Annotated in this window: 89 protein-coding genes and 1 tRNA gene (2 of these 90 running past the window's edge); 39 read left to right on the forward strand and 51 right to left on the reverse strand. The window is 40.8% G+C overall.

Features of this window, described 5'->3' with window-relative positions; all coding sequences use genetic code 11:
* Positions 1-140, forward strand: partial view of a UDP-N-acetylmuramate--L-alanine ligase gene (locus AHMF7605_RS06685; protein WP_106927656.1) — the 3' portion only. It extends 1,240 nt beyond the left edge of the window; 140 of the gene's 1,380 nt are visible here — the last part of the coding sequence; its start codon lies beyond the left edge, outside the window; its stop codon occupies positions 138-140.
* A gap of 7 nt (positions 141-147) precedes the next feature.
* Positions 148-966 (forward strand): 3'-5' exonuclease, encoded by an 819-nt coding sequence (locus AHMF7605_RS06690; protein WP_106927659.1) that lies wholly within the window; start codon positions 148-150, stop codon positions 964-966.
* Between the two features lie 460 nt (positions 967-1,426).
* Here the strand turns inward: AHMF7605_RS06690 and AHMF7605_RS06695 are convergent, their stop codons facing one another.
* Positions 1,427-2,221: a M48 family metallopeptidase gene (locus tag AHMF7605_RS06695; protein ID WP_106927661.1), complete on the reverse strand. Its 795-nt coding sequence runs from the start codon at positions 2,219-2,221 to the stop codon at positions 1,427-1,429.
* A gap of 293 nt (positions 2,222-2,514) precedes the next feature.
* Between AHMF7605_RS06695 and AHMF7605_RS06700 the strand changes: the two genes are divergently transcribed.
* From AHMF7605_RS06700 to AHMF7605_RS06735, 8 genes are all read left to right on the forward strand, one after another.
* A complete protein-coding gene (locus AHMF7605_RS06700) occupies positions 2,515-3,126 on the forward strand; it encodes a fumarylacetoacetate hydrolase family protein (RefSeq protein ID WP_106927663.1) in 612 nt (203 codons plus the stop codon).
* A 46-nt stretch (positions 3,127-3,172) separates the two neighbouring features.
* Positions 3,173-5,011 carry a M23 family metallopeptidase gene (locus AHMF7605_RS06705; RefSeq protein WP_233218966.1) on the forward strand — a complete coding sequence of 613 codons (1,839 nt, stop codon included), beginning with the start codon at positions 3,173-3,175 and terminating at the stop codon, positions 5,009-5,011.
* Positions 5,012-5,074: 63 nt separating this feature from the next.
* Complete coding sequence (gene bcp / locus AHMF7605_RS06710) at positions 5,075-5,527, forward strand: thioredoxin-dependent thiol peroxidase (protein ID WP_106927665.1); 453 nt, start codon at positions 5,075-5,077, stop codon at positions 5,525-5,527.
* Between the two features lie 549 nt (positions 5,528-6,076).
* Positions 6,077-7,474, forward strand: coding sequence for a vWA domain-containing protein (locus tag AHMF7605_RS06715; RefSeq protein ID WP_233218967.1), 1,398 nt, complete (start codon positions 6,077-6,079; stop codon positions 7,472-7,474).
* Between the two features lie 271 nt (positions 7,475-7,745).
* Positions 7,746-8,285, forward strand: coding sequence for an RNA polymerase sigma factor (locus AHMF7605_RS06720; RefSeq protein WP_106927669.1), 540 nt, complete (start codon positions 7,746-7,748; stop codon positions 8,283-8,285).
* A 30-nt stretch (positions 8,286-8,315) separates the two neighbouring features.
* Positions 8,316-8,750, forward strand: coding sequence for a hypothetical protein (locus tag AHMF7605_RS06725; RefSeq protein ID WP_106927671.1), 435 nt, complete (start codon positions 8,316-8,318; stop codon positions 8,748-8,750).
* Between the two features lie 4 nt (positions 8,751-8,754).
* Positions 8,755-9,243 carry a hypothetical protein gene (locus AHMF7605_RS06730; RefSeq protein ID WP_106927674.1) on the forward strand — a complete coding sequence of 163 codons (489 nt, stop codon included), beginning with the start codon at positions 8,755-8,757 and terminating at the stop codon, positions 9,241-9,243.
* 174 nt (positions 9,244-9,417) lie between these two features.
* A complete protein-coding gene (locus tag AHMF7605_RS06735; RefSeq protein ID WP_106927676.1) occupies positions 9,418-10,611 on the forward strand; it encodes an aspartate aminotransferase family protein in 1,194 nt (397 codons plus the stop codon).
* Positions 10,612-10,984: 373 nt separating this feature from the next.
* On the opposite strand, the gene AHMF7605_RS06740 is transcribed toward AHMF7605_RS06735, so the two are convergent.
* Positions 10,985-11,413 (reverse strand): TerB family tellurite resistance protein, encoded by a 429-nt coding sequence (locus tag AHMF7605_RS06740; RefSeq protein ID WP_106927678.1) that lies wholly within the window; start codon positions 11,411-11,413, stop codon positions 10,985-10,987.
* Positions 11,414-11,755: 342 nt separating this feature from the next.
* Between AHMF7605_RS06740 and pfkA the strand changes: the two genes are divergently transcribed.
* Positions 11,756-12,727, forward strand: a complete 972-nt coding sequence (gene pfkA, locus AHMF7605_RS06745; protein WP_106927680.1) for a 6-phosphofructokinase — start codon at positions 11,756-11,758, stop codon at positions 12,725-12,727.
* A gap of 250 nt (positions 12,728-12,977) precedes the next feature.
* Here the strand turns inward: pfkA and miaA are convergent, their stop codons facing one another.
* Positions 12,978-13,904: a tRNA (adenosine(37)-N6)-dimethylallyltransferase MiaA gene (gene miaA / locus AHMF7605_RS06750; protein ID WP_106927682.1), complete on the reverse strand. Its 927-nt coding sequence runs from the start codon at positions 13,902-13,904 to the stop codon at positions 12,978-12,980.
* Positions 13,883-15,004 (reverse strand): glycosyltransferase, encoded by a 1,122-nt coding sequence (locus AHMF7605_RS06755; protein WP_106927684.1) that lies wholly within the window; start codon positions 15,002-15,004, stop codon positions 13,883-13,885. Before AHMF7605_RS06755 ends, miaA begins: the two co-directional genes overlap by 22 nt.
* 150 nt (positions 15,005-15,154) lie before the next feature.
* Here AHMF7605_RS06755 and AHMF7605_RS06760 point away from each other — a divergent pair, with 150 nt between their 5' ends.
* From AHMF7605_RS06760 to AHMF7605_RS06780, 5 genes are all read left to right on the forward strand, one after another.
* Positions 15,155-19,630: a PAS domain S-box protein gene (locus AHMF7605_RS06760; protein WP_106927686.1), complete on the forward strand. Its 4,476-nt coding sequence runs from the start codon at positions 15,155-15,157 to the stop codon at positions 19,628-19,630.
* Positions 19,631-19,636: 6 nt separating this feature from the next.
* The gene (locus tag AHMF7605_RS06765; protein WP_106927688.1) at positions 19,637-20,014 is read left to right on the forward strand and encodes a response regulator; all 378 of its coding nucleotides are present in this window, start codon (positions 19,637-19,639) and stop codon (positions 20,012-20,014) included.
* Positions 20,015-20,029: 15 nt separating this feature from the next.
* On the forward strand, positions 20,030-20,305 hold the full coding sequence (locus AHMF7605_RS06770) for a hypothetical protein (protein WP_106927690.1): 276 nt from the start codon (positions 20,030-20,032) through the stop codon (positions 20,303-20,305).
* Complete coding sequence (locus AHMF7605_RS06775; protein WP_106927692.1) at positions 20,302-21,066, forward strand: MBL fold metallo-hydrolase; 765 nt, start codon at positions 20,302-20,304, stop codon at positions 21,064-21,066. The genes AHMF7605_RS06770 and AHMF7605_RS06775 overlap by 4 nt, the downstream gene beginning before the upstream one ends.
* A gap of 160 nt (positions 21,067-21,226) precedes the next feature.
* Positions 21,227-22,807 carry an NFACT RNA binding domain-containing protein gene (locus AHMF7605_RS06780; protein ID WP_106927694.1) on the forward strand — a complete coding sequence of 527 codons (1,581 nt, stop codon included), beginning with the start codon at positions 21,227-21,229 and terminating at the stop codon, positions 22,805-22,807.
* A 254-nt stretch (positions 22,808-23,061) separates the two neighbouring features.
* Here AHMF7605_RS06780 and AHMF7605_RS06785 read toward each other — a convergent pair whose 3' ends face one another.
* Both AHMF7605_RS06785 and AHMF7605_RS06790 read right to left on the reverse strand, forming a co-directional pair.
* Positions 23,062-23,502: a hypothetical protein gene (locus tag AHMF7605_RS06785; RefSeq protein ID WP_106927696.1), complete on the reverse strand. Its 441-nt coding sequence runs from the start codon at positions 23,500-23,502 to the stop codon at positions 23,062-23,064.
* Positions 23,503-23,539: 37 nt separating this feature from the next.
* Entirely contained in the window at positions 23,540-23,956 is a 417-nt protein-coding gene (locus AHMF7605_RS06790) for a hypothetical protein (RefSeq protein ID WP_146153526.1), read from the reverse strand.
* Positions 23,957-24,078: 122 nt separating this feature from the next.
* On the opposite strand from AHMF7605_RS06790, the gene AHMF7605_RS06795 reads away from it, so the two are divergent.
* The 4 genes from AHMF7605_RS06795 to AHMF7605_RS30780 all read left to right on the forward strand — a co-directional run bounded on the left by AHMF7605_RS06795 (position 24,079) and on the right by AHMF7605_RS30780 (position 25,895).
* On the forward strand, positions 24,079-24,312 hold the full coding sequence (locus AHMF7605_RS06795) for a helix-turn-helix domain-containing protein (RefSeq protein ID WP_106927700.1): 234 nt from the start codon (positions 24,079-24,081) through the stop codon (positions 24,310-24,312).
* 86 nt (positions 24,313-24,398) lie between these two features.
* Positions 24,399-25,049 carry a hypothetical protein gene (locus AHMF7605_RS06800; RefSeq protein ID WP_106927702.1) on the forward strand — a complete coding sequence of 217 codons (651 nt, stop codon included), beginning with the start codon at positions 24,399-24,401 and terminating at the stop codon, positions 25,047-25,049.
* Positions 25,050-25,210: 161 nt separating this feature from the next.
* Positions 25,211-25,504, forward strand: a complete 294-nt coding sequence (locus AHMF7605_RS30775; RefSeq protein WP_262512336.1) for a DNA/RNA non-specific endonuclease — start codon at positions 25,211-25,213, stop codon at positions 25,502-25,504.
* Between the two features lie 25 nt (positions 25,505-25,529).
* A complete protein-coding gene (locus tag AHMF7605_RS30780) occupies positions 25,530-25,895 on the forward strand; it encodes a DNA/RNA non-specific endonuclease (RefSeq protein ID WP_262512337.1) in 366 nt (121 codons plus the stop codon).
* 386 nt (positions 25,896-26,281) lie between these two features.
* On the opposite strand, the gene AHMF7605_RS06810 is transcribed toward AHMF7605_RS30780, so the two are convergent.
* From AHMF7605_RS06810 to AHMF7605_RS06850, 10 genes are all read right to left on the reverse strand, one after another.
* Entirely contained in the window at positions 26,282-27,823 is a 1,542-nt protein-coding gene (locus AHMF7605_RS06810; RefSeq protein WP_106927704.1) for a P-loop ATPase, Sll1717 family, read from the reverse strand.
* A 312-nt stretch (positions 27,824-28,135) separates the two neighbouring features.
* Complete coding sequence (locus tag AHMF7605_RS06815) at positions 28,136-29,407, reverse strand: Y-family DNA polymerase (RefSeq protein ID WP_106927706.1); 1,272 nt, start codon at positions 29,405-29,407, stop codon at positions 28,136-28,138.
* On the reverse strand, positions 29,404-29,868 hold the full coding sequence (locus tag AHMF7605_RS06820; protein WP_106927708.1) for a LexA family protein: 465 nt from the start codon (positions 29,866-29,868) through the stop codon (positions 29,404-29,406). The genes AHMF7605_RS06815 and AHMF7605_RS06820 overlap by 4 nt, the downstream gene beginning before the upstream one ends.
* Positions 29,869-30,389: 521 nt before the next feature.
* Entirely contained in the window at positions 30,390-30,545 is a 156-nt protein-coding gene (locus AHMF7605_RS29445) for an SOS response-associated peptidase (RefSeq protein WP_146153527.1), read from the reverse strand.
* A gap of 90 nt (positions 30,546-30,635) precedes the next feature.
* Positions 30,636-32,015, reverse strand: coding sequence for a nuclease domain-containing protein (locus AHMF7605_RS06825; protein ID WP_106927710.1), 1,380 nt, complete (start codon positions 32,013-32,015; stop codon positions 30,636-30,638).
* Positions 31,987-32,451 (reverse strand): hypothetical protein, encoded by a 465-nt coding sequence (locus AHMF7605_RS06830; protein WP_106927713.1) that lies wholly within the window; start codon positions 32,449-32,451, stop codon positions 31,987-31,989. Before AHMF7605_RS06830 ends, AHMF7605_RS06825 begins: the two co-directional genes overlap by 29 nt.
* Complete coding sequence (locus AHMF7605_RS06835) at positions 32,451-33,746, reverse strand: hypothetical protein (RefSeq protein WP_106927715.1); 1,296 nt, start codon at positions 33,744-33,746, stop codon at positions 32,451-32,453. The genes AHMF7605_RS06830 and AHMF7605_RS06835 overlap by 1 nt, the downstream gene beginning before the upstream one ends.
* Before the next feature lie 381 nt (positions 33,747-34,127).
* On the reverse strand, positions 34,128-34,844 hold the full coding sequence (locus AHMF7605_RS06840; protein ID WP_106925291.1) for an IS1 family transposase: 717 nt from the start codon (positions 34,842-34,844) through the stop codon (positions 34,128-34,130).
* A gap of 39 nt (positions 34,845-34,883) precedes the next feature.
* Positions 34,884-35,732: a hypothetical protein gene (locus AHMF7605_RS06845; protein WP_106927717.1), complete on the reverse strand. Its 849-nt coding sequence runs from the start codon at positions 35,730-35,732 to the stop codon at positions 34,884-34,886.
* Positions 35,733-36,401: 669 nt separating this feature from the next.
* Positions 36,402-36,752, reverse strand: a complete 351-nt coding sequence (locus AHMF7605_RS06850) for a hypothetical protein (RefSeq protein WP_106927719.1) — start codon at positions 36,750-36,752, stop codon at positions 36,402-36,404.
* 594 nt (positions 36,753-37,346) lie between these two features.
* On the opposite strand from AHMF7605_RS06850, the gene AHMF7605_RS06855 reads away from it, so the two are divergent.
* Entirely contained in the window at positions 37,347-37,790 is a 444-nt protein-coding gene (locus AHMF7605_RS06855; protein WP_106927721.1) for a hypothetical protein, read from the forward strand.
* A 140-nt stretch (positions 37,791-37,930) separates the two neighbouring features.
* On the opposite strand, the gene AHMF7605_RS06860 is transcribed toward AHMF7605_RS06855, so the two are convergent.
* From AHMF7605_RS06860 to AHMF7605_RS06885, 6 genes are all read right to left on the reverse strand, one after another.
* The gene (locus tag AHMF7605_RS06860; RefSeq protein ID WP_106927723.1) at positions 37,931-39,100 is read right to left on the reverse strand and encodes a VapE domain-containing protein; all 1,170 of its coding nucleotides are present in this window, start codon (positions 39,098-39,100) and stop codon (positions 37,931-37,933) included.
* Positions 39,090-39,512: a hypothetical protein gene (locus AHMF7605_RS06865; protein WP_146153528.1), complete on the reverse strand. Its 423-nt coding sequence runs from the start codon at positions 39,510-39,512 to the stop codon at positions 39,090-39,092. The genes AHMF7605_RS06860 and AHMF7605_RS06865 overlap by 11 nt, the downstream gene beginning before the upstream one ends.
* Positions 39,513-39,805: 293 nt before the next feature.
* Positions 39,806-40,750 (reverse strand): hypothetical protein, encoded by a 945-nt coding sequence (locus AHMF7605_RS06870; protein WP_106927727.1) that lies wholly within the window; start codon positions 40,748-40,750, stop codon positions 39,806-39,808.
* A gap of 69 nt (positions 40,751-40,819) precedes the next feature.
* A complete protein-coding gene (locus AHMF7605_RS06875) occupies positions 40,820-42,040 on the reverse strand; it encodes a site-specific integrase (protein ID WP_106927729.1) in 1,221 nt (406 codons plus the stop codon).
* A gap of 215 nt (positions 42,041-42,255) precedes the next feature.
* Positions 42,256-42,338 (reverse strand) — tRNA-Leu (locus AHMF7605_RS06880).
* 240 nt (positions 42,339-42,578) lie between these two features.
* Entirely contained in the window at positions 42,579-42,791 is a 213-nt protein-coding gene (locus AHMF7605_RS06885; RefSeq protein WP_106927731.1) for a hypothetical protein, read from the reverse strand.
* Positions 42,792-42,923: 132 nt separating this feature from the next.
* Here AHMF7605_RS06885 and AHMF7605_RS06890 point away from each other — a divergent pair, with 132 nt between their 5' ends.
* Together AHMF7605_RS06890 and AHMF7605_RS06895 are read left to right on the forward strand one after the other, a co-directional pair.
* A complete protein-coding gene (locus AHMF7605_RS06890; RefSeq protein WP_106927733.1) occupies positions 42,924-43,496 on the forward strand; it encodes an RNA polymerase sigma factor in 573 nt (190 codons plus the stop codon).
* Positions 43,497-43,566: 70 nt separating this feature from the next.
* Complete coding sequence (locus AHMF7605_RS06895; protein WP_106927735.1) at positions 43,567-44,688, forward strand: S1 family peptidase; 1,122 nt, start codon at positions 43,567-43,569, stop codon at positions 44,686-44,688.
* A gap of 83 nt (positions 44,689-44,771) precedes the next feature.
* Here AHMF7605_RS06895 and AHMF7605_RS06900 read toward each other — a convergent pair whose 3' ends face one another.
* The 4 genes from AHMF7605_RS06900 to AHMF7605_RS06915 all read right to left on the reverse strand — a co-directional run bounded on the left by AHMF7605_RS06900 (position 44,772) and on the right by AHMF7605_RS06915 (position 55,308).
* Positions 44,772-46,109 (reverse strand): neutral/alkaline non-lysosomal ceramidase N-terminal domain-containing protein, encoded by a 1,338-nt coding sequence (locus AHMF7605_RS06900; RefSeq protein WP_106927737.1) that lies wholly within the window; start codon positions 46,107-46,109, stop codon positions 44,772-44,774.
* Positions 46,110-46,186: 77 nt separating this feature from the next.
* Entirely contained in the window at positions 46,187-46,378 is a 192-nt protein-coding gene (locus AHMF7605_RS06905; protein ID WP_106927739.1) for a tyrosine-type recombinase/integrase, read from the reverse strand.
* Between the two features lie 3 nt (positions 46,379-46,381).
* A complete protein-coding gene (locus tag AHMF7605_RS06910; RefSeq protein WP_106927741.1) occupies positions 46,382-47,164 on the reverse strand; it encodes a phage integrase N-terminal SAM-like domain-containing protein in 783 nt (260 codons plus the stop codon).
* Between the two features lie 311 nt (positions 47,165-47,475).
* Positions 47,476-55,308: a T9SS type A sorting domain-containing protein gene (locus AHMF7605_RS06915; RefSeq protein ID WP_146153529.1), complete on the reverse strand. Its 7,833-nt coding sequence runs from the start codon at positions 55,306-55,308 to the stop codon at positions 47,476-47,478.
* 700 nt (positions 55,309-56,008) lie between these two features.
* Here AHMF7605_RS06915 and AHMF7605_RS06920 point away from each other — a divergent pair.
* The 6 genes from AHMF7605_RS06920 (at position 56,009) to AHMF7605_RS06945 (ending at position 67,467) form a co-directional block, all read left to right on the forward strand.
* Positions 56,009-62,458, forward strand: a complete 6,450-nt coding sequence (locus tag AHMF7605_RS06920) for a T9SS type A sorting domain-containing protein (protein ID WP_106927745.1) — start codon at positions 56,009-56,011, stop codon at positions 62,456-62,458.
* Between the two features lie 356 nt (positions 62,459-62,814).
* A complete protein-coding gene (locus AHMF7605_RS06925; protein WP_106927747.1) occupies positions 62,815-63,513 on the forward strand; it encodes a cytochrome b/b6 domain-containing protein in 699 nt (232 codons plus the stop codon).
* Positions 63,500-64,303 carry a molybdopterin-dependent oxidoreductase gene (locus AHMF7605_RS06930; RefSeq protein ID WP_106927749.1) on the forward strand — a complete coding sequence of 268 codons (804 nt, stop codon included), beginning with the start codon at positions 63,500-63,502 and terminating at the stop codon, positions 64,301-64,303. Before AHMF7605_RS06925 ends, AHMF7605_RS06930 begins: the two co-directional genes overlap by 14 nt.
* 467 nt (positions 64,304-64,770) lie before the next feature.
* Positions 64,771-65,199 (forward strand): large conductance mechanosensitive channel protein MscL, encoded by a 429-nt coding sequence (mscL, locus tag AHMF7605_RS06935; RefSeq protein ID WP_106927751.1) that lies wholly within the window; start codon positions 64,771-64,773, stop codon positions 65,197-65,199.
* A 166-nt stretch (positions 65,200-65,365) separates the two neighbouring features.
* The gene (locus tag AHMF7605_RS06940; RefSeq protein ID WP_106927753.1) at positions 65,366-66,460 is read left to right on the forward strand and encodes a lipase family protein; all 1,095 of its coding nucleotides are present in this window, start codon (positions 65,366-65,368) and stop codon (positions 66,458-66,460) included.
* Positions 66,461-66,549: 89 nt separating this feature from the next.
* Positions 66,550-67,467: a phospholipase A gene (locus AHMF7605_RS06945; protein WP_106927755.1), complete on the forward strand. Its 918-nt coding sequence runs from the start codon at positions 66,550-66,552 to the stop codon at positions 67,465-67,467.
* A gap of 250 nt (positions 67,468-67,717) precedes the next feature.
* Here the strand turns inward: AHMF7605_RS06945 and AHMF7605_RS06950 are convergent, their stop codons facing one another.
* Together AHMF7605_RS06950 and AHMF7605_RS06955 are read right to left on the reverse strand one after the other, a co-directional pair.
* A complete protein-coding gene (locus tag AHMF7605_RS06950; protein ID WP_106927757.1) occupies positions 67,718-68,644 on the reverse strand; it encodes a sugar phosphate isomerase/epimerase family protein in 927 nt (308 codons plus the stop codon).
* Positions 68,645-68,710: 66 nt separating this feature from the next.
* Positions 68,711-72,238, reverse strand: a complete 3,528-nt coding sequence (locus tag AHMF7605_RS06955) for a ThuA domain-containing protein (RefSeq protein ID WP_106927759.1) — start codon at positions 72,236-72,238, stop codon at positions 68,711-68,713.
* Positions 72,239-72,390: 152 nt separating this feature from the next.
* Between AHMF7605_RS06955 and AHMF7605_RS06960 the strand changes: the two genes are divergently transcribed.
* The gene (locus tag AHMF7605_RS06960) at positions 72,391-73,164 is read left to right on the forward strand and encodes an NUDIX hydrolase (RefSeq protein WP_106927761.1); all 774 of its coding nucleotides are present in this window, start codon (positions 72,391-72,393) and stop codon (positions 73,162-73,164) included.
* Positions 73,165-73,331: 167 nt separating this feature from the next.
* Here AHMF7605_RS06960 and AHMF7605_RS06965 read toward each other — a convergent pair whose 3' ends face one another.
* The 14 genes from AHMF7605_RS06965 to AHMF7605_RS07025 form a co-directional block, all read right to left on the reverse strand.
* A complete protein-coding gene (locus AHMF7605_RS06965) occupies positions 73,332-73,772 on the reverse strand; it encodes a hypothetical protein (RefSeq protein WP_106927763.1) in 441 nt (146 codons plus the stop codon).
* Positions 73,773-73,944: 172 nt separating this feature from the next.
* The gene (locus AHMF7605_RS06970; protein ID WP_106927765.1) at positions 73,945-74,766 is read right to left on the reverse strand and encodes a maleylpyruvate isomerase N-terminal domain-containing protein; all 822 of its coding nucleotides are present in this window, start codon (positions 74,764-74,766) and stop codon (positions 73,945-73,947) included.
* A gap of 82 nt (positions 74,767-74,848) precedes the next feature.
* Positions 74,849-75,919 carry an LLM class flavin-dependent oxidoreductase gene (locus AHMF7605_RS06975; RefSeq protein WP_106927767.1) on the reverse strand — a complete coding sequence of 357 codons (1,071 nt, stop codon included), beginning with the start codon at positions 75,917-75,919 and terminating at the stop codon, positions 74,849-74,851.
* A gap of 219 nt (positions 75,920-76,138) precedes the next feature.
* Positions 76,139-76,309, reverse strand: a complete 171-nt coding sequence (locus AHMF7605_RS29635) for a type 1 glutamine amidotransferase family protein (protein WP_158267462.1) — start codon at positions 76,307-76,309, stop codon at positions 76,139-76,141.
* Between the two features lie 12 nt (positions 76,310-76,321).
* On the reverse strand, positions 76,322-76,681 hold the full coding sequence (locus AHMF7605_RS06980; protein ID WP_106933373.1) for a nuclear transport factor 2 family protein: 360 nt from the start codon (positions 76,679-76,681) through the stop codon (positions 76,322-76,324).
* A 181-nt stretch (positions 76,682-76,862) separates the two neighbouring features.
* On the reverse strand, positions 76,863-78,056 hold the full coding sequence (locus AHMF7605_RS06985) for a DUF1624 domain-containing protein (RefSeq protein ID WP_106927769.1): 1,194 nt from the start codon (positions 78,054-78,056) through the stop codon (positions 76,863-76,865).
* A 30-nt stretch (positions 78,057-78,086) separates the two neighbouring features.
* Positions 78,087-78,545, reverse strand: a complete 459-nt coding sequence (locus tag AHMF7605_RS06990; RefSeq protein WP_106927771.1) for an ester cyclase — start codon at positions 78,543-78,545, stop codon at positions 78,087-78,089.
* A 528-nt stretch (positions 78,546-79,073) separates the two neighbouring features.
* Complete coding sequence (gene srmL / locus AHMF7605_RS06995) at positions 79,074-80,108, reverse strand: PheS-related mystery ligase SrmL (RefSeq protein ID WP_106927773.1); 1,035 nt, start codon at positions 80,106-80,108, stop codon at positions 79,074-79,076.
* A 339-nt stretch (positions 80,109-80,447) separates the two neighbouring features.
* Positions 80,448-80,726 carry a hypothetical protein gene (locus tag AHMF7605_RS07000; protein ID WP_106927775.1) on the reverse strand — a complete coding sequence of 93 codons (279 nt, stop codon included), beginning with the start codon at positions 80,724-80,726 and terminating at the stop codon, positions 80,448-80,450.
* On the reverse strand, positions 80,723-81,079 hold the full coding sequence (locus AHMF7605_RS07005; RefSeq protein WP_106927777.1) for a hypothetical protein: 357 nt from the start codon (positions 81,077-81,079) through the stop codon (positions 80,723-80,725). The genes AHMF7605_RS07000 and AHMF7605_RS07005 overlap by 4 nt, the downstream gene beginning before the upstream one ends.
* Positions 81,080-81,392: 313 nt before the next feature.
* The gene (locus AHMF7605_RS07010; protein ID WP_158267463.1) at positions 81,393-83,636 is read right to left on the reverse strand and encodes a T9SS type A sorting domain-containing protein; all 2,244 of its coding nucleotides are present in this window, start codon (positions 83,634-83,636) and stop codon (positions 81,393-81,395) included.
* A gap of 282 nt (positions 83,637-83,918) precedes the next feature.
* The gene (locus AHMF7605_RS07015; protein ID WP_158267464.1) at positions 83,919-85,820 is read right to left on the reverse strand and encodes a T9SS type A sorting domain-containing protein; all 1,902 of its coding nucleotides are present in this window, start codon (positions 85,818-85,820) and stop codon (positions 83,919-83,921) included.
* Between the two features lie 73 nt (positions 85,821-85,893).
* On the reverse strand, positions 85,894-86,448 hold the full coding sequence (locus AHMF7605_RS07020) for a hypothetical protein (RefSeq protein WP_146153530.1): 555 nt from the start codon (positions 86,446-86,448) through the stop codon (positions 85,894-85,896).
* A gap of 122 nt (positions 86,449-86,570) precedes the next feature.
* Positions 86,571-87,350 carry a hypothetical protein gene (locus AHMF7605_RS07025; protein ID WP_106927784.1) on the reverse strand — a complete coding sequence of 260 codons (780 nt, stop codon included), beginning with the start codon at positions 87,348-87,350 and terminating at the stop codon, positions 86,571-86,573.
* Positions 87,351-87,601: 251 nt separating this feature from the next.
* Between AHMF7605_RS07025 and AHMF7605_RS07030 the strand changes: the two genes are divergently transcribed.
* A complete protein-coding gene (locus AHMF7605_RS07030) occupies positions 87,602-90,673 on the forward strand; it encodes a sensor histidine kinase (protein ID WP_106927786.1) in 3,072 nt (1,023 codons plus the stop codon).
* 155 nt (positions 90,674-90,828) lie between these two features.
* Positions 90,829-91,476: a response regulator gene (locus tag AHMF7605_RS07035; protein WP_106933374.1), complete on the forward strand. Its 648-nt coding sequence runs from the start codon at positions 90,829-90,831 to the stop codon at positions 91,474-91,476.
* Positions 91,477-91,608: 132 nt separating this feature from the next.
* Here the strand turns inward: AHMF7605_RS07035 and AHMF7605_RS07040 are convergent, their stop codons facing one another.
* Positions 91,609-92,220: a ribonuclease HII gene (locus tag AHMF7605_RS07040; protein ID WP_233218968.1), complete on the reverse strand. Its 612-nt coding sequence runs from the start codon at positions 92,218-92,220 to the stop codon at positions 91,609-91,611.
* A 543-nt stretch (positions 92,221-92,763) separates the two neighbouring features.
* On the opposite strand from AHMF7605_RS07040, the gene AHMF7605_RS07045 reads away from it, so the two are divergent.
* Together AHMF7605_RS07045 and AHMF7605_RS07050 are read left to right on the forward strand one after the other, a co-directional pair.
* The gene (locus tag AHMF7605_RS07045) at positions 92,764-93,195 is read left to right on the forward strand and encodes a YsnF/AvaK domain-containing protein (RefSeq protein WP_106927788.1); all 432 of its coding nucleotides are present in this window, start codon (positions 92,764-92,766) and stop codon (positions 93,193-93,195) included.
* Between the two features lie 48 nt (positions 93,196-93,243).
* Positions 93,244-94,134 carry a YsnF/AvaK domain-containing protein gene (locus AHMF7605_RS07050; protein ID WP_106927790.1) on the forward strand — a complete coding sequence of 297 codons (891 nt, stop codon included), beginning with the start codon at positions 93,244-93,246 and terminating at the stop codon, positions 94,132-94,134.
* A gap of 123 nt (positions 94,135-94,257) precedes the next feature.
* Here AHMF7605_RS07050 and porU2 read toward each other — a convergent pair whose 3' ends face one another.
* Together porU2 and AHMF7605_RS07060 are read right to left on the reverse strand one after the other, a co-directional pair.
* The gene (porU2, locus tag AHMF7605_RS07055; RefSeq protein ID WP_158267465.1) at positions 94,258-99,222 is read right to left on the reverse strand and encodes a putative type IX secretion system sortase PorU2; all 4,965 of its coding nucleotides are present in this window, start codon (positions 99,220-99,222) and stop codon (positions 94,258-94,260) included.
* A 69-nt stretch (positions 99,223-99,291) separates the two neighbouring features.
* Positions 99,292-100,353, reverse strand: a complete 1,062-nt coding sequence (locus AHMF7605_RS07060) for a putative type IX sorting system protein PorV2 (protein WP_233218969.1) — start codon at positions 100,351-100,353, stop codon at positions 99,292-99,294.
* A gap of 441 nt (positions 100,354-100,794) precedes the next feature.
* Between AHMF7605_RS07060 and AHMF7605_RS07065 the strand changes: the two genes are divergently transcribed.
* The 3 genes from AHMF7605_RS07065 (at position 100,795) to AHMF7605_RS07075 (ending at position 105,567) form a co-directional block, all read left to right on the forward strand.
* Complete coding sequence (locus AHMF7605_RS07065; RefSeq protein WP_106927794.1) at positions 100,795-101,136, forward strand: PadR family transcriptional regulator; 342 nt, start codon at positions 100,795-100,797, stop codon at positions 101,134-101,136.
* Complete coding sequence (locus AHMF7605_RS07070; protein WP_106927796.1) at positions 101,133-103,679, forward strand: PspC domain-containing protein; 2,547 nt, start codon at positions 101,133-101,135, stop codon at positions 103,677-103,679. The genes AHMF7605_RS07065 and AHMF7605_RS07070 overlap by 4 nt, the downstream gene beginning before the upstream one ends.
* Before the next feature lie 319 nt (positions 103,680-103,998).
* Positions 103,999-105,567: an ArnT family glycosyltransferase gene (locus AHMF7605_RS07075; protein WP_106927798.1), complete on the forward strand. Its 1,569-nt coding sequence runs from the start codon at positions 103,999-104,001 to the stop codon at positions 105,565-105,567.
* 30 nt (positions 105,568-105,597) lie between these two features.
* On the opposite strand, the gene AHMF7605_RS07080 is transcribed toward AHMF7605_RS07075, so the two are convergent.
* Positions 105,598-107,022, reverse strand: a complete 1,425-nt coding sequence (locus tag AHMF7605_RS07080; RefSeq protein ID WP_106927800.1) for a CCA tRNA nucleotidyltransferase — start codon at positions 107,020-107,022, stop codon at positions 105,598-105,600.
* Between the two features lie 217 nt (positions 107,023-107,239).
* On the reverse strand, positions 107,240-107,641 hold the full coding sequence (mce, locus tag AHMF7605_RS07085) for a methylmalonyl-CoA epimerase (protein WP_106927802.1): 402 nt from the start codon (positions 107,639-107,641) through the stop codon (positions 107,240-107,242).
* Between the two features lie 116 nt (positions 107,642-107,757).
* Between mce and AHMF7605_RS07090 the strand changes: the two genes are divergently transcribed.
* Positions 107,758-108,918, forward strand: a complete 1,161-nt coding sequence (locus tag AHMF7605_RS07090; RefSeq protein ID WP_317046505.1) for an IscS subfamily cysteine desulfurase — start codon at positions 107,758-107,760, stop codon at positions 108,916-108,918.
* Between the two features lie 262 nt (positions 108,919-109,180).
* Here the strand turns inward: AHMF7605_RS07090 and AHMF7605_RS07095 are convergent, their stop codons facing one another.
* From AHMF7605_RS07095 to AHMF7605_RS07105, 3 genes are all read right to left on the reverse strand, one after another.
* Positions 109,181-111,406: a malectin domain-containing carbohydrate-binding protein gene (locus tag AHMF7605_RS07095; RefSeq protein ID WP_106927804.1), complete on the reverse strand. Its 2,226-nt coding sequence runs from the start codon at positions 111,404-111,406 to the stop codon at positions 109,181-109,183.
* Between the two features lie 667 nt (positions 111,407-112,073).
* On the reverse strand, positions 112,074-113,189 hold the full coding sequence (locus AHMF7605_RS07100; protein ID WP_106927806.1) for a ComEC/Rec2 family competence protein: 1,116 nt from the start codon (positions 113,187-113,189) through the stop codon (positions 112,074-112,076).
* A 77-nt stretch (positions 113,190-113,266) separates the two neighbouring features.
* Positions 113,267-113,863, reverse strand: a complete 597-nt coding sequence (locus tag AHMF7605_RS07105; RefSeq protein ID WP_106927808.1) for a DUF4202 domain-containing protein — start codon at positions 113,861-113,863, stop codon at positions 113,267-113,269.
* Positions 113,864-113,975: 112 nt separating this feature from the next.
* On the opposite strand from AHMF7605_RS07105, the gene ruvC reads away from it, so the two are divergent.
* Positions 113,976-114,548: a crossover junction endodeoxyribonuclease RuvC gene (gene ruvC / locus AHMF7605_RS07110; protein WP_106927810.1), complete on the forward strand. Its 573-nt coding sequence runs from the start codon at positions 113,976-113,978 to the stop codon at positions 114,546-114,548.
* Between the two features lie 145 nt (positions 114,549-114,693).
* Here the strand turns inward: ruvC and AHMF7605_RS07115 are convergent, their stop codons facing one another.
* A protein-coding gene (locus tag AHMF7605_RS07115) for a T9SS type A sorting domain-containing protein (RefSeq protein ID WP_146153533.1) crosses the window boundary here: on the reverse strand, positions 114,694-115,343 show its 3' portion. 622 nt of this gene lie beyond the right edge of the window; only the last 650 of its 1,272 coding nucleotides appear in the window; its start codon lies off the right edge, out of view; its stop codon occupies positions 114,694-114,696.

Here is a 115,343-nt window from a genome sequence, read left to right on the forward strand (position 1 = left end):
AGGTGTTTAACGATAGTCAGCAACTAATTCAGTATCTTGAGTCCTTGAATTGGAAAAATCACAATTTGTTGCTGATGAGTTCGGGCACGTACGATAATATGGATGTACAATCATTGGCTACCAGCATTTGCCAGATATAAAGCGCTCATGAAACTTAACCTGCGTAAACCCATTGTTTTTTTTGATCTGGAAACTACTGGTCTGGATATTTGCCGCGACCGGATAGTGGAAATTTGTATGCTGAAAGTAATGCCTGCCGGAGAAGAAGTTCTCAAAACCATGCGCATTAATCCCACCATTCCCATTCCGCTGGAAACCAGTTTAATTCATAATATTTACGACGAAGATGTAAAAGATGCACCCACTTTTGCGAAAGTAGCGCACCAGGTAGATGCTTTTTTAAAAGGCTGCGATTTAGCGGGTTATAATTTAATAAAGTTTGATATTCCGTTACTAGCCGAAGAGTTTTTACGCGTAGATATTGATTTTGATATCACCAACCGTTCTATTGTGGATGTTTGCCGCATTTTCCACCAGATGGAACAGCGCACTTTAACGGCGGCTTATAAGTTTTACTGCGGTAAACCCCTGGAAAATGCCCATACTGCCGAAGCGGATACCATAGCTACTTATGATATTTTAAAGGCACAATTAGAAAAATACGAAAACGTATCGGTTACCACGCCTGATTGCCAGGAAGAATTTCCGGTAATCAACGACATGACGAAGCTGCATAAATTTACGTTTCAGAATACCGCCGATTTATCGGGTCGTATTCTCTTTAATGCGGCTGGTCAGGAAGTATTTAATTTCGGGAAACATAAAAACGTACCCGTTGAAGAAATTTTTGCCAAAGATCCGCATTACTACGATTGGCTCATGAAAGGCGATTTTCCGCTGCAAACTAAAAAAATATTTACCCGCATTAAACTCCGCAGTTTTAAGGGCAGCTTTAAAATAGGTTGAAAGATTTAAAAGGTTGAAAAGTTGGAAAGTTGCTAAAAATGTAAAAATTCTGCTGGCGCGAGTGTCTTCGCTCGTGGCTACCATGTGGGAGGCCTCCGGCCGGGCAGACGGAGAAGCTTCAATTAAATGTATATAAACAACTATTTTCAACCGGCCAGAGGCCGGACGATAATCATCACGAGCGTGGACGCTCGCGATAGCAAAAGAGAATTTCAATATTAAAGAACGGGAAGTTTATCAACCTAATACTTTAATCTTTACCCTTTTTCCAAATCAATAATCTTTAAATCTAACAACAAACAACTAACAACCAGCAACTATTTCGCTTTATCTGATTTAAGGACTAATGCTAGAGTTAGAGCGGCAATCCAAAATAATTTCTTTTTCATAATACTTCAGATAAAAAAATAAGAGCCTGATGGCTTATACGCCATCAGGCTCTTGCCATCGACCATATATTCTAATTATTTTTATAATATTTTAATGCCTCCGGCATGTGCTTTTCTATGTTGGCAATCCGGGTTTCGTCGGAAGGGTGAGTAGAAAGAAATTCGGGCGGCGCCTGGCCATTTTTACCGGCGGCCATTCTTTCCCAAAAAGTTATGGCTTGCTTTGGATCGTAACCGGCCATGGCCATAAAAGTAAGACCTAACCGGTCCGCTTCTGATTCTTGGGTTCGGCCGTAGGCCAGTAAACCTAACTGAGAGCCCGCCCCGAAAGCAGTTAAAAACAAATTTTGGGTTAAAGTAGGATTAGAACCAATGGCCGCTTGTAAAGTAGCTCCCCCTAATTGCTGCAACAAACCCTGGCTCATGCGCTCATCGCCGTGCCGGGCAATTGCGTGCGCAATTTCGTGCCCTAGCACCACGGCTAAGCCGGTTTCATCGCGGGTAACCGGCAAAATTCCCGTGTACACTACCACTTTGCCACCGGGCATACACCAGGCGTTCATTTGCGGATCTTCAATTAAATTATATTCCCAGGCATAACCCGCTAGTTGGTCGCTTAAGTTATTCTGCGCCATGTATTGTTCTACGGCCCGTTGAATTCGTTGCCCTACCCGTTTTACCATAGCCGTATTTTGGGTGTTGGTTACTACTTTGGCCGTATCTAAAACTTGCTTATACGAGGCATAACTCATCTGCTGCATTTCCGACGACGAAACTAAATCTAATTGCCGGCGACCGGTAATAGGTACAGTAGCACAACTCATTACCGTTAGTAAGCTACTGTAAACCAAAAATTTCTTCCACATAGTTTTTCTTTTAGATGAAACAGTTTTATTCATTAATTAAAAAATTGCCTTCTATTTACAAGCAATTATCTTTCTATATAAGTACATATTACATGCCAGTTGGCTTTATACGATTAGGTAAGCCCGAAATGTTCCGGTTATCTGGTTGTCTCTAATTTGGGCAATCTTTCGGGCAAAACAATATACTGATAACCAAGGCTTACCCTGATTTCATAAAAAACAATCCCTAATTTTTGTTTAAGAGACTTTATCAAAAAAATTATTCAGCTATTTTTGAATAAAACTATCGCCGCATGAAAATACTTTGCATTGGCCGGAATTACGCCGATCATATTGCCGAACTTGATAACGAAGTACCCGATGAACCGGTTATTTTTTTTAAACCCGATACGGCCTTACTCAAAAACAACGAGCCCTTTTATTATCCGGATTTTACCCAGGAAATTCACCACGAAGTAGAAATTATTCTCCGCATCAGCAAAGAAGGTAAAAATATTCCGGCCCAATTTGCCGCCAACTATTACGATGCTATTGGCCTGGGAATAGATTTTACCGCCCGTGATTTGCAGGCAAAAGCCAAAAGTAAAGGTTTGCCCTGGGCTTTAGCCAAAGGGTTTAATGGCTCAGCCCCGGTATCTGAATTTTTATCTCTAACGGATTATCCGGATCTGAAAAATATAAATTTTAGTTTGCGCGTTAACAACGAAGTGAAACAGCAAGGTAATACTAGTTTTATGCTGCATGATTTTGAAGCGATCATTTCTTATATTTCCCGGTTTGTGTTGTTGAAAAAAGGAGATATTATTTTTACGGGTACCCCCCAGGGTGTAGGACCAATTAAAATTGGCGACCGGCTGGAAGGATTTTTAGAAGATAAAAAAATATTAAATTTTGAGATTAAGTAAGTTTTCCGTTTTAGTTGCATTTCTTAGCTTATTGTCCCCGGTGGTTTTGGCTCAAAATCCCGAAGTTCCCACCGGCTATTTTATGTTTCCGATTCATCCGGGCCGCCAGAATTATTTAGCGGGGAGCATGGGCGAAATCCGGCCGAATCACTTTCACGGGGGTATTGATATTAAAACGGATCAGGTAACGGGTTTACCGGTTTATGCCGCTGCCGACGGCTATATTTCCCGGATAGAGGTTTCGAGTTATGGCTACGGCTACATGCTCTATCTATCGCACCCAAATGGTTTAACCACCACTTACGCCCACCTCGAAAGTTTTGCCCCGGCCATTGAACAGTACGTTTTGGAAATGCAATACGCCAAGCAAGCGTTCGACGTAAAATTAACTCCGGGTAAAAATCAATTTGTTTTTAAACGGGGCGATATTATTGCTAAATCTGGTAATACCGGGGGTTCAGCCGGTCCGCATTTACACTTTGAGGTACGCGACGCCAAAAATAACTTACAAAACCCCCTTAAATACGGCTTTACCGAAATTCAGGACGATGTAGCGCCCGAAGTGGTAGCCATTGCTTTTAAAACCCTAAGCATTGATGCGCGCCTTAATAATTTATTTGGCCGGCAAGAACTTCCGGCGGTGAAAAACGGGCCTAATTCTTTTGTTTTAAGAGATACTATTCGGGCAAATGGTTTATTGGGGCTGGAATTTAATGCCTACGACCGTTATACCGGCGCCTGGAATAAAAACGGCGTGCAGGAGGTAAACATTTTCGTGGGCGGAAAACCGCATTACACGCACCTGCTCGATAATATTCCGTTTGATTACCAGCGCATGGTATCGTGGCACGTAAACTACGAAAACCTAAAAATGACGGGTAAGAGCTTTCAAAAATGTTATATCGACGATGGCAACACCTTACCCCTCTACAACACGGGGTCGCATAAAGGAAAATTGAAAATTAACCCGGGAGCTACCTACCCGGTAACCATGCAGTTTAAAGATTCTTACAATAATACCACTACGCTGCAATTTATTATTCAAGGTACCTTGCCCATAAGCGCCCATACCCTCGCGAAAACCGTAAAAAAACAACAGATCAACTATGAAGTAAGCGAGGATATTCTTAAAATAATGGCGCTCGATACCGGAAGTGCGCCCAAAAATATTAACTTGTATATCCGGAATAGAAGGTACGATTTGGTTCCTAGTTATACCGTTCAATCCAACTCCATTTATTTATACGATTTGCGAGGCGGCTTACCGGATTCTCTTGTTTTTAACGGCACTACCAAAAAGTTTTACTTCCGGCAAATAATACCCAGCGGCACGGATTATTCTTATGCCGATAACCACTTGGCTTTACAGTTTTACCCAAACACTATTTTTGATACCCTTTATTTACGTTCTGGCTACGATGCGGGTATTTGGTCCATTAACGATGTTTTAACACCACTTTTTCAGCCGCTTAAAGTAACTTTTAAACCCCAAGAACCTATTCTGGATAAAACAACGGCCGGAGCTGTATGGTTGGGTTGGGGCAATAGCCGAGCCTTTATTAACGGTACCTGGAAAGACGATCAATTTACCTTTACTACCCGTAATTTAGGGAAGTACAAAATTATGAACGATCTTAAGCCGCCAACCGTAAAGTTACTTTCTAAGTCTCCTACCTTGGTTCGCTTTAAAGTAGGCGACGACTTATCGGGGCTGACTTCTTACCGCGCCGAAATAAACGGGCAATTTCTATTATTAAAATACGAACACAAAGCCGCACTGCTTTACTCCGAAAGATTAAACAAATCCGTTCCTTTAAGAGGGGAATTAACTTTATGGGTGAAAGACGCGGTGGGCCACGAAACCATATTTAAAACCAGAATTTAAATTTTCTGGTTGTTACGTACCTAATTTTAAATACAATAACCATTATTTTTAATTACTTAGCTTATGGCATTACAAATTGGCGATAAAGCTCCCGATTTTGCTATTCCGGATCAGGATGGCATTGTTCATAAATTATCGGATTACCAGGGTCGAAAACTGGTGATTTACTTTTACCCGAAAGATGATACTCCTGGCTGCACCGCCCAGGCCTGTAACCTCCGTGATAATTATTATGATCTTCGGCTGAAAGGCTATGAAATAATTGGAGTAAGCGTTGATGATGAAAAATCGCACCGGAAGTTTATTCAAAAATTTGAGTTGCCTTTTACCTTACTTTCCGATACCGACAAGAAAATGGTGGAAGCCTACGGGGTTTGGCAGGAAAAGAGCATGTATGGCCGTAAATACATGGGCACCATGCGTTATACTTTTATCATCGACGAAAAAGGCATTATTCAGGATATTATCACCAACGTTGACACGAAAGAGCATGCGGCGCAGTTAGTTAAGAGTTGAACAGTTTTATTTAAATCTGACTCAACTTTCCTTTTAATCTTGCTGATTTTTTAAAATTGTTGGTATTTACTTAATCTTAGGCTTTCTATTTTCTCAGAATCTTAAGTTTAGTGAACAAGATTGTCCTAAACGTGGGTTTAAAAGAAGTAGAAAACAGTCTTTTCTATTCTTTCGAGTCATCCGTAAAGGATCTAACTGGTTTAAAGCGACGGCTGAGGCCATCCTAAAAGGTTATTGGTTGTTTTCAGGAGGGAATAACCGGTACTACTTCTGAGCAGTTCTTCTTTTCTGCTGGTTAGATCCTTACAGGAGAACGGAAGAGAATAGGGTACGTTTGATGGGCATAGCCAAAGCCTAGGTTTCGGACAAGCCTGTATTGTGAACCGCCCGAGTGGATAAGTTCCTAATCGGGTTTTATACCGAATCATTCCCAAACTCGTTTCTAAAGGTAGAAACATAAAAGAGTTTGGGAATTTTTTTAGGCAACAGTGGTTATATACAATATTAAGATATAGTAATAAGCTCCTTTTCAATTAAATTTATGGTTTGTTGAAAACAACAGGTAAAATAGTGGTATTGCTAGGTTTGCTTCTAGTAATGAATCGGTTTAGTTTTGCTCAGACTACCGTCAAGAAAACGGAGCCGGTTAAGAAAACCCGCATCTTGTTTTTACTCGATGGTTCCGGTAGTATGCTGGCAAAATGGGAAAGCAGCGACCGCATGAAAGTGGCTAAAATCCTGCTTTCCCGATTGGTAGATTCCTTGGCGCAATACCAAAATTTAGAATTGGCCTTACGCGTATACGGACATCAATTTGATAAAGAAAAAAACAACTGTACCGATTCCCGTTTAGAAGTACCTTTTAAAGAAGGCAACGAAGAACAGATTAAAACCCGGCTCCGGCAAATTGTTCCTCGGGGCAATACTCCCATCACCTATTCTTTAGAACAAGCCGCCAAAGATTTCCCGGTAGATAAAAATGCCCGAAACGTTTTAATTTTAATTACGGATGGATTGGAATCATGTGGCGGTGATCCTTGCGCCACAGCTAAAGCGCTCCAGAAAAAACGCATTTTTTTAAAACCGTTTGTAATTGGCATTGGCATCGAAAAGCAATTTGTGCCGGAGTTAGCCTGTATGGGTCAGTATTTTAATGCGGCTGATATTAGCTCGTTCCGGAAGGTATTGGATAACATCATTAAAATGGCGCTGAGTAAAACCACGGTGTCGGTGGAGTTGAAGGATGAACAAGGCAAACCCGTAGAAACCAACGTCAATCTTACTTTTATTAATAATGTAACCGAAGAACCGGAATACAATTACGTGCATTATCTTTCCACTGCCGGAAAAACCGATGTTTTGGATATTGATGCCTTGTTAAGTTACGATTTAATTATTAACACGCTACCGCCCGTTGTTTTAAGAGATCTGGATATTAAAGCGGGCGAGCACAATGTTTTTTCAACTAAAACGCCGCAGGGCACTTTATATCTACGGCAAGATGCTGTTTCACCGTTTGGAGTTACCGAGGCCATTGTCCGGGAAAATAATTCTAAAAATACCTTGGTAGCCCTGCGCTTCGGGAGCCGTCAGAAATTATTAATTGGTAAGTACGATTTGGAATTATTAACCCTCCCGCGCATTTACCTGAACGACGTGGAAATTAAACAGGGCCAAGTGAATACCATTACCTTTCCGCCACCTGGTTTATTGAATATACCTACCGAATTACAAGGATACGGCAGCTTATACGTGCTGGAGAAAGACGGCAGCCAACGTTGGACATACAATTTACCGGAAAATAACAGCCGCACCAACTTGCCTTTGCAACCGGGTCAATACCGTTTAGTGTTCCGAACTAAAACCGCCAACGCCAGCAAATTTACCGATGTCCAAAATTTCGAAATCCGCTCGGCAGCCACTACAACCATTAAACTTTTTCGGTAAAATAATTACCACCAAAAGTAATAATCCTGATTAAACCTTTAAAGGAAGATATTGTCTAAGGTTAGGTAAGTAAAACTAGTGTTTAGTTCATAGTCCGCATACGACAGACCATAGTTGGAAACGATTAAATATTTAGGGTTTTAAAACCCATTCATCCTAAGTTGCCAGGTTATTAAAATTATACAAAGTAATAAGCAAAACTTGGCTGCTGTGGACTACCTTCTATGAACTATGGACTAACTACTAGTAACCTATAACGAACAACTACTCTTTGGAAGATCAGGAAATTCTTCAAAAATTTCAGAACCCGGCTTCCCGGAATGTAGCTTTTAATCAGCTTATCCGGAAGTACCAGCAAAAGGTGTATTGGCACGTCCGGAAAATGGTTATCGACCACGACGATGCCGATGACTTAACCCAGGAAGTATTTATTAAAGTCTGGAAAAACCTTCCCAACTTTCGGCAAGATGCCCAGTTGTATACCTGGATTTACCGCATTGCCACCAACGAATGTCTTAATTTTTTAAAATCTAAAAAAAAGAAATTCTTTTTGCCCATTACCGATATCTCCGAAGAACTATCGCAGAAAATAGACGCTCATGTGGGCCCTAACGGGGATGAAATTCAATTAAAGCTGCAAAAAGCTTTGTTGAAATTACCGGATAAGCAACGGCTGGTTTTTAACATGCGCTACTACGACGAACTAAAATACGAAGAAATAGCCGAGATTTTGGGCACCTCGGTGGGAGCCTTAAAAGCCTCTTACCATCACGCCGTAAAAAAAATAGAAGATTTTCTGACCAGTACTTAAACCTTACGCATCTAAAAACATCTAAATAATATGAAAGAAAATTTTAAGCTGGAGGACTTGCCAAAATCTAATCTGTACCGGGTACCGGATAATTATTTTGAAAAATTACCTAATGGGATAATGGCACGCGTTACCGCCCAAGTTCCGGCCGCCGCTACTCCTTGGTGGAGCACTATTTTTAATGAATACCGGCCGGCCTTTGCCAGTATTTTTTTAATAATAAGTTTCGTGGCGGCCTTCCAGTTTTCGCAGAAACAGCCTGGTGATTTTACTTATAACTTATCCAATATCAGCCAGCAAGAAGCTTTAGAGTATGTTTTAATTCAAGATAATTTGGAAAGCCGGGATATTGCCGAATTAAACCTGGCGGATACAGATTTAGCCGCCGATTTTTCAAACATTACCCCCACGGATATTCTGGAAAGTGTGGATGAACAACAATTAGAAGAAGTATATTTTAACTAACACCATGAAATCAAAAAGTTTTATTATAACCTTATTTATATTTTGTACCTGCCTTTTTGCTCAGGCGCAAACACCCATTACCCGCTCCAATGGACCAAATGAACAAAAGCGCCAGGAGCGCTTTGAAAAAATAAAAACCGCCAAAATTGCTTTCTTAACGGATAAACTACAGTTATCGAGTGAGCAGGCCCAAAAATTCTGGCCTTTGTATAACGAATACGAAGCCGAACGCCGTTCGGCGCATACCCGCCCCCGGCTTAACCGAGAAGCGAATTTAACGGCTTTATCCGACCAGCAACTACGCGAAGCCATTAACGAAATGCACGCGGTTCGGCAGAATGAATTGAATGTTGAGAAAAAATACGTAGATAAATTTTTAAAAGTGATTTCGGTTAGGCAATTAGCTACTCTTTACCAGAGCGAACGGGAATTTACCCACGTCTTATTAAAAAAACTTGATACTCAGCGTCCAAGAGCTTACGGACGACGTTAATATTTTTTTCCTGTTTCCTGTTTTCTTTCCTGGCCCGGCTTTTTTGAAAGCCGGGCTTTTTTATGAACTTTGCCGTACACTTGCATAACTAGGGTTTCCTAATTATTTAAAAGCCCAGGCATGAATAAAATTTAAAAATGTGCCGCGGTCTGTCGACCATGGACTAAGGACAATATGCTTTCCCAACGGCAATTATTTTTGCAGCACCAAGCTCAAACCACTGATTTTCCGCTGCTGTTAGAAGTGGAACGCGCCGAAGGCATTTATATGTACGGCCCAAACGGAGAGCGTTACCTCGATTTAATTTCTGGTATTGGGGTAAGCAACGTGGGCCACCGGCACCCGGAAGTTATTGCCGCTATTCAAAATCAACTGGAAAAATACCTGCACCTAATGGTTTACGGCGAAATTGTGCAAGGCCCACAGGTGCAATTGGCAACTCAACTAGCTACTACTTTACCAGCTCAGCTGAACAATGTTTACTTGGTTAATTCCGGCTCCGAAGCCGTAGAAGGAGCATTAAAACTAGCCAAACGCTTTACCGGCCGTACCGAATTAATTTCTTACAGCAATGCTTACCATGGCTCTACGCACGGTTCTTTATCGTTAAATGGCTCCGAAATATTTAAAAATGCCTTCCGCCCTTTATTGCCCGATGTCCGTCAAATTCGGCACAATTATTTGCCGGATTTAGAAAAAATTACCCCACGAACAGCAGCTGTTATAATAGAAACGGTACAAGGTGAAGCCGGCGTACGATTACCAGAACCAGGTTATTTGCCGGCTCTACGCGCACGTTGCAACCAGACCGGTACTCTGTTAATCCTCGACGAAATACAAGCTGGTTTTGGCCGAACCGGTACTTTCTGGGCTTTTGAGCAATTTGGCATGGAACCGGATATTCTGGTTTGCGCCAAAGGCATGGGCGGCGGCATGCCCATTGGGGCGTTTATTGCGTCGCAGGAAATAATGGGCAGCCTTAAAAACAGTCCTTTACTCGGCCATATTACCACCTTCGGGGGGCACCCGGTATCTTGCGCGGCTTCGCTGGCTACTTTAAATATTCTGCGGCATAGTAACTTCATTCAACAAGTACCAGCCAAAGCTAAATTATTCCAACAGTTATTAGTTCATCCCCTGATTAAAAATATCCGCCACTGCGGCTTATTAATGGCCGCCGAGTTCGAATCGTTTGCCGTTCTTAAACCCGTCATCGACCAAGCGATTAAGAATGGCGTGCTCACCGATTGGTTTTTATTTTGTGATAATGCCATGCGCCTGGCTCCTCCCCTCACCATTACCGAAAATGAAATTAAAGAAGCGTGCGCTATTATTTTAAAATCCATAAACGAAGTTTTTCCTTCGTAGCGGAGACCCGCCTAAAACAGAATTAGGCCATCGACTACATGGTAGAAAATCTAACAATTTACTTCTTGTAGGTAATATTGTTTTTTGTTAGGTACAGCATGAATTGCGGAGTGTAAAGAAATGGGCTGATTGAAGAAGGGTTACAAAGTAAAAATAGCCGGTTAGCCGAAGTTCTGATTACCGCTCATTCTGGTATGATCCGGCAGTCAGTAAGATAAATTAATTTTCAACGTCGTTAGGAGTTCCTTGTTCTGGCAGTAATACGATTGAGTAGGGTACTATTTCCACGGCCGCTTTAATAAACAAAAAACTCCATAGACGCACTTAAAAAGTAAACTTTCCAGTAAGAGAAAGATTCGTAAGAAATTTAATTTTAAAGTTGCAGGAAAGCTTGGGATTCTTGTTTGATTTCTTCCCGCGATTGACCATCTTTTACTCCCATGGATATTTTACGGACGAGTACCCCCACAATCGTTTTTTTAAAGCCGAGCTTTGCGGCCATTTCCACGCAGAAATCCATTTCATTATCGTCCACAATACCATCGGCCAGCATCATTTCTACTAAATCGTAAATTTGATCAAACCTTTCCGAATCATTGGCGGGCAATTCAAATTTGGCAGTGGAGGCATTCGCCAGTAAACTTCGTACTTCTTCTTGCTTCAGGCCATTTTTCCGGCCAATAGCAATAATGTAATTCATCTCCGCGGAGTCTACGTGACCATCGATTTTCGCCAAAGCACCCAGGTTAAGGATGTGGCTTTTGATTCGCTTTATTTGCTCACTTTCAAAAAAGCTAAACATATCTTACAATATAGAGTGTGGGAACAGGAAACTTCTTCAATCTTACTAATTTAATAAAAAACCGGCAATTACTACTTTCTTCAAAAATTAATTTTATACTATTATCAACTGGAAATTACCCGGTTAGTGTCTTCTTTGTAACCAGTATACGCAAGTTGTAGTTGTTTGTCGCGACTATTGCTATTATTTTCCGGATTAATTTCACTTCTTTTAATTTTCTTTATAGTTCCTTGATGGTCAATAGACTATGACGCCAAAGGATAATTTTACTTAAATTGTAGCTATAGTCTGCACGCATTCCCCAACTAAATTAGTTAATTTGCCGCCTTAACCATTTTTGCCATGAAACGCATTGCAGTATTTACTTCCGGAGGCGATTCACCGGGTATGAATGCCTGTATCCGGGCGGTGGTCCGCACGGCTATTTACTACGGAGTAGAAGTGTACGGTATTCGCCGAGGCTACAATGGCCTGATAAAAGGAGAATTAGTTAAAATGGAGTCTTCTTCGGTTAGCAATACGATTCAGAAAGGAGGAACCATTCTAAAATCGGCCCGCAGCCTGGATTTTATGGCGCCCGAAGGTCGGCGGTTAGCCTTTGAACAACTTCAAAAATTCGAAATTGAAGGATTGGTAGCCATTGGCGGCAACGGAACTTTTACCGGAGCTACCTTATTCTACGAAGAATACGGCATTCCGATTGTGGGTGCGCCCGGTACTATTGATAATGATTTGTACGGCACCGATTACACCATTGGCTACGATACGGCCGTTAACACCGCTTTAGATGCCATTGATAAGATCCGCGATACCGCTGACAGCCACGAACGGGTATTTTTTGTGGAGGTAATGGGCCGCGACTCGGGTTACATTGCCATGCCTTGCGCCATTGGTGGTGGCGCTGAGATAGTGTTAATACCAGAAACCAAAACGAGTATCACCGATGTCATATCCACTTTACAAAATGGCTGGAGCCGTTCTAAAACCTCGTTTATTATTGTGGTAGCGGAAGGCGACGAAGAAGGAAATGCCACTGAAATTGCGGCCCGGGTAAAAGAAGCTATTCCGCAGATGGATGCCCGCGTATCTATTTTGGGCCATATCCAACGGGGCGGCTCTCCCACTGCAGCCGACCGGTTACTGGCCAGTCAAATTGGTATTGCCTGCGTGGAAGGATTGCTGAACGGTAAGAAAGATGTAATGGCCGGTTTTGTAAACTCCCGTTTGGTTTACACTCCTTTTAAAGATACGATCACGAAGAAAAAAATCATCAACCAGCGTTTTGTACGGATGGTGGAGATTTTGAGTGTGTGATAAGTTGGAAGTTACAAGTTACAGGTTGCAAGTTGTTGGTAATGTGACGATATAAAAGCTTTTCCTCTAAATTTAATGGGGGCAGAGAGTCTAGATTAAAATTAGTTTATTGTGTAGCATTTAGTTTGTCTGATTATTCCATTACATAGATAGCAGAACACATTTTAATTGATGTTCTAAGGAGCAGATAAAACTTAAATCTAAATTTAGTTCATAATAAATAATTGAACTTACAACTTGTAACCACCTCTCAACCCTCCAAATTTAAACCGATAAAAGCGAGAATAGCTTCCCAATCTTGCGGGTGGAACCAGGTGAAATCGTTGTTTTTGGTAAACCAGGTAAGCTGGCGTTTGGCGTAACGACGGCTGTTGCGTTTTAATAAGCGTACCGCCTCCGCCCAATCGTACTCGCCGGCCAGATAGGAAAACAGCTCCTGGTAACCGACCGTTTGCAGGGCATTATGATTCCGGTAGGGATATAATTGTTGCACTTCCTCCAGTAATCCGGCTTGCAGCATCTGATCTACCCGAGCATCAATGCGGGCGTATAATTCGGCCCGGTCCCGGTTTAAACCAATTTTTATTACTTCAAAAGGCCGTTCTATTGCTTTTTTCGTCCGGAAAGTGGAATAAGGCTGACCCGTTGCCAAAACAACCTCTAAAGCCCGGATAATGCGTTGCGGGTTGGCGTGGTCTACTTGGTTATAATAAACTGGGTCGAGTTGTTGTAATTGCTCCAGCAAAGGTGTTAGTCCATGTGCTTGTTTTTGTGTTAGTAATTGTTCCCGGATAGAAATTGGTACTTCTGGCATTTCGTCCATTCCTTCCAGCACGGCCCGCACGTAGAGGCCGGAACCGCCCGTTAAAATAACGCAAGAATGCTGATTAAATAGTTCCTCTAATAATTGCAGTACATCTTGTTCGTAAGCCCCGGCATTGTACTCCTGCGCAATGTGGTGCGAATTGATAAAATAATGCGGAAGCCCCTGCATTTCAGCGAGGGTAGGTTTAGCCGTACCAATTGACATTTCTTGGTAAAATTGCCGGGAATCGGCGGAAATAATTACGGTATTATAATGTCTGGCTAACCGGATACTTACGTCTGTTTTACCTACGGCGGTGGGTCCGACTACTACAATTAGGTATCTTTTATTTAAGCTTTGGTGGTTTCCCATAAATTTTGGTAAAAGGCCAATAACTTTTTTTCTTCGTTTTGCCAATTCCATTTAAGACGCGCTTGTTGGCAATTCTGCACCAACTGATTGTAAAAAGCAGAATTTTGCATGAAATTACGAATGGCCAAAGCAATAGCTTCGGGTTCTAAGGTTACGATTACTGCTACCTGGCACTCCTCGTTAAATCGGCGGTATTCCGGGAAATCGACGACTAGTTGGGGAATGCCCGCGTGCAGGTAGTCAAAAAATTTATTACCTAAAGAATAATAATAATTTAATCCCTGGTTTTCGAGTAAATTAATTCCCAGAAAGGCCTGTTTTGTTAATATTTTAAGTTCTTCTGGTAAAACGTAGCCTTTAAATAGCACTTTATCTGAAAGATTTAAATCCACGCTTAACTTTCTTAATTTCTCATAAACATCTCCTTTACCGCAAATTATTAATTTTAAATCTATCCATAACATAGCCCGGAGCAGGGTTTCTAATCCGCGGCCTTCGTTTACAGCACCCTGGTAGAGTAAGAATTTGTCAGCAGATTTTACCGGTAAAGCCGATTCTGGCTCCAACAAAGTACAATTCTGAATAACTGAAAACTTTACTCTATATCGTTCATAAAACAATTGAGCGAGCGACTCATTAACGGTATAAGCAAATTTAGTTCGAGCCAGTATAAATTTTTCCAGGCTGGTCCATATCTTTTTAATAACCGGTCGGTTAATGACTTCAACTACTTCCGGAAAGTATTCGTGGGCGTCGTAAATAAAAGGTTTTCCCGTAAGTTTAGCTTTCATAAAAACCGGTAAAGCAGTATCTAAATCTATTGCCCCGTACGCATCAGCCGATTGAAACAACAAGTACCAGAAAAGCCGGATGGTAAATTCTAAATAAAATAATTTGCCTTTATTAAAATAACAATGTATCCGGTTTTGCTGATAAACTTGTGTTAATAGGGGTAAAGATTGAGGCCATTTTCGTCCAATTAACAAAAGTTCATAACCTGATTGCACCAAAGAAGTACAGATACGTTGCATGCGTTGATCGTAATTCAGGTCGGTAGTAACGGCAAATACAATTTTCTTATTAATCTTAGCAGAATACAATGGTTTTCTGATTTAAATGCACGATTAAACGCCTTATCCTAAATAAGTACTAGAGAGTTAAATTTTTTTTCCTAAATTATCCTTTATTTCGAATCCTTCAACAGCATTCGTTGCGTTAACTACTAATTACAGGCTAATTGTTATTTGCACATGCCGATCAAAGATAATCAAATCACTCCATTAACGGATACCAACATCCTGGCTCAACAACTATTAGGACTGGTAACCGCCGTAACTGCTCCGGAAAATGCTTTTTTCATTTGCCATCCCGATGGAACAATTTTAGCGCACAATGAGCCAGCCGCTTCCTTTTTATATACGAGTACTTACTTTCAGGATTCCGCTAATATACTGGATCTTCTTCCCACAACTGCCCCGCCTTTGGCAAGTGCCTGGAACGTATTACCGGCCGCGGCTACTACAAAAGGCATTTATGTTGCCGGAGAAAATAGTACCCTTAAACACAATTTTGTTTACCAACTTTCTGCCTTGTTCCTGGAAGGGCAGGAATTTAAATGCGTGCGACTAGAACCCATTCCCGGAGAATCAAATTCAACTTTCGATATTAATTTAGTAGCTAAAGCGGAGCTCCAGCTAAAGCTTCAGGAAGCCGAGAATAAATACCAGGCTCTTTTTGAAACAGCCAGCGATGCTATTTTGCTCCTCGAAAATAAACTTATTGTAGATTGTAATAAACAAGCTGCTGCATTATTTGGCTATTCTAAAAACGAAATTATCGGCTCGCCACTCTGGAAACTTTTACCCATTCATAACACGGGTCTTTTTTCAGGGGAGCACGAAGACCGCCAATTAAAAGCGCAAATTCTAACGGAAAAAGATTTCTCGCCCGGCCAGTCCGAAGTGGTAGAATGGACGATGGTACGGCCCGATGAATCGGAGCTGGACCTTCAAATGACCGTCCGGGTTTTCCATTTAAATAATAAATCTTTCCGTCAGATTATAATCCGCAATCTTACTTCAATTAAACCAGGAGAAATCGTACCGCAGCGCGAAAAAGTTTTGCGTGAATCGGTTAAACACTTTCGCCAATTCTTGAGCAAAATCGAGTTAGCGTACATCAGTCTGGATCTGGAAGGTAAAATTATTTATGTCAATAATTATTTTCTGGATTACACTAATTACAACCGGGAAGAAATTATTGGCCTCGATTTTTTTGACACTTTTGTGCCCGAATCAGAGCGCTGGGAACGGCGGCAGAATTACTTCGATATGATTCGTTCTAAAATAATAACCAGTTATAACGAACGTGATATTGAAACCAAACTGGGCCTGGTAAAAACGCTACGCTGGCAGCGCATGTTTGATTTAAATGAGGAAGGTACTATTATCGGCGTTACGCATTTAGGCCGTGACGTAACCGATAAAAAAACTGCCATGGAAGCGTTGCGGGATAATAAAAGCCGCTTACAGGATATTTTTGATAATGCCCACGATTTAATTCAGAATATTTCGATTGATAACAAGTTTATTTTTGTAAACAAAGCCTGGAAAGAAAAGCTCGGCTACGATGATTTTGATATTGAGCGGCTGACGTTAAACGATATTGTACACCCTTATTACAAAGCCAAACTTATTTATCAGTTGCGGAATTTGTACAAAGGCGAACACGTAAATAAAATTGAAACGGTTTTTTTAACCAAATCCGGCAAACCGGTACATTTAATTGGTAGTATTAACTGTACCTGGCAAAACGGCAAACCGGTATTATCGCGGGCCATTCTGCACGACATTACCGACCGGATTAAAGCCGAACGATTGCAAAAAGTATATTACAGTATTGCCAATTTAGCCATTAGCAGCAAAGATTTACAATCGTTGTACGGCGCCATTCACCGGGAACTGAGTAAAATTATTGAAACCAATAACATTTACATTGCCCTGTGTGACGATGAGAAAACCACTCTGCAATTTGTTTACTACATTGATCAGTTTAAAACGGAAGGTCAGCAGATAGGCGAAAGGCCTTTCTCCAATGGTATGTCGGAATACATTATTAACACCGGCAAACCGGCTTATTTACTGCGCGAAGATATTCTGGAACTGGAAAAACAAGGCCTGCTTAAGTTGGTGGGTAAAATGCCGGAAGTAATGCTTTGTTCGCCGCTTACCGTAGGCGAGCGCATTATTGGCATTATTGCCGTGCAGGATTACAAAAAGCCGGATATTTACGTTAACTCCGATATTGAAATCCTGCACTTTATCTCGAACCAGGTGGCTCTGGCCATTGAAAGAAAACGCAACGAAGTTCAGATTAATAATCAGAATGCTCGCTTAAAAGCTATTTTCGAAAGCGGTTCTCACCAAATTTGGTCCATTGATAAAGAATCCAAGCTTACTTCTTTTAATCAGAATTATGCTACGGCGTTTTATAAACGTCACGGGTACCTGCCTCAATTTAACTTGACTCTGCGCGATATTCGAACCGAAAATCCGGAAATAACGCCCGTAGAAGAATGGAATGGGTACTACGAACAAGCGCTGAACGGCTTTCCGCAACATTTTGAAGTTGACTTAACGCAGTTGGATGGATCTACTATCTGGCGCGAAGTTTATCTGAACCCTATTTACCTGGAAGACGGTTCTTTCGAAGAAGTATCCGGAATTGCCCAGGATATTACCGAGAAAAAGCTGTCGCGGCTGGCGCTGGCCAAAGAAGAAGAAAAATTCCGGAGTATTTTCGAATCGTTCCAGGATTTATACTACCGTACCGACGCGGAAAACAAAGTGGTTTTAATGAGCCCATCCGTTCAGGAAATGCTGGGTTACGAATCGAAGGAGGTTATTAACATGCCGGCCACCGGCTTTTATGCCTATCCGGAAGAATTAATGGAGCTGACGCGCAAACTAATTAAAGAAGGCTCCATCCGTAACTTCGAAACGAACTTGGTAAGTAAAAGCGGAGCTATTATTCCTTTTCTCATTAATGCGCATCTGCTAAAAGATAAAGAAGGCAATTACGCGGGGATTGAAGGAGTAGGACGCGACATGACCGAATTGAAACAAACGCAATTAGAATTAATTCGGGCCAAAGAAGTAGCTGAAAGCTCCCTACAAGCCAAAACCTTGTTCCTGGCCAACATGAGTCACGAATTAAGAACGCCGATGAACGGAATTATTGGGATGATTGATTTGCTCCACGGTACCGATACCTCCGAAGAGCAAAGCGAATATATTGATACCTTACGTAAGTCCTCCGATGCCTTACTGGCCATCCTGAACGACATCCTGGATTATTCAAAAATTCAGGCGGGTAAATTGCAGCTTAACAAAACCGGGGTAGACTTATATTATTCTTTAGAAAAAATTCACTCTCTCTTTACGAACCGGGCTAACCTGAAAGATCTGGAGTTCAGCTATTCGATTACGCCTCATACCCCCCGTTATATAATAACCGACGAAACCCGGCTATTACAAATTTTATCGAACCTTACTTCTAACGCCATTAAATTTACCAATGCCGGAAAAGTAACTATTCATGTTAACAGTATTTCTTCCGACGGAGAAATGTACACCATTATGTTCCGGATAAAAGATAGTGGGATTGGTATTACCGATGACGATAAAAAACTCTTGTTTACCAATTTTACGCAACTCGATAATACTTCCACCAAAACTTTCGGGGGAACTGGCTTGGGTTTAGCCATTTCCAAACAATTAAGCGAATTATTAGGCGGTGAAATCGGCGTAGAATCCATTTACGGGCAAGGCAGTACTTTCTGGTTTACCATTCAATGCCTCATGGCGCATGATGTTGTGGTAAGAGAAAAAGATCCGGATAAAGAGCCGGAAAAGTTGTCACGCGAAGCTTACGTGCTATTAGTGGATGATAACAACATTAACCAGAAAGTGGCGCAAAAATTACTCTCTAAAATAGGATGCCGGGTAGAGTTAGCTTCCAACGGTTTTGAGGCCATTGATAAAGCGAAAACCAATGCCTATGATTTAATATTTATGGATATTCAGATGCCGGAAATGGATGGAGTAGAAGCTACGGGGCACATAAAAAGCTTGCTGGGCGCTAAATGCCCACCCATTATAGCCATGACTGCTTATTCTATGAAAGACGACGCCGAGAAGTTTATGGCCCAGGGCTTAGACGATTATGTATCCAAGCCGGTTAAATCCCACGATTTATTTTCCATCATTCAGAAATGGCGTACGGTAGTACCGATCGTGGAAGTGATAGAAAAAGAGGTAAAAGAAGAAACTAAAGAAAAAGAAGCTAAAGAATTAAAATTAGAAATTACCGATAACGCATTTATAGTTGAAGACTTTATTGACGATGAAGTAATTGAGCAATTAATTCAGTTGGGGGATAAAGATTTTGCCTTGCAGCTCTTCGTTGATTTTGAAGAAGAAGCGGGCCCTTTGCTGGAGGAGGCCAAAAAAGACTTACAAACCAAACAATACGATAATATTTTAAGTACCTTGCACCAAATGAAAGGGACTGGTTTTACCCTAGGATTAAATCCTTTGGCCGAATTAGTGAAGAAAATGGAACACGATATCCGCAAAGGTATTTACACCGAGGCCGATCAGGATTTCAAATTATTGGAAAAACATTTCACCTATTACAAAAAAAATTATCGAAACAAATTTATTTAAAATCAAATGGCAGAGAATAAAACCATTTTAATTGCGGAAGATAGTTCTGTAATTTTAAATTTAACAAAGAAAATTCTGGAACTCCAGAATTATAAAATTCTAACGGCTAAAAATGGCACCGAGGTGTTAAATCAAGTTCAGAATCAGAAAATTGATGCTATCCTGATGGACTTAAATATTCCGAAGAAAAACGGCATGGAGTGTACCAAGGAAATCCGGAGCAGCGAGAATAAAGATATTGCCGATATTCCGATTATTGCCGTTACCGGGAACGCTAATAATTATACGATGGAGCAGTTTAAAGAAGCCGGTATTAATGCTTACTTACCTAAACCACTCGATTTTGATATGCTGGTGCAAACCGTTAAACAATACGTGGTTTAAGCTCTGTACTCTTTCATGGAAATAAAATATACGCGTCGTTTTCTGAGCAAACTCGAGGAAGTTTTTACCGAGGCTAACTATGTTTTACGCTACGAAAAAGGCAACTTTAAATCAGGATTTTGCTTAATCAAAGATTCTAAAGTAGCGATAGTGAATAAATATTTTCCGGTAGAGGGTAAAATTAATTGCTTGTACGAAATTCTGAAAAGTGCGAACTTGGATGATTCTTGTTTAAGCGATAAAACCCGGCAATTTTACCAGGAAATATGCCAGAAAGAGACAGTCCGTTGATGTTAACTTTTTTAGGTACCGGCACGTCGCAGGGCGTACCAGTTATTGGTTGTGCATGCGAAGTCTGTCAATCCGTAGATTATCGCGACAAACGTTTACGTACTTCGGCCCATCTGCAAATTGGTGATAAAAGTATTATTATTGATTCAGGTCCGGATTTTCGTCAGCAGGTGCTACGGGAAAGAATAAAAACGCTGGATGCGCTTGTTTTTACCCACGAACATAAAGATCACACCTCGGGCCTTGACGATATCCGGGCCTACAATTTTTTACAGCAACGCAACATGCCCCTTTACGGGGAGCCACGCGTACTGGATCAAATAAAAAGGGAATTTGCGTATATCTTCTCCGGGGCTAATTACCCGGGAATTCCCCGCGTGGTCCTTCATCCTATTTCCGAAGCCGGCTTTGAAGCCGAAGGAATCTTTTTTCAGCCCATCCGGATATACCACCACAAATTACCTATTTTAGGTTTTCGCATTGGTAATTTAACGTATATCACCGATGCCAATTTTATCTCAGCTGAATCGAAAAAGATAATTCAAGGTTCCGAGGTAATTGTCCTGAATGCCTTACGCCACGAACCGCATATCTCCCATTTCTCCTTAAACGAAGCCATAGAGTTGCTGCAGGAACTTCAGCCCAAAAAGGCTTACTTAACGCATATCAGTCATTTACTGGGTCTTCACCACGAAGTGGAGGCCGAGTTACCTGATTTTATTCACCTGGCTTACGATGGCTTAAAAGTAGCGTTTAATTAAAAGTTGCAAGTTACAGGTTGCTGGATTAGTTTATTATTCGCTTCGCGGAAAATTAGCGCAAGTGCTCTACGCGTAATTAAAGACGAAATAGGAGCCAGTAAACCAAGTTTACTGGACTGATTTTATATACGTTTCAGAAAAACATTTTGTAATTTACAAGGTGCATAATAACTATTACTTTCTGCGCCAACTTACGCAGGCTTTACGGCCTCAATTGATTGGTTCGGTTGTTGATTCTTGCTTTAGCCAGGAGAAAGACGAACTCATCATTTCTTTCAGCCGCCCTGATTTTACGAGTGCCTTTATCCTAAAGGCCATGCTCACGGCTCAGTTTTCGACCCTCTATTTTCCGGAGAGTTTTAACCGGGCCCGGGCGAACTCCGTTAATCTTTTTCCGGAAATAATCGGAGAAGAAGTGTTAGAGATTGTTCAGCATGAAAACGAAAGAAGTTTTTACCTGGCATTCAGTAATCAAAAAGCTTTGCTCTTTAAATTATTCGGCAACCGATCCAACCTAATTTATTTCGAACAAAACAGAGCCAAAACGTTATTTCATAAAAAATTCGCGAAGGATATTGCATTAGATTTACAGCATTTGCATCGCCAGATAAAGCCAAGCAAAGAAGATTTTTTGATAAACCAATCTGCCCCGGAAAAACTATACCCTACTTTTGGTGATTTACCCGGCATTTATTTAAAAACGCAAGAATACGAAAAGGCTTCGCCGGAGCAAAAATGGGAATTAATACAAGCAGTTAAATATAGCCTGGAAAATCCTTTAGCTTTTTATATAATCAAGTTAAATAATCAAACGCGATTGTCGCTGTTGCCTCTGGGAGAAATCAAAAAAGAATTTACTTCTCCTATTATAGCGCTCAAAGAGTTTGTGCAGACGTACCTGGCCGAGTTTGGTTTCGAGAAAAATTACCGGCTGGCTTACCAAAACCTTACCCGTAAACACCAGGTAGCCACCCAATCGCGGCAGCAAATCACAGCCCGGTTAAAAGCGCTGCAAACCGAAGCTTCGTATGCCCAAACCGCCGATGTAATTATGGCTAATTTAACCAATATTCCCCCACGGGCCGAGTCGGTAGCGCTATTCGATTTTTACCAGAATAAAGAACGGGTATTTAAATTAAAAGCAACAGAAAGCCCGCAAAAATTTGCGGAGCGCTTATATAAAAAAAGTAAAAATCAGCAAATTGAAGTAAGCCAACTACAAGAACGACTTCAGGATAAAGAAGAAGAATTATTGCAACTCGAAATAGCTTTGCAGGAACTAGCCGAAATATCTGATTTCAAATCCTTAAAAACTTTTATAAAAGAACACGTAGAAGCGGTAGCTAGTCCACAGGCCGTAGCAGAAAAACCTTTTCGGGTATTTCAAACCAATGGTTATCAGATTTTAGTGGGCAAGAGCGCCCAAAATAACGATGTACTCACCCAACAATTTACATTTAAAGAAGACTTATGGCTGCACGCCAAAGACGTAAGTGGTTCGCACGTGGTGGTAAAGTACCAGGCGGGTAAAACTTTTCCGGAACCCGTAATTCAAAAAGCCGCGCAATTGGCCGCTTATTATTCTAAACGTAAAACCGATTCGTTGTGCCCGGTATTGTACACTCCCAAAAAATACGTTCGTAAACCCAAAGGCGCCGCTCCCGGTCAGGTACTAGTGGAACGCGAAAAAGTGTTACTCGTTAAACCCGAAAACCCCTTCGAAAAATATCCAGGTTCGTAAATAAAAAAGCCGCTGACTTCATCAGCGGCTTTTTTATTTGTGCGCGCGGGGAGATTCGAACTCCCACTTATAACTCACTCTAAAACAGAACCTTAAACTATCATTTATAAAACAAGTCACTGATTAGTTCACTTATTAAGAAGTAAATAATTCAATAGTCTATTATTTAACATTGGTATATTTTAAACAATCTTGACAAATGACCTTATACTAGTTGTAGATTAAGCCTTGATTATAATATAACAAAATTGTTCCTAATCTACTTGCTTGGTGTCTAATATAACTTGAATTGGCATGTATTTATTATCCATTAACTTATGCCCCCACAAACTTAGTTTATTATTCGTTAATAGTTCATTATAAACTGTTAAGGGGTTATCATGTCCATCCTTCATAATTATACCCCCTTTTTGTTCTCTATCATATCTTACAAAACTTAAGTATGTAGTTGTTCTTTCTTCACTTTTAGGGTCTGTATAGGATATAGTTAAGCTCTCAAAAGACAGATTATATTTAATAATCACCTCCTTCCCCATCAATACTGGTTCTCCTAGTGTTTTTCCTGTAGTGATGTGATGAAATGAAACGAAAATGGCATCTGCTTTATAGGTGGAAATAATTCCCTTTTGAGCAAAGCTAATAATACTTAAAAGCAATAAAGCCTTTAGAATTAGTACGTATTTAATTATATTCATAGAAGGTTTCTAATATAGTTGAAGTATTGTTTTAGTACTATTGACCTTGTCTTCCTTGCTTATTGTATTTCCAGGTGTATATTTTCTGTTCTTTATCTATACAGAAGGAATAAGTATGAATTACAGTTATGTAATTACCATTTGAAAACAAACCTCTTCTTAACTGGTCAAACTTTAGTATCTCTCCACCATTCCCATCTGATGCTGTGACAGTAGGAACCCCCCATTTAAGTAAAAGTTGATGCTTGGTCTGCCCTATCCATTCATCCATAGTCTCCCTTAACTCTTGTTCTTGGTTCGCTTGGCTCTTAAGTTGGTCTGTTTCTTGGGGTTGTGCTTGGGCAGTTGGGGTACTGAAGTTTTCGTTCATATTATATTGGAATCTCTTAATAGCCATGCAACTGGATACTAGAGTGATGATAAAAGTTAAGAGACACAAGTTTTTGGTTTTCATGCTTTAGGTTAGTTATTAGATTGAAGAGACTAGAATTGTAGAAGCAATATACTAAATACATACTATAATGTGTATAATTATAATATGTAATTATTCCTGTTTAGTATTAACAGATTTCCTTCATGAAAAGTGAACAGGAAAACTTAAAAGCAATAGGAGAAAGAATAAAGCAGCTTAGAATAAGAAAAGGTTATAGTAGTCACGAGTCGTTTGCAATAGACCACGACTTAGGTAGAATGCACTATTGGAAAATGGAGAGTGGCAAACATAACCCAACAATAAAATCACTTCTTCAAATACTTGAAATTCATAATATCACTCTAAAAGAATTCTTCTCAGAAGGCTTTGAGTACTAATTTTTTGTATTAATAGTTAGTTTATTTGATTCCCATATCTTTACAATTATGTATTAGTTAAATGGTTAACTATGTGAAAATGCTTTATGGAACAACTAGTTGGAGCAGCAATAGTCACTTTAATTGCTATAATATCAATTGCCCTGATTATTTATGACATGAACCATGTTATGAAAGTAAAGGCATTAATAAAGAATCCAACTTTTGATGGTGCTAAAGATGCATTAGAGCGTTTATCTGATTGGGCAAAGTGGTTATCAGGTATTCAGACAGCTGCTCTAGGAGGTCTTGGCTTATTAATAAACGATAGACCAGGAATAGAGAAAGAACCATTTGTACTAATAACCGCACTTCTACTAGGGGTAGCATTATTGTGTAGTGCTTGGGTACTTTCCTCCTTACCTTCAATCTCTTTAAGAATCTATGCTACATATGGATGGCAAAAGAGGAAACAGTCTCGTATAACTGGAACCTCAAAAAAGTATGAAATCTATGAATTACCTCTATATCATGCATTTAAAGGCGTTCCTCTCTCCTTTGTTGTTACGCTTCAACACTGGTATTGGGGGCTTGGTTTACTAAGTTTTACTTGGGTATTGATTCAACTACCTAACTATAAGCCTGAACCAAAAAAAGAAGCTTCTTTAATCCACTTACAAATAACTAAAGAATCTAACAAAGCGTTATATAGCATAACTCCCATAAAGAGTAGCTTTCATATACCTGCTGATACATAATTAAACAAATTACTTTACTTTTCTTAGCATGTTGTTTACTAGCTAGCTGTAAAGAAACTGAAGTTGCCCCACAAAGAACTATAGCTAACATAACCAATGAGAATCTTACTTTAGGTAATCCCAGTAATGCCACTACAGATTTAAGTAATTACAACAATTACTTGATTGAGAAGCCTCAGTATGTTCTCTCTTATAGCAGGGATAATAGTATCCCTAATTGGGTAAGCTGGCATGTAAGTAAAAACTGGTTAGACTCTGCTCCTCGTCAGGATGATTTTAGAACTGATGAAAGCCTACCTGCTAGTTGGTATAGGGTAAGTCCATCCAGTTTTACAGGCAGTGGTTTTGACAGAGGCCATAATTGCCCTTCGGCCGATAGAACCAGAAGCATAGAAGATAACTCTGCTACCTTCCTAATGAATAACATCATTCCTCAAGATTCCTCAAGCTCCTGATAATAATAGGAACACCTGGGCCAACTTGGAAGATTACACACGCAGCTTAGTGGATGAAGGTAATGAGGTATTTGTTATTATGGGCAATTATGGCTCTGGTGGAACTGGTTCTAATGATTACGCTCAGACCATAGATAAAGGTAGAATTAAAGTACCTAAACAGATTTGGAAGGTATTATTCATACTTCCTGAAGGAGACGATGATATTAATCGTATAACAAGTTCTACCAGAGTAATTGCAGTAGATACTCCTAATATAAATAAAGTTAACTCTAACAGGAGCTTATATCTAACTACAGTGGATGCTATTGAAAAAGCTACTGGATACGATTTATTATCTGAAGTACCTATGCAAATACAAGAGGTATTGGAGGCTAATGTAGGTAATTGACCTACCCAATAGCATTTCATAATAATTATTCGCTAGTCCCTAAGATAAATAAAGAATTATTTAAGTTAAAAAATTGAAAAATTTATTAGGGACTATAAGGGTGTAGTGTATAGTAATAATTATAAAAGCTCATGTTTTTTGAATTGTATTACCATAGGTTTTCACCCTTATTTTAGTCCTTTATGTTACATTAATTAGGAAGATCGCGTTTCTAAATGCTAAGCTGAATCAATTAACGCCTTGTTATAATCAGCTATTTTGCTTTCAATGTACAAAATCATGAGTTGGTCTATACTCATAAACAACTTTATATATTTTTAATTTATAGTTTGTCACTATACCAAGGTATATGGCATTTCTATTAAATATTAAATAGCACAACAAACTTAATTTCGTCTATTTCGCTGACAATAATTACGCAAGGTAAAGTGCTGAGTGATTTTCAGTTCTTTATTGAACTTAAAAATTTCATCGTCTTTCTCCCAATGTTTAAAGTACGTTTTACCTGTATCATTTGTATTACCTATTATGGATAAGTCAAAAAGAAGCTCTAATAAGTTATATGTATCTTCAGAAAAATGAAATTTCTTGAGTTCATGAATAAAGAAAATAAAAGAAACAGGTTCATTTGCACAACTTACAAATGCACTAAATATAGCATTAATATCATCAGGTGCGTAATGGGCAGCAAGTTCGTTTTTAAGCTCCTTAACAAATTCAATAGTATATTTGCCAATTAATATATAAACATCTTGTTTCGATAAAGGGATAGAAAACTTTAGTTCTTGCAATGGTTTAAAAAACAAGATTAAATCCCTAGGCCTTATTAAAGTATGTTCGACAATATATTTAAAACTAGATTTCTTGTAGGATTCATCTTCATGTATTAGGGATTCCCAAGGCTTACTTATATCAAAACTAAATTCATTTTTTTCAAAGTTCAAAGCAATTCTTCTATTTATAAATTGTTTTAACTTGACTTTATCCTCATCCCTTTGCATTTGAAAATGCTCATACCATTTTAAAGTAACTTCATAACTTGAAAATAGTTTAGCTGTGTCAGCATCTTGATTAAGAAGAAATCGAGATATATCATCTCTAAGAAGTAGTATAATTTTAGCGCTAATATCTTCTTTTCCAAAAAAAGTAATATTATAATCCTTTACAATTCTAAGGATGTTAAGAATTGTTTTAACATTTCCTGGGTTTTTCGCATTAAATCCAATATCTAAATCATCAAATAGTAAAATGTAATGATTATCTTTATTTATGGTGTTAAGAAACAGTTCTTTTATTGTCTCTTTTAAATGTGGTAAAAGCTTAAAGAATGGAGCCTTTTCCCCTTTTATATTAAATCTATTACCAAACTTAGCTGTTAAAAAACGTTGGAAATAATTAACATTAACTTCCCATCCCTTATCTTGAATTACTTCTTTGATTTGATTTGATTTAATATCAATAAAACCAGAATTCTTTTTTAAGAATACTTTTAACTCTTTTATCCCTTTTTGGTCTGCTATAGCTTCGTTGGAAATTAATTGTTTTACAAACTTTACAAGTATAATCCATTCAATAAGAAGTTCCTGGCTAATTTCATTATCTGTTCCACTTACTAGCTGAGTAATTTTTTCAATATCGATATCGGCTTTTTTAACAAAGTCACAGAAATATTCTGGCTCATTTAATGCCAAATAATAAATATGTTCTGCAATAGCTGATTTACCATTACCCTTTCTTCCTGTTATAATAAATTTCTCACTCTGTAATTGAGGAATAACTTCAAAAAAGTCTTCAAACACCTCTGTAAGTTTAACTCTTGAATTAGAAGTGCTTTCAGCTTCAGCTTCAGGAGAACCAAGAAAGAAATTAGATGTATCCCTCTTCAATCTATTAATTTGGTCTTTAGTAAACTTTTCGAATAATCTCATTTTAGCTTTGGTAAGTTTATCTGGTATATAACGTTCAGGTCAGAAGCTATGTTTGTAACGTTTTATTAATTAGAAAATGATTTTGGATGAATCTTTTATTAACTCAATTATTCTTTCATGTAGTTCCAATTTGGAATGATCTGCGCAACATTAGCTGAAGCCACAAAAAGCTAAATCCAAGTATGTATATTCTTATAAGTTAAATCTTAAGACCTTTAATAAAGTAGAATTATCTAATATATAGATATTAATTTTAACTTAACAATAAATTAACATTAATATCAATAATAATAAAACGGTATAAAAGACTCTTTAAACATAAGCAATAATAATATCATTTAAGCTAGTAGTATAACAAGGCGATTTTCGTTCACATCTCAAATGCCAAGACTTATTGTATCCTTGGGTAGCTACCTTTACAATATCCCTACTAAACCTACCAGAAAGACTATCTACAACTTCCATCAACTTATGATGCTTAACTCTGTCTACAGTATCTAGTAGGTCAAACTGTATTTGGTTCTCTGGTAAAATCTCTGTTAATATCACCCCAGATTTCTTATACTGGTAACCTGGCTTGTATATAGATTTAAGAGCTATATCTGCATACTTGATTAATTCCATGTCTGAGTTAGTCGCCACTGGCAAGACAATGGTTCTACTGTTATTATATTGCTTATCCTTCTCGCAGAACCTGTTGGTTTCTACAAATACAGTTAAGAACCTGGCACAGCTTTTTTGCTTTCTCAGCTTCCTGCCACACTTAGCTGCGTAAGTAGCAGTAGCTTCCTGAATGTACTTAAACTCTGTTTGCTTAACACCATATCCTCTGGAGGTACATATGCCCTTCTTAGGAGGCATTACTTCTTCCAGTTCTAAGCAGGATTCACCCCTTAGTTCTTTCAAAAGACGCAATCCAACAATGGACATATGTTTTTGCACCCAGCTATCATTGGCTTGAGTAAATTCATACGCTGTATGAATCTGGTGCTTTTTAAGGAACTTGGCATACTGTCCACCAATGCCCCAAATATCCTCTATTTTAGTTACTTCTAGGGCTTTCCTGATGTGTTCAGGTTCTTGTAATACGAGTACTCCATTTGCTTTCTTAGACTTCTTAGCCAGCTTATTTGCTACCTTTGCTAAAGCCTTGGTAGGTGCAACACCTAAGCTAACTGGTATACCTGTCCAACGTAATACAGTATTCTTTATCTCCCAGGCATAGGCATTTAAATCCTTATTATAGAAGTTACTTAGGTCCAAGAAGCACTCATCAATGGAATACAGCTCAATACTTGGTGTAAACTGAGAAAGAGTTTGCATAACTCTATTCGACATATCTCCATACAAGGTATAATTGGAGGAAAAGGCATGTACTTTCTTAGCTTCCACTAAGTCTCTAATGGCAAAGAAAGGTTCCCCCATATCAATCCCTAAGAGCTTAGCTTCATTACTCCTGGCTATCACACAGCCATCATTATTACTGAGTACAACAATAGGTTGACCATTTAAGCTTGGATTAAATACCCTTTCACAGGAAGCGTAGAAGTTATTACAGTCACAGAGTGCGAGTAATGTAGTCATAACTTTACTGGTTTATGTAGTACCCAAGCTACTACCCCCCACACTCGCATATCCATATCATCAGTAATTTCGATAGGTTTATAAGCAGGGTTGGCAGGTTCTAAGTAAAGCTTGTTATTTATCTTTCTAAAAGTCTTCACTGTAAACTCTCCATCTAAGAAACAAACTACAGGTACCCCATCATTGGGCTTTAAGGACTTATCAATAACCAGTATGTCTCCTTCGTGAATGTTAGCATCTTGCATAGAATTCCCTTTTACTCGCATCATGTAGGTAGAAGTAGGATTCTGAATGAGGTAGCTGTTCAGGTTAATCCTATCTTCCAGGTAATCATCTGCTGGCGAGGGAAAACCAGCTGAGATATAACAGGAGAAGAATGGGATTTCAATCTCTTGAAAAGAAGAAATAAAACAAGGCTCGAAGACGTCAGGATGCAGAGGAATGATTTTAGCTTCATGCATATTAAACTAAGCTAGTATGTCTATATATACTAAATATGTTAGCAATTACGTATAAAACCCGTATAAAAACTAAAGATTAAAGAAATTTTTTCTATATAGAGATTATAAAACCTAATTATATTAGTATAAATAGCTTAGTTTCAAGGAAAAGTGAACCATTTAAAGTGGTACGTGTATCTTATTGCTCGTCTTTGAGCTTTATATGATTCCTACTATAGATGATGGTTAGGCATAAAAGGAGAATAATAGACCTTTTAAAGTACAGTATTAAAAACTTTATAATGGAGGTTGAGTAAAGAAGGCAAAATAGTTAACTTACCACATGAAACTATACCAGGAACTAACTCCTAGAGGTAAGTTCTTTCGAAAGAACATTGCCAGACTAATTAAATATGGTAGCTTGTTACTTGGCTACTACTTTGCTTGTACTAGAATAATGGGGGTAACTAAACCATCGTCTCCTCCCTCAATTAAAGATAAGCACCTACCTATAGCATATCTAATATCTATGACTAATATTATCACTTGGAATTTAGAACAAAGCCGTCAATAGCTTTGATAGGAATAGCTTTCATGTCAGCAGCATTATAAGTTTGTAGTAAACCTAATAAATCCTCTTTAGGTATATTACCTTCCAGCCATAGTCTTTCATTATCTTTAGAAAGGATAACAGGCATTCTATAGGTAGTTACAACAGGAGATCTTGTAAAAAATGTTACTAAATTATTTTAAGGAAAAATAATCAAAAGAGACTGAAAATATATTGTTTAAAAACGATTTTGAAAAATATTAATAATATCAGTTATATAAGATTTAGCTTTTTTGCTTACTCCAACTTCAACAGTTCCAATTGATGGGTAAATTGGGTTTAGGCTGAATAAATCAAACTCTTCTTGATGGTATGACCAAACAGGTTTTGTATTATCTTTACCAACTTTATCTTTAGGATGTAAAAGAAAAAGGCCTTTAAAATTTATTGAATTTATATCTGAACTGATACCATGCAAATATTTAAGGGTTAATTCAGCCAAATCGAATCGCTTAATATTACTAAAAGGTTTATATTTAGCATCAAGGATAACCAAATTAATATCTTTTACACCTGGTTTCCTTATCTCTAAAATAAAATCAGGAAGTAGTTGCCCTTTATAAAGAGAAGAAGATGTAAATAAATATTTAGGAACATATTCATAGTTTAATGTGATACTGCAACCATCCAATTTCTTAAAACTATATCTACCAGCATGAGCAGTAACTCTATCATCCCATTTATTATTTATTTTAAAGTTAGAGGGAGCAAATTCATTGTATTCATATCCAAGGTCTACAATAGCATTAATAATTTTATATAAGCAGAACAGTTCATACAACTTATCTAAAGTCCTTACACCAGAAAACAAGAAATGATTGTCAAACTTAAAATTTTTCCTATCAAACCAACTTATGATTTGAACACCTATTTGATAATAGTGATCTTTTGATTCAAAACCATAAAAAATAGAAGGCCATTCAATTTTAGGACTACTTACAGGAATTATTTTATTACATTTATAAATAAGTTCATCTACTAAATCAGTTAAATTATACACAATAGTTTTAAGTCTTAAAAAGTACTTATTAATCTGTATCTCCCTAAGTGTTAACCCAAAATCGTTATCTGATACAATATTATTAGTTATGTTTGCAAGTATATTAATAAGGTATTCCTTAACATCTTGTAAATATCCATGAATGATTTGATTTTCATAAATGTCAGTTGATGTAATCAAATCTGAAGATTGAATCTGGCTAATTCCATAAAATCTATTATTAATTTTAATCCTAGAAGAATTATATGGGTCAGTCCTTGCTATTACATGAAAATTATGCAAAAGCCAATTTATAGAGCTTTCATCTACATTTAAACTATCATTCCAAGTTTTAATTTGGAAGTCCTCAACAACTTTCACTCTAGGGTCCATCACTAACTGAGGCAACAGGTCCAAAACTTTGGTTAAATTGGTTTGTAATTGGTATAAAAACCAAAAGATATGTCCCTCTTCAGAAATTTTATCTGAGGACTTTACTTTAGATCTTGATATTGCTTGCCAATAAGAAACCTTATTACTCAATAAAAAATCAAAAAATATTACCAATATCCAAATCATTTATTTTACTAGAAGAAATCTCTATTGATCCCACTGGCTTAGGCAGAATATCTAATTCACCAGAATCAAATAAAATCTCACAAGTACCAAAGTAATTTAAAAAAATCTTCCCAAATCTTCTTGAGCCACCAATTAAATCTTTTATATAAAACTGTTTATAAAAGTTATCATTCCCAGAAAATAATGATTTAAAATCACATTCATAGTATATTCTACCATATATGTCTCTTTCCAAAAATCTTAATGGAAACCAATCTTCAGTGAGCCAAATACCAGCATCATTATTTAAATAATAATCAGATATTAGATATAGATAAATGTAATCATTTTCTGAAACATTAATTTCTAAATTATCCTTTATCTCAATTGAATTATGACTTAACTTATCATCATTATAATTGATACTCCTACTTGAAATATAAAGTTTTATATCCACTAGTTAAAAAACTTAAAATTATTATAGTTACTAATCCCAGAGCTAATTATTTGATTTAAAGTAAAACTAGTTTTAGGCAGGCTCCTTTCAATGGTTTTAGATAAAGCTTCAAGCCTTTTTTTGAACTTTTCTCCCCTACCATTAATTAATGGTAATATATGCTGCAAAACAGCATAATCTAAAGCAGTAAATTGTAATGATTCTTCTTTAAAGATTAACCTACCAGTAGAACAATAATTAATTACAGAATTTTGTTTTCGAGGACTAATAATTATTGGGTTACCAAAATTTAAGGTATCATCATTTTCTAAATTATTTTTAATTTCTAAGAAAAGAAGTCTTTCATCTTCTTTAAAAATACCATTTGGATTATAAAACAAAGCATTTAGCTGCTCTGTAGACAAATAATCTTGAACTTTAGGCAGATTATTAATTTCCAAATTGTCAATTAAATCTTTTTTAGGATTAAGCAAAATTATGGGTGCTCTATCTATTAGCCTTGGAGATAGAACTTCAGTTGTATGGTCATAATTAATAGTAGCAATAAATCTTAGACCCTTACCAATATGAATATTGCCTTCTTTTCCACCTATAGAAATTATTTTTTCTGATTCTGGATCAGTTAATCTCATAAAATCTGACCAGTAATGTTCAATTGGACTTAAATTAGCTTCATCAAGTAAAACATAATAGGGAATATCTAATTCCTGCTTTATTTCAAATTGGTATCTTTCAATAACTTCATGGTAAAAATTAGTCTTAGAGGCTTGAAACTGGTTGGACAAAGGATTGAAATAGCCTATTAAATCTTTAGTTGATGTCCATCCTTTAGAAACAGAAATCGGCAAAAATCTATTCTTAAAACCTAATGCTTCAACTAACTTTGTAACTAATGAAGTTTTACCAACCCCTGGTAGGCCAGCAAAGACTGATAAAAAGCTTTGATGAATATTAATAATATAATTGGCTAATTCATTGAATTCAATTTCTCTTCCAATTATATTAAGATTATGTCTCACCTCATTTATATAATCCTCTAATCTATTAGGAGCTTGTTCTTTAATATTAGGTTTAGATAATCCTAATGGCTTATCAGACTCTCCATTTAAATCTGTAGGAACAATACCATTTAAAAAATCAACATAAGGTTTTAATCCCAATAGATGATTTCTTACGTCATCAGAGTTCCTAAACTTATCTCTAAACTTAACCAAATCACTTTCATACTCTTGTTTTTTCTTTTTTAAACTATTAATTTTTTGCTCAAGATTATCTATTAGGCCTTCTCTTTCCATCTTTTGGCCTTCAATATACCCAACCTCCTCTGCTAATTTGTATTTTTTTAATAACTCCTTTATAGGTCCATATTTTTCTTCTGATTCTATTAAATCATTAATTAATTGTTGTGATTCTAATGAAACATTAGTTAAACTTGAACCCTGAGGACTAGTTAAAGATTCAACCTTCTTATTTTGAATTTCTACTTCAAGCTCTTTTAACTCATTTTCTTTTACCTTTATAATAGTATCATACTTTTCAATGATACTATTTCTATTTTTTTCAAGGAAGTCATTTAAATGTATTTGCCCCTCATCAGTTGATAAAAACTCATGAATAAACTTAGGTAGACCTGATACTAACCATGACTCAGTACCCTTTAAAATTTTAGTTGTGGACTACAAAGTATGATGTTTGGCTTTATGTCTATTGCGATAGTCAAACATCAGGTTTAGACTTGCTAAATGGTTTTCCTTCTTTTTGGAGAAGCAGGTTGTTTTTCTGACGAACCGTCTGTTTCTGGCTCTGATGCAAGTATTCACGCCTTCTATGTTTTTAGTGTAAGCTTTTCCTATCGTGTGCTTTGTCGGGGGGATTACCTGAGCAAACGCTTTCCAATGATCAGTACAATATTGTTCTATTTCCACTCCTTTTAGCTTTTTGAGTAGCTGGCGTACTGTTTTAGCGCTTCGGCCGCCACAACTATAAGCCAGTACTTCATCTGTTTGGGGACAGTAAGCATACAACAACCAGTATTTTCCTTTCTTGCGCTTTCCGACAAAGCTCCAGACTTCATCGATCTGTACGGATCTATAATGCTTTTGGGTTGGTTGAATCTTAAGGGCATTCCCCTGTCGGCACAAGTTGCTTAGCACACACTTTCTACTCACTTCCAGCAACTTTTCAATGTCACGAACACCATTATTTCTTTCCAGAAGACGCCGTATCAACCGCTTGGTAGTCGGATCCGCTCCTCTATAGCGATATATTGGCTGAAATTGCTTCTGGCAATTACGACATAGAAGGTTCTGAGAACCATTCTTTTTCTTGCCATTTTTTACTACCTTGCTGCTCTGGCAGTGGGGACAGTTTATTTTGATCTGAACTTCGAACATTCCATCATCTTAAACACTTCACTGCCTCTTTTTATCCCATCATACTTTCTTTACCACTACCAAAATTTTTTTAAGTTTATCCAACTTTAAATCATCCCCAGGGTTAACTACAGGAATTTGGTTTAAATGTTTAAAAAGGTCTTTAACATTTTTTTCTTCAATATTGGCTAGATTTCCAATATTTTTTCTACCCCACTCTAAAATATCTTCATTACTTCCATAATAAATAACTTCTTTATGAATGGATGTATTTGCAAGTAATACTAAAGCATTAAACACAAAATTATTCCCATTATCTGATATCAAATACTTTGATATTTGATTTATATTAAATTTAAATATACATTTATCATATTCATTGCTTAAATTTAACTCTGAATGTGTAACTGGTCTCAATTGAACATTATAATATTCATCATCAGCTTCATCTTCTTCCTTTTGGAGTAAGAATGGGCCATAAACATAATCAGAATTGTTTGACTTTATAAATACATATGTAATTGGGAGAAAATTTACTACTAATTTAAAAGATTTATCAGGGTCAAAGTTCTTTTCAAATATAGGACAAAGTTGATATTTTTTTGGATCTTCCGCTTTATCTCCTATTACACTGTATTTAGCGCTTGAAGGTATTTCTGGTAAAAACTTGGGACTATCTTCATATCCATTAATAAAAAACAATTCTTTATTTGTGTAAACTTCATCAATTTTATCAAATTTACTGTAAACAAATAGTTGTCCTCTATTTGGGAATTCATTGATTGTTACTTCCTTAAATGCTTCATCACTGTTAGAAATACCTAAAACTTTTATTATACCTGTATATGAACTTGAGGAATCACCATGTGACTCCTTCCTTACAATTAACCTATCTGATAAATTCTGCATTTATTTTTTTTATTTAATTATTAAATATAATAGTTAGTGAATTGTTTTCTAGAATAATTCAAAAAATACACTATATATTTAATAAGGTTTGTATTTGTTACCCATTTTTTAAATATTTTATTACAATAACTTTAAAATTTAAGTAAGGGCTTTCACCCTTACCTAATTTACCTAATTGCAATTAGTAAACTTGGCTACGTTCTTTCAGTGGTTTTTTATTGAAGGAGAAACCGTCTCAAAGAACTATGGCCTAAGAAATACAGCATAACTCCTACTATTCGCCAGTTGTCTTTCGAAAAGAAAGAAAAGATAATAAGTAGTCTACCTTAGGCGAGTAATGATATAGTGAAGGGGAGGGTAATGACGAAAGCAGTAGTAAGGATAATAACTGCCAAATACTTTGAAAAGAATAATCCTAGAGTCCCAACCAATTACCTGGCTGACTTCAACTTTATCTCCAGCTATAAAGTCTTTTGAATTTACTATGCAAGTAACTTGAAAGGGACAGGATGCCCTATATAACCTGTATGGTGAAAGAAATAAACAACTATCCTCATCTACAGTACTATCGTAATCCTCTTCCTCATTCGATACATATATCATATAGCTTGTTCGTTGTTGATGAGTTACATAATAAAAAGAGTAGCTTGAGCTACTCCTTTAACTAATCTAAGCAGCAGCTCTGAGTACTGGCTTAGTAAATACTTCCTGCTCCATTGTTCTAGGATTGGGATTATAGTAGTATGTATGGCGCAAGGTAATTATTTCGCCTGTCGATGGAAGAGCGTATTCATAGGGGTCGCAATCCATTTTCTCAATACTACCTGGCATTGTTTTTCCTTTGAGTCCTTCACAGATAACATCATTAAAAGTACAGGAGATGGTACAAGTCTTCGCTGTCGCATAGAACCTACCTGTCTCTTTAGATTGTACCATTTCAATATCACTTTGCAATACTAAAACGTTAAATGTTTTGCCATCCTGGGCAGTTCTTTTCTTGAAGTCGATAATAGATACCATTGTGTTAGAGAATTAAAAGAGTTATAAATAGCGAAGGACCCTGTGCCCAACGCAGAAGTAAGCTAGGGGGCAGTCTACTATGTTATCTCACGAAAGGACGGGCTTAAAAAAATATAAAATATAAAAATTATATTATATAGACAGTAGCAGTAAATAGAGTTATGACAATAAAGATGTTGAAACCTTCTACCAATTGTGTTTTTAATAATATTATAAACAATGAAGGTATATTACTACATAACTTATCTTTGGCATAGACTACTAAGTGTATGGTAGGAAAGTGGATAAGTAGGGGTTTGTAATTCTTGTCAAAGATAAAATGACGATATACCTTATACTTCTTTTGGAAGGACCACGAAGCGAGTAATCTAATGTACTCGTATAGACTCTATAGTTTACATTAAAGCTATATTATGTAATGTGTAGACTTTTATAAAGGGTAATATTATGCTAAAATCCCATCGTATGCATAGGCTTGCGAAAGCACAGACCCTAAAAAACTATTAAACCAAGTTTAATAGACCAGAGTATTACATGATATTTATATTACTTTTATTCTCCTATATAAGAGTGGAGTGTCACAAATATTAAAACATGGAAATTCAATATTCCTCTTTAGCTAAACCAACAGGGTTGGATAGGTTTTATTATTTGCTGAATGGTGAAGAACAAATAGGTTATGTGGAAGGACATTTGAATAACTATGGTGAGTTAGTTCCAGTTGTCCAAATTTATTCTGGATACCAAAGATTAGGTTTAGGATTTGAAGCTTTTAAAAAGGTATTTGATGAGCTTAATGAACTATCCCCAATTACTAAGATACTTGGTAGCTGGCACAAAGGAAGAGAGTTTGCCCATTGTAAAGATGGTATGTCAAGTAACCTGCGAATATTCTTAAATTGTAGAAGTCAGCACAACAGTGATTCAGAATGCGCATTGCAAACACCTACAGGTAAATGGGCTGCTAAGTTAGGGTTTAACAAATGTAAGGTTCTGAGTATTTCATCAGATGAAGTAAATGTGGAATTTTTTAAATGAAAAGCTTTAATTTGAATAAAATCTTTAATGCAATTTCTAGGGTAGATAGGCAGGTTAGGTAACCTATTTTTCAAACTTATTATATAAGTGCAAATACTTTTAAAAACTAAGCTACCTTACCTACCTGCCTTTTCTAGAAACTATTCCATCTTCTCAATACTATCAACTACGGGTATTTCCTTTAGATAATAGACCTTTACCCCTTCTCCTTTCTTACCAGTCTCGAACTTATGCCTTTGCAAGGCTTTCGCTAATCTGGTCTTATTCGCCTGGTTTACTTCAATACTTTCCTTCTGACTTAGATAGGTAAGTATATCTGTATTGGACTTATAAAGATTACTCGCTTTTGTTGCAGGTTCGAAATACTTAAGTAATAGCTCTTCCTCAATCGTAGTAACCTGAAATTCTTCGTTGTTCTTATTAATAACATCAGCATCACTAGAATCAAACCAGAACTGAAAACCACTTTTCCACAAGGAATAAGCTTGGGCGTATACCAAGTCCAGATTAATCTTGTGAAGGTGATCAATCTTTAAGGTTTCGAAGGTTAAGAACCTTCTACTTCCAGTAGGGTCATTAAGAAACTCACGATTATTGACTGTTCCTGCAAAAGAAGCTCTCCTGATTAGGTTTTCACTATGAGTATTGTAAGGTCTTCTTATCTTTATATGGAGTTTCGTCATTAACTCCTTTAGGGAACCCAAACTAGTTCTGTTTAAAGTTTCTAGTTCATCCATGAAGATAAAAAGGCACTCAGCTAAATAGACTTCAGAATCCTTATTCTTTGGATTTATTGTACCTGAAAAAGCGTATTCCTTTAATGGCTTTGGTACCAGCTTATTCATCCAGGTAGTCTTACCAACAGCTTGTTTACCTGTGAATACAATAGCTGTTTGGTTAACTGCCTCATTATCTAAGGCGCAAGCGATAACCCCTACGATCCATTTTTTTAAACAGTACTTCCAGAACTTATCGTTATGGGTTTTTACAGTACTAGCTAAAGTCTCGATATGGTCTTCTTGCTGGTCCCATGTGGGCAATCCTTCAAAGTAGGAGGTAAACGGGTCATATTGCTGACTAAAATCTGAGTGAAGAAGCCTTCTTAAACTATCAGCAGAACAATCATTATCATCATTCTTAATTTCCCTTATTATACTGTTAAAAGCTGTTTCATCTAATACCTGAAAGGCTTTTGCTGGCTTTTTAGCATAATAGATTCTATCATTAACTTTATTAACTTTAAAGGTGTACCATTTTTTTAGGTAGTACTCTATCCCTTGATGGTACGTTAAACTTCTTCTACTTGTCATCGCTTCTCACTGGTTTAAAGGGCTCAGGAACCAACTCTACTCCATAAATTAGATTGTTATTTATCAGAAGGCTAAATATTTCTTTGAATCCAGTTGAAGTAATATAAACATCGCCTTCGTTGAGTTTACCCTTATGAGGCTTCATTTCCTCATTTAGAAACCAACTATCTTCTAAACTTTCCTGACACTGAGAATAACCTAAGTTTATTACTCCTAGTCGCATCATATAATTTAAAAATTGCTCCTCAGTCATATAAAAGAGCACAGCTGCTTCCCTTATGCTAAGGATATTAATTTCACCTTTTCCAAGACAACGCTCTCTAACTTGTTGTCTCAAAATTGATTCTTCTCTTGAAGTTTTCATTTTGTCAATCATATATGTGTTTAAAAATGCCAAACCTATGGCATTCATTTATCTCGAGAGGGTAACCAACTTATATGCATTGATAATGCACTGGCAAGCGTAGCTCATCCCCTCTAAACAGACAAGTATACTAGACTACTATTAATCGATTTGGTTGGTACCTTAAGTAGTGCTTAGCGACTTGCATGTCACAAACATACGAGTTAAATAGGGCTACAATATGTAACTAAAATCAAGTGTAGAGAAAGGTGTAGAGTGTAGAGCTATTGGACTACTAGCTCCACAAGTATAATTTGGCAGATAAGAAAGAAAATTAATTGTTATGATTGGGAGGAAAAAAATTAAGGTGTAGAGGAGCAAAGGTGCTGAACTATCCTTAATATGTTCTCCTGATTTGCGGGGTATTTCGCAAGACGTAATTCGTTGTTAGTAAACGTCTCTCCGTTAGATTTCTTAAACCAAGATCTAGTTATTTCCCAATGACCTTGGTCTGGAATTTCTTCGATTAAATGTTGATTTTGCAACTGGTGAATCAGTAAACGCAATTGGCCATTACTGCCTTTCCAGATAACAGGAGTAGGTTTAAGGAGGGCATTATTTCCAAAAATTGTAGTTAAAGCAAGTTTAACCAAATTCTTATTTGTTTTATTCACCCTTACTGAGAATTCTGATACTAATCCAGTATTTATCAATTCAGTTGAAAATACATTCAACTTTTTCTCAGCTTCCGATATTGCACTAAATCTTTCTCTAAAAAATTTAGGATTAATATCATGAGCCTGCTTAAGAGCTGTATAAGTAAAAGTGGTAGGTAAATCTGTTTTAGAAATATGAGAGGATTTTATATCAAGTGAAATGTTTTGAGAAGGTGTCTTTAAAAGTCGATTATATACAATTTTAATCTCTTGTTCTAAATATAAAAGTGATTCTGCAATAGAAGGGTATTTTTGATATATGTCATTTTGGGATACATCATTTATTAATGTATTTATTTGCTCTAGAATATCGAATAAGTATTCTTTTTTTTCTATCCTAGTAGAGTATTCCTTAAGTTCCCAACTAATTAGGTGAAGTGCTTTTTTCTGTTCTTTTTCTACTAATAATTTTAGAGAAATCAATATAGTAAAAGGCTGGCCATACTCATCATAATGTATGTAGGATGCTGTTCCATTTTCTATATTAAACTCATAATAAGGATCCTCAAGTTTATCAGTTAGATGTAATGCTTCCCACTCTTGTAATCCCCCTATTCTTATTAAATCTATAAAGTACTCTAATGCAACCATGGATATTCTATTATTAGCTTATGGTCTATCAATTGAAAACTACCTTATACAATTAAACGAATTTAGGTTCTATTTAGCAAGCTTCTTTCTTAAAGCTTGGGTAGAAGCTGCTATAAGGGTATTAGTTACTTTGGCGTAGATTTGGGTTGTATTTATATTATCATGACCTAAAATTTGCTTTAGGACTTCCATAGGAACACCATTCTGAAGGGCTATAGTAGTAGCAAATGTATGTCTTCCAATATGGACAGTTAGTTTCTTCCTAATACCACATATATCAGCTATTTCTTTAAGGTAAGCATTAAACTTTTGATTAGAAGGGATTGGAAGTAGAAAACCTGAAGTTATTACTCTTTCATGCTCCTTATACTTTTCCAGAATGGCCTTTGCAGGTGAAAGAAGAGGTATAGTACATGGATTACCTGTCTTCTTACGCTCAGTATATATCCACTCCTCCCCATCAATACCAATACTTAGGTTTGACATCCTAAGGTGCTTTGCATCAATAAAAGCTAAACCAGTATAACAGGTAAATAGGAACATATCTTTTATAATCTCCAACCTCTGAAAATTAAACCTGGTATTTTTTAATAGCTCTAATTCTCCTTCATTCAATGGGAGTCTTACAACCTTATCCTTAGACATAGAATGTAAGAGAAAAGGGTCTTTTTCCAAGTAATTATACTTCAATGCTATTTTAATCGCCTTTTTAAGGCGTTGGACATGTTTAATAGCTCCATTTTGCCTACACTTCCCTTTTGTCTTCAGGTATAACTCAAAGTCAGCTATAAACTTATAAGAGAGTTCTTTTAACTTAAAGTCTTTTACCTTGTACTCCAAATAAATAAAATTTCTAATATGGTTCTCAGAAGCTTTATAAGCATTATAACAGCTAAAGCTAAACTCCACTCCTATTTTAGCTTTAACATCTTTTACTAACTTAGTGAAAACATCCAACAGGGTAAGCTGCTTTTCTTCTATCCCCAAAATACCATTCTTTATAGCATCCAGGTCAATATCTTTTCCTTCTTCTATTAGTTTATTATAATGTTGCTTGGCTCTAAGTTTAAATAGCTCGATGGTATCGTTTATTGTCTTAGAATAAATAGATTTCCCTTTAACTTTCCCTTGATTGGAATCCCACAGCTCAGGCTTAATGTAATGTTTAGTGGCTATTTCACTTATTTTACCATCAATGGTAAGTCTCATAATAACAGGTACTTCTCTTAGCTTATTGGTCTTAGTTCTTCTGACCATTGCTAAGATGGAAAATGTGCGTGTAGTTTTCATGGTTCTTGCTTATTATACAGACCATTTGAACACTACTTACTCAATCATAAATTGAACTATATCAGCAACTTACAAAACATTCAGTGACCTAAAACATTCTAATACTTAAGGTCACTAAATGGGTCACTAAATTCTAAGTGTTTTAGATAAGTTGATAGGCTATAAAGTAAAAAACCCTGCAACTAGAAGAAGTTACAAGGTTTTATTTTTATTTGTGCGCGCGGGGAGATTCGAACTCCCACACCCGTAAGGCACCACCCCCTCAAGATGGCGTGTCTACCAGTTTCACCACGTGCGCAATACGGTAACAGAGCACAAATGTACGTATCTTTTATAAGTCGCACAATACCACTTTTTATAAAATTATGGATAGCCTTATTTTGGCCCTAGTATATAAAAATACTTTCTCCGGCCCGAATACTTAACTAAAAACCCATGCCGTTACCGAATAGGTGCCAGCATGGGTTTAAAAAGTATAGTGTAAAATAGCGCTTAAAATCTAACTTTAAAAAAGTTAAAAGCAAAATTTAACTTTAAATTACTGAGCCGCAGCAGTATCAGGAGTAGTAGTGGTGGCAGCTGAATCAACGCCCATAGCATCAGTAGAGGCGCTGTCAGTAGTAGTTGCATCAGAACCTTCAGTAGTTTCAGTAGAAGCACCTTCTTGTTTCGTTCCAGAGTTACCGCAAGAAGTAAAAGCAAAAGTTAAAGCAGTTAAAGCTACGAAGGCGAATTTTGATAAGTTTTTCATTGTTGTGGATAATTTAAAAGAGTTTCGAGTTAATTTCACCTTCATACTGCAAATGAGAAAAGGTAACCCAACTAAAAAATAATTTTTCCCGGGTTACATTTGTAGCCCGAGAAGTATTAAAGAAAGAATTTAATGCATAAAGCACTTTATTTTTCGGATGAAGCTATCATTCACGGAATAGTAAATGACGATGAGGAAGCATTAGCCTACCTGTACCGGATTCACTTTCCCATGATTTTAAACTTTATTCAGAACAACAGCGGCACCGACGACGAAGCAAAAGATATTTACCAAGAAAGCATTATTGTTTTCTACGAAAAGATTAAAGCGGGCACTCTGGAACTTAACTGCCAGATTAAAACGTACTTATACTCAGTATGCCGGCGGCTTTGGCTCAAACGGCTTACCGAGAAAAGCAAATACTCCGGCTCCGTGAATGATTCGGATGTTTATTTAAATTTATTAAGCGATGCGCCTGCTATAGAGGAAAACGACCAAAAGTTTAGCACTATGGAGCAGGCTTTGCATCAATTAGGAGAGCCTTGCCGGACGTTATTAGAAGATTATTACTTTCAGGATTTATCGATGCAGCTGATAACCGAAAAATTTGGTTACACGAACGCCGATAACGCCAAGAATCAAAAATATAAGTGCCTGATGCGCCTGAAAAAACTATTTTTTAGTTTGTATAAAATGCAGGTGTAAGCAAGAGCCCAAAGTTTAAATTAATTATTTAAATATTGGCGACGCCCTTGTTGATTCGCCAATTAAAACCATGACAGAGAGAGAAACTTTCGTTTTAATTGAACGCTACTTGTCCGGTGAGCTTTCCGGAGAGGAGCAGTTCGATTTTGACCAACACCGGCGAAACGATCCGGTTTTTGCCGATCGTTACCGCGACTACCAGGAGTTTCATGGAGCCATGCAGGTTTATAAAACCCGTACCGCCCTGAAACAAAAATTAGAAGTTATTCATGCCGCCGAAATAACCCCATCTTTAGCGCCTAAACCAGCCGAACTACCTATTATTCCATCTTCTTGGCGGGTATTCTGGAACCAGCATTTTGCGACGATGGCGGTGGCGGCCTCCGTAGCCGTTATCACCGTATTCGGCAGTTTACTCAGTATAGATGCCTGGCGTTCGGTTAAAAAACAACAAAATGCCCGTTATTCGGAATTGCGGCGCGAAGTAGATCAAATTAAACGCAGCCAGCGGGAGCTCATTCAGGATATTTCCGGAATTCCGCCGGTCCGGAATTCTCAAAAAGATGTGCGGCCCGCCTCTTTTAGCGGCACTGGCTTTCTGTTAAACGCCGACGGTTATTTTGTTACCAGTTACCACGTCATTAAAGATGCCGATTCCGTTTACATTGAAAACCACAAAGGGCTGCGTTATAAGGTGAAAGAAGTTTATAAAGACAAACTGCACGATTTGGCTATTTTAAAAATTGTAGATTCTAATTTTACTTCATTAGGTTATTTGCCTTACGCCTTTAAATCCAGTCCGGCCGATTTAGGCGATAAAGTTTATACTTTAGGTTTCCCCCGCGAAGATATGGTATACGGCGAAGGTTCTTTAAGCTCCCGCAGTGGTTTTGAAGGCGATACTACTGCTTATCAAATTTCTATTCCGGTAAACCCAGGTAACAGCGGCGGGCCATTAATTGATAGTCAAGGTAATTTAATTGGCGTAATTAGCGGCAAGCAAATCGGTCAGGAAGGCACTGCTTTCGCGGTTAAATCGGCTTACCTGAAAGACTTAATTCAGGGAATGGGGAAAGATACTTTAACGGAGCCCATCTATTTGTCGCGGCGCAATAACTTAGCTGGTTTAGCCCGCACGCAGCAGATAAAGAAATTACAGGATTATGTATTTATGGTTAAAATCTACAATTGATTTTTAACCAACATTTTCCAGAAAAGGCTTCTCTTGCACTGTAAAAGCCTTTTTTATTCAAAATCTTACTTAGCTCTACTCCCCTATTTATTTGTTTTTTGTAAAATTAACTTTATTAATTCCGTTAAATAAGTACCTGTGCTCGGTCCAAAAAAATTCATGTCGTGAGTTTCGTACTTTTTATGGTTAAAGTATTTCTCTGGGGTTACGTAACCAATATAACTGCCATTGAAACTGGTAACTACTACTTTCTGGTTACGAGCCGAAGCAGTAGTAGAGATCTCCGGCAATAACTCTCCGGAGAAATCGCAGGGAGTACCAATAAATACCGTAGATCCTACTTGCAGCAACGATAAACCGGCCGGGTATTTACCAAAGACAGTGTAAAACAGCCAAGGACGAAAACGCCGCTTTTCCCCATACCGCCACTGCGGTTTGTTCAAGTCTATCGCAAAATAAGCGTTGCTTAAATCTGTCTGGAAAGTAAGAGATAAATTTTGGGAGTAGTTTTGAATTTTATTCGCCAAACCTTCGGCTAAGTTAGCTACCTTGGTGTAGTTCTCGCCGGGAGCTTGTGGTCCGTGACTGCCAACGGCTCCCGCCCCAAAAGCGGCCATATTTAATTGCATTTTTTGTTCCAATAAACTTACCAAAGCTCCCGGATATTCCGCCGATAAACGAAGATCATTAGAAGCTACGGAAGTTGGATGCGCCGCAAAAGTACAAATCAAAGCTTTTTCTCCGGAAATTTTCTGAAAGTGCATCACCCGGATTAAAGTATCTAAATTGCCTTTATTCCCCACTAAACGGTTGTATACAAACTCGGGAGCGGGAATTTCCTGGTAGCCAATAGAAGCTGTAGTTGCATTATTCTCGGCCTGTTCAATGGTTTGGGCTATGGCTTCCGTTGTTTTGTTTACCAGTTCTTGGTTGTATTTACCAGCTATTATTCTACCGGCTAACTTTTTGCCCCAACCGCCAAAACTGTAATGCGTGTGGGTAGCCGTCAGGTAAATATTGTTTAAAGTATAGCCCTTATTTACAAGTAGTTGCTGCAAACGTTCGGTGATACGCATGGGCATAATAAGCAAATCAGCTGTTACCCAAGCGGCTTTGTAGTTGCCTTTTCTAAAAACAAAAGCCCGTACCCAAACAGAATCATGCACTTGTTCGTATTTCTTGCCTTTTCGTTTACCATAACCTGCCATGGGTACCGGTTTAGGCGGCGTCATATTTATTTTAAACCAACCTACTTGAATGGTATCATTAGAGCTAGAGGAAATCAGCGGCAACTCCGCTATTCTTTTTTTCGATTGCTGATAATATTGGGTGGTTGGGTAAGGAGTAGTATCCAGCTTTTGGGTGATACAACTTTGGCAGCTCAAAAGCAAGCCAATAATAAACAGCGGAAAGCCCTTCAAAATTAATTAATAACAGTAATTAAAAAACAGTTGAAATGCAAATGTAAAATTATCTTTTAGAAATCTGGTTCAAATAATTATTGAATAAAATTAAAATCTTCTTTATTCAGTATATGATTTCCCGATTTATGAGCCACCCATTTAACTTGTTGTTTTATCAGGTAGGTGTAAAGCATGGTACTCCGCTTATTCTCGTGGCCTAATAATCTTTGAACGGTAGTAATATCTTTTCCGCTCTCCAGCAAATGTGCCGCATAACTATGCCGCAACGACTAACAACAGGCATTTTTATTAAGTTGAGCCGTTTTTAAGGCTTGTTTCAGGGCTTTTTGCAATACGCTTTCGTGCAAATGAAACCGAATTTCCTGATCCGTAGCAACATGCTTAGACCGCCTAACGGCCGGAAAAAGATACTGCCAGGCCAGTGTTTTCGCTTCAGCGGAATTTTTGTTGCGCACTGTTGCAGGTATATCTACTTCGCCAAAACCAAGGTTTAAATCTTCCTGATGGATAGTGGCTACTTTGCGCATCTGAAGCTGCAATTCAGATTTCAGAGAAGCTGGGAAAAATAAGACCCGGTTCTTTAATCGTAATTGTTTATTTTCGAAATCTACATCCCGGATTCGCAGGGTAAGGCCTTCCGTAATTTTTAAGCCACAGCTGTATAGTAAAGCCGCCATTAACCGGGGTGCTCCTCTTAAATGAGTAAAAAGTACGTCTATTTCCTTTTTAGTTAAAATAGCCGGCGTGGAGCGGTAATGTTTCAGCCGCGAGAAATAAATTTTAGTCAGAGGTTGGTGCACCACTTCGTTATACAAAAATAAAAGGGCGCAATGTGCCTGGTTTTGGGTAGAAGCAGATTTTTTGCCTTTCAGCGAAAGATAATTCAGGAATGCTGCTACTTCTTTCTCTCCCATTTCCCGCGGATTCTGTTTTCCGTGAAAAAGAAAAAATCGAAAAATCCAGTCGCAGTAAGCTGCTTCCGTGCGGGGACTGAGATGCTGCGCCTGCATAGTTTTTCGGACCTGATCAATAAGCTGAGAAGCTGTTTCCATGTAGCAGACCAATTTGCATTAATTCACCTTAAAAATTATTAATTTTAGTAAGGAAATATCAATCAACAAGTAGCGTGTTTTTCTTCTCTTGCCGATTTTACAATTTAAAATCACATATCTACCCTAATTGCGAAATAAATGAATCAATTCAAACTTGTGCTGGCACTTTTATGCCCACTTTAGAGCGTTTATCAATGCGGGAAGTACTATTTTAATTTTAAAGTTTTTTCCTCTATATCTAGCATTCACTTCTACCCGCAACAAAAAAGCCTTGGTTACCAAGGCTTTCTTTTGATGTTGATGGGTAGTGTTTAATTTTTAATTAATGGAACAGTCGCTTGTACACTGCTGCCATTTAAATAAAGAACGTACACGCCCGTAGCTAAATCCTGGATGTTTAGGACAATGGTGTTTTTACCGCTAGTTACGGAAACAGGCCGCGTTTTAATTTTTCGGCCTTGTGCGTCCATTATGTCAATAGCAGCTGTACCACTAGCAACGGCGGAAAACGCCAGATTTACTTTGTCTTGGGCGGGATTAGGATAAAGCCTGGTTACCGTTACTCGGCGTAATTTAATATCTACAGCAATTATTTTACTATACTTACTGATAGCATTGAAATCTACCTGCTTTAAACGGTAATAGGCCGTTCCGGACAAAGAAGCCAGGTCAATAAAGGAGTATTCCTTCATCTGGTTACTGGTTCCTGCTGCTTTCACCTGGCCAATGCTGGTAAAAGTTTTACCATCGGAACTACGCTCTATCACAAAATAATCGCTGTTTTTTTCTGAAGCCGTTGCCCAAGTAAGGATAACCTGACTATTTATATTTTTGACTTCGAACTTTAATAACTCTACGGGTAAAGGCACTATATTTTCTACACTCCGAAAATCGGCTACGTTATTTGATACCGAAGGACTTACCACCATCCCAAAGTTATTCGCGTCAAATAAATCTACTAATCCATCCTTATCTGTATCGCGGTAGTAGGTAGCATTACTCGCACTTAAAAAGTTAGGATTAGCTCCTTGTTTTTCGAGCCAGTCGGGCACATTATCTCCATCCTGAAAAGTATTACTATCGGTAGTCAGGTAATATCCCCGATTAGAAGATGCTTCAAAAGCCTGAGCTCTTTGCAGTAAATTATCCAATGCCTTCTTATCGTGATTACTATCGAAGGCTTCGTAGTAATCGCTACTAGTATCATTATCCGAATCCAAATCTAAATAATCGGGCAGGTTGTCGCTGATTACATAAGCGCCATCGGTATTAATAGGAATAAGTGGCTGACCATTTTCCGTGCCATCGTAAACGCTCACAATTCCATCACTATCGTCATCTATTTGGTTCGGGGCAATGTAACCAGCGGTTGTTTGGGCTTCTACGTTATCCGGAATGCCGTCATTATCTGCATCTAAATCCAGAAAATCCAAGAAAGAATCGCCATCTGAATCGGGCATGGGCAAGCTGGTAATACCATTATCCGCACTGGTTTCAGCAAAATCCGGCATACCATTGGTACCCACAACACCACCATATCGGCCAAGCGTTGCATTATAATTGCTAGGGGCTATGCCACGATTAGCCTCCCGGGTATTGGCAATACCATCCCCGTCCATATCTAAATCTAAGCTGTTAATTATTCCGTCCAGGTCAATATCAAACCAGTCGTTAATCTGGTCGTTATTTATATCGCGGAAGGCCCCGTATTTGGGATGTACAAAAGTAGGGTCGTAATAATTAAAATTACCATCGTTGTTTGCGTCGCCGTAGGGATCAATATTGCTATTGGAAATAAGATCGGTAATACCATCGTTATTATCATCTATATCCGAAAAGTCGCTTATGCCATCCCCATCCCGGTCCTGGGTTAAAATTAAGGTAATCGCTTTATCAGTGGTACCACCCGTGGCATCTAAGGTACGCACGGTAATAGGGTAAGATCCCGGACGTACTAGGAAGCGGTTGCTCACAATAATATGTCCGTCGGGCATGGTAACCCCGTTCGGAAGTGGACCAGCAATTAAAGTAGTGCTAGTAACAGCGCCGTCATCGTCGGTGAAGGTAGCCAGTATGTCGTTGTTTCTATAATCATAAAAGTTTTTGGCGGTGAATACAATAACAGCAGCTTCGGCATCCGGTAGAAAAGTTAAGGTTACCGAAGGGGTAGATTGACCACCTAAAGGATCGGTAGTTTTTACTTGAAAGGAATACGAACCGGGAACCAACAAACTTTTATCGGCAACGGTAAATTCACCGGTGGTAGTATTAAAAGCTACTCCCGCCGGCAAAGTTCCGGAAGTAATTTGGGCGGTAGAAATAGCCCCGTCCGGGTCAGCAACGGTGGCTAGGCTTTGCCCGTTAGTATACGAATCTACGTTGCGGGCCGCCACTGCAGTATAAACGGCTGGCTGATGAATAAGAACATTATTGAAAACTGTATTCACGGAATTGTTGCTGGCAACAGCATCGTATTCGGTAGCAGCTGATTTACTGGATTGAACTGTATATTGGCCGGCAGCAGTTGGTATCACCGTAAAAGTAATTGTTGTAGAAGTAGATTTGGCCAGGTTTCCAATTTGCCAGATACCGGTAGAAGGATTATAAGAACCTACAGCAGGATTAGCGCTAACCAAGGTTAAACCAGCCGGTAAAACGTGCGTAACGGCCAAAGCAGTAGCATCATTCGCGCCGTTATTGGTAGCGGTAATGGTAAATGTTGCTTGCTGACTAGTGAAATAAGGAGGACTGCTTTGCGCACTGGTTAAAGCAATATCGGCGGCTTCCTGTACATTAATCGTGATAGTAGCATCATTATTAGCCGGAACAGGGTCTGTCTGACTCTGACCAGTCTTAGAAATTATAATATTGGTAGTACCTGTGGCAGAAGGTAGGGTTTCAACTTTAAAAGTAGCGCTTGCTCCGGGTGCTAAGGTGCCCACATTCCAGTAACCAGTTAGCGGATCGTACGTACCTTGGCTGGTAGTAATTCCCTGGACATTTACATTACTGCCGGAAGGGCGGTTATCATAGTAAATAATACCTGTTGCCGCATCTGGACCATTGTTAGTAATAGTGCCGGTAAAAGTAGTTGGCGTTACCCCGTTATAATAAGGACCCGGAGTAACGCTAAAACTAGCCGATACATCCGCGCTGGCTCCTACCGAAATAGTATTCTCCGAACTGTTATTGGCACTAACTTTATCGTTCTCGTTTTGAGCGGTTTTAGTAGCGGTAGTAGTAAAAGTACCCGCCTGCGTAGGTTTGGCCACTAAAGTAAGAGTTTGAGTAGCATTAAGCGCAATGTTTCCTATGTCCCAAATGCCGCTAGTAACATCGTAGGTACCGGAAGTAGCCGTAGCGCGCACGAATTGCAATCCATTAGGTAACTTATCGGTAATTTTAATGCCCGAGCCAGGGCTTGGCCCTAAATTTTTAGCGCTTACGGTATACGTTACTTCCGTGCCGTTGCTATAAGGAGCTGCCGAAACGGTGTTAGTTACTTCAATATCAGAAGCGGGATTGACATATATGGAGGCAAAATCTTCGTTATTGCCCGGATTACTATCGTACTGCGTTTCGCCGGATTTACTCACTAAAAAGGATATGGCACCCGAACGAATAAGTTTACCGGTGAGCGTGATAGTTGCCTCTTCACCAGGTGCCAGCGACGGGATATCCCAATAACCCGTTGCACGGTTATACGTTCCGGTAGTAGTGGTCGTGTTTATGGTAGGAATATCAAATGCTCCGGGCCGATTATCGTAAAATTGAACATTAGTAGCTGTATTGGGACCATTGTTGCGCACTTTAGCGGTAAATACCGGGAAATCGCCGACATAAAAAGGACCGTTTCCTACCGTTATGTTTATTCCAATATCTGCATTTGGATTTACCGAAATAGTTCGGCCTTCCGAATTATTTCCCGGAACATTATCATTCTCGGTGGTAGCTTGAGCGGTTTTAGAAGCAAGGGTAACTTGGTCGCCAATTGTATTTGGTTCTACCGTTAGCACTAAAGTTTGGGTAACCCCGCTGCCAATACTCCCTATGTTCCAAACGCCGGATGTACTGTTGTAAGTACCTACGCTGGGAACGGCACTAATTAAGGTTAAACCAGCTGGTAACACATCTGTAACCTGCACCCCAGAAGTAGCATCCGGACCGTTATTCTTTGCGGTAACGGTAAATGTAGTTTGCACTTTGTTGTAATAAGGCCCAGGTGCTGCTGTATTGGTTACCACAATATCTGCCACTGGTTTAGCATTCACGTTTATGGAATTGGAGGCGGCATTATTACTGGTTTGACTATCGTGAATACTTGAATTACTTACCGAAGCCGTAGTAGTAATTGTACTGGTAGTATTGGGAGCCGCCACTAAGGTTAAAGTTTGAGAAGCACCATTCGCCAGGGCACCTACCGTCCATATCCCGGTGGTTGAATTATAGGTACCCGTGGAAGCAGTATAACTTTTAAAAGTAAGCCCGGCCGGTAATTGATCGGTTATAGAAACGGCGCTGGTGGCATCCGGACCATTGTTCGTTACTGTTACCGTATAGGTAACATCGGTACCTACTACGTAAGGACTTGCCGATACGGTATTAGTTACCGCTAAATCAGCATTAGCCGTTACGTTGATACTGGCAGTGGCTTGGTCATTGCTAAGTACATTATCAAATTCAGTAGCCCCGTTCTTACTGGCAGTAGTTGAAATAGGCCCGGTAGTAGTAGGTTTCACCACTAAAGTTAAAGTTGCCTGGGTATTAACCACCAAATTACCCACGTCCCAGATGCCTGTGGCTGAATTGTAGGTACCATCAGAGGGAGTAGCACTAACTAGTTGCAAACCAGCTGGCAGTTGATCCAGTACGCTTACGTTCGTGGCATTACTAATTCCATTGTTTCTAGCCGTAACCGTAAAAGTGGTATTTACTCCATTGTAGTGAGGTCCGGCTGCTGCGGTATGGGTGATGGCAATATCGGCGGAAGGATTTGGATAAATAGTATTGGAAGATGAATTATTTGCTGGTACTGCATCGTATTCCGTTTGCGCCGCAACTGCCGCCGTAGTAGTTATGGAATTAGTAGTGTTAGGAGTAGCTCTAATAGTAAGGGTAACAGTAGCATCTTTCGCTAGTGATCCGATAGACCAATTACCAGTGGTATTATCGTAAGTACCCACCGAAGGAGTGGCACTATTAAAAGTTAAACCTGCCGGTAACAAATCTTTAATTATTACTCCGGAAGCTGCATCCGGACCTGCATTATTTACCGTAACGGTGTAAGTTGTTTGCACGCCTCGGTAATAAGGTCCGGCAGCTACAGAATTGGTAACTATTAAATCGGCATTAGCGCTTACGTTAATACTGGCGCTTGCCGCATCGTTTGCAGTATTGTTATCAAACTCGTTTTCGGCAGTTTTAGTAGCGGTGGTTCCAATATTACCGATGGTTTTAGGTTTCACCAATAAAGTTAAGGTAGCGGTAGCGGTGTTCGCTAAACTGGCTATGGTCCAGTTACCGCTAGTGCTATTATACGTTCCGGTACTAGGAGTAGCACTTACTAGTTCTAAACTAGCCGGTAGTTGATCCAGAATAGTAATCCCGGTAGCTGTATTTGGGCCGTTGTTTTTAGCTGTTACGGTAAAAGTAGTATTAACCCCGTTGTAGTAAGGACCAGCAGCTACTGCATTGGTTACGGCTACGTCCGCGGGAGTACCGACACTTATGGTATTAGAAGCCGAATTATTAGTTGTTACCTCATCGGGTTCCGTTTGGTTAGTTATAGTGGCAGAAGTAGTAATATTACCTGCGGCATTAGGTATTGCTTTTATAGTTAAAGTAGTGCTGGCACCATTCGCTAGACTACCAATTGTCCAGGCTCCATTGGTAGAATTATAGGAACCAATAACCGGAGTAGCACTCACAAATGTTAAGCCGGCTGGTAATAAATCGGTAATTACTAAGCCGGTGGAGCTGGCTGAGCTGTTATTGGTGGCAGTTACGGTGTACGTAACTTCCTTGCCTACGTAATAAGCGCCGGCGCTTACGGTATTGGTTACCGCTACATCCACCGGCAATTTAACGGTTACATCTTCGGAAGTAGCCGAAGTACCGGTATAATTGCTGCCGGGTACATCGGCACCCGCACTCGCACCTGTTTCATAGGTTTTATTATCCGCAGAAACAATATCCATTGTTACTAACCTGGAAAAACTAGTTCGGGTAGGGTCTAAATAACTGGCTGAGGCTGAATTCTGGATGGCGGTATTTAAAGCAGCGCTATTGCTGATATTTACCGTAAATATAATTTGCACCGAACCTCCTGAGGGAATATAGAACGTTCCCCAAGTAGGGGTAGCGGTTCCGGCCGCCGGAGAAATTGTAGCAGTAGTAGTAGTTAAAACAGCTGCTTTGGAAGCCGTTAGTCCGGCATCGTCGTAACTACCGGTGCCCAAAGTAATGGAAGTAGTAGCATTATAGGTAACATTGGCGGGCAGAGCATCTGTAACCCTTACTCCTTGGGCACTGCCCCCCGTGTTATTTACCGTAATGGTATAAGTTGCTTGGGTACCACCCGACAATCGGTATACTGTTGGCGTAGAAGTTGATTTAACAACTGTTAAAATAGGTAAACAACCCGCCCCGGAAGCGCTATTGGTTAATTGACCAGAAGTAACAGCATTATTTAAAATTCCGGTGGTTCCAGAAGTCGCGCCATAAGCAACCGGAGTAGCAGTGGCAGTTAAAGTTAATCCGTTAGTTCCTCCGGCTACGCTACTTGCCGCCGCTAAGGCAGAAGAGGAAAAAATTACCCCACCCCCGCCTCCGCCGCCAGGTCCGTGCGAAGAGCCCCCCCCAGTGTTTGATCCTCCCGTGCCACCTGTTGCTGTTACCGTAATCGTGTTGATGGCACCACTGGCAGCGGTAATCAACACGCTTCCCCCTGCTCCTCCTCCACCACTGCCATCGTTGGTAACAGAAGTGTTGCCGCTAGCTCCGTTAGCATTAATGGTACCTGTTCCCGTAATAGTCCCCGCTCGCACCATTACAATACCACCACCGGCGGCGCCACTGCTGGCTAAACCGTTAAGCAAGTTACCCGAGCCATTATTGGTGGAACCCGCACCGCCACCACCTCCCATCACTAACCTACCAGGTGCTACAACATTAAAACCCGTTCCTCCAAAACCACCTACTGTTGCACCACTACTCCAGGCATTGCCACCTTTTCCACCAGTTCCTCCATTAGCACCACCGCCACCACCAGAATTCTGGTCATTAGCCGTTGGGTTACCATCATTACCACCCCCACCCGCATTACCCGGCGCTCCGCGACCCATGCTGCCATTTACGTAACCTTCCACGGCAGTATTTAGTAAAGCTCCGTTAGCAAATACGTTGGCGGGCGTACCCGCCGTACCTTCCCCTTTTTGAGCATTAGCTGCCTGCGTAGATAAAGAACGGTAATCGCCATTTAATAAACCAGTTGTACCTGCTAACACCCGTCCGGCACCTCCCCGAAAACCCGCTCCCGCAGCATTAATGGTTTGACCGTTAAAATTTAATCGTCCGGCTACATCCATTGCCACTACTCCGCCCGTACTTCCATTCCAAGGGGTAGCAGTTATCCCGGCTGTTAAAGTGATGGCACTAAATTGCGGTACTCGAATTACCTGGTAACGAAATTGGCCGGTAGTTCCTGCAGCTCCATAATCAGAAGTGCTATAAGCATTAACTGTACCGCTGGTTAGGTTAAGTGTACCGCCAGAAGTAGCAACGTTATTGGCTGCCAAAGCATACTCATATTTACCGGCAATAAAGTTAGCATTAGATATATTTCCCGAAGCAGTAGTAGTACCTGCCCCGTAGGCCGAGGTATTACTAGTACTTATATCTGCCCCCTGCATTTGAATAATTAAAATTAAATCGCCTTTATTAATAGGAGTAGTACTACCCGTGGATGTACCTAGAGATAAAGAAGTAGAGCCTGCAGCCACGATTCCGGAACCGGGATAATACGTATTAACTGTTGCAGTATTAGTAGTGGGTGAACCATCCTTTCCGGGAGAGATACAGACCTGTGCCTTTGTGTATAAGCCAGCTACCAGAAATAATGCACAAACAAATATAAATCGAGACAAATAGTAATACATATGAAACCAAGCCCTTTGAAAAACCTTTTTAATATTATCTTTTCAAGAATTTCAAGTACAAAATCAATCCTGCGGAACTAGAAAGATTTATTGTTTAAATACAACATACAACTTAAATAAATACCGTAAATAAATGCTTATACAAATGAATTAATGAATTAAACTTTATAACAGGTTCTAGTAATATAATTTCATTATACCCTTTAATACCGGGTTAAGTGCAATCATATTTATAACATAATCCAAAATACATCTTTAGTAATACGGACATATACTACCATTTGCCTCATATCAAATGGTAAGTTAAGGTTTACTTTAAAACTTTCTACTTCTTCCATTATTTACCCAAGATATTATAGCACCTGCTCCGTATAAGGCATAGCTATTTATTGATATTGCTGTTAAGTTAAACTTTTATAATCGGGCACAAAGAAGGCAGAGTTAAAGTAAAAATATTATATTTTATATATAAAATTTTTGATTGTATTACCGAAAATTTATAACCTAACTTTATACTAAATTACCAATAAATTATACTTTATTTATAATCTGCTTTTTCATATTCTGTTTACATATTGATAATAAAGTATTTAAAATACTTTTGAGAACACTTTTAATCTAAAAACAAAAAGGAACAATCAAACCTAAAAATTGGTTATTTCCAAGTTACAACCATCTATAGCAACTTATGAGATTTTCATTACCCCGCTTATTCTTATTGTGCGTTTTGTTGATTACCACTATTCACGGCACTTTTGGTGAAGGCTCCAGGCAACTTACTCCTGGTCAGTCGACAAGTGCTTTAACGGACCCCAATAACGATAAAGCAGGCTACTTAGCGCACGATGCGAATTTAGCTTCTGCCACGGGGATAGCCGTTTCATCCCTTAGTTTTTTAAAACCCGCCGGCTTTAGTCGAAACGGCGCTACTTACTCCAAAGACCATCGGTTATACATTCGCGTGAAAGCCGGCGAAACTTTATACTATGGTGTACACCGGACTACGCACGACCAGGGAACAGGAAATCAGGCAGCTTTAACTATTACCGTACGCCGGATGAATCCGGCTAATGGCACCGACGATGTAAATCCTGTTGCTGCTACTACCCTTACCAACAACACTGCTTCTACCCGGGATATGTTACTCACCACTCCCCAAAGAGGAGTAATCGCTAATGCAACCGAAGCAGCTAATGGTCCCGATCGGGGAAGTATAACAGCTGGTTACACACCTTTATCGGTAACAAACTCTACTACTATCGATTATGATTATTATGTAGAGTTTACGCAGGTTGGGGAAGCAAATATGTCGGATGAACAACGCTTTTCGGTGTATGATTTGTGGGATTTTACAGTAGTAGATGCTAATGGTGTGGAGAAACCCGGACGTATGCGGAGTAAGCTTTGGGCTTTTTCGGCGGGCGGAACCACCAATTTATTTTCTAAAACTTTTAACATGTTTCCCTTAGTGCCGGCCGAGGATCAAGGGGGAAAGTACTTTGTTAAAAAGGTAGAACTAGCGGGTATTGCTCCTCAAAATTATTTTAGATTTGTTACTAATAGTGCCGGTACTACGGTGGGTACTACCGTTGAAGAAAAGAGAAAAAGTCAGACTACTCAATCAGACTATCCGGAGTTTTACAGCTTTGTAAACGATCCGGATCCAACCATTTGGCCCAGCGCCACTGCCCCTACTTTTAGTGTAAATATTACTTCATCGTGTAATACCGCTACCGGCGGAGGTAAATCTATTTTTACCATTAACAGCAGTGATCGTAGTACTTTTATTGCTCTCATAAATTTAAATGGTACGGCAGGTTACCAATCGGGTACCACTGATGTACTGCTGGAACAAAGTGGGCCGAAAGGTAGCCGCGTCCTGGAGTGGAATGGTTTAAATGGTCTGGGCCAGGTTGTTCCTAATAATACGTCCATCAGTTATTCTTTCCGGAATGGCTGCGCTCCCGTTAACTTTCCGATGTGGGATGCCGAGGTAAACAATGGCTTTAGGGTGGAGGATGTGCGACCACTAGCTGGTACAAGTTACAATAGTTTGTTATTTTGGGACGACCGGAATTTATCTACTACCACCTTTCCGGCTCCGCAATCTGAGCTATTTGGGGTAGCCCCGGCGAGTACCAATACTACCGGAGTGCATAACTGGGGCAGTTTTACTACTACGGCTACTAATTATAATGCGGGAGATTTAAAAACCATTAATACCTGGACGTATGGCTACACCAATACGCAAGATCAAATCAGTACGTATTCTTACGATTGCAGCGCAGATGTAGGCGTAACCAATACTGTAACGGCAGCTCCCTATACCATTGGCAAAGCTTTAACTTATACCGTAACGGTTACTAATAACGGTCCTATCCCTGCCTCCAATATCATCGTAACCGACAAACTAGATCCAACTAAATTTGGAGAGATAACTTCTTCGGACAATACCAATTATAATGCCTCTACCGGCGTATGGTCGGTTGGTTCTTTACCGGTGAACGCTTCCCGAACGCTTACTATTACGGCAAAGCCCCTGGTAACGGGTACTAGTACTACTACCGCCAGCCAAACCCACACCGAAGCAGATAACAATGCTTCCAACAACAGTGCGCCGGTAAATATTACCGTAGTACCTTCGGCGGATATTGAAGTAAAAAATACGGTACCCCAAACTACCTATTACAACGGCAATGTAATTCCGTATACCTTAACGGTTCGTAATTTGGGCCCCAATGCCGCTACCGGAGTAGTCGTTACGGATAAATTACCGGCCGGGCTTACCTTACAAGGAACTACCCCAACGGGTTATGATGCCACCTCGGGTAACTGGACGGTGGGCGCCCTAGCGGTAAATGAAACAAAAACGATCACGCTGCAAGCCAAAGCTTCAACAGTGGGAACTTTCACTACTACTGCCACTTTGGGTAGCCGTACCGGTTATGAGCTCGACGAAAATACCAATAATAATACCTCATCGAATACCATAACTGTAAATTCTGCCGCTGATGTGGAAGTTACCAACGTGGTTTCAAACGCAACTCCTAATCAGAATGGGACTATAACGTACACCCTTAAAGCAACTAACTACGGGCCGAACAGTGCTACCAACGTAGTGGTAAGTGGTGCTATTCCGGCCGGGTTGAATTTCACGAATTATAGTACAACTGTGGGAACTGCTTCTGCGGTTAACTCAAATCTTATATGGAATGCAGGCACTATTTTGACTAATACTACCCAAACCTTAACCATCACGGCCACTCCTACCGCTACGGGCTCTTTTACGTTTACTGCCGCACAAACTCATACGGAGAGCGATAACAATAATATGAATAACAGTGCAGCGCAAACAATAACGGTACAACCTACCGCTGATATCCAGGTAACGAATGTTATTACGTCGCCCACTCCGGCGGGAGGCACCTACGCCAACGGCGATGTAGTGACGTATTTAGTAACGGTTACCAATAATGGTCCCAGCACCGCTACCGGCGTTCTCGTTGATGATAAACTGCCGACGGCTCTCTTTAATAATATTTCCAATAATTCTTCAGCCGGCACAAGCTATAATCCAACCACCGGACGCTGGACAGTAGGAACCTTGGCCAATGGCGCTTCAGCTACACTTTCGTTAACGGGCACCATTACCCAGAGTGCCGTTATAACTACCACGGCATCTCAATTTCATAACGAATATGATAATGTAAACGGTAATAACAGTGCCTCTAATAGTATTCAATCCGGTTCCGGAACTATCACCGCGGATATTAATATAGCTACTACGGCTGATGCGGCTACGTATTATACCGGCAATCCGGTAACTTTTACCGTTAGCGCCACAAACCAAGGTCCGGATGCGGCTACTAACGTAAAAATATATGCTCCTTTGCCGGCTGGCATGACGGCTGTATCCTTTAATCCCAAAGTGGGCACCTATGATGCCGCCACCAAAATCTGGACTATTCCGACATTAGCTAACGGAGCTTTTACCGAGCTAACCGTGATGGGCACACCTAACCGGGATGATAATGCAGTTGGCGATAAAACCTACCAATTTAAAGCAGAGAGAACCGCCGACGCACCCGCCCAGTTCGATAATGATGTTTCTGATAATTCCAGCACTACCGATATTACGGTGAAAAAACGGGCCGATGTGGCTACTAGTATTACCGTATCTGGCGCTAATCCGGATGGTACCTTTTATCGCGGTATTACCGAAGCTACTTTTGAGATTACCGTTACTAATAATGGGCCGGATGTAATAACCGATCTGGAAGGTAGAGACACCCAAACGGGTACGATCACGTTTACGGCAACACCCGCCGCAGAAGCTGGTACTACTTACAACACCTCTACCGGTATTTGGAGTGTAGGCACTTTATTACCCGGCCAATCTAAAAAACTTACGGTAAAAGGAATCCCTAATACAACGGGCCGATTATATTTAGGCGGCTCTGTTACTTCTAAACCTACTTACCCATACGACAACATTCCGGAAAATAATACGGCCCGGGCCTTTTTAAATGTGGTACCAGTAGTAGATGTGGCGGTTACCAACACTGTATCTAGCCCTACTTTCCAGAATGGCGATAATGTTACTTTTACGGTTACCGTTCAGAATAATGAAACGAATGCGGCCACTAACGTAGTTGTAGAAGACATCTTACCATCGGGTCTTAATTTTGTGAGCGCTACTTCTTCTGCGGGTACTTACGACCTTGCTACTGGCAAATGGACTCTAGGAACAAGCCTTTTACCTGGAGCTGCTAATGCTCAAACCCTAACTTTAACGGTTAAACCCCAAGCGGCTAGTAATTATACCACTACTGCTTCCGTTAAATCGACTGAATACGATAAGAACACAGCCAATAACAGCCAGACAGCACAAACGCAAGGAAGTGCCTCCGCCGATATAGCCTTGAGCAGCAGCATTGCTCCGGGCCCTTACTATATTGGAAGTCAGTACCTGGTAACTATCACAGCTACCAATAACGGGCCGGATGCCGCCACCGAAGTAGTTATTGGTTCCTTAGTATCCACGGGTTTGAAGTTAGTGCCGGGAAGCGGCACACCCGCCCCGGGAACCACTATTGATCCGGCTACTGGCCGGTGGCTGATCGGAAACCTACCTATCAATGAATCAAGAAATTTAACGCTTCTGGTAGAACCCACCGCGAGCGGCACCCTGAATAATGCTGGTTATAAGTTGGCTGAAAAAGAATACGACCCGAATGGTGGTACCACTACCAACGGAAATAATAGTACCATTATCGTCCTTAATGTTACGGACCGGCCCGCCGCTTATCAAGTATTATTAACGGGTAAACACTATTTCTATTTCACCACTGGCCAGCACATTGCCACCGTTAGCGATCCGGATGGAGCCATTCAAACATCGAGTTTTGTTAGCGGAACCCGAAACAATACTACTATTTCGTCGTTACCGGCTGGTATCCGTTTAGAGTCCAACGGCGAACTGGAAGTAACTAACCAATACGAACTTGTACCCGGTGTATACAAACTACTCATTGAATCGGTAGACGCCGGCGGTGGCGTTACCCGTAATGAGGTAACATACGTTATTTCCGGTGACTGGGACAACGACGGGGTAGCCGATGATATTGATTTAGATGATAATAACGATGGCGTTATTACCGAACCTGGTGCCACCAACCCAACCGGAGACGCCGATAACGATGGCATTTACAATTATTTAGACCGGGACTTTGTGCATCCGATTTACGGCGCTTTTATCGACAGAAACGGCGATGGCATTCATGATGGCTTTGATCTAGACTTGGATGGATTAATTAGAGGCTTTGACATAGACATTGACGGCGATGGAATTACCAATGTAATAGAAGCTTATGGCGGTATCGTACCAGCGGGTATAAACTATGATCCAGCTACCGGAACCATTACCGGCAATGTAAATGAATTTGGAATTCCGCTAGCCATTTTAAAACCGGGCACGAATAACCAATCCATCTTACCCGCTTTAGACACAGATGGTGATGGTCGCCGCGATTACGAAGATATAGATTCGGACAACGATGGTATTATAGATGGAATAGAAGCTCAGCTAACCAATAATTATATTAACCGCTCTTCAACGGATGCGGATCGAGATGGATTAGATGACCGTTATGACCCAACTTGTGGTTGCGGTACCAACGGAGTTACTATTACACCGGTAAATACCGATAATCAGGATAAACCGGATTACCTGGATCTGGATAGCGATAATGACATATCGGCCGATTACATAGAAGCTTATGACGATAACCAGGATAACTCTGTTATTGCCGATTTAAAACTCCGGGCAGAGAACTTTGAAGCCACTCGCCAGGCAGGTTATTACACTACCGTAGACTCGAACAATAACAACGTACCGGATTGGTTGGAAATGAACAATACCAGTCATTATCCTCAATTTTTAACACCCGGAACAACCTTTTACCACGATACTAACCAAAATGGCTTAGTAGATTTGTTTGACGCTACTTCAGGTGGCCGCCGTAATAATTTCCAAACCAAAACCGGAACCAACGAGTACGATTTCCGTTCTGCGAGTTTAGTTGTGGTGTTACCGGTAACTTTAGTGGAGTTTACGGCCAGTAACTTACCCGAGGGTATCCGGTTAAATTGGAGTACAGCCTCCGAGAAAAACAATGCTTATTTTGTAGTGGAAAGAAGTCAGGATGGTAAAGCGTTCGAAGCTATTGGGGAAGTTAAAGGTAATGGTACGAGTAACCAGTTAATGCAATATAGTTTTCTGGATAAACAAGCCCCAGGCAAGGTGGTTTACTACCGCTTAAAACAAGTAGATGTAGACGGTAAATTTGTTTACAGCCACATCATTGCCATAAACCGTAATAACCAGAATCAAATAGTACCTAGGGCCAAAGTTTATCCTAATCCGGCAACGGAAATTACCCACTTGGATTTAACCGCTATACCCGAACAAGAATTTAGTATTACTATTATCAACATCACCGGTAAATTGGTAAAACAAACTTCTGGTAAAGGCGGTAATTTATTACCGTTAGAAATTAGTAACCTGGCCTCCGGCAAGTACATTATTCAAATAAAAGGCGCAAATTTCTTTCAAAACCTAAATCTATTGAAGCAGTAAAAAAATTGGGAAAGGAATGAATACCTAAAACGTGCTGCCTAACTGAAGTTGCTGGTTTGATAAATTAAAGAACCAAGGCCGATTAAGTAATAAACCTACCCCTACTACTGTTTATCAGTAATACGGGTAGGTTTTTCTTTTAACAGATTTGAACGTTCTAGTTACGTAAAAACAAACCAAATCAGTTAAAGCAGTAAAGTCATAATATCTAATATCTAAAAAATATTTTATTCTCGGAGCTAACTAACAACTTTATAGTATAACTTGTTAAACATTTGATTATTAGTACTTACCTATTTTGATAATACCAGTACTAGCTCCTTAGATTAATTCTGAATAAAATTTTAATAATCTCCATGAAACAGATCATAGAAAAGCACCCACTGGCTATCCGCTGGTTTCATTGGGTAAACTTCCCGGTTTTAATGATCATGATTTGGAGCGGCTTGTTAATTTATTGGGCGAACGACGTTTACCGGTTAGGTTGGGGAAATACTACCCTACTGGCATTTTTCCCCGATTCCTTTTACAAAGCATTAAAAATTCCGTTCCGGCTGGCCGAAGGCATGTCCTTGCATTTTGTTTTTATGTGGCTCTTTCTGCTAAATGGTTTATTTTACGTACTTTATACTTTCTTTTCCGGCGAATGGCGTTATTTATTACCGAACCGGTATTCTTTTCGGGAAGCCTGGCGAGTATTGATGTTTGATTTAGGAATTTCAAAAGTTCACCCGCCGGGGCGTAAATTTAACGGCGCGCAGCAAATTGCCTATACCAGCGTAGTAGTAATGGGACTTGGTTCCGTGCTCACGGGGTTGGCTATTTATAAACCGATTCAGTTTTCCTGGCTTTGTTCCCTGTTGGGTGGCTACGCCTTCGCGCGGATGCTGCATTTTGCCTTAACCATTGGTTACGTTTTATTTTTCCTAATACATATCTTACAGGTTATCCGGGCCGGCTGGAATAATTTTCAGGCGATGATTACGGGCTTCGAAATTAAACCGACGGGTACATCAGAACAAGTGAATAATCTGCAAAGAGATGAAAGAAAATAATTCTTTACCTACCCAACAAGTTACCGAGCAGAAAATAAAACGCCGCACTTTCCTGGCTTTTACGGTATTTACCATAGCCGGAATCAGTAGCTTAGGTCTCTGGAAAGCTTTTCGGGCTTTACCGAAAACAGCGAAAGGCCTAGCTGCCCCAACCCGACGAATATTAGCCTTTAACGAGAAAGTAAACGCGCAGCTTTTCAGTAACCAGCATTTAGCACCCACCTACCCGCCGGAAGCGGCTGCCCGCGCACCCCGCGTAAATGGCCGCGCAGGATTACCTAAAACCTTTGAACCGTTAACCTGGCAATTGCAGGTTAACGTACCGGGGAACCCGCAAATGCTTTCTGTTTCCCTTCGTGACATTCAACGTTTACCTAAAACAGATTTAATTTTTGACTTTAAATGCATCGAAGGTTGGAACCAAATTGTGCATTACGGCGGGGTTAAATTTTCAGATTTTCTGCAAGCTTACCAATTAGGTACCCAATCCGGTAAGGCCATTGACCCTGACCGGCCAGGTGACTGGTACCCGTACGTGGGACTGGAAACTCCCGATGGGGGTTATTACGTTGGCTTAGATATGGCTAGCGTACTGCACCCGCAAACACTACTTTGCTACGAAATGAACGGTACCACCTTAGCTTTAAAACACGGCGCTCCCCTCCGGCTCATTATTCCTACCAAATACGGCGTAAAAAGCTTAAAGCGCATTGGCAGCCTTACTTTTTCTCTTGTCCAACCCCGCGATTACTGGTACGAACGAGGTTACGTTTACGATGCTTCTTTATAAATGTAAATAGTTTTTAAAGGTTTTAGGGTGCTAGCGGGAACAAGGAAAGCCTGAAACTAATAATTGCCTCAGTTCCTTGGATTCGAACTTGTCCTTTAGCCTGGAGTGTTTAACCGAAACCAGCCAATTGGAACGCAAACTCACCCTTATCTACCAACACAGCACTACCCGGAGAAGAGAACGAATCCCAAGAACATATAAGCCTATAAGGAACACTTTGTAAGGTCAATCCATATCCATTCCGTTGAGCCGGGTAATCTTTATTTTTTTAATCCCTTAACCCTCTCCTTACCAAACATAATCTCATTCCATTAGTTACTTAGAAAAGTATAATAAATGCCCATTGAAAATTAATTTGATGTTGTTTCAAAGAAATAACTTTTAAGCTAGTTTCGCGGATAATATCTAATTTTCCACCTTTCATAAATTAAACTGCTTTATTATAAACTTCTAAAATCTAACCGGATATGTTGAAAGAATTCAAGGAATTTGCCATGCGAGGTAACGTAATTGACCTAGCTGTAGGCGTAATTATTGGCGCTGCTTTCGGACGCATTGTCGACTCTGTTGTGAATGATTTGGTAATGCCGCTGGTAGGTAAAGTAATTGGCAACGTAGATTTCAGTAATTTGTATGTACCTCTATCCGACAAAATTACTCCTGGCCTGGCCTTAGTAGATGCCAAAAAGCTGGGACCCGTATTTGCCTGGGGTAATTTTCTCACCATTTTAATCAATTTTATTATTCTGGCCTTCATCATTTTTCTGGTTGTCAAAGGCATGAACAGCTTAATCCGGAAGAAAATAGCGGCTCCTTTTGTACCTCCTGCTCCTACCAAAGAAGAAGTACTACTCACCGAAATGCGGGATATTCTTCGGCAAATAGCCGTTAAATAACAATAATGAAAGATACATTCCGAATAAAACTTTTATCGTAAATCTTTTTCCTTCAGGCAACATTACTCCGTTAAAGGCCTAATGCGTGCTTAGGGTTAAGTACGTCTTTTGAATTTCAGGAAAGTTGAAATCTATATTATCTATTCTTCTATCAACCTTGTAACCTATGCGCAAATTATACTTGGTATTTATATTTTTTCTCTTATACCTCCTCTCGCAAGTAAGTTATAGTCAGGTTTTAAAGCCAGGCTTTGATAAAGAAGAATACATGGAACTACTTAAAATTTACTCCCGGTGGGGCGATTCCACTTTTTACGCTGGTATTGCCCAATCCGAAAATTATACCCGAGCCTACGGTTCTCCTACCGTAGGTCTGCAAAACCGCTGGGAACTGCACACAAATAAGGCGCATACCGTCGCCGTCATCAGCATTCGGGGAACCACGGCCGATCCGGTAAGTTGGCTGGCCAATTTTTACGCGGCCATGGTACCAGCCACAGGTTCCATTAAATTATCGGATAATTTAACGTTTAACTACCAGTTAGCCACTAATCCGCGAGCGGCCGTGCATGCCGGCTGGTTAATTAGCCTTGGTTTTTTGGCCAATGATATTTTACCTCGTCTGGATTCTTGTTACCGGGCCGGCATTAAAGAATATATTATTTTAGGTCACAGCCAAGGCGGAGCCATCGCGTATTTGCTTACTTCTCATTTGCATCATTTACAGGATACCGGAAAATTGCCGACTGATATCCGATTTAAAACGTATTGCAGCGCGGGCCCTAAACCAGGTAATTTATATTACGCTTACGAGTACGAAAACCGCACCCAAGGCGGCTGGGCCTTTAACGTCGTCAACTCCGCCGATTGGGTACCGGAAGTACCTATTTCCATTCAAACGGTAAATGATTTTAACCCGACAAACCCGTTTATAAATGCCAAACAAGGCATTAAAAAGCAAAAATTCCCCAAAAGAGCTGCCCTGCATTATGTTTACAAGCAGTTAACCAAACATACCTTAAAAGCCCAAAAACGCTACCAACAGTACTTGGGCAATAAAGCTTCCAAATACGTACAGTCGCAGTTAAAAGAAATCCAGGTTCCGGCGTATTATAATTCAAATAACTATGTACGCACGGGTACTTTTATTGTGTTGCTAGCCGATCAGGCATATTACCAAAAATTTCCGGAGAGCAAAACGAAGGTATTTACCCACCACATGCTGCAGCCTTATTATTACCTGGCGCAAAAACTGAAATAAAGATGTAACGAGAAACATTGTTGGCTAAATTTCAACCGGCAGGATTATTTCTACCATTAAGCTGTATGCTAATAATAAACAAGCTAGCTATGTATGAATTTAAATTATCCAGTTGCTTATTTATTTGCGTGTGTTTACAAGGTTTTTTCCTCTCCAAGGTTAACGCTCAGGATGCGCCGCTTTTTACAAAAAAACTCGATGTCCATAGCTTGTCGGAGCGATGGGAATTGGATTCAGCTACTAAAAAAGGAACCTTTCTGATTACTCCATATAAGCCTGTTTACATCACCGCCGGCAGATGGTCGAGTAACCCCAACGAGCAACCAGTTAGCGAAAATCCAAAATATTCCTTACCCTTTAAAGTCGATTACGGCAAATACGAAGCAAAATTTCAGCTTAGTTTTAAAACCAAAGTTGTGCAAGGCTTAATTGGTAAGCAAGGCGATATATGGATTGCTTATACTCAAAAATCGCATTGGCAAATTTACAATACCGGATTTTCCCGGCCATTTCGGGAAACAAATTACGAACCGGAACTGCTGCTTAATTTTGCCACTCATTTCAAATTTCTTGGTTTTAATACTCGTATGCTCGGCTTAGCCTTTAACCACCAATCTAACGGCCGTGCCTTGCCTCTTTCTCGCAGTTGGAACCGGGTTATTGCTCAAATTGGCTTAGAGCGCGGGAAATGGATAGTATATCTCCGCCCTTGGTACCGGTTAAAAGATACAGACGACGAAAATCCCGCCATTACCGATTACGTGGGAAGAGCCGATGCCACTCTGATGTACAACGGCGGCCGGAGTTTATATGCGCTAACCGGCAGTCATTCGTTGCGTACCGGTAATAAAAACCGGGGACAGTTGTTATTTGACTGGACTTACCGGATTTCAGGTAATTTAAGAGGGCATCTGCAACTTTCGCATGGATACGGCGAAACACTCGTGGACTACAACCATCGGCAAAGTACCATTGGCCTGAGTGTTTCGCTAGTAGAGTGGTTATAATTGCCGGAAAGATGCTCCAGCAAAAGTCGATGCGAATAAATTATACTCTCGTCCTTTGTTTAACTAAGCTTAAGGCAGCTATTTATTTAAATTCTGACCTTGTCATAAATCGTATTTACAAGTTTCTATACCAGCCTTAAAAAATTAAACCCGGCAGTTTTCAAAACCTACCGGGTTTAATCTCTAAATTTTTAGGGCAAATAGTTTAGATGTTGGAGTAAATCTAATGATTAACCATAAAGCTTTCTGGTTAGCTTAAAAGTTTTTTTAAATTTTGCATACTGGTGGTAATGCTGGCAAACGGGTCGGCGGGCATATCGTGTTCCACAAAAAAGTGCTGCATACCAGCTTGTTTTGCCTGGGCAAAAATGGTTTTAAAGTCGATGGTTCCGCTCCCAACGGGTTGAATGGTTTGCCGGTCTTGGGTTAAGTCTTTTACGTGCCACAAAGGAAAACGCCCCGGATACTTTTTGAATAAGGCCACCGGATCGTAACCGCCTTTTACCGCCCAGGCTAAATCTAATTCCATTTTTAAATTGTTCGGATCTGTTTGGGCTAATAGCATTTCGTACGGTACCTGCCCCTCTACTTTTTTAAATTCAGCATCATGGTTATGGTAACAGAAAATTAAACCGGCCTTTTTAGCAGCTTCAGCCGATTTATTTAAAACATCTATGGAAGCTTTTACTTCGTCTAGGGTACCAATAGGGGTATTAGCGCAAACTAAATATTTCACGCCACCGGCTGCTGCTTCATCCACTAGTTCCTGGTAGTTATCCCGTAAGTTACGCATGGGTGGGATAGTGATTGGTTTACCATCGGCACCGGTAGGCATTTTGGCACCTGGAGGCAACTTAAAAGGAGCGCCCAAAACGTGGTGCGATTGCCAGGCTAGGCCAATATCTTTGGTAAACTTCGCAAACTCCTGAGCCTTCATGCCGTAGTAACCGCCTTTTTTACTAAAAGCCGACTCTATTTCCTGATAGCCCAAAGCCGCCACTTTTTTTAAATTTCCGGTAACATCCTCATCGATTATGTTAAATAAGGTGAATAATCCTAAGCCTACGGGCCGCATGGCAGCTGGATTAAACAATTTACTGGCCGATAATTGATTAGCCGATAACAAACCACCCAAAGCCATTGCCCCGGATTGTAATAAAAAATTTCTGCGCTTCATGCTAAAATCTTAATTTTTTAAATTTTTATTTTTCCTGTAAATCTGCTAGCCTAAAATGAGTAGCCCTTATTTGGAGCCACCGCTTTTAGCTTGCCCAACAGCATTTCCGGTTGCCTTGTTTTCGTTTTCCTTGGCTTTAAAGATCACATTCGTTACTACAAACAATGATTGGGTAGCCGGGGCTTTGGGGTTTTTAAAGACAAAGTACAGATCATGCAAATTAGTGACAGGCGTTAGCGGAACATTTACAAACTGCGGTGGAGTAGACATTACCGGGGTAGTGGTCGGCACAATCTCTTTTGACGTTCCGAGTAACTTACCCGTAGGCGAATCCTGGTGCACTTCAATAATACCGCCGGCCGCATTCACTTGTTCTTTCGGCGCCATTACCACAAAAGTGAGCTCCTGTATTCCCGTTAAATCAACTTGTTCAAAGCCGATATGCGCCCCCGAACCCGATACAATTACCAGATCCAGCGGTGGATCGGCCAATTTAAACTTTTGAATTTGATGGGTAAATTTAGCAGAACTGGCTATCACATTTGGGTTACGCAGTACCCGGGTTTGCTCTGCGGAAATGCCAGGTATGCCATTGGCTCCCCGGTCGCGGTAAGCGGCCCGTAGTACGTAAACGCCTTTTCCCTGATCCGTGGCGGGTAAAACCGGCGTATAATTTCCTTTCAAGGGCAAAGATTTGGTGGCGGTTTTCTCAGTGGCTAAACTCAAAACATACTTTACCATTTCGGTAGCATCGTTCAGCGCTAACTGCGGATGGGCACTCATCGGTACTTCGCCCCAAACTCCTTTCCCTCCGGATATTACTTTTTTCGCCAAACGCTCCGCAGCACCGTTATCTTTTTGGTATTTCAGAGCTACTTGTTTATAAGCCGGGCCAATTGATTTTTTATCGATACTATGGCAAGCTTTGCAATCGCTGCTTTCCATTAACCGTAAGCCGGTGGCAAATTGGGCAGTGCCCTCCACATCGCGGTGGCCGGGAGCAATGGCCGCCTGGTCAAAACCTTCGGGCAAGTAGTCGATGGTAACCGCCACCTGGGACGGGTAAATTTGACCTGCCGCCAAGCTGCCATCTTCTTTATCCGAAATTTTTACCTGGTAGGTGAGCGGTTTGCCGGGGATAAAGAAACTTTTATTGCCCTGCGTAATATCAAAAGCTAAAACCGGCGGATTATTGCCCGCTTTTATTTCTAAAGATTTGCTACTCTTCTCTCCTTTGGCGTCGGTTACGGTAAGCGTTGCTTTATAAACGCCCGGCTTGGTAAAGGTTACGGTAGGATTTGCCTGGGTAAACGTTTTAAAAGTACCGGCCGCCGAAGTAATTTTCCAATTGTATTCTAAAGCATCGTGGTCAAAATCCTGGGTGCCTTTAGACGACAAGTTCACGGCTAAAGGCAATGCACCCGCCAATTTATTAGCGGCTATTTCCACGGCTGGTTTGCGGTTGCCACCGTTGTATTCAATGCGCACCAAACGGGCATCGTCGTTGGCCTGGAACCAGCCGGAACCGTATTCCAGCATATACATATCGCCTTCCGGACCAAATTCTAAATCCACGGGGTTACTAAACTTATAACTCGGCATAAAACGCTCCATCGACACGTAATTACCGGCTTTATCCAGAGTTACGGCCATAATCCAACCGCGCATCCATTCGTAAATAAATAGTTTGCCGTTATAATATGCCGGGAAAGACCGTTTGGCTTGCGCGAACTGATCCTGGTCATAAACAGGTCCGGCCATAGCACTGCGGCCACCGGAACCTACTAACGGGAATTCCTTGGAAGCACCGTACGGGTACCAGATAAAAGCACTTTTCGCAGGTGGTAATTGATTTAATCCGGTGTTATTAGGCGAATTATTTTGGGGTTTGGCAGCATCAAATTTAGCTCCCGCCTGGTTATTGGTAAAATCAACCTTGCTGTACGCTTTGTTATTGCCCACAAAATATGGCCAGCCATAATTACCCGCTTGCCGGGCCTGGCCTACCTCATCATTACCTTCCGGGCCTTGCTCCGAAGGGTCGTTGGCATCGGGGCCGATTTCGCCCCAGTACACGTAGCCGGTTTTGCGGTCCACGGAAATGCGGTATGGGTTACGGTGGCCCATGGTGTAAATTTCGGGGCGGGTTTTAGGCGTACCTTTAGGGAATAAATTGCCGGCCGGAATGGTGTAGCTACCATCTGGCTCCGGGTGAATACGCAAAATTTTACCGCGTAAATCGTTGGTATTTCCGGATGACTTCTGTGCATCCCAGGGGCTACGCTCCGGACGTTCGTCGATGGGTGCATAACTGGTTGCCCGCGGACTGGTATTGTCGCCGGTAGATAAGAATAAGTTACCTTGGGCATCAAATGCCAGGGAGCCGCCAGTATGGCAGCATTGTTCCCGTTGGGTAGGAACTTCCAGGAGTACTTTCTTGGATTCCGTTATTAGTTCATCGCCGCGAAGTTCGTAGCGAGTTAAAATATTCTTTGCTTCGGAACCAACCGCGGAGTAATACAAATAAAGCCAATGATTTTGCTCAAACTGCGGGTCCTGGGTTAAGCCCAGCAAACCGTCTTCGCCTTCGGTTACTTTGCCTTCTTTATCCGTGTATTTGGTGCTTACCGGAATAGTAGCAATTACTTTGGTTTGGTTAGTACCGGGCGAATACATTTTTAATTTTCCACTGCGTTCAATAAACAAAACGCGGCCATCTTTTAAAACGGTAAGCTCCATGGGTTCGGCCAGCTTTTCGTCGAGCACTACTTTGGTGAAGCGGTTTTCTTCGGGCATTTTCGGAGTGCGAACCTGCGCGTAGTTCAAGGCTTTCGGGTTATCACCGCCTATAGTAAATTTTACACCCGCTACTAAATGCTTTAAAAATAAAGGTTCCGCAAAGGAAGCATCGGTGTGGCCGCCCGCGGTATAAAAAGCCCGTCCGCCGTCAAATTCCTGGTACCAGGCCATTGGGTGATTATCGCCGTTGGTTCCGCCGCGGTAGGTTTTCTCGTCTATCTTAAGCAGAACTTTTATATCCGGACTAATATTTTTGTACGCATAAAACTCGTCTTCCCGCTCCCAGCGTTCAGGTAAAAAACGGGTAGCCGGATTATTTTTATCGACTACCACAAAAGTGCCTTTCTGCACGTTATCCGGCATGGGGTGATTATCGAACCAGGCCCCCGCTAATTTCCCGTACCAGGGCCAATCGTACTCGGTATCGGCGGCGGCATGTACGCCTAAATAACCGCCCCCCGCCTGAATGTACCGCTCGAAGCTGTTTTGTTGTTCAGGGTTTAAAACGTCGCCGGTAGTGCTCAGGAAAATTACTGCGCGATAACGTTTCAGGTTATCTTCATTAAACTTAGTGGCATCCTCGGTAGTATCAACGGCAAAACCGTGTTCTTTCCCCAATTTCATGAAGGCCGTTTTACCGGCCCCAATAGACGTATGCCGAAAGGCGGTAGTTTTACTAAAAACCAGCACCCGCGGTGGCTCCTGGTAAAAAACAAAAGAAGCCAATCCGATAAAGGTTACCAGGAACAATAAAAAAACAGGCAAGAATTTGGAGCGGTAAAAGTAACTTTTCATGGGAGTGCGGGTAAGAGTTACAAAAGTAAATGAGTAATAAAAGCTTTAAACAACCGTAAATAACTAGTAATTAGAATGTGTAAAGTTTACGCAATATAAACATAATTTTTACGGTGTGTAATATTTACGCATTATTTTTTTAAATTTATCTCATGATTTCAGATGCTGAGTTTTTAGAGTTTATTCATAAAGGTCACGAACACTATCTTACCCATTTATCCGTGGATTGCGTCGTCTTTGGCTTCCACGACAATCAATTAAAGCTCTTACTAACCAAAGTAATCAATATAGGCCAGTGGAGTTTACCGGGAGGGTTTATTCGAAAAGAAGAGTCGGTGGATATGGCCGCCAAACGCATTTTGCGGGAGCGTACCGGTTTAGAAAACATTTTTCTGGAACAATTTAAAGTTTTCGGATCGGTGGAACGCAACAATACGCCCGACACGAAAAGAATTGTGCAGGCCATTGATAAAAATATAAACGAAAAAAACTGGTTGTTGCAGCGCATGGTATCGATGGGATATTACGCTTTGGTAGATATCGAAAAAGTAACGCCTACGTCGGATACGCTTTCGGAAGAATGCCGCTGGTGGGATTTAACGGCCTTGCCTCCCCTCCTTTTCGACCATACCGATATTGTGAAAGATGCTTTAAAGGCTCTGCGGCGGCATTTGGCGAACAAGCCCATCGGCTTTAACTTGCTACCCGAAAAATTTACCATGACGGAATTGCGGCGACTCTACGAAACCATACTGGGCCGCCCGATTGACCGGGGAAATTTTGAAAAAAAGATGCTGAAGCTGGGAATTCTGGAAAGGCTGGACGAAGTAAAAAGCAACGTTACGTATAAGGCGCCTTTCTTATACCGGTTTAATACCGCTAAATACCAGGAGCTTCTGGAAGCCGATACCGGTTTTGGTTTTTAGCGCTGACCGTAGCCATACAGTCTTCTAGCCAAAAGGTAAAATTTAAAAAAAACACAGGTTTAGCTAGGTATTCCGGAAAGGAAACAGGTAAAGTTATATTAAACATACAGCAAACTTCCGGGTATTAAAAACTTTGAGGCACATAGCTAAAACACTTAACTAATAAATTAACTAAGTTCCAGAACAGGCTCAGGTTTAATGATTTCGAACTCAATTGCTGGACTTTTGGTGCGTAAATAGGCGAAAAGTTCTTCGGCTTGGGCCAGCCGGGCGGGTGGAGGTAAATGGATGGTATTGCCTGGCGTAAGCAGTGTTAATTTTAAAAATTGCGTAGCATTCGAGTAGGTAAACTTTTCGATTTCGATGTAAGGTATTTTTATGGCTTTACTAAAATAGTTTTTCTTCAGAATCAAATTAGAATCCTGAAATTCTGCCACAGTAGTAAACCACTTAATGGCTACTAGTTCCAGAAAAATTCCTAAACCGAGGGCAAACAACATCGCCAATCCGGTGCCTACGTTATCCTGCATCTCCCGAAATATTAGAACCGGAATGATTGTAATTAGGTGCGTTTTCCAATCAATTTGGGTAAACTTATAGTGGCCCATAAACAAGCTATTTAGACCACAATATATTAGTTTGCTTTTGCCCGGAATAGGTTTTCAATAGAAAGATTTTAAAATACTTCATTCTAAACGCTTATCTAAAAATGAAAAGCAATAAAAAAATATAACAAGTATTTAATAGAGGGATCACGTATGAAATTTAAAAAAATCTTTTCTAGGCCATAACCGAAACCATTCCCAGGGCTATTTCACCCACTGCTTTATTTCCCGTAATTTCTACCTGGTCCAGTATCTGTTCGGGCCGGATACTTTTGGAAAACAACTTCCAGGCTATATCCGGGTGAATAATAACTTGGGTAGCGGGAGTATCTGTCGGATTACTTTGCAAAGTCCATTTATCCGCTTCTTTTACTAAAAACCAATCGCCGCCGGCTTCGGTAGTGATGGATATTTGAATAATCGTTCCGGAATCTGCTTGTACAGACTGGTAAGTAACCGGTAACCCGTGCATAAAAGTGGCAATAAACGGGTAGAAAAAGTGCCGGGTGAGGATGCCGGGCTGGTTTACTGCGTCGCGGATTTGTTGTTGGTGCAGCCATTTCTCGGTGTATTCCCGGGCCAAGTGCAACTCATTTAAGCTTTCCTGTTCGCCAGCCCAGGCCACCGAAAATACGGCTTTTTCCTGCAAATCCAAGCTTTGGTAATACGCAGTAACCAAAGGTCCGGTAAGTTCGTGCAGTAGAATGAGTACGTGAGGGCTTATTCTTTTGCTGGCTTTTACCCAATCGGCATTTAATTGATTGAGCCAATTTACTAAATCTTGATTCGAAGAGATTGCCGGCGGTTGCTCGCCAAAATACCGGTCGCGCTGAGTAGAAAGTACCCGGATATTGCCGTCGAGTAAGTGCGCTGCTACATCTTTCACCCGCCAGAGTTTGGCCACGGTTGGTTTATCCCAATCTTCCGGACGTAAAGATTTTAACAACTGGATCAGCTTGTAATCTAAATCAGCAAACAAATGCTTTATTGCAACCATACTTTTTAACTTTCAGATAATGTCCGGTGCAACGAAAGTCAGGCGGGCAACTTACCCCAAAATAGCAGGAGATTTATTTAATTTAAACCGTTGCCAGAACCGGTTCGCCAAAATAAGGCATTACTTCTTCCGAAAACAGCTCCAGGTTGCGCACCACCTGGTTAGGAGCAATAGCGCCCACTAAGTTAAACCAACAAATAATTCGTTCTACGCCCAATTCTTCTAACTCCTGCAACTTTTCCCGGCAATAGCTTGGGGTACCAAATACGGCCATGTTCTGGTTCATAGAGTCGTAAGTAGTTTTACCTATTCTTTCTAAAAGTACCTGCATTTGCTGCTTCTCGGTCGGGTTGGTCCATTTGTTTGCCTGAGAAGATAATAACAAAGAAGTTACATAGGTAAAGTGTTTTACGGCCGGTTCGGCCGCTCGTCTCACTTTCTCTTCCGTTTCATCGACGAACAAAGGCACCAACAAACTTATCTTATTTTTTGTGGATTGCCCGGCTTCCTGCAACGCATTTTTATAAATAGTTATTAGTTCTTTGGCTTTGGGGAGCGGGTTAATGTGCAAGGCCATTACAATAGGTAATCCTAACTTACCCGCCAGTCTAGCGGTATCCATGCTGTTAGCCGCAAGGGTTATTGGTGGAGAGGGACGTTGCACGGATTTAGGTACCAAACAAATATCTTCGCCCGAGAAAAATTTCCCCTGAAAAGTAAATTTTTCTTCGGAAAATGCCTTTTGGACATAAGCCAACGATTCCTCCAGGCGCTCCCGGCTCTCGGTTAAAGAAATATTAAAGCCGGCAAAATGCGAAGGATTAGAACCCCGACCCACGCCAAATTCTACCCGCCCCTTACTGAGCACATCTAAAGTTGCTATTTCTTCGGCAACGCGCAACGGATGGTTTAAGCCCAATTGTATAATGGCCGTACCCAAGCGCAGCGATTTGGTGCGGGCGGCAATAGCGGCCAACAGCAAAGTAGGACATGGCATAGCCGACATAGTTTGGTTAAAATGCTGTTCCACCGGCCACACCGATTCAAACCCCAGCGACTCGGCCAGAACGGCCTGCTCTATGCTATCTTGATAACGCTGAACGGGAGATTGTTCGGGAGAGCAGGATAGTAAATAATGAATTCCGAATTTCATGGAGATAGAATTTAATAAAGGTTTACTAATTACTTTTATTGAGTTATCGGGGCGCACTATCCAACTATTCCATGAAAATTCGTTTTAGGTACACAAACGGCCGATTGGGGGAGCTTTTTACGCGGTACTTTAAAAATGACTATCAGGAGTAATCTTGTTTTTGGTTTTAGTAAATGCATAGTTGCCTTACCCGACTGGCAAAACCGAAGCGATTACTTCTTATCTTACTTTTTCGTCGTAAAGTCTTTCAATGGCCCATTCCATCAGATTAATAGCCGCTAAACAACCGGCGGCTGTTCCAATATTGCCAGGCATTACGAGATGCTTATCTTCCAGAATATCAACGTCGTAATTTCTTGGCTGGTCCAAAACGGTGGGATAAGTATACATTGAATTATCTAATCAGGAGTAATGCACAAAGGATTTGCAAACCTGTAGCTCCTCGTTGAAAAAAAGCATTTCCGCCGCCTTATTTTTGGTTGCTTTATTTAAATAGTAAATAGTTAAAGTGTTCATGCCAATTAATACGTCTAACAGTTTAAATTCTAAATCCGGAATGCGCTGCAACCCAATGGTCCAGTAAGCTTTTACCGCTTCTTTGTTGGCTAACTTTCCCTGGCTATTAGGTTTCATAAGCAAGGTCATAGGCGTTTCTATTACAAAATCGGCAGAATAGTAGGCTAAAACCGCATTTAAATCATGCGCGTTCCAGGAAGCAATCCATTCCCGGGCGAATTTTTGGGCAAAGTCGAACGTGAGCATCGAATTTAATTTTATATTTTTTACTATTAACACGAGGTACTTTAACTATTTAGTAAGGCCAACTGCTTTCTGGTCGATTTCTTCTGTTCTTTCCGATGAAGCATGATTAGCTACTGTATTTTCGGACAACAACCCGGCGCTTTGAACAGGTTTATTCAAAAAAATTAAATGGTTGAATGCTTTACAGATAACTCCAGATTTTACTTTTTTTAGTACTCTTAAATGAATAGTACCAATGACACATCGGATAAAAACTCAGCACAACTATTAACCAAATCAGGTAGGTAGCAAATAAAGGCAAGCCTTGATTAGGCATGATTCCGCCGGTGCCGTTTTGAAAATTTATTTGTGCCCAGGAGTTACCTGCCAGCAACAAACTAGCTACCGAAATCAGGTGAATAAGGAAAAAATGCAAAACATAATAAAAAAGCGGAACCTGGCCGTAGGTAGTCAAATAATTCGTCCATTTACTTCGCTTTCCATCTATGGCATACAATATTAAAAGGCCCACTCCGAGAGTCATAAGTGCATACAGCAACGAGGGGGGATATTTTGTTACATTTAAAAAAGATATTATCGTAAACAAAGCAGTAGCCTGAACGCTCCACAAAGCAGAATCGCCGTAAATATTGACTAACCTTAACAAAAAGAACACACCTAGGGCCAATAAACCCGTTTTTAACAATATCCGCCGACGCTGTTCCGGATCAAATGAATTGCGGTACAATTCCCCGACACAATAACCCAGGGCCATAATCCCGATCCAGGGCAATACCGGATACATGATAATTAATTTAGTAGAATTGGTAAGGGCAATTAATTTAGGCTGATGCAAAATAGACCAAATAAAATCGAGCAGGGTGCCGGCCGGAAAAGTTATCCCGTCGAGAGCGTTATGACCGAACACTAAGATTAAGCCAATTCCCAAAATTACTTTTTTGGGCAGATAAATCAGACTACTAAGCACCAGCATACTTATTCCAATGGCCCACATTACTTGTAGTTGAATAATCGAAAAAGTTACATCGAACCAAAAAGCAAAGTTTAAAACCGATAACTCCAGAAATAGGAGCCAAAAGCCGCGGGTTAATAAAAAGATACTTAACTCTTGCCGGGTTTTCTTTTGCCCGGACAGGTAAGCCGAAATTCCGGATAGAAATACAAAACTAGGCGCGCAGAAGTGGGTAATAAACCTCGTAAAAAACAAAAATGGCGTTGTCGTCTCTAAATCAACCGGATTATAAAACATGGCATTTATATGCAGATAATCCCGGGTATGGTCCAGCGCCATAATAATCATAACCAGACCGCGCAGCACATCAATGCTGGAAACGCGGGTGTTTACGGCCTTCCGGACCAGGGTAGTAGTAGACATAATTAATTGTTTTTAAATTTTTAGAATGAGTTAATGGGCGGATAGCTGCTGAAATAAGGAATGTAAGTCCGGCAAAGGGCGGGCTTCTACTACCCAGTTATTTACAACTTTTACTATAAAAACTTCCTGAATACTAATAAATTTGTTAGTCGGAGCAATACCCCAAAACTCCCCTTGCTGGGTACCCGTTACCCTTACCCGAGCCACTACCGTCTCGTTTTCGGCTATCAATTCTTCTACTGTCATGTGCAGGTCCGGGAAAGCCGAGAAAAAATAACCTAGGTAATTCGATAAGTTTTCACGACCTGTTACTATTTTTCCGTTGGGAGCTACCGAGTAAAAGTCTTCCGCAAATAGCTGCGCAATAACGTCCAGGTTCTTGCCGTTAATCACCTCGTTAAAATGCCTTTGAACCAACTGCTTATTCGCTTCTAAATCGGCTACCACAATGGAAAAAGATGCTTTCATGGGTTTTAATTCTGCGTTCATAAATTTTTATTATTCATTTAAAGTGACTAAATAAGTGGGAAGAGTAATGCTTGATTTCACTTCTAAAACCTATAATTCTGGTCGCCCGAATAAGGCATTCGCTTCTTTACAAAGGGAAGGATTTGAAGGACCGATTACAATCCCCGAAAAAGGTAGATTTTAGCGGGCAAAGAAGGAACCTGTTAAATCCGGAAAGAAAAAAATCCCCGAAAGTGGGGATTTTCAATAGTTAATAAATAACTCAGAATAAGTCATTTAATGATTATACTTTTTCCATTCGTGCTCTCCCCGAGAAAAGTAATGTCTGGAAAACTTTAATTTAAGTTTTGGTCAAGAATGTATCATTAGTTATAACGAAGGTATTTTTAAGTAATACTTGGTTGAGTTGTAGTTACCGCCTTTACTTTTACCCGAGATTAGAAAAACCAGAGAGCCTGAGTCTATACCAGGCTCAGGCTCGGCTTAATAAAACGGTTATTTTTTAAGCTTTAGGAAATTAAATAATTAACCAAAATGTTTGTTTTTTCCTTATCGTAATAGCAAACCGAATTGTTGACTGGCTTTGGCTCTAACCTTTTCCTGGTATTCGTTCACTTCTTCGTTGAGCAATGTTCGGTCGTTCGATTGGTAAACCATCCGGTAAGCCAGCGAAACCAAGCCATTTTTGGTATATTTATCCAGAACAGTAATACTTTCGATTAAATCCCGCCCGATTTCCCGGCACAACTCACTAAAATCATTGTGTTGGTTCCAAAGACCCTCCGCATTTTCAGCGTAGTCTTGTATCCAGAATGAAATGTCCCGGATAACCGCCGGAAACTTAGAATAAGGCTGAAAAATTGGTAACCCGTGCTTGAACTGATTTAGAAAACGTTCATCCTTGGACCATAAATACCGGATATCCGGAATACTACAATAAGTAAGTAATAAGCGGTCGATGCCTAAACCAAAAGCCCAGCCGGTACCCGAAATACCACCATTCCGGAGAATTTGAGAATGAATGACTCCTGCTCCTAACACTTCTACCCAATTGCCGTTATCCAGCACTTCAATCTGAACCGAAGGGTCTGTAAAAGGAAAAAAATCATCTAACCACCGGTATTCTTTACCCGGAAAAAGATGATGAATCAGTCCCGCTAGGGTTTGCTTTAAATCTTGTAGGGCATCAGTACCAGCCGGTAAAACTTTCACTCCTTCCATCTGGTGGAACACGGGGTAATGCGTTTTGTCGATGGTGTCTTTGCGGTAAACATCGCCGGTAACCAAGAATTTAGTTTCTCCTTGTTTTAGCAAAGTAGTTTGGTGGGCCGAGGTGTGCGTACGTAAAACGTGGTTGCCATCCATGTAATAAGTATCCGTGGCAGCCCGCGCCGGGTGATTGGCCGGAATCAGCAAACTATCGAAATTTTCGTCTAGGGTAACTACTTCCGGTAAAGTATCAAAACAGGTGAAATCCGGGAAATAGTTTTGAATTTTTGTTTTTAACTGACTAACCGGATGGGTTGAATTATTGTGCAGCTTTAACTTTCTTTTTTCTTCTATAGATGGTGAAATATTGTTCATGAGAAAATGATTTATAGTTAAGGAACTATAAGATTTTGGTAAGCAAAGTGATTTTTTGTGGAACTCCTTACAAGAGAACTACTCCCGCCAGGAGCATAGATTAGATACTAGCCCCGAGCGGGCCAAAAAAGAAGAAGGGAGTTAAAGCAATATGTTTCTTTAATATGGACATAGCTTGCGTATGCAATGGCAAAAATAAGAAAAAATAAGTAGAAATTTTAATTATTTTCCTAAAATCAGATTAATCCTGAAAATTCAAATACCGGCACAAATACTACTTCATAGAAATACTATCCGCGCCGGTGTTTATAAACTTGTTAATATAAACTTGCTAAACTGTTACCGGTTTCCGGTCTGCCTGGGAGGAACGCTTTTTAAGTAAAGCCAGAGCGCGTGAATTTCTTCACCGGTCATTTTACCTATTAATTTCCAGGGCATAAAGTCACTGCTACTGGTTCCATCCGGGCGCTTACCTTCGCGTAAGACCCGTTTTAAATCTGATTCCTGCCAAGTGCCCTGGCCCACCGGGATTAAATTAGTGGTAAGCGGCGCACCTGGCGGCCCGGCTACTTTTCCTCCGGGTAAATTTAATCCGCGGCATCCCCGGCGCCCACTCATATCGGCGAGGTAGCGCCCATACGTAATACCAACACTGGGTTGAGCAGAATCCGGGAGGGCGAATTGTTCCGTTTTTCGGCTACTAAAATGTTTAATTTCCCCATGGCTAATAGCGTTCGGCCCATGTAGTAAAACTTCGTGGTCGGAAGCTGAAGGTTAACAGGTGGCAATTGTTTTAGGTAAGAAATAAGGGCGGTTAAATCTAATTTACTCATGTGCACAAAAACTTCGCTGGGCATAACTACCGTGGAGGTACCATTTTTCAGCGTTGGTTTCGAGGTTCCATAATAATGGGTAGTAACGGGCAGGATATGGGTTTCTAAAATGAAATACCATGGATTAAAATCGGCCACCCTTGTTTCTTATAAGTAATAAGCCGCTAGTATTGTAAAGAAACTGGCTTTAACCGTATCGTTAATGACTCACTGAGGATTATGCTTTTTTATTCCCGTTCTCGCGGTATCTTTTACGTGAAGAATAGTTAATTTTTAGTACTCAGTAGGAATAGCACGAAGTATTTGCCAATTGGCGTTACCGGATTCTAAATTCTCAATACCATTCAAATCATTGTTCCTGATTTGAGTAGTATTGTGGGTTTCGGCCCGGTTTTACTCAAACCTGCTTATAGTTGGACCTTTATCTCTATTCTTTAAACCTACGACTTGCTTATTGCTTTATAATCCGGGTAACTTCCCATTGATTGCCCGCTACCACTTTCAACAAGTATATCCCGACTGGCTGCTCCCGTATGGGCAATTCTATTTGTTCTGGTTCGCCGGTAGCTTTTATTTCCTGCTGCCAAACGGGGTGCCCCTCCAAAGTAAAGAGCTGCACATCCAAAATCTGATTTGCCGGCCGGGTGTAAGTTAAGATTAGTTTATCGGTAACCGGATTCGGAAAGGCTTTTACCGACCAGGCCGTAGGTTCTGCCAAAGTTTCTAACACCAGGATGGATGGAGGTACCCCCTGATCTGAAAGAGTTGGGGCGAAAACAGTACCGGTAAGCGCGATTAATTTACTTAGTCCTGCTACGGAGTTAGTTAGATTCCCTTTCAGGGTTCCAGCTGTAGCAGTAGCTTTTAGCCGAACGAATACATCCGTAGCAATGCCATTGGTTACATATTGCGGCAAGGTTAAAGTACTGGTAAATACGCCATCGGTTTTTAAACTAATTTCGAAGCCGCTGGGTGCGGTAATGCTGGCCGTATTGCCACTAGCCAAGTTAGCCGCCACTACTTTATACGATTTAGGTACCGAAGCTTTGTTTTTAACCGCGGTAAAGATTAAGCTAGACGCCGGGATACTCAAAGCCGGAGCGGCTACCGAGCCCTTAACACCGATATTTTTAATAAAACCCGCGATATTATTCTGAATCGTTCCAGTAACAATACCCGTGGTAGTCGTGGCTTTTAGGCGGACTTCCAGTGTGCGGCTAATCGTGCCGGTACTGCTTTGGGTTAGCGTGAGGGTGGAAACAAAAGAACCGGTGTTTGGCAGGCGCACTTCGAAATTCGTCGGAGCCGTTACGGTTCCGGTAACTCCCGCCGCTAAATTAGTAGCTGTAACGGTATAGGTTTTAGCCGCCGATGCCTGGTTCTTCACCGTATTAAAACCCGCTAAACTCGTAGGGTTCACCGTAATAGTTGGTTGCGGCGAAACGGTGCCGCTTACACTCACGTTTTTGGTAATACCCGCCACGGTGTTTACCACGTTCCCCGTTTTACTGCCCGTAGTTGATTGCGATTTTAGCCGTACAAATATCGTTACATTAATGGCTCCCGCCGAAGACGCGAGGGTTTTAATAGTTGAAAATACACTGTTGGTAGTATTCGTTAAACTTACTTCGTAACCGGTTGGGGCGGTAACGGTGGCGCTCCCGTTAGCCGCTAAATTCGAAGCTTGTAACTGGTACGATTGCGCCGCCGATGCTTTGTTAGTAACCGTAGAAAAGCCGGTAATACTGGTTTTACTTACCGTGAGGGCAGGTTGCGGTTTAGCGGTAATCGTGCCGCTTAAAGGAACAGCTTTGGTATTAAGCTGGTTGCCGGTAATTTTTACATCTCCGTTAATGGCACCCACCGGGCTGTTATTCTTAATGGCCACAAATACCTTGGCATTTACTTTACCGTTGCTGGGCGTTAAAACAAACGAGTTAACAAAGGTGGCCGGATTAGAAGAAAGGCTCACCAAAAACCCCGTTGGTGCGGTTACGAACACATTTTGCGCTTCCTGGAAAAGTAAACCCGTTACGAATAAATCAAAGGATTGCGCCGCAGAAGTAGCGCCGGCCTGAACGGCTGTAAAACCGGATAAACTGCTGGGATTTACTACCGGAGTGGGTTTTGCCAGCACGGTAGCTTTTACCGGAATAAATTTTGTTTCGATACCATTACCAACCAGGAATAGTTCGTCGGTAAATGTCTTAATCTCTGAACTACCCTCAAAAGAAATAAATACTTTAAAAGTACCATTACCCGTAAAAGTGAATATTTTTCCGGCTATACCCGTGGGCGTGGCCAGAATTTGAAAAAAATCAGGCGCGTGCAAAAAAGTTTGTTCCGTGGCCCTTAGGCCCGCTAAAATAATGGTTAGTTCTTGCGCAATTGGCAATTGTCCTGGTTGGGCCGTCAAATTAATGGACGAGGGAAAAATTCCTGGATTAGAGGATACCCCACAAGTTAAAGTTATGGTCTTCGTATTAATCTCGCTTCCGGTAATAACCAGAGACTGCGTAAAAATCCCTATATCAAAAGTCCGAGAGAAGGCGACGAAAAACTTAAAGGTTCCATTACCGGTGAATATTAATTCCTTTCCATTAGAGCCATTGGCGGTACTGGTTACCATAAAATTTGCCGGAGCATTTACCTTAGTTTGTGCCGCGGCAGAAACACCGGATATGGTTATAGACATTTCCTTCGGTTCTGCTGTTTGCCCCTGTACTACAGCAAAAGATAAACTAGACGGACTATTAGAAATTGTACCCAGAACAACAGTAGGTTCAACTCTTTTTAGGGCAACTTTGGGATTGGCCCGTACTCCTATATTGGATAGGAGAAGAAAAATGAATAACGTTGCCGATGAAACAACATTCCGCTTATAATAATGGTACATGATAATTTTGTATAAAAGGATTAGACTTGATTAATTATTTTGAAAAGAATGGGGGCGGAACAAAATGGCCGTACCGGAGAATTATTTTTTTATTATTTCCACCGTCTGGCGTTCTGTGCCGGTAATTACTTCCAGGATATAGAGGCCAGCTTTCTGTCCGGTTAAGGAAAGTTTTATTTGTTGATTACCGCCGGGTGCTACCAAGTGGTGTTTTAACTGCGTGTTTCCCTGCAAATCCAGCAAACGGATTTGAACTTCCTGCCGGGCGGGTGCCTCGAAAGCTACAGTGAGTTGGTCCTGCACCGGCACGGGATAAGCGTTTAAACCCGCCAGTACCTGGTTTTTATTCGTTGGCGCGGCGGTAGCTATACTGGTGGCAATGGTGCCTTTTACATTTAAGAAAGCGTTTAGGGTAGTACCGACCACTTCGTGTTGCACAAAACCGGTAACGGTTTTAGCGGTGGAACTGGCTTTCAGGCGCACAAATAGCGCTCCTTCGGCGTTGCCTAAGTTATCGGTGGTAAGGGTTATGGAGGCGGTACTGCCAAAAGTGCCTTTTTGCAAATTGCTTACTTCAAAACCCGCGGGTGCCGTAGAAGTAATGGTAAAAGCGGTGTTGGGGGTTACTTCTTTCAGGAAGGTGCGGTAACCCCGGGGGAACGAAGGCTGGTTTTTAACGGCCGTTAAATTGGTAGCGCTGGTGATACTCAATACAAGTTTAGGTTCTATATCGGCTTTTACGCTGCCACTTACGCTTAACTTACGTACACCGGTTAGCGGGTGAACGTGCAGCACATCGCCGGCGTAATCTCCCACGGCCAAGTCACCTTTTAATCGCACGAATAAGCTAGTCTGTAAATTATTCAGGTTTACTTGCCCGCTAACATCATCGGCATCCGTTCCAATGGTAAAAACTTCTTGGTAAGGACCTTCTTTTTTCGCGCTTACTTCAAAATTCTTCGGGGCAATTATCGTAAACGAATTTATAATCTGACAGTCGTTCGTTGGGAAATCCGAAGCGGTAAAGAGATAATTTTTTGGCTCAGAAGGCTTTCCGGTAGCTTTAATGGCCGTAAGTCCCGTTATATTGTCCGGCGAAACGCCCATGGTTGCTTTTATCTTACCTACTCCACCTTGCAAAAGCACGGTAGCCGTACCGACCTGGTCGTTAAAGAAAGTAGCATCTTCAATATAGTTCCCCGTTTTTAAGTTAGGTTTTAACCGGAAGTAAATCTTTTTAGAATAACTTACTACTTGACCCGGTGTCGGCGGCGCAATAACTAAGGAATGGCTAAAACCAAATGTCCGGTTTAAACTTACTTCAAAGCTCTCCGGGAAATTGATAAAAACTTTCTGGGAACCCGTACTCAGTAGGTTATCGGCTCTCACGGCAGCTGAATCGGCCCGCGGGCTTTCGCCTTCAAAATAGCTGGGAGGCCCGTCGGTTTGGGTGGGTGAAGTAGTACCTAATTGAGTCATGGCTACTTTGGCGGGCAGCGAGAAAACCGTTCCGCTCACCGGAAAGTTAGCCATACTAGTGCTCGGAGAAGTAATAAAAGTATGCTGCACGACTCCTTTATGGCTTCCCGGAAGAATATTATCTTTTAATCGAACAAAAACTTCCTGACTGGAATTTCTTGCAATAAAGGCAGCCGAGATAATAGCAAATGTTTTGAATTCACCCGTTGGCCCCGAAGTATTTCCTTCAAAACCAGCCGGAAAAAACAATTCTATATCTTTCCCACCGGGCATGTCTTTCCAGAACATTGTGTACTTTTGGGCGATAGAGTTTTTTCCTAAAGTGGCCGTAAATCCGCTTAGTTCCGGTTTAGAAAAAGTAATAGTAGGGGCTACAACAACATTGGCCGCATTAAGTCTGGATGTTTTCGGCGGCACTCCCGCTAAAGCATTGTAACCAACTAAAAGCGAAAGAAACAGGGCAATTAATCCCCGGTAATATTTAATTAAGATAGAGCGTAGCATTTTTTCGGAATTTTTAAAATGTTTTAAAAGGAGGAAATTTGATTGAATAAAGAAGAGGTGTCGGAAAAAAGCATTAATATTTAGTAATACCCCGCGACAGCGTAGCATTAATAATTTGGCCCTCGGTAATGAAAAGCGTTTCGCCGGCGGTGTTTTTTACCTGACATTTAAAAGTGCCGTTTACTACTTGGTTGATAGTATCTACCTGGGTTAAGTGAAAGGTGCCGGCCACCAAAGAATAAGAATTAAGCAAATCGCCCAGGTAATCTGGTTTATAACTGCCGTGCGATTTTTGGCGAAAGGACCCACCTTCCTGAAAAGTGTAATCGGCGGGTGCTGAGCCGTTCAGGTTTACATTAAGCGTGCGTTTTTCTTCGTGCATGTTGGTGGTAATATTTAGCCAGGTTACGGCATCACCGGCCTGCCACTTAAAACGGCTTACTGTCCAACCCGAAGTTTTCACGGGAATTCCATTTACTTTAAAAGTTATCCGGTTTTTTACTGCGGCGGTAGGATTTTTTAGTTTAGCTGGAGCGGAGTTTAAACCCTGAGCCTTGTTGCAGCTTATCAGTAACCAAGCCGAAGCAATAATTAACAGAGCGGTTTTGAGGGTGGATGAGAGTAACATTACTTTTAAAAAATTTAATTTTTTATTGTGAAAGGCGGGCAGAGGCATTTTGCCGTAGTTGTTTGCACCGGCAAAATGCCTCTGCCCTGGATTTAAAGGAGAAATTTGTGCAACCAAAGGCCTTACTGGTTGGTATTGGCTATAGGCTCGTTGTACAAGAAATCATCCATAACTACCACATCGTAAGTAGCGGTATCCGTACTACCGGCGGCTATTTTGGCATTACCCGCGTGAATCTTTACTGAGGTTACTTTATCATCCGGGAAATAAACTCCCAAAAATGAAAAACTACTGGCTCCCGACCGGGGTTTAACCGGGTAAATACCCAAGCTTTTATCGCCGTTAAAAAACTCCATAGTGGTGGAACTAGGCAGGTCTACATCCGAGAAAATAGCTCCGAAACCTTTTACAAAAGCATCTTGGTTAGTGCCAGGCACCTTAAAAGTAACTTCTGTAACCGTGGAGCTAATGGTGGCAAAAGTTTTTGCCGGGCTAAAAGTGGCGAACTGCGTACTGTAACTCGGGTCTACATCGTTAAAATTAGTATCGCTGATGCGGAAAGTGGCACCGGGATGGTTGAACAAAATGCCTCTTTTGCGTCCGGCCGGTAAAGTGGGGTCCGGGGAGTTAAAGAAATCAAAAGGGAAAGTGTTCGTGTTGGTAAAAGTGGCGGGTACGGCATCCCAGTTTACTTCCCGGCGGCCGCTGGTTTTACCCGGTTTCGTGTTTAAGGAATCTCCCAAAGTAGATCTGAACCCGGCTAACTTGGCATCCACGTCCTCGGCGGTCGTGAAAACCATAACGGTTGGGGATTTAGGCGTTTCGTTATCCTTTTCATCACAACTTACTAAGCCAACTAAGGCTAAGGCGAGGAAACTGAATTTTCTAACTAATTTTTTCATGATTGTTTAAAGGTTTTCGATTTTAGTTTTAAGTACCGGATTAGCCCGGCGTTTATACCACAAAGAGAGGCATTAAGGGCGGCGGCTACAATCCCCGAAAAAGGTAGATTTTAAAGGATGATTTCCAGAACTGTAAAAATATTCGGGCATATAATCCCCGATTAAGGGGATATTTATTAATAACTAACCCGCTGAATCTCAAAATTTTGTTAATTGCAGAAGAGTAATTGGTTAAATATTCGGTTTGTAAAATGAGTAAATTTTTAACATTCGGGTTCTGCCTGTTTTTACTCAATGGCTCTTATGCGGTCTCCGCCCAAACCTTTATTTTTGATAAGCTAACTACCCAAAACGGACTATCCAACAATAAAGTAAATTGCATCGTCCAAGATCGGCGAGGCTTTATCTGGTTTGGCACCGAGGATGGCCTGAACCGGTACGATGGCAAAGAAATGGTTATATTCCGGAACCGGCCGGAGGATAATTACGGACTTTCGGGCAACATTATCACTGGTTTGCACCTGGACCAAAGCGATATTATGTGGATTGCTACCGCCGACGGCGGATTAACTCGTTACAATTACCGTTTGCCCTACCAGCAGCAATTTAAAAGATACCGGCACCTGCCCCACGACTCCACCTCTATTCCGGTAAATATTATAAACGCCCTGATTGAGGATAAGCAAGGGTATTTGTGGCTGGCCACCAGCGGCGGCGGCATATTACGGTTTAACAAACACTCCGAAAAATTTGATAAAATTACATACCAGGGCGTAAAAACCGCACTTGCCCTGACGGTAAGGCAAGATACTATTTGGGCCGGCATGCAGGGCAGCGGGTTATTAAAAATAGATACCCGTACCTCCCATTCAATTTCGGATGCGAATTACAAAAGTGCTTATCTTAAACTGCCGCACGTTGTGGTTACCTCCTTGTATACCGACCAGAAAAATCACGTGTGGTACGGCTCCTGGGATAATATTTTGTACCGTTATCATGCGGAGGTAAAAAAAGAAGAAAAGTTTCCCATAATAGGGGCACCTACCGCCTCTTTTACCGACGAAGCCACTACTTTTGCCAACGACTACCAGGGTAATCTTTGGATTGGCGGCCGTTACGAAGGCTTACATATTTATAATTACCGGCAAAATTCTTTCCGGCACCTGGGGTCAGACCCGCAAAAAGCTGGCTCGCTTATCCATAATAAAGTTAATTGCCTTTACCGCGACCGCGACGGCATCATGTGGGTAGGAACGGATAAAGGAGTAAGTAAATACAATCCGTACCAACAACAGTTTACTTCACAATTTTTACCGGTAAAAAGCAACGCTACTCAACCCGGCCGCATCTTTGATTTTTACGTGGATGCCCAAGAAACTTTATGGATTGGTACCAGCGACGGCATGTTTAAGAAACCAAAAAATGCGCCTGGTTTTGAGCATATTGTTTTAAAATATCAAGGTACAGAACTGGCGGTCAGCAAATTTCACCAAAGTACCAACGGTGATTTTTACTTAGGTACTAATTATTCTTTGTTTAGATTTAATCCGGCTACGCACGCTATCAACCTCTTACCCGACCAGGCTCATGATTTGGTAATGAGCCAGATTATTGCTTCCCGCATTATTTCGCTGGTAGATTTTAAAATTCACCAGCAGCCAATTCTATTCGCGGTGCCTTACGGACACTATCTTTCTTATTACGACTATGCCCGACAAAGCTGGGTTTCTCGAGCCGATAGTGCCCGGAAGATAGTCACGCGCCTGGATTTGAAGGATAACTTAATTCGTAAACTATATAAAAGTCGGGATGGTAAATTATGGATGGCTACCGCCAAAAACGGTTTAGCCGAACTTATCTCTCTGCCTTACCCCCATTTTATTTATTATCAGAACGATCCTGCCAACTTTAAATCCCTCAGCAGCGATAATGTGTACGATATTGCCGAAGATTCCCGGCATAACTTATGGGTGAGTACTTACGGCGGCGGCCTAAATTACTTCGAACGCGCCACCCAAACGTTCCGTCATATTTCGGAATCGCCTAATCTGTTGCAGGGAATTGCGGTGGATAAAAAAGGAAAAGTATGGATGGTAGCTAATGGCAATTTATACGGGTATGATCCGGCTAAAAAGCGTTTTTCGTCGTACCATTTACTGGATGTAGAAGATACAGGGGGGCTTAATGGAACCATTTACCAGGATGCGGCCGGTACTATTTACGTCGGCAGTGGCCATTATTTCGTTCAATTTAAATCGGAAAAAATTAAAGACCCAATGCCCCCGAGCAAGCCGGTATTTACTGATTTCCGGATATTTAATGTTAATCGTAATGAGTTACTGCGGCAAAAAGCCATTAAACTTAACTACAATCAAAACTTTTTTTCACTTAAATTCTCTTCGCCTAATTACTTAAGCCCCGACAATATAAATTATAGTTATCAACTGGAAGGTATCGATAAAAACTGGCACAACGTGGGTAGTACCAACATTGCCGGCTACACCAATTTGCCCCCCGGTGATTATTTGTTTAAAGTAAAAGCCAATACCGGCACGGCCAGTTCTTCGGACCAGGTAAGCACCATAGTTATTACCATTGTACCTCCTTTCTGGCAAGTTTGGTGGTTTTATGGTTTGGTGATAGGTTTTATCTCTTTAATAATTTATTCTATTTACCGTTATCGCATCGAGCAACTTTTAAAAAGACAAGCCATCCGCAACAAAATTGCCCAGGACTTACACGACTCGGTTGGCTCTACGTTGAGTAGTATTTCGGTTTACAGCCAGGTAGCCCAAATTAAAAATGCCGCCGCCGAAGGACCGGAATTAAATAGTTTACTCACTAAAATCAGCACCATTTCCAACGAGATGATTTCGGAAATGAATGATATTGTGTGGGCCATTAACCCGGTTAACGACGGGATGGATAAAATAATCGGCCGGATAGAGTCATTCGGCCGGCCGTTGCTGCGCGCCAATAACATTAACTTTAGCATTAACCGCGAAGATTTACCACCCACCATTGATGTGGGAATGGAAAAAAGCAAAGATGTTTATTTAATCCTAAAAGAAGCTTTAACCAATTGCGCCAAACATGCTGCCGCCAAAAATGTAGAGCTTACTTTAAAGCTGCAACACAAGCATATTGTCATGCAAGTAAAAGATGATGGCCGCGGATTGCCCACCAGCCCTAATTTAACTCCTTCGCTGTCGGGTAACGGGTTGCGCAACATCAGAAACCGGGTAAATAATTTAAAGGGCCAATTAAAAGTAACTTCTGGGCCTACCGGTACCACGCTCGTTATCGATTTTAGAATCACCTAATTCGGGGATTGTTTGCCACCGGAAATAATAACAGCTTTGTAAATAATCTAAAGAAACCGACAAAGTTTGGTTGGTTGCTATTATATTCTATACTATTGATTTACAATCAACTAAAAACCTTTATCTTATACTTAATTTCCCAAACACCCGAAGCTATGCCTTTAAAAATTATTATTTTCGATGATAACATCAATATTCGGGAAAGCATTACCATGCTTTTAAGCACCGTAAGCGATTTTAAAGTTGTGGGCGCTTTCAGTAATGTACTAAATTGCCTCGCGGACATCCGCAAAACCCAGCCCGATATTATTCTCATGGATATTGCCATGCCCGAAATGACCGGGATTGAAGCCGTGAAACTGATAAAACAAGAATTTCCGCACATTCACGTGCTCATGCAAACCGTTTTTGAAGACGACGAACGGGTATTTGATTCTATATGCAACGGGGCTTCGGGGTACATTTTAAAGAGTTTCCTTAACACCAATTTAATTCACGCTATCCAAGAGCTACAATACGGCGGCGCTCCCATGTCGCCGACCATTGCCCGCAAAGTACTCAACAAACTAAAATCCGGAAGCCCGGTAGAAGCACCGGAACGGAACGACTCGTATCATTTAACCAGCCGGGAAAAAGAAATTCTGACTTGTTTGGTTGATGGTTTAAGTTATAAAATGATTGCGGCCAAACTGTTTATCAGTTACGAAACCGTGCGCTCGCACGTAAAAAATATCTACGAAAAGCTGCACGTGGCCTCCTTAACCGAGGTGGTGGCCAAAGCCATTAAGCAGCGATTGGTGTAATTTTGCTTTTCTAAGCAGTAAATACAAGATTTCCTCTAACAAGCAGAAGTGGATTATGGTAGCCTTGCAAATAATCTTCAACCGTAAGAGAAATAAATTTTCCAACTGGCTCAAACTGCAAGTTGCTTTTTTTTACAAATTGACCGATTCGGGTAATAACCGGAAGGACAACCGGTGATAAGGCGTTGTTCCCACTTCCTGAATCGCCTGCCGGTGTAATCGCGTCGGATAGCCGGCATTCTGTTCCCAACCATACCCGGGAAACTGTTCGGCTAATTTTGTCATGATGTCGTCCCGGTACGTTTTGGCCAGTACCGAAGCCGCCGCAATAGAAAAATATTTGCGGTCGCCTTTTACAATACAGGCGTGCGGAATACCTGGGTACGGAATAAATTGGTTTCCGTCTACAATTAAAAATTCCGGGGGAGTTGGTAGCTGATTTAGCGCTTGATGCATCGCCAGAAATGAAGCTTTCGAAATATTTATTTGATCAATATCGCCCGGTGATACCTCGCTAACCGCCCAACTAACGGCCTCCCGGCAAATTTCTTCGCGTAAAGTTTCCCGTTGTTTTTTAGTGAGCAGCTTAGAATCCGTTAAAATAGGGTGGAAATAATCTAAAGGTAAAATTACGGCGGCCGCTACTACCGGACCAGCCAAACATCCCCGACCGGCTTCATCCAAACCAGCTTCCAATTTTAAACCGCTGTAATTAGCCAACAAAGTAGCTTTTTCTTTCGCCAAGGTAACCGTTGTAATAAAAGTTTAATTAACTAAATAATGATTAACAAATTAAAAGAGTAAAACTTAATCTGCTAAAAAATTGCCTGAATTTTATTCATCGATTATTTAAAAGGAAAGAACTTCGTTCCATCTTCCTCCGCATGGCTGCTCTACATTCTTAATATAAAATTAATATAAGGTTTTTGGCACTTATAAAGGTTTTACCTTATAGTTAGTACTTTATATTAATAAATAAAAATATAACTTTTTTATATTTTAAAAATTTTACCTCAAATGCCTCTTTAATTTTAAATTAAGCAAAATAAAGACAAAACACTAAGCGATATTCCAGTATTTTGTTATTTAACAGCCATTTACCTAATAAAATCATTTTAGAATCTCACAAAAGAGCAGATTTAATATTACTAAATTGTTACGCCTTCCATAATAAAAAATAAGAAATTTCCGATACGAAAGTAAACATTACCGCATTACTCCCGTATTAGCTTTACACTAGTAACCAATACTATAACTTACCATACATTTTAATATAAAATCCGAATAATGGAGGAAAACCTGAACGAGAATTGGCATAACGAATCCGAAAAAGCTACCCACGTTATTCCGGTTATAGAAGAACACGTACAGGTTGGCAAAAAGATAGTAGAGACCGGACGCGTACGGATTATTAAAACCGTTCACGCTGAAGAAGCACACGTAGAAGCTCCGTTGTTACAGGAAGAAGTACAAATAGAACGGGTTCCGGTAAATCAATACATTGAGACCGCCCCTTCGGTACGCTATGAAGGCGAGGTAATGATTATTCCGGTAATCCAGGAAGTAGTGGTAATTGAAAAGCGGTTAATGCTGGTAGAAGAAATTCGCGTGCATAAACAACAAGTACATACAAATGTGTCGGAAACTATTACGCTTCGGAAAGAAGAAGTAAAAATAGAACGAATAGACACGAATAATTTAACTAACGAAACTTTTTAATTTTTATAATTCTAATTCTATTAACCTAAACTAAAAACACATAAAACTATGGCACAAACAGTAGTAGGAATATTCGACAATTCAACAGAAGCGCAACAAGCATTGCAGCAATTAATTAGCTCGGGCATTTCGCAAGATAGAATAGATATCTCCACTCCCGGCGCATCTGGTTCCAGCACTAGCGGAACTACTTCTTCCGATTTTAGCAGTGGTAGTACTACCGCCAATTATAGTGGCAGTACCACTTCTGGTTACAATACCGATAGAGATGATGATGATAGCGTAAGTCGGTTCTTCCGCAATTTATTCGGTTCCGACGATGATGACAACGTAAGGTCTTACAGCGAAGTAGGCCGTCGTGGTTCTATTATTACCGTTCACGCGCAATCTGCCCAAGAGGCCGAAAGTGCCGCTCAAATTCTGGATCAATACGGAGCTGTGGATATTGATGAACGCGCTCAGCAATACCGGAACCAATCTTATACGAATACGGCAGATGCTACTTCCGGCGCTATTCCGATTATTGAAGAGGAATTGCAAGTGGGTAAGCGGGTTGTAGAAACTGGTGGCGCCCGTATCCGGAGCCGCATTATTGAACGTCCGGTTGAAGAAAGTATACGTTTACGCGTAGAACATGTCCGGGTAGAACGTAACGCCGTAAATCGTCCGGCTACCGAAGCAGATTTAGCTAACTTCCGCGAAGGCGAAATTGAACTTAGAGAACAAGCCGAAGTACCGGTAGTAGGCAAAGAAGCCCGCGTAGTGGAAGAAGTAAGATTAGGTAAAGAAGTAGAAGAACGGGAAGAAACCATTCACGATACCGTTCGCCGCACTGATGTAGAAGTAGAAAATTTGGGTACGGATGTAAATCGCACCGGTACTACAAATACTACGCGCACCACGGATTTAGATGATTTAGATCGGAACCCTAATTTGTAAGCGTCTGATCTAAATAAAAGCTTAGATATAAAAAAAGCGGCCATATTTAAATGGCCGCTTTTTTTATTTAATAATTTATACGGATTGCTTTTTAGCGAGAATAAATCGGTGGTATAATTTTCCCTACCGCAAAATATACAATTTACCGTAGCCCTTCGTAAAAGCTTTATCGCCGGCCGTAGAACGGTGGGTAAACGAATCGGTATCCATGACTACCCGGTACAAGTAAACCCCGTTGGCTAACTTATCGCCAAATTCATCGGTGCCATCCCAGGCATAGTCGCTGGTGTTGTTGCCAACCTTAATGGGGCCCAGTTCTTCTTTGGTTATTTCGCGAACAACTTTACCCGTTACCGTTAAAATTTGCACTTTCAGATTTTGCGGAATTTGCGCTCCCGTAACCGTAAATACAAATCGGGTTTTACTCGAAAGCGGATTCGGGTACGGATAAAAATTTGTAATGGTAGACTCGTTAATTACGTTAAAACTAATTTCGTAAGGTTCAAAACCGGCGGCATTATTAGCTACATCCCGGGCTTGTACCCGCAGTTTATAAAGTCCGTTGGGTAAATTTTGCGGATTATACTCCACCCGGAAATCATTCTTTTCATTAGCCGGAAATACTTTTATCTCGCCGCCGCTTAAATTTATTTGTTCATAATTCTGACTATTGGGTTTTAACAAGAGCATTTCCATTCCCTCGGTATCCTTTAAAAAAGAGAATTTATCTTCGTCTTTCACCGAAACCGTAATTTGTGGATTGGGCGAAATAATGTCCCCATCCAAAATATGCTGACCATCAAAAGCAACATCTAAAATGGGGGGAATATTAGCTCCTACGGTAAAGGGTACTTCAAACACGTTATTCGTGTAAATTAGCTCGGGCTGCAGATACGGATTAACGAAAAAACGCAAGGTATATTTACCGCTCAATCCCCGAGTAGGAAAAGTAACCGGAATATCCACGAGTTCTCCTTTGGCTATTGGCTTTACTTTTATATCCTGGGTAAAACCGCTATTTCCAATTAAACTAAGGCGGGCTACTAAAGAATCCGGGAAATTATGCTGCGAAATATTCTGGAAAGTAAAACTGGTCGAAATACTGCCGGCTGTTGCTTGCGTTCCTAAATTTTTGTATTTATCGGTTACCAGAGTGTCGGCTAAAACCAAACCTTCCGGGGTACCTTTATAAAGTACCAGCCAATCGGTAAGTTGGGGAGCGGTTCGGTCGAGCGTATCCGAAACCGCCAACTGCAATCGTAAATAAGGATACCGGCGGGCGTTCAGTTTTGTTAAATCTAAATTCCGACTGTTCGTATTTTCATAAACCAGGGTGTCTTTATTTCTTTGCGCATCGTAGCCTCGTACCGTTAAGGAATAATTATCTTTTCCGGCCCCGTTACTTTTAATTACCGTTTGCATCTTGTTCCACTCGGTTGCTGGGCCAACGAAGGTAGACGTTATTTCGCCGGAAACACCCCGCGTAGTAATTTCGGTACTTAGCTCAACCATTTGCAGGGCAGCTTCGGTGGGTTCACCTCGCACATAAGTTTTCTCCTGAGCCGTTCCAATGGCGCCTCCCTTGCGGCCAACTAGTGCCAAAGGATAACCCGTTTGCACACTATCAATCAGGCGAGAACCTAAGTTCCGGAATTCTGCTTTAAGCTGAGGAGTGAAGGTACTGAACGGCACGTTATTCACGCTAATTAAAGCTACGTAATAACCGGAGGGCACTGCTTCCAGAAACTGGCGCAGAATTTCCTGATTCTGAACAACCGCAATATTGCCGAATTGGTACATAACTCTAGGAAAATTGCCACAAAGACTGGCCCCTAATGTAGCCGGCATACTATGTTGTTCCAAGGTTTTATCATTGAAAACTACGGCCAGGATATTGGGTTGGCCAAAGCCGCAGGAAGCATCGAACCGGGTCCGGCCATCGATAAAAATACCACTGGGCGGATACGCCGCGGCTACTTTTCCCCCGCCGGTTTTTAAGATTAACTTCCGGGAGATGGGCGTAAATTCCCATTTTTGACCTGGTGATTCCAAAGTAATACCTCTGGTACTGGCGCTGCGTAATTGAGCGGGCTGGCTTTGCGACCAACCATCCGAACTGCTCGGAATATACCGGAAAGAGCTTGTTCCCCACACTACTGAGTCCTGCCCGGGGGCTAATTCACTCGTCCGGAATCGCCAGTAATACACCACACTATCTTCGGGAGCTGTATTGGCGGGTAAAGTTATTTGCCAACTTGGCAAAAGTCCCGCGCCAGACACCAGAGTAGATTGTTTTTGAGGAGAATTAAATTGAGGCGAAGTATCTAACTCGAAGTAATAATCCTGGGTTTTGGTTGGCCGCTCCAGGGCTTGCCCGATTAATTTTACGTTAGCCCCCCCAACAATGGCATATTCGGGAGGGTAAAGAGCTTGCACCGTATTAGCCGGGAAATAATATTCAAAAGTATAGCTGTTATTGGTTTCCTCCGATTCATTAATTTTATTCAGATGATCTAAAACAATGGTAAATTGATTTACTCCGGCGGTGTGGCCGTTCTTATCTACAAATTTAAAGTAGAGCGTATCCTGGTTATAGACTGGTGGAAACAATACCGAATCCATCACCAAACCAGTATTGCGCCTCACCGAAACAGAAATAGAATCCGTAATTGCTTTCCCTAAATTTTTAACCGGAATAGCAATGGTAAACGAATCAGAGGCTGCGGTTAAGCGCTCGTTATTAAAAGTTTGAATAAAAGGCCCATTTTCCTGCACGGTGTAATCCGGTTTTGCCGGCGAAAACAACCGAATGGCCGGATCGCCTTGTAAAAATACTTGCATGGCTTGGGCAACGGCATTCGGGCTTTGCGTTAAGGCTAAAAAGCGTTTGATGGTTTCTTGCTGAATAACGCCAACTGGTTTCCCGTAGAAAGTAGAATCGGTAAAAGCTACTTCGTAAAATTTCTCGCTGTATAACTGTAAAACATTAGCGTAGCCGATACTGCTATGAGCTAAGTATAAAATTACTCCCTTTTTAGGCGCCAACAACCAATTTACCCCGAAACTATTGTCCAGAAAAGGATTGCCGGTGGCACAGCCATTCATGATCATCATGGGGTATTTGCCGGTATTATTGTAGCCATTTACCGGATCGGTAACCAAACCAATGTCAATGTCATTAATGGAAGGCGAAGAATGGCCAAAAAAGGTAATTAAAGAAACGCCGGCATTTAGGTCGCCGGAAACATTTATTTTTTCGGTGCCGGCGGTGGTTAAGCGGTAGATGGTTTTTACCTTAGCTCCCAGGAAAGTTTTCTTCACCATATTTTCCCAGCGGGTTAAAGCATTACGGATGTACGTTTTTAGTTGCTCGGTGTCGCCGCCGCCTAAATGCAGAATATTTTTTCGCCATTCCAGATTGTCGGGCAAGGCTTCGTGTTCTTTTACTTTATCGAAATAAGCTACCAGTTCCTCCGGACTCTGGGCCGCTACGCGCCCGGTAGCTACTTTCGGGAAGTATTCGTCTTTATCCCAATCGGAAGTAAAAAATATATCGGAAGCCGGGGCCACCGTGGGAATCATGTCTCGTTGCCTGGATGCCGGCGTAGGGAAAGTACGCGAACGGCCAAAATTATCATAATCGGGCAGCAAACTATAGCCTAACAACAGCAGGTATTGCGGTTTGCCTTGCACCAGTAAGTACTGCATTAAATGCCGAATCGCCAATGCTGATTTTTCGCCGTAATGAAACTGATCATACACCTGCTCGATTTCTAAAGATAACGTATCGTGTTTGCCTCCCGCCTCGGACGCCCGGTATTCGGCGTACGCTTTTACCGGATTGGAGTAAGCACCAGTTGGTTTAGCTAATCTTTTATGAAATAGTAAAATAAAACCAGAGGAATTACCAACAAGATGGCGAAAGTTAATTCGACTAGGAGGAGCCGGGGTGTAAATAGCAGCGGAATTTATTACTAAAATTTTTTGACTTTTTCCGTTGGGCGCCGGACTAACCAAAGCCGCCTCGGTAGCATTATTTATAACGTTAATTTTAGTGATAGCATAAGGATTACTAATATCATAACCCAGGAGAGTTTGGGTATTACTTTTTGACAGCACAAAATACGAAGGTGTAGTTTTAACGGTATCACGAGGCGAGATAGTTAAACTAAGGGCTGGGAAACTGTTTTTCCGGGAATAGTGTACTCGAAGATACCGGACCCGGACAATATCGGCCACTCCGCGGACATTCACCGTTATGCGTAATTTCACCTTGCCTTCCCCGGAAATATCCGTCATTTGCAAGGAATAAAACTTTTGGATTTTATCCCAGGGACTAAAAATAATGTTGCTTTCCAATGCTCTGATGGCTCCAGTTGGGGTAACTACCGCAATGGTTACGTTGTGCGCATCGCGTAAAACGCCTTCGAGTAAAATTTCTATTTGGGGTAGTGGACCGCCGGGCTCTACTTGGAGTACTGAATCTACTTCAAAATCTTTTACCGGACTTCGTACGCCGCCGCCAATCGTTCCGAACCAAACATCGCCGTATCCTTCGCTGGCATCACCCCACGACATAGCGTTATCCCCGTAAAAAGTGCCCGCTTGGTATTCCGCGGTATAGAGTTTCAATCGTTCGGCTTGGTGCCAAGGTTCCGGTTGTAGGCCAGTAGCAGGTAGATCCAGATTTTCTACTCGTTTGCCGGGTACAGGCGCCACAGTTAAAAAGTAAGCGGCCGTATCGGTATACAAGCTAAAATAAGGATTTACATGGTCTTGCGGATTTTTATATAGTTCCCGGTCGAGCTCGCCGTTGTTACGTTCCCCGTAAAATTCCAGGTAATCACCCGGGTTTATAGCTCCATCTTCCTGACCGGCGACGTATACGGCTACTTCTCTGCCCCGACGCCATAACTGCAAATTTTGCGGATTTACATTGCTTAAACCCGCATTAGCCAAATAAGCTTGGTCTAACCGGTAAATACCGGTTTTCGTAATTTTAATTTTATAATAAGTTTGCGCGTAATTGATCCATTCATTGCCATACCGCACCTGCCCTAATCCAGACACAGTTACTAGCAGACTCATGAAGCCGCTTAAAACAATTTTTTGTAAACCAGAAGAAAAATTAAAAGTAAACATTATAAATGCCAGCCATTAATCAAAAGCGTAACCCAGTGAAACCATAATCGACGAAACATTGGCATTATCGGCTATTTTCGATAAAGCTAAGTCTAATCGTAAACCATTGGTAGCCACCCCTACTCCAAAATTAGGTTGAAATTGCCAGGAATTCTGGCCATCAAATTCTTTTATTTGCTGCAGGTTATTCATACCGGCGCGCACAAATACCAACTGGTTATAACTTAACTCCAAGGCCAATTTAGGATCTACCGAGAATAACTTTGTTTTAAAAAGCACATTGCGTTGGCCATCAAAAGTAAAATCTAAATCAGTGGCGAGCAGCAAAAGAAATTTTTTTGGTAAGGAAATGGTTCGTGCTACTCCCAATATTAAGCGGGGTAAAGTAATTTCAATGGTATTTTTGGGCAAAGCCGCCGTAGAATCCACGAGTAATTGCGTGTATTTTATTTCGTCAGGGTTATGACTCCAGGCGTTAAAAGTAGTAGTTATATCGCGGGCCATTAACCCAAACTGCCATTTCTGCCGCTGTAGCTGCGCCCCGGCATCCAGGCCGAAACCCCAGGCGGTGGCAAAAGCTCCCACATTACGGTAAATAATTTTAGCGTTTGCCCCCAAACTCAAGCCTTTCATAACATTGCTTTTGCGGGCGTAAGATATGAGAAAAGCGTAATCCGCTACGGAAAAAAAACGGATACTATCGTACTGGTAATAGCCATATTCGTGATTTTTTAACCGGCGCGTATCGGCAATATCATCTACCCCGGACCGGACAACGGAAAAACCTAAAGTACTGTTGGTATCTAAGGGTAAAGCAAAAGCGGCAAAATCGTTTTTAACAATCCCCGCAAATAATTCCGCGTGCATTAAAGCTAGGTTGTATTTATTTTTAACCCGTAGTAACCCCGCCGGATTCCAATAGCTGGCGGTAGCATCGTCGGTTATCCCCACCTGCACATTCCCCATGCCTAAAGCCCGACCGCCAATTCCGATATTCAGAAACTCGTTGCTATACTTAGGTGCCGAAATCTGGGCAAATAAGACAAAAGGAAATAAAATAAAAATAACCGACAACACTGGCTTAAAAGATTTAAACCAACCTCGCAGTAACTGCTGGATTAGAATAAAATTTACCCTGATCCTTAACAGAACTTTTACGATAAAGTGTGTTACGTTTTTTTACCTGGAGACAATTTGAGACTTCTCCTACTATTTACCCGTCAGAAAATTTAATTTTAAGCGCTCATCTACCAGCAGCTAATTTATTGGCTGCCTGCCTAATTTACATTAAGCCATAATTAAACCAGTTTAAATCCTACTTAATCCTTAGTTAAAAGCAATATACTAATTTAATTCTTCTAGAAATTATAATCTGTAAAATAAAATTTTAAGGTGCTTTCTTCTAAAATCATAAAATAAAATTTAAAAAAAGATGAAACAAAAAATAAATTTGTCAAGTACCTTGTTTTACATAGTACCTTACATTATATTTGTATCGAACATTAAACCCAAACCATCATGAAAGTAGAAAACACACAAGTGCAGATGCGGAAGGGAATTCTGGAGTTCTGCATTTTGGAAATTATCTCTCGTGGTGAAGTCTACGCGTCGGATATGCTGGATGAGCTAACCGCCGCGAAAATGATTGTGGTAGAAGGCACGCTATATCCGTTGCTTACCCGCCTCAAAAATGCCGGACTTCTCGACTATTCCTGGGTGGAGTCCACGGCTGGACCACCTCGTAAATATTATACCCTTACCGAAACGGGCAAAGATTTTCTGGAACAGTTACGCCAAACTTGGCTGGAAGTAGTTGCCTCCATCGAATTCATAACCAAGCGTAAAAAACAAGCATCATGAAAAAGAATATAAGTATCAACCTGCAAGGCCTTATCTTCCACATCGAGGAAGATGGTTACGAGCAACTACGGCAATATTTAGCCGCGATAAAAACGTACTTTTCTAATTATGCTGGGCACGAAGAGATTGTAGCAGATATTGAAGGCAGAATAGCAGAAGTTTTTTCGGGTAAATTAAACCCGGGCAAACAGGTAATTACCCAAGAAGATGTGCAAGGGCTCATAACCCAGATGGGGAGCGTACAAGATTTTGCCCAACTCGAAGAAGAAGAAGACTTGAACCAAAAAACTGGTCCTGCCCAGAGTACTTCCGGCGCTTCCAGCGAAACAACTTCGGATAATACCCAAAGCGGTCCTATCCCGAATGCCGGACCTAAACGCTTGTTTCGCGACGAAACCCGAAAAGTAATCGGAGGAGTATCGGCCGGTATGGCCAACTATTTAGGCATTGATCCGCTCTGGGTTCGCCTGGTATTTGTCTTCTTCTTTTTGCTAGGGGTATTTACTGCGGGCGTTTCAGCCGGATTGGTAGCGTTTATTTACGTAATCTGCTGGATAGCTTTACCCAAGAGTTACACCTTGGCCGAAGTAAATGCCAAAAAGCTTTTCCGCGACCCCGAAGATAAAAAATTAGGCGGGGTTTGCAGTGGTTTGGCGCTTTACTTTGGTATGGACGTCGGAATTGTGCGCTTGCTCTTTTTACTCTCCGTACTTTTCGGTGGTTTGGGTATTCCCATTTACATCGTGTTGTGGCTAGTGGTTCCGCTAGCCACCACCATAACCGACCGGGTGCAAATGCAGGGCAATCCAGTAACCTTATCCGGCATTGAAGAATCTTTAAAAAATAATTTGCGCATGCGCGACGAAAACGGTCAGGAAAGTGGCTTAGCCCGCGTGCTTTTATTTCCCGTACGATTGGTAGCCCAAGTATTAGAAGTATTATCCAAGGCGCTTCGTCCCCTTATTAATTTCTTAGGTTCTGCCATCCGCATTATTGCCGGTATTATTTTATTGATTACTTCCCTAAGCTGCATTTTTGCTTTATTTATCGGTTTAGGAGCAGGTACTGGCCTCCTCAGTGAGCAGATCTCCCAGACAGACTTGGACGGACCTATGCAGTTATTTACCCGCGATTTTCCGGGCTACGGAATGTTTGCCGGTTTTCTGGCGGGCTTTATTCCCAGTTTATTTTTGCTGATAATTGCGGTGGGTTTACTAACCAAACGCTTTTTCCTGAAGCCACTGGCTGGCTGGTCGATGTTTGCCGTGTGGGTAGTAAGTTTATTTGTAATGGGAAGCGCTATTTTTGTATTTAAACAAAACTTTAACGAACAAGGCGAATTTATAACTGAAAAATCATACCCTGTTACAGGTTATCAAACCGTACAATTACAAGCCCGCAACGTTAATTCGTCAATGGAGCGTTGGGTAAACCATGTTGAACTGGAAGGAACATCGGGCTCTAATATCCGGGTAGTACAGGAATTTCGGGCCAAAGGCCGAACCGAATCGGACGCTATCCGGAATGCCCAAATGCTAACCTACCGAATGCAACAACGCGATTCCACCTTTATTTTCGATCGTCAGGCTCGTTTAAACCAGAATGCTTCTTTCCGCGAGCAGGAATTAGCGCTGAGAATTTACCTGCCCGAAAACAAAAAATTCCGGTTAAATGATGAATTCGCTAACATGGCCACTAATTATTTCGACAAAGATTATGATTTTAACAATCAAGTTACTAAAAGAGCCATTTGGGAGTTCCGGAACGATAAATTCGTTTGCGCTACTTGCCCCGTGAAAGAACAAAATAAGGAAGGCGATAATCAAAATGAAGGCGATTTTACGGATTTGGCCGATATTGATATTAACGTGGTAGATGATAATATAATGGCCGATTGGAATAATTACGGCCCGGAAGAAAAAACCTTTGATTTCAAGGATTTTGATGCCATAACCGTAGGCGGCGCTTATCATGCCCGGATTAAAAAAGGCGATGAGTTTTCGGTACGTGCCCGCGGCGACCAGGAAGGAATTTCAAATTTAAGAGCCGATCAAAGTGGTAATACCATTGAGTTTAAGTCTAACGAAAGCTTCTGGGATTTTACTAAAAACGATCGGGGAAATGTTTTAATTGAAATTACCTTACCCACTTTAGACAAGGTAGAGCTGTCCGGCGCCGTTAAATCCGAAATTTCCGGCTTCGACGAAGATAACGTTCGTATTAGTCAGTCCGGCGCGGTACAAACCAGCGTGGCCCTGAAAACCGATCGGTTGGAACTGGATTTATCCGGGGCAGCCAAAGCTACTCTTACCGGCCAAACCAACGATTTAAAAATAAGTGCTTCGGGAGCCTGTTCCGTACAAGCCAATAACTTCCGGACCAAAACCGCCGATTTAGATTTATCCGGCGCTTCGAAAGCCAACGTGTACGTAACCGAAAAATTAAAAGCGGGCGCTTCCGGTGTTAGTAATATTAGTTACAGCGGTAATCCGGCCAATGTATCTACCGATGCTTCGGGCGCTTCTAAAATTCAGCGAAAATAAGTAAGCTTCTGGATGTTTGTTTAAAGACTAAGGTTTAAGGGCCTTAGTCTTTTTTGTTTTTAGATGAATTAGTCAAAAATTTGACTGCTTAACCAATACTAAAACTTCTTAAAACGACCATTGAACAATAGTTAATCGTAAAATGCTAAAGCCGGAAATTACTTTCTCCAATTCAAAATTTATGAGTTCTATTAATTTCTTTTTTCTAATATTATGAGGCAGATTTTTCCGGAGTTATTCCAGCCTTAATAACTTTGGTGGTCAGAGTTTACGTAGGCGATTTTTTTCTTTTAGGAATCCCTATTTTGTATTGGGTCTTTTGTGGCTGATTGCTACTTCTTTAAATATAAACAAGGCTTTCCATATTGATGATATTTTTCATTTAGAAGCCGCCCAGTGGATGGAACAGCATCCATTTACTCCCATGTCCGGGAAAATTCTTTGGCAAAACAATTATGTCAATATCTCGGAAGGCAACTTACCCCCTTTGTATTTGTCTCTAATTGCTCTTGTTGGTCACTTATTCGGCTATCAGGAAATTCCATTACACTTATTTCAATCTGGTTTCACCTTTTTAGCTATTTATTCCTTTTATCGAATAGCTAAAATTACTACTCCTGATTCTGCTTTACTTGTTACTTCCTTTTTTGTTCTAAATCCTGCTTTTCTTATTAATCAGAATTTGATGGTGGATTTACCATTGGTAAGTTTAATTCTTTGCTTTGTCTATTTGCTATTAAAACCAAATATTCAATCAGAATGGACCCGCTATTTGGGAGCTGCCTTTGTGTTTAGCCTGGCAATTTTTATTAAATATTCTGCTCTTCCTTTCCTTATTATCTTAATTGTTCATCCACTTTTATTAAGGAAAAGTAAATATGTCGTAACTGCTGCTATTCCAATTCTTTCACTTACCGCCTGGTCGGCATGGAACGTGCACGAATTTGGCGCTCTTCACCTAAACCGACCGATCTATTCCTTCACTTTCTTACGTAGTTTTCTACAAACTACGGCTTTACTACTTGCTTTAGGCGCTATTATGCCTTTTACGATTATTTATGGGGAAGCTTTCCTCAATAAATACCGACGTGCCTTTTTGTTTCTGATTTATAGTGGAGTTGGCTTATTCATAACAACTATCCTGTTTACTTATCTGGATTTATTAGGGGAGAATAATGCTAGAAGAATTTTATGGGTCTTATTTTTTACGAATGGTTTTTCGTTCTTGTATTTTATTTGGGATTCGTGCTCCTTTACCAATTTTCTTCTCAAAAACCCGTACAAGGCAAATCCTGCTCAGGTTATTTTGTATCTATGGGTTATTAGTGGTAGCACTTTTATTATTTTATTTGCTCCTGCTATTGCTACCCGGCATATTCTTCTGGTACTAGCACCCCTTATTTTACTCGCAACGCCTTTATTAACTTATTCTACCACCAAATTTAAAATAGCAGCACTAGTTTTTTCAGGTTCGCTAAGTTTATTTTTAGGAATTTCGGATTGGCTAATGGCGGATATATACCGAACTCAGGCCAATGAACTAAAAAGCAAAATTTCACCCAAAGCTATTACCTGGACGGTAGGATATTGGGGCTGGCAATGGTACAGCAAAAAAGCAGGGATGCAACCTTATATCAAAGGCAAATCAATAGTAAAAGCAAAGGAATATTTTGTTATTCCAGTTAAATTAACCGCCAAAGCAGATGTTAATTTAACTAATTTAATTCAAGTAGATGAGGTAACTATACCAAGCAACTTTATTACTTTTTTCTCGGGTTCGAACATTCCAGGTATGTACTCTTCTGATTACGCCAATCCGCCCTGGAAATTAGCTAAAAAACCCATTGAAACTTTCAGAATTTACCAGGTTAAAAAAGCTTTCCGGTAATCAGAATAGTAGTTTTATAGAATACTAAAATCAATTACTCGCCTGTACGGGTTGCAACCCCATTTCTTGTCCTTTCTGTAACATATAAGCAAAAGCTTGCTCATATTCATTCCGGATGTGGCCTTCCAGAATAGCTTCGGTTAAACTTTCTTTGATAATCCCAACTTCCCGCGACGGCTTTATCCCAAAAGTTTCCATGATAATCTCGCCGGTAATAACCGGTTGAAAGTTGCGCAGTTTATCGGTTTCTTCTACCTGTTTAATTTTCTGACTTACTTTTTTAAAGTTTTGCAGGTACCGTTTTACTTTATTCGGGTCTTTGGTCGTGATATCGGCGTTACAAAGCACCATTAAGTCGTCGATATCGTTGCCAGCTTCAAAAAGCAGGCGCCGCACCGCCGAATCGGTTACGGTTTCTTTCACCAAAGCAATGGGTCGTAAGTGTAATTTTACTAGTTTTTGCACAAACCGCATGTGCTCGTTTAAGGGTAATTTTAAATCGGCAAAAAGTTTCGGTACCATCCGGGCGCCCCGGTCTTCGTGGCCGTGAAAAGTCCAGCCTACTTTATCGGAATAGCGCTTAGTATCGGGTTTGGCAATGTCGTGCAGTATAGCCGCCCAACGCAGCCATAAGTCATTCGATTGTTTTGCCACGTTATCGAGTACTTGTAGGGTATGGTAAAAATTATCTTTATGCGAGTTGTTATTTATGGTTTCTACCCCGTGCAAAGCGGTCATTTTCGGAAAAATAAGCTCTAACAAACCTGAATGAAACAATAATTTAAAACCGTAGGAAGGCGTAGTTGCTAAAATAATTTTATTTAATTCGTCGGTAATCCGCTCCTTGGAGATAATGTTTATCCGCTCTTTATTGCGGCTAATAGCGTCGTAAGTATCCGCATCAATATCAAAATTTAATTGGGTGGCAAAACGGACTGCCCGCATCATGCGCAAAGGGTCGTCGGAAAAAGTAATATCCGGGTTGAGCGGAGTTTTTATTAATTTTTGCCGAATATCTTTTAAACCGTCAAATTGGTCGATAAGCGCTCCGTAATCCGACTTATTTAAGGAAATTCCTAAAGCATTAATCGTAAAATCGCGCCGATTTAAATCATCCGTTAAAGTACCTGCTTCTACTTCGGGTTTGCGGGAATGGCTGCGGTAAGATTCTTTCCGGGCACCCACAAATTCTACTTCCCAATCGTCGGCGCACAGCATAGCGGTGCCAAAATTTTTAAAAACGGTAACAGTAGGTTTTTCGGGTAATAGCTCGGCTACTTTCTGGGCGAGTGCCGGACCATCGCCCACGCATACCACATCAATATCTTTAGAAGGCCGTTGCAAAATTAAATCGCGCACAAACCCCCCAATTACGTACGTTTCTGCCTGCAATTGCTCGGCAGCAGCAGCAATAATCGGGAAAATACGATGCTCGGGTAATGAAATGGCTTGCATACAATTCTACACTTGTGCCGCAAAAGTAATTATTTATCATTTACCATTTGCCATTTACCAGGTACATTTACCATTTATCAATTAGCGGTTTTAATCAATAATATTTATCCGTTTTAAAGATTGTAATAATTTATTCCTTTAAGACCTACGACCTTTCATTTCATACTACCTGCAATTGGTGAAAACAACTGATTTTCCAATGGTAAATGGTAATTGTTTACCTTCTTTCCTGGCAGAGTTCTATTAAAACGCCATTCGTGCTTTTAGGATGAACAAAGCAAACTAGCTTATTATCAGCGCCGGGCTTGGGAGTTTCGTTGAGTAAAGTAAATCCGGCTTGTCTTAAGCGGTTCATTTCCGCCTCAATATCTTCTACGGCAAAGGCAATGTGGTGCATTCCCTCTCCTCGCTTCTGAATAAAACCAGCAATCACGCTGGTTTCGTCGGTAGCTGCCAGTAACTCAATTTTGGATTCACCGCACCGGAAAAAAGAAGTCATTACTTTTTCGGAGGCAACTTGTTCTGTTTTATAGGGCTCAGATCCTAGAATTTGAGTATAAATAAGATTTGCTTTTTCTAAATTCTGGACGGCAATTCCAATGTGTTCTATTTTGTTCATCTACCAGCAAGGATTAACTGTTTTAAGCATTTTAACTATTTTTATGGTAAATTAAAACGTATAATGATTCGCCCCTGTTTTTTAAGGGCAATTAGTTCCTTTATATTTCTTACCTCATGCTGAAATTACCCATTTATTTAGATAACAACGCTACTACTCCCCTGGACCCTCGGGTTCTGGAAGCCATGATGCCTTACCTGACGGAACATTTTGGTAATGCAGCTTCCCGGGATCATGCTTTTGGCTGGGCGGCCAAAGAAGCAGTAGATTTTGCCCGGGAGCAAGTAGCAGCATTAATTAATAGCAACCCAAAAGAAATAATTTTTACTTCCGGCGCTACCGAATCAATTAACCTGGCAATCAAGGGAGTTTTTGAAATGTATGCTTCTAAGGGTAATCACCTAATTACGGTAAATACCGAACACAAAGCTGTTTTAGACACTTGCCAACACCTCGAGAAAATGGGTGTCCGGGTTACTTACCTTGAGGTAAACCAGGCAGGGTTAATCGACTTAAATTCCCTGGAAGCCGCAATTACACCAGAAACTATTTTGCTGTCGGTGATGTACGCCAATAACGAAACAGGGGTGATTCAGCCCATCCGGGAAATTTCGGCTATTGCCCGGAAATACGGAATTCTTTTTATGACCGATGCTACCCAGGCCGTAGGTAAAATTCCGGTAGATGTAGAAACCGATTTAATGGATTTAATGGCTTTTTCCGGGCACAAAATGTATGGTCCGAAGGGTGTAGGCGCTTTGTACGTGCGCCGTAAAGACCCCCGTGTAAAAATTTCTGCTCAAATGGATGGCGGCGGTCACGAACGCGGTATGCGATCGGGTACGCTTAACGTGCCCGGAATTGTGGGTTTGGGTAAAGCCTGCGAATTGTGCCGTCTAGAAATGGCGTCTGATACTAAGCGAATGAAGAAGCTACGCGATTATTTAGAAGCTGAATTGCTTCAGATAGAAGAATCGCAGCGGAATGGCTCAAAAGAACACTGTTTACCCCACGTTACCAATATTGCATTTAAATACGTGGAAGGAGAGGCATTAATGCTGGGATTAAAAGATCTGGCTGTTTCTTCGGGTTCGGCGTGTACTTCTGCTTCAATAGAGCCTTCCTACGTTTTAAAAGCCCTCGGTTTAAGCGACGATTTAGCTTATGCTTCTCTCCGGTTTGGTTTAAGCCGATTTACTACTGCCGAACAAATAGAGTACGCTATATCGCATGTACGGGAAGTAGTGGGAAAACAGCGGCAAATGTCACCGCAATAAAAGGTAAAAAATGTAGAGCCGAACTTTATGGGAGGAGCAGAACGCAGTTTGAATTTAAAATTATGAATTATAAATTAGAAATGCAGGGGAGTTACAAAAAGAACTGCCCGAACACTTGAAGTCCCTCCCACTTATTTTCCCTATTGGTTTTATCTTGATTAAATTTATAATATGGAAGAGTATTCTTTTTACTTTTTTCTCCCAGAAAATAAAAAAGAGCTGCCTTAGGCAGCTCTTTTTTATTTTTATAATATTTTCTTACTTATTCAATAACCAACCGGGACTGCGTTTCGCCGGAAACAGCTCCCCGACCCCTCAGAATATACAAACCGCTGGTTAAGCGTTTATTCGTGGCTATTTGAGTAGTAACGCTACCGTTTTCATCTGCCACTAAAGTTTTTACTTCTAAAGTATGTCCTACCAAGTCGTGTAAAGAAAGAGTAACTTCTTCTTGTTGGGTAAAGTTAGAAGCTTCCACAAATACTTTCTCTCCATTGCTTGGATTAGGATACACGTGTAACAATAAGGTTTTCTTCTCTTCGCCACCATCGTCGGTTAAGTTCACGTCGGAAACAACGGTATTGGCAACGGCACCAGCAGAAGACTTGAAAATTTCCACTCCGCACAATGCTAACCGGTTTACGGTTGGATTGAACTTCAAGTTTAAAACACCTCCGCTTACCGTTACAACATAATCTTTCACTAAAGCAGAACGGTAACCTACTTCTTTGTGAATATCGAAACCGGTCAGGACCGTTTTTCCTTCGATATTAATGTTAAATACCCGGGAATTATTCGATGGGAAAAAGTTTTCGGCAAAGTGTAGCCGCACGTAGTAAGCACCATTCGCCAGCGGAACTTCCACCCGGGTTTCGGCCAGGTTGGATTGGGCTGAAAGATAAGTTTGATACAGTACATCCTGATCAGTAGCCGATATTGGGCCGGGAGTTACTTGTTTATCTAAACGAACGGAACCTTTGCGGTAATTTTTATCCGATTCCCAAACTTTACCCGCAATAGTCAAGTTTGCATCTGATCCACCTTTTATCCGCTTAACTACCGTAATAGTAGAACCAGATTCGTTGGCAATACCATAAAGCGGAATTCGGGTAGGAGAGCCAGGGGCATTATGGTACACTAACAAAGCCGCATTTTTAATGCCTTTAGAACTAGGTTTAAAGGATACATTGGCCTTAACACTTGCCTGCGGCGATAACGTTGTGGAAATTGCATTAACCGTAAATTCAGCTTTGTTGGGACCAGTAAGAGTTACACTGCTGATTTTAATGCTGGACTGACCAGATCTGCCATTGTTTTTTATAGTAGCGGAAAGAGTTTTGCTGCTGCCTTTTAATACTGAGCCAAAATCAAGGTCAGATGGTGTTACGGCTAATTCCGTATTACCCTGGCTAGATTCCGGTTTGATATTGGTAACATAATATACGTTATCCTGATAATCGTAATTGGTAAATTCCGTACCCAGGTAATCAGCGCCAATAATGTAGGCATTTGGAATAATGCTGCCGCTAGCATTCACCGCCTTCCAGACCCGCATACCAATTTTATTTTCGAAGTTTTTAGCCCGATCGGAATAAGCCGTACCTACTTTAAAGCCAAAGGCCCCACTCGGGCTGAAAGATCCCTGGGCGATTTCCGCAGAAGATCCGGTTTCTCTGGGTAATAAAGACTGGCTATCTAAGAAATAATGAGCGGTTGCAATCTTTACGGAATTCGTATTTTTGGGGTACCAGGCAATTTTTTCGCCATAATAGCAGCAGCCATGGTAAGCGCCCAGTTGGGTAACCGTAACCGGTTTACTACCATCGGCCCGCACGAAGTTGGCCGATAAAATTTCATCGGAATTTGGAACGGTATAATTTCCATCGCTATCTCCATCGTGTTGCGCGTAGCCGGTTTCCGTAGTAAAACCAAAAGCATCAATAATTTCCTGCGCCCAAGGTTCCCGGTTGCCTTCCCCGGTTCTTTGCCATAAGCCATGCAGCTTTACAATTTTAGACGGAGCAGATTTATCGTTAGAAGAAATCGTTAACTGATCGTGCAGCACCTTCACCCGGGTAGCCTGGTCTTTAGCAATAAATTCTACTGTGGTCTCAATGGAACCTCCGGCACTAATAGAAATGGGCAAAGCTTTAGGTAACGTAATTTTCCAGCGGGAAGTACTCGACAAAGTAAATTTACTAAGAGTAAGAGTACCGGAGCCCCGGTTATAAATTTTAAGTTTTACCTTATCGTGGTTGGCATTGTAAGGCGTGTAGGTACCGTCTTCGTTCTTGCGGCGCCACGGATTTTGAACCCGGGAAAGCACCATTTCGTCAGCAGCAGGAAATTTATCGGTATTTTCTACGGCAATTGTTTGTGCGGCCACATCCTGATAACTGAAACTTTCGAGTATAAGGAATAAGCTAAAGAAAAAGTAAACTAAAGGTTTTGATTGGAATAATAAAGGAAAAGTAGAACGCTTTTTCATGTGTAAAGTAAGCTGGTGTAATCTAATTAGTTATAAGTATTAAAACATACAAATCAATAGTATTTCTAAATTTACATTAGAAAGGTGGAGAAGTAGAATTGATTACCAGTCATTATTGATAAGTAAAAAACAGTGTTTCGAAAATTTTTAAGGCAGAACAGCTTTTTTGACTTAAAATTAACCGGAGAGATTAGGCGCGTTAAATAAGTTTTCGGGTTTAGTATAAATTATTCGTTATAAGAGTTTCTAATCAGTTTATATAAGTTAACAGTTTTGTGGAATATTTAGGAAGTTTACGCATACTATTAGACTTATGCAAGTATTATTGTAATTAATTATAGTTTCTTTATAATATATTAAATAATAGAAGTAAATAAGTTGAATTTTGATGGTTGAAGCTCAGTTATTTATGACTACTTGCGGTACGGTTTTTAGAACCAAAAGGAAGCTTTGCGGAAATAAAATTTTTCAATTATCTACTTTTCTATTTATCGTATGATAGGGGGAAAACCTTCTGACTGATTATATTAATTGTATTCTATATTTATTGCAGAATTGCTATTAAGCTAAAATTTTATATTAATCCTATTTTATTTTCTTCGCTTGCCTTACTATTTACGCGTAGTTTTAGCCCAGCTTTTCCTTTTAAGCTAAGGCAAATACCAATTTAATGGGCCGATTTAGTTGTAAAAGTTTTGGTGTAGTTTTTCGCCGGAATGCTTACCGTATATTTCTTTCCGTTTGGTTCTACCGTCATTTTTATAAAATTGGCCTGGCAGTTTTCTTTTAGGTTGGCAATAAAATCAGGGCTGGTATTATAGAGCGAATCGGCGCGCACATTTTTGTGAAGCTGAAAGCTTGCTTGCAAGGAGGGAATACTTTTTAAAGTAGCCACGGTTTCGGGTCCACAACCTTTGCGCGGACCGTTGTTCATAATGGCTACTACTGGGGCTAAAGTTTTCACGAGCGCGGGGTTATTACTCTGATCCAAGCCATGGTGATTTACCTGGTAAACATCCACGGTGCCCACTAAATTTTCCGGACATACCAAAGTTTTCTCCACGTTCCAGGTTAGATCGCCCCCGTCAAAAAAGCGGAACGGACCATAATCCAGTACTAGCACGGTACTATTGGCATTGTCGGAGGTATCAGTTGGCTTATCCGTTACTTCGCAATTAACGTTTAAGGATTTAGACTTACTTATGGGAGTAAAATTTTTGTTAAAACCTAATAAACGGAGGCTCAATTTAGAAAAGCCCGCGGGCAAATTTTTCAGATTTAGGAATTGGTTTGGCTGCAATGGCGATCGTTTTTTCACTATCATGTCGCGGTACGGCTGAATGCGGCTGGCAAACTCTTTATCTTCCCGCAACCTATCCGGAATGCCTTTATCGTGCGCTTCTATAAGAGGTAGTTTTTTTGCTAATGCCGCTGCCCCACCGTAATGATCGATGTGCCAGTGGGTAGTTATTAAATGGTCAATTTGATTTAATCCGGCTACTTCTTTTGCAACGTGGTAAATTCTATCGGCATCGCGGTTCCCGGGGTTGCCCGAATCTATCAGCACCGACTCGCCGGCGGGGGTTACAATTAAAGTAGCAGCGCCTCCTTCTACGTCTATCCAATAAAAAGTTAAATTTTGTTCTTGTTTTTTATTCTTACCAGGGTCTAAACCGCCCGCCAGATTAGTAGCCGCAAGCGCCATTGGTTTAGGCGAAGAACAAATTTGGAGCGGCAAAGCAATTAAAGCCAAGCCTAAAAATCGGGAAACAGCTTTCTTCATAACTAAGCGGCGCACTTTATGTAACACATGTATCAAGGTATTAGATATTAGCAGAAAATCCTATATAGTTAACCCGATTAAGAACCTGCTAATGCTTTTCCTACTAATCGTTGAGCTTCTCCGGACATAGGTAAAGTAAGAGCTATTTGCTGACCGCGCGGAGTCATCTTACGCCAGGTTTTTTGCACAATATCCACTACTTTTTCTTCTTCGTGCTGACGGGCAAAGTCGAGGAAATAATTTTCCAGAAATACCAAACAAACAATATCTTCCAGCAATTGAACTTCGGGGTCAATCTTTAACTGCCGCTTTAAAACCAGAAACTGAACCCTTTCGATAATTTCCGGGTCGTAACCCACTTCCTGCAATACCTGACTGGCCAAATCGGCGTGGTACTTCCGCAAGGTATTACGCCATTTATTATAACCCGCTAAATCCATAGCATAGTCGCGGCGCGGAATAGTCCAGCGGCGTAGGTGCTGGCACCGTGCGGCTAGCTGCAAGGCCTCTGAAGGATTAGGCTCTACTTGAAACAACCAGTCCGTCATGCGCTGAGCATACAATAATTCTTTGGGGTAAATTTTATCCTTGTAAACTTCCGTATTTGGATCTTCGCTGTTTAAGGCATCAAAACGGGCAATGGCCGCGTTAAACCGCTGTTGGTCCGTGCGCATAAATAATATTTAAAGTTTATTCGTTAAAGTTAATTATTTTCCGGTAATCGCTGTTAGCGTGGTAGTACAAACCTGCCTTTGGTTTAGGAATAAGTTTGTATTTTTGTGAGGCATGTTACGAAATACCCCTACCCTTCTTACCAGTAAATTAATCCTCGGCGTTGACCCGGGCACCAATGTAATGGGTTACAGCATTATTGAGGTAAATGGTTCTAAAGTGAAAGTACTGGAGTACGATGCTCTTTCGTTTAAAAATGCCCCCAATCATGCCGTTAAATTAAAGCGTATTTTTGATAACACTATCTTACTAATCCAAAAATACCTGCCCGATGAAATGGCTATTGAAGCTCAGTTTTATTCGAATAACGTGCAAAGCATGTTGAAACTGGGCCGGGCCCAGGGGGTAGCCATTGCCGCCGCTTTATCCCGCGACATTCCGTACGTGGAATATGCCCCCAAACGGATAAAACAATCTATCACCGGGAACGGGAATGCTTCAAAAGAACAAGTAGCGCTCATGTTAGGCCAAATTTTAAAATTGCCCACCGACTCTCCTAAATTGTTTGATGCTACCGATGCTTTGGCCGTAGCTATGTGCCATCATTATCAGAAAGGCATTAACACCCAGGCCGGTACCAAATCCTGGAAAAGCTTTATTACCGACAATCCCGGGCGAGTAAAGTAGATTTAAATTTTTGTTCAAATTCCGAATTTTACTTCACGCCTGAAATGAAAAAGCCTGGCTGAAAATTCATTTCCAACCAGGCACTAATCTTAAAGAAACAAATCAGCAATCCTTAGCTAATTAATTTTAGCCTTTTACATTGCTTTTATTTTGTAAAAATAATTTTGGTGGTTTGGGTTTTGGCAGGAGTATGTAGGCGCAGCAAGTACAAGCCAGCCGCTTGCTGGACTGAAGGCTGCCATTGGAATTGGTAGTTTTTCCCCGCTTCCGCTTGCCCCTGAAACAAAGTTGTTACTCTCTGCCCCTGGCTATTGTACACTTGCAGGCTGACTGGCCCGGATTCGGTTAGAGCCAGGCTCACCTGCAGGTGCTCCGTGAACGGATTCGGTCGTACTTGTAAGCGGGTTTCTGTGCTTTCCCTCACATTTATGCGAGCAACTGTACTCTCCCGGTTGGCCGTAACGGCAGTGGTTTCTTCGACTGCCGGAGCTTCCTGGCCAGAAAGGGCTACTTGCACCAACCAGTAATCCTGCTTTCCCTGACTCGGCTGGCTTTTATCCCCGCTGATGCCCGATTCAGTGCGTCCTCCGAGTAAATACCCGCCTTCCGGCGTGGCTACCAGGTTGCGCAGCTCTTCGATGCCTACTCCACCGTACCGCTGGTCCCATTGCTTATTGCCATTGCTACTGATTTTAACAATCCAGTAATCCGTACTGCCTCTGCTGTTCTGACTTTTATGCCCGCTGCGGGGTGAATCAGATTTACCGCCCAGCAAATACCCTCCATCCCTGGTCC

The organism is Adhaeribacter arboris (genome assembly GCF_003023845.1).
GTDB lineage: Bacteria > Bacteroidota > Bacteroidia > Cytophagales > Hymenobacteraceae > Adhaeribacter > Adhaeribacter arboris.

Bases quoted from the DNA above. Each gene is read 5' to 3' on its own strand.
- AHMF7605_RS06690 (WP_106927659.1), top strand. From the start codon at position 148: ATGAAACTTAACCTGCGTAAACCCATTGTTTTTTTTGATCTGGAAACT.
- AHMF7605_RS06695 (WP_106927661.1), bottom strand. From the start codon at position 2,221: ATGTGGAAGAAATTTTTGGTTTACAGTAGCTTACTAACGGTAATGAGT.
- AHMF7605_RS06700 (WP_106927663.1), top strand. From the start codon at position 2,515: ATGAAAATACTTTGCATTGGCCGGAATTACGCCGATCATATTGCCGAA.
- bcp (WP_106927665.1), top strand. From the start codon at position 5,075: ATGGCATTACAAATTGGCGATAAAGCTCCCGATTTTGCTATTCCGGAT.
- AHMF7605_RS06725 (WP_106927671.1), top strand. From the start codon at position 8,316: ATGAAAGAAAATTTTAAGCTGGAGGACTTGCCAAAATCTAATCTGTAC.
- AHMF7605_RS06730 (WP_106927674.1), top strand. From the start codon at position 8,755: ATGAAATCAAAAAGTTTTATTATAACCTTATTTATATTTTGTACCTGC.
- AHMF7605_RS06735 (WP_106927676.1), top strand. From the start codon at position 9,418: ATGCTTTCCCAACGGCAATTATTTTTGCAGCACCAAGCTCAAACCACT.
- AHMF7605_RS06740 (WP_106927678.1), bottom strand. From the start codon at position 11,413: ATGTTTAGCTTTTTTGAAAGTGAGCAAATAAAGCGAATCAAAAGCCAC.
- pfkA (WP_106927680.1), top strand. From the start codon at position 11,756: ATGAAACGCATTGCAGTATTTACTTCCGGAGGCGATTCACCGGGTATG.
- miaA (WP_106927682.1), bottom strand. From the start codon at position 13,904: ATGGGAAACCACCAAAGCTTAAATAAAAGATACCTAATTGTAGTAGTC.
- AHMF7605_RS06760 (WP_106927686.1), top strand. From the start codon at position 15,155: ATGCCGATCAAAGATAATCAAATCACTCCATTAACGGATACCAACATC.
- AHMF7605_RS06765 (WP_106927688.1), top strand. From the start codon at position 19,637: ATGGCAGAGAATAAAACCATTTTAATTGCGGAAGATAGTTCTGTAATT.
- AHMF7605_RS06770 (WP_106927690.1), top strand. From the start codon at position 20,030: ATGGAAATAAAATATACGCGTCGTTTTCTGAGCAAACTCGAGGAAGTT.
- AHMF7605_RS06785 (WP_106927696.1), bottom strand. From the start codon at position 23,502: ATGAATATAATTAAATACGTACTAATTCTAAAGGCTTTATTGCTTTTA.
- AHMF7605_RS06790 (WP_146153526.1), bottom strand. From the start codon at position 23,956: ATGAAAACCAAAAACTTGTGTCTCTTAACTTTTATCATCACTCTAGTA.
- AHMF7605_RS06795 (WP_106927700.1), top strand. From the start codon at position 24,079: ATGAAAAGTGAACAGGAAAACTTAAAAGCAATAGGAGAAAGAATAAAG.
- AHMF7605_RS06800 (WP_106927702.1), top strand. From the start codon at position 24,399: ATGGAACAACTAGTTGGAGCAGCAATAGTCACTTTAATTGCTATAATA.
- AHMF7605_RS06810 (WP_106927704.1), bottom strand. From the start codon at position 27,823: ATGAGATTATTCGAAAAGTTTACTAAAGACCAAATTAATAGATTGAAG.
- AHMF7605_RS06815 (WP_106927706.1), bottom strand. From the start codon at position 29,407: ATGACTACATTACTCGCACTCTGTGACTGTAATAACTTCTACGCTTCC.
- AHMF7605_RS06820 (WP_106927708.1), bottom strand. From the start codon at position 29,868: ATGCATGAAGCTAAAATCATTCCTCTGCATCCTGACGTCTTCGAGCCT.
- AHMF7605_RS29445 (WP_146153527.1), bottom strand. From the start codon at position 30,545: ATGCCTGTTATCCTTTCTAAAGATAATGAAAGACTATGGCTGGAAGGT.
- AHMF7605_RS06825 (WP_106927710.1), bottom strand. From the start codon at position 32,015: ATGATTTGGATATTGGTAATATTTTTTGATTTTTTATTGAGTAATAAG.
- AHMF7605_RS06835 (WP_106927715.1), bottom strand. From the start codon at position 33,746: ATGGAAAGAGAAGGCCTAATAGATAATCTTGAGCAAAAAATTAATAGT.
- AHMF7605_RS06840 (WP_106925291.1), bottom strand. From the start codon at position 34,844: ATGTTCGAAGTTCAGATCAAAATAAACTGTCCCCACTGCCAGAGCAGC.
- AHMF7605_RS06845 (WP_106927717.1), bottom strand. From the start codon at position 35,732: ATGCAGAATTTATCAGATAGGTTAATTGTAAGGAAGGAGTCACATGGT.
- AHMF7605_RS06850 (WP_106927719.1), bottom strand. From the start codon at position 36,752: ATGGTATCTATTATCGACTTCAAGAAAAGAACTGCCCAGGATGGCAAA.
- AHMF7605_RS06855 (WP_106927721.1), top strand. From the start codon at position 37,347: ATGGAAATTCAATATTCCTCTTTAGCTAAACCAACAGGGTTGGATAGG.
- AHMF7605_RS06860 (WP_106927723.1), bottom strand. From the start codon at position 39,100: ATGACAAGTAGAAGAAGTTTAACGTACCATCAAGGGATAGAGTACTAC.
- AHMF7605_RS06865 (WP_146153528.1), bottom strand. From the start codon at position 39,512: ATGAATGCCATAGGTTTGGCATTTTTAAACACATATATGATTGACAAA.
- AHMF7605_RS06870 (WP_106927727.1), bottom strand. From the start codon at position 40,750: ATGGTTGCATTAGAGTACTTTATAGATTTAATAAGAATAGGGGGATTA.
- AHMF7605_RS06875 (WP_106927729.1), bottom strand. From the start codon at position 42,040: ATGAAAACTACACGCACATTTTCCATCTTAGCAATGGTCAGAAGAACT.
- AHMF7605_RS06885 (WP_106927731.1), bottom strand. From the start codon at position 42,791: ATGAAAAACTTATCAAAATTCGCCTTCGTAGCTTTAACTGCTTTAACT.
- AHMF7605_RS06890 (WP_106927733.1), top strand. From the start codon at position 42,924: ATGCATAAAGCACTTTATTTTTCGGATGAAGCTATCATTCACGGAATA.
- AHMF7605_RS06895 (WP_106927735.1), top strand. From the start codon at position 43,567: ATGACAGAGAGAGAAACTTTCGTTTTAATTGAACGCTACTTGTCCGGT.
- AHMF7605_RS06910 (WP_106927741.1), bottom strand. From the start codon at position 47,164: ATGGAAACAGCTTCTCAGCTTATTGATCAGGTCCGAAAAACTATGCAG.
- AHMF7605_RS06920 (WP_106927745.1), top strand. From the start codon at position 56,009: ATGAGATTTTCATTACCCCGCTTATTCTTATTGTGCGTTTTGTTGATT.
- AHMF7605_RS06925 (WP_106927747.1), top strand. From the start codon at position 62,815: ATGAAACAGATCATAGAAAAGCACCCACTGGCTATCCGCTGGTTTCAT.
- AHMF7605_RS06930 (WP_106927749.1), top strand. From the start codon at position 63,500: ATGAAAGAAAATAATTCTTTACCTACCCAACAAGTTACCGAGCAGAAA.
- mscL (WP_106927751.1), top strand. From the start codon at position 64,771: ATGTTGAAAGAATTCAAGGAATTTGCCATGCGAGGTAACGTAATTGAC.
- AHMF7605_RS06940 (WP_106927753.1), top strand. From the start codon at position 65,366: ATGCGCAAATTATACTTGGTATTTATATTTTTTCTCTTATACCTCCTC.
- AHMF7605_RS06945 (WP_106927755.1), top strand. From the start codon at position 66,550: ATGTATGAATTTAAATTATCCAGTTGCTTATTTATTTGCGTGTGTTTA.
- AHMF7605_RS06950 (WP_106927757.1), bottom strand. From the start codon at position 68,644: ATGAAGCGCAGAAATTTTTTATTACAATCCGGGGCAATGGCTTTGGGT.
- AHMF7605_RS06955 (WP_106927759.1), bottom strand. From the start codon at position 72,238: ATGAAAAGTTACTTTTACCGCTCCAAATTCTTGCCTGTTTTTTTATTG.
- AHMF7605_RS06960 (WP_106927761.1), top strand. From the start codon at position 72,391: ATGATTTCAGATGCTGAGTTTTTAGAGTTTATTCATAAAGGTCACGAA.
- AHMF7605_RS06965 (WP_106927763.1), bottom strand. From the start codon at position 73,772: ATGGGCCACTATAAGTTTACCCAAATTGATTGGAAAACGCACCTAATT.
- AHMF7605_RS06970 (WP_106927765.1), bottom strand. From the start codon at position 74,766: ATGGTTGCAATAAAGCATTTGTTTGCTGATTTAGATTACAAGCTGATC.
- AHMF7605_RS06975 (WP_106927767.1), bottom strand. From the start codon at position 75,919: ATGAAATTCGGAATTCATTATTTACTATCCTGCTCTCCCGAACAATCT.
- AHMF7605_RS29635 (WP_158267462.1), bottom strand. From the start codon at position 76,309: ATGTATACTTATCCCACCGTTTTGGACCAGCCAAGAAATTACGACGTT.
- AHMF7605_RS06980 (WP_106933373.1), bottom strand. From the start codon at position 76,681: ATGCTCACGTTCGACTTTGCCCAAAAATTCGCCCGGGAATGGATTGCT.
- AHMF7605_RS06985 (WP_106927769.1), bottom strand. From the start codon at position 78,056: ATGTCTACTACTACCCTGGTCCGGAAGGCCGTAAACACCCGCGTTTCC.
- AHMF7605_RS06990 (WP_106927771.1), bottom strand. From the start codon at position 78,545: ATGAACGCAGAATTAAAACCCATGAAAGCATCTTTTTCCATTGTGGTA.
- srmL (WP_106927773.1), bottom strand. From the start codon at position 80,108: ATGAACAATATTTCACCATCTATAGAAGAAAAAAGAAAGTTAAAGCTG.
- AHMF7605_RS07000 (WP_106927775.1), bottom strand. From the start codon at position 80,726: ATGAGTGGGCGCCGGGGATGCCGCGGATTAAATTTACCCGGAGGAAAA.
- AHMF7605_RS07010 (WP_158267463.1), bottom strand. From the start codon at position 83,636: ATGTCTATAACCATATCCGGTGTTTCTGCCGCGGCACAAACTAAGGTA.
- AHMF7605_RS07015 (WP_158267464.1), bottom strand. From the start codon at position 85,820: ATGCTACGCTCTATCTTAATTAAATATTACCGGGGATTAATTGCCCTG.
- AHMF7605_RS07020 (WP_146153530.1), bottom strand. From the start codon at position 86,448: ATGTTACTCTCATCCACCCTCAAAACCGCTCTGTTAATTATTGCTTCG.
- AHMF7605_RS07025 (WP_106927784.1), bottom strand. From the start codon at position 87,350: ATGAAAAAATTAGTTAGAAAATTCAGTTTCCTCGCCTTAGCCTTAGTT.
- AHMF7605_RS07030 (WP_106927786.1), top strand. From the start codon at position 87,602: ATGAGTAAATTTTTAACATTCGGGTTCTGCCTGTTTTTACTCAATGGC.
- AHMF7605_RS07035 (WP_106933374.1), top strand. From the start codon at position 90,829: ATGCCTTTAAAAATTATTATTTTCGATGATAACATCAATATTCGGGAA.
- AHMF7605_RS07045 (WP_106927788.1), top strand. From the start codon at position 92,764: ATGGAGGAAAACCTGAACGAGAATTGGCATAACGAATCCGAAAAAGCT.
- AHMF7605_RS07050 (WP_106927790.1), top strand. From the start codon at position 93,244: ATGGCACAAACAGTAGTAGGAATATTCGACAATTCAACAGAAGCGCAA.
- porU2 (WP_158267465.1), bottom strand. From the start codon at position 99,222: ATGAGTCTGCTAGTAACTGTGTCTGGATTAGGGCAGGTGCGGTATGGC.
- AHMF7605_RS07065 (WP_106927794.1), top strand. From the start codon at position 100,795: ATGAAAGTAGAAAACACACAAGTGCAGATGCGGAAGGGAATTCTGGAG.
- AHMF7605_RS07070 (WP_106927796.1), top strand. From the start codon at position 101,133: ATGAAAAAGAATATAAGTATCAACCTGCAAGGCCTTATCTTCCACATC.
- AHMF7605_RS07080 (WP_106927800.1), bottom strand. From the start codon at position 107,022: ATGCAAGCCATTTCATTACCCGAGCATCGTATTTTCCCGATTATTGCT.
- mce (WP_106927802.1), bottom strand. From the start codon at position 107,641: ATGAACAAAATAGAACACATTGGAATTGCCGTCCAGAATTTAGAAAAA.
- AHMF7605_RS07090 (WP_317046505.1), top strand. From the start codon at position 107,758: ATGCTGAAATTACCCATTTATTTAGATAACAACGCTACTACTCCCCTG.
- AHMF7605_RS07095 (WP_106927804.1), bottom strand. From the start codon at position 111,406: ATGAAAAAGCGTTCTACTTTTCCTTTATTATTCCAATCAAAACCTTTA.
- AHMF7605_RS07100 (WP_106927806.1), bottom strand. From the start codon at position 113,189: ATGAAGAAAGCTGTTTCCCGATTTTTAGGCTTGGCTTTAATTGCTTTG.
- AHMF7605_RS07105 (WP_106927808.1), bottom strand. From the start codon at position 113,863: ATGCGCACGGACCAACAGCGGTTTAACGCGGCCATTGCCCGTTTTGAT.
- ruvC (WP_106927810.1), top strand. From the start codon at position 113,976: ATGTTACGAAATACCCCTACCCTTCTTACCAGTAAATTAATCCTCGGC.